The sequence below is a fragment of the Sporosarcina trichiuri genome (genome assembly GCF_030406775.1).
Lineage (GTDB): Bacteria > Bacillota > Bacilli > Bacillales_A > Planococcaceae > Sporosarcina > Sporosarcina trichiuri.
Genome location: NZ_CP129119.1, coordinates 1,420,854 through 1,535,515, shown reverse-complemented (window position 1 = coordinate 1,535,515; position 114,662 = coordinate 1,420,854). Strand labels below are relative to the sequence as shown.

Annotated in this window: 123 protein-coding genes, 1 tRNA gene and 1 other annotated feature (2 of these 125 cut by a window edge); of the genes, 89 read left to right on the top strand and 35 right to left on the bottom strand. The window is 53.5% G+C overall.

Annotation, left to right across the window (positions count from 1 at the left end; translation table 11 throughout):
• The 3 genes from QWT68_RS08130 to QWT68_RS08120 all read left to right on the top strand — a co-directional run.
• Positions 1-637: the 3' portion of a beta-ketoacyl-ACP synthase III gene (locus QWT68_RS08130; RefSeq protein WP_290147800.1), read on the top strand. Its footprint begins 296 nt before the window's first position; 637 of the gene's 933 nt are visible here — the last part of the coding sequence; the start codon falls outside the window, past its left edge; it ends in the stop codon at positions 635-637.
• Positions 638-709: 72 nt separating this feature from the next.
• On the top strand, positions 710-1,948 hold the full coding sequence (fabF, locus tag QWT68_RS08125) for a beta-ketoacyl-ACP synthase II (protein WP_040287049.1): 1,239 nt from the start codon (positions 710-712) through the stop codon (positions 1,946-1,948).
• Positions 1,949-2,072: 124 nt separating this feature from the next.
• Positions 2,073-2,291, top strand: a complete 219-nt coding sequence (locus tag QWT68_RS08120) for a YuzI family membrane protein (protein ID WP_290147799.1) — start codon at positions 2,073-2,075, stop codon at positions 2,289-2,291.
• Here the strand turns inward: QWT68_RS08120 and trpS are convergent.
• Entirely contained in the window at positions 2,248-3,234 is a 987-nt protein-coding gene (gene trpS, locus QWT68_RS08115; RefSeq protein WP_290147798.1) for a tryptophan--tRNA ligase, read from the bottom strand. The genes QWT68_RS08120 and trpS overlap by 44 nt on opposite strands.
• Positions 3,235-3,288: 54 nt before the next feature.
• Positions 3,289-3,506: a binding site (T-box leader), on the bottom strand.
• Positions 3,507-3,940: 434 nt separating this feature from the next.
• Between trpS and spxA the strand changes: the two genes are divergently transcribed.
• From spxA to pepF, 4 genes are all read left to right on the top strand, one after another.
• Entirely contained in the window at positions 3,941-4,339 is a 399-nt protein-coding gene (spxA, locus tag QWT68_RS08110; RefSeq protein WP_025786060.1) for a transcriptional regulator SpxA, read from the top strand.
• Between the two features lie 266 nt (positions 4,340-4,605).
• The gene (gene mecA, locus QWT68_RS08105) at positions 4,606-5,268 is read left to right on the top strand and encodes an adaptor protein MecA (protein WP_040287045.1); all 663 of its coding nucleotides are present in this window, start codon (positions 4,606-4,608) and stop codon (positions 5,266-5,268) included.
• 88 nt (positions 5,269-5,356) lie between these two features.
• Complete coding sequence (locus tag QWT68_RS08100; RefSeq protein ID WP_290147794.1) at positions 5,357-6,514, top strand: competence protein CoiA; 1,158 nt, start codon at positions 5,357-5,359, stop codon at positions 6,512-6,514.
• A 46-nt stretch (positions 6,515-6,560) separates the two neighbouring features.
• Positions 6,561-8,378, top strand: coding sequence for an oligoendopeptidase F (pepF, locus tag QWT68_RS08095; protein WP_290150466.1), 1,818 nt, complete (start codon positions 6,561-6,563; stop codon positions 8,376-8,378).
• Between the two features lie 609 nt (positions 8,379-8,987).
• Here the strand turns inward: pepF and QWT68_RS08090 are convergent.
• The 3 genes from QWT68_RS08090 to QWT68_RS08080 form a co-directional block, all read right to left on the bottom strand.
• Positions 8,988-9,803 carry a DsbA family protein gene (locus QWT68_RS08090; RefSeq protein ID WP_040287042.1) on the bottom strand — a complete coding sequence of 272 codons (816 nt, stop codon included), beginning with the start codon at positions 9,801-9,803 and terminating at the stop codon, positions 8,988-8,990.
• Positions 9,800-10,192, bottom strand: a complete 393-nt coding sequence (locus QWT68_RS08085) for a globin domain-containing protein (RefSeq protein ID WP_040287041.1) — start codon at positions 10,190-10,192, stop codon at positions 9,800-9,802. The genes QWT68_RS08090 and QWT68_RS08085 overlap by 4 nt, the downstream gene beginning before the upstream one ends.
• Before the next feature lie 93 nt (positions 10,193-10,285).
• Positions 10,286-10,999, bottom strand: a complete 714-nt coding sequence (locus QWT68_RS08080) for a lytic transglycosylase domain-containing protein (RefSeq protein ID WP_040287040.1) — start codon at positions 10,997-10,999, stop codon at positions 10,286-10,288.
• A 156-nt stretch (positions 11,000-11,155) separates the two neighbouring features.
• On the opposite strand from QWT68_RS08080, the gene QWT68_RS08075 reads away from it, so the two are divergent.
• The 4 genes from QWT68_RS08075 to QWT68_RS08060 are packed head-to-tail and all read left to right on the top strand — an operon-like array spanning position 11,156 to position 13,986.
• The gene (locus tag QWT68_RS08075) at positions 11,156-11,545 is read left to right on the top strand and encodes a UPF0738 family protein (protein ID WP_144036092.1); all 390 of its coding nucleotides are present in this window, start codon (positions 11,156-11,158) and stop codon (positions 11,543-11,545) included.
• Positions 11,546-11,568: 23 nt separating this feature from the next.
• A complete protein-coding gene (yjbM, locus tag QWT68_RS08070) occupies positions 11,569-12,246 on the top strand; it encodes a GTP diphosphokinase (protein WP_040287039.1) in 678 nt (225 codons plus the stop codon).
• Positions 12,243-13,049 (top strand): NAD kinase, encoded by an 807-nt coding sequence (locus tag QWT68_RS08065; RefSeq protein WP_040287038.1) that lies wholly within the window; start codon positions 12,243-12,245, stop codon positions 13,047-13,049. The genes yjbM and QWT68_RS08065 overlap by 4 nt, the downstream gene beginning before the upstream one ends.
• Positions 13,036-13,986 (top strand): RluA family pseudouridine synthase, encoded by a 951-nt coding sequence (locus tag QWT68_RS08060; RefSeq protein WP_040287037.1) that lies wholly within the window; start codon positions 13,036-13,038, stop codon positions 13,984-13,986. The genes QWT68_RS08065 and QWT68_RS08060 overlap by 14 nt, the downstream gene beginning before the upstream one ends.
• On the opposite strand, the gene prpE is transcribed toward QWT68_RS08060, so the two are convergent.
• Positions 13,953-14,693, bottom strand: coding sequence for a bis(5'-nucleosyl)-tetraphosphatase PrpE (prpE, locus tag QWT68_RS08055; protein WP_290150433.1), 741 nt, complete (start codon positions 14,691-14,693; stop codon positions 13,953-13,955). The genes QWT68_RS08060 and prpE overlap by 34 nt on opposite strands.
• Positions 14,694-14,783: 90 nt before the next feature.
• Here prpE and mgtE point away from each other — a divergent pair, with 90 nt between their 5' ends.
• Together mgtE and QWT68_RS08045 are read left to right on the top strand one after the other, a co-directional pair.
• Complete coding sequence (gene mgtE / locus QWT68_RS08050; RefSeq protein WP_290150432.1) at positions 14,784-16,157, top strand: magnesium transporter; 1,374 nt, start codon at positions 14,784-14,786, stop codon at positions 16,155-16,157.
• A gap of 48 nt (positions 16,158-16,205) precedes the next feature.
• The gene (locus tag QWT68_RS08045) at positions 16,206-16,631 is read left to right on the top strand and encodes a hypothetical protein (protein WP_290150431.1); all 426 of its coding nucleotides are present in this window, start codon (positions 16,206-16,208) and stop codon (positions 16,629-16,631) included.
• A gap of 110 nt (positions 16,632-16,741) precedes the next feature.
• Here QWT68_RS08045 and QWT68_RS08040 read toward each other — a convergent pair whose 3' ends face one another.
• A complete protein-coding gene (locus QWT68_RS08040) occupies positions 16,742-17,305 on the bottom strand; it encodes a CotY/CotZ family spore coat protein (RefSeq protein ID WP_290150430.1) in 564 nt (187 codons plus the stop codon).
• 130 nt (positions 17,306-17,435) lie between these two features.
• Here QWT68_RS08040 and QWT68_RS08035 point away from each other — a divergent pair, with 130 nt between their 5' ends.
• From QWT68_RS08035 to QWT68_RS08005, 7 genes are all read left to right on the top strand, one after another.
• On the top strand, positions 17,436-17,831 hold the full coding sequence (locus QWT68_RS08035; protein WP_040287033.1) for a putative periplasmic lipoprotein: 396 nt from the start codon (positions 17,436-17,438) through the stop codon (positions 17,829-17,831).
• A complete protein-coding gene (spoVAC, locus tag QWT68_RS08030; protein WP_040287032.1) occupies positions 17,831-18,286 on the top strand; it encodes a stage V sporulation protein AC in 456 nt (151 codons plus the stop codon). Before QWT68_RS08035 ends, spoVAC begins: the two co-directional genes overlap by 1 nt.
• Positions 18,280-19,287 carry a beta-ketoacyl-[acyl-carrier-protein] synthase family protein gene (locus QWT68_RS08025; protein WP_290150429.1) on the top strand — a complete coding sequence of 336 codons (1,008 nt, stop codon included), beginning with the start codon at positions 18,280-18,282 and terminating at the stop codon, positions 19,285-19,287. Before spoVAC ends, QWT68_RS08025 begins: the two co-directional genes overlap by 7 nt.
• 10 nt (positions 19,288-19,297) lie before the next feature.
• Positions 19,298-19,660: a stage V sporulation protein AE gene (gene spoVAE / locus QWT68_RS08020; protein WP_040287030.1), complete on the top strand. Its 363-nt coding sequence runs from the start codon at positions 19,298-19,300 to the stop codon at positions 19,658-19,660.
• Between the two features lie 89 nt (positions 19,661-19,749).
• Positions 19,750-19,890 (top strand): YjcZ family sporulation protein, encoded by a 141-nt coding sequence (locus QWT68_RS08015; RefSeq protein WP_082023355.1) that lies wholly within the window; start codon positions 19,750-19,752, stop codon positions 19,888-19,890.
• A 21-nt stretch (positions 19,891-19,911) separates the two neighbouring features.
• The gene (locus QWT68_RS08010; protein WP_040287029.1) at positions 19,912-20,163 is read left to right on the top strand and encodes a stage VI sporulation protein F; all 252 of its coding nucleotides are present in this window, start codon (positions 19,912-19,914) and stop codon (positions 20,161-20,163) included.
• Positions 20,164-20,244: 81 nt separating this feature from the next.
• Positions 20,245-20,562 (top strand): hypothetical protein, encoded by a 318-nt coding sequence (locus tag QWT68_RS08005; protein WP_040287028.1) that lies wholly within the window; start codon positions 20,245-20,247, stop codon positions 20,560-20,562.
• 54 nt (positions 20,563-20,616) lie between these two features.
• Here the strand turns inward: QWT68_RS08005 and QWT68_RS08000 are convergent, their stop codons facing one another.
• The 3 genes from QWT68_RS08000 to QWT68_RS07990 form a co-directional block, all read right to left on the bottom strand.
• Positions 20,617-21,057 carry a GNAT family N-acetyltransferase gene (locus QWT68_RS08000; RefSeq protein WP_040287027.1) on the bottom strand — a complete coding sequence of 147 codons (441 nt, stop codon included), beginning with the start codon at positions 21,055-21,057 and terminating at the stop codon, positions 20,617-20,619.
• A gap of 1 nt (position 21,058) precedes the next feature.
• On the bottom strand, positions 21,059-21,577 hold the full coding sequence (locus QWT68_RS07995) for a YjcG family protein (RefSeq protein WP_040287026.1): 519 nt from the start codon (positions 21,575-21,577) through the stop codon (positions 21,059-21,061).
• 76 nt (positions 21,578-21,653) lie between these two features.
• Complete coding sequence (locus QWT68_RS07990) at positions 21,654-22,376, bottom strand: alpha/beta hydrolase (RefSeq protein ID WP_040287025.1); 723 nt, start codon at positions 22,374-22,376, stop codon at positions 21,654-21,656.
• Positions 22,377-22,493: 117 nt separating this feature from the next.
• Between QWT68_RS07990 and QWT68_RS07985 the strand changes: the two genes are divergently transcribed.
• The 5 genes from QWT68_RS07985 (at position 22,494) to QWT68_RS07965 (ending at position 27,409) form a co-directional block, all read left to right on the top strand.
• Positions 22,494-23,045 carry a phosphatidylglycerophosphatase A family protein gene (locus tag QWT68_RS07985; RefSeq protein WP_040287296.1) on the top strand — a complete coding sequence of 184 codons (552 nt, stop codon included), beginning with the start codon at positions 22,494-22,496 and terminating at the stop codon, positions 23,043-23,045.
• Between the two features lie 213 nt (positions 23,046-23,258).
• Entirely contained in the window at positions 23,259-24,254 is a 996-nt protein-coding gene (locus QWT68_RS07980) for a TAXI family TRAP transporter solute-binding subunit (RefSeq protein ID WP_290150428.1), read from the top strand.
• Between the two features lie 87 nt (positions 24,255-24,341).
• On the top strand, positions 24,342-24,872 hold the full coding sequence (locus tag QWT68_RS07975) for a DUF1850 domain-containing protein (protein ID WP_040287023.1): 531 nt from the start codon (positions 24,342-24,344) through the stop codon (positions 24,870-24,872).
• Complete coding sequence (locus QWT68_RS07970) at positions 24,856-26,886, top strand: TRAP transporter permease (protein ID WP_040287022.1); 2,031 nt, start codon at positions 24,856-24,858, stop codon at positions 26,884-26,886. Before QWT68_RS07975 ends, QWT68_RS07970 begins: the two co-directional genes overlap by 17 nt.
• Positions 26,887-26,983: 97 nt before the next feature.
• A complete protein-coding gene (locus QWT68_RS07965; RefSeq protein WP_290150427.1) occupies positions 26,984-27,409 on the top strand; it encodes a hypothetical protein in 426 nt (141 codons plus the stop codon).
• 17 nt (positions 27,410-27,426) lie between these two features.
• Here QWT68_RS07965 and QWT68_RS07960 read toward each other — a convergent pair whose 3' ends face one another.
• Positions 27,427-27,717 (bottom strand): hypothetical protein, encoded by a 291-nt coding sequence (locus QWT68_RS07960; protein ID WP_290150426.1) that lies wholly within the window; start codon positions 27,715-27,717, stop codon positions 27,427-27,429.
• 188 nt (positions 27,718-27,905) lie between these two features.
• Here QWT68_RS07960 and QWT68_RS07955 point away from each other — a divergent pair.
• The 3 genes from QWT68_RS07955 to QWT68_RS07945 all read left to right on the top strand — a co-directional run bounded on the left by QWT68_RS07955 (position 27,906) and on the right by QWT68_RS07945 (position 29,305).
• Positions 27,906-27,978: transfer RNA gene (locus tag QWT68_RS07955), tRNA-Val, on the top strand.
• A 216-nt stretch (positions 27,979-28,194) separates the two neighbouring features.
• The gene (locus QWT68_RS07950; protein ID WP_040287019.1) at positions 28,195-28,416 is read left to right on the top strand and encodes a WYL domain-containing protein; all 222 of its coding nucleotides are present in this window, start codon (positions 28,195-28,197) and stop codon (positions 28,414-28,416) included.
• A gap of 31 nt (positions 28,417-28,447) precedes the next feature.
• The gene (locus QWT68_RS07945) at positions 28,448-29,305 is read left to right on the top strand and encodes a DNA-3-methyladenine glycosylase family protein (RefSeq protein WP_290150425.1); all 858 of its coding nucleotides are present in this window, start codon (positions 28,448-28,450) and stop codon (positions 29,303-29,305) included.
• Between the two features lie 121 nt (positions 29,306-29,426).
• Here the strand turns inward: QWT68_RS07945 and QWT68_RS07940 are convergent, their stop codons facing one another.
• Positions 29,427-29,570, bottom strand: coding sequence for a hypothetical protein (locus tag QWT68_RS07940; protein ID WP_179860780.1), 144 nt, complete (start codon positions 29,568-29,570; stop codon positions 29,427-29,429).
• Between the two features lie 326 nt (positions 29,571-29,896).
• Here QWT68_RS07940 and QWT68_RS07935 point away from each other — a divergent pair, with 326 nt between their 5' ends.
• From QWT68_RS07935 to QWT68_RS07900, 8 genes are all read left to right on the top strand, one after another.
• Positions 29,897-31,285: an aldehyde dehydrogenase gene (locus QWT68_RS07935; RefSeq protein WP_040287017.1), complete on the top strand. Its 1,389-nt coding sequence runs from the start codon at positions 29,897-29,899 to the stop codon at positions 31,283-31,285.
• 147 nt (positions 31,286-31,432) lie between these two features.
• Positions 31,433-32,923 (top strand): UDP-N-acetylmuramoyl-L-alanyl-D-glutamate--2,6-diaminopimelate ligase, encoded by a 1,491-nt coding sequence (locus QWT68_RS07930; protein ID WP_290150424.1) that lies wholly within the window; start codon positions 31,433-31,435, stop codon positions 32,921-32,923.
• Between the two features lie 31 nt (positions 32,924-32,954).
• Positions 32,955-34,529, top strand: coding sequence for a peptide chain release factor 3 (locus tag QWT68_RS07925; RefSeq protein WP_290150423.1), 1,575 nt, complete (start codon positions 32,955-32,957; stop codon positions 34,527-34,529).
• A gap of 138 nt (positions 34,530-34,667) precedes the next feature.
• Entirely contained in the window at positions 34,668-37,766 is a 3,099-nt protein-coding gene (locus QWT68_RS07920; RefSeq protein ID WP_290150422.1) for an efflux RND transporter permease subunit, read from the top strand.
• Between the two features lie 451 nt (positions 37,767-38,217).
• Positions 38,218-38,967 carry a TerC family protein gene (locus QWT68_RS07915; RefSeq protein WP_040287014.1) on the top strand — a complete coding sequence of 250 codons (750 nt, stop codon included), beginning with the start codon at positions 38,218-38,220 and terminating at the stop codon, positions 38,965-38,967.
• A gap of 173 nt (positions 38,968-39,140) precedes the next feature.
• Positions 39,141-40,490 carry a TrkH family potassium uptake protein gene (locus QWT68_RS07910; RefSeq protein ID WP_290150421.1) on the top strand — a complete coding sequence of 450 codons (1,350 nt, stop codon included), beginning with the start codon at positions 39,141-39,143 and terminating at the stop codon, positions 40,488-40,490.
• Positions 40,491-40,691: 201 nt separating this feature from the next.
• A complete protein-coding gene (locus tag QWT68_RS07905; protein ID WP_290150418.1) occupies positions 40,692-42,134 on the top strand; it encodes an ATP-binding protein in 1,443 nt (480 codons plus the stop codon).
• 89 nt (positions 42,135-42,223) lie between these two features.
• A complete protein-coding gene (locus tag QWT68_RS07900) occupies positions 42,224-42,664 on the top strand; it encodes a MarR family winged helix-turn-helix transcriptional regulator (protein ID WP_290150416.1) in 441 nt (146 codons plus the stop codon).
• 44 nt (positions 42,665-42,708) lie between these two features.
• On the opposite strand, the gene QWT68_RS07895 is transcribed toward QWT68_RS07900, so the two are convergent.
• The gene (locus QWT68_RS07895) at positions 42,709-43,449 is read right to left on the bottom strand and encodes a hypothetical protein (protein WP_290150414.1); all 741 of its coding nucleotides are present in this window, start codon (positions 43,447-43,449) and stop codon (positions 42,709-42,711) included.
• Between the two features lie 50 nt (positions 43,450-43,499).
• Entirely contained in the window at positions 43,500-43,706 is a 207-nt protein-coding gene (locus QWT68_RS07890) for a YkvS family protein (RefSeq protein ID WP_040287011.1), read from the bottom strand.
• Positions 43,707-43,927: 221 nt separating this feature from the next.
• Here QWT68_RS07890 and QWT68_RS07885 point away from each other — a divergent pair, with 221 nt between their 5' ends.
• Together QWT68_RS07885 and QWT68_RS07880 are read left to right on the top strand one after the other, a co-directional pair.
• A complete protein-coding gene (locus QWT68_RS07885; protein WP_290150465.1) occupies positions 43,928-44,104 on the top strand; it encodes an aspartyl-phosphate phosphatase Spo0E family protein in 177 nt (58 codons plus the stop codon).
• 194 nt (positions 44,105-44,298) lie between these two features.
• A complete protein-coding gene (locus QWT68_RS07880) occupies positions 44,299-45,159 on the top strand; it encodes an NAD(P)-dependent oxidoreductase (protein WP_290150413.1) in 861 nt (286 codons plus the stop codon).
• A gap of 36 nt (positions 45,160-45,195) precedes the next feature.
• On the opposite strand, the gene QWT68_RS07875 is transcribed toward QWT68_RS07880, so the two are convergent.
• The gene (locus QWT68_RS07875) at positions 45,196-45,663 is read right to left on the bottom strand and encodes a YkyB family protein (RefSeq protein WP_040287009.1); all 468 of its coding nucleotides are present in this window, start codon (positions 45,661-45,663) and stop codon (positions 45,196-45,198) included.
• A 194-nt stretch (positions 45,664-45,857) separates the two neighbouring features.
• Between QWT68_RS07875 and fadH the strand changes: the two genes are divergently transcribed.
• The 12 genes from fadH (at position 45,858) to QWT68_RS07815 (ending at position 60,492) form a co-directional block, all read left to right on the top strand.
• Entirely contained in the window at positions 45,858-46,616 is a 759-nt protein-coding gene (fadH, locus tag QWT68_RS07870) for a 2,4-dienoyl-CoA reductase (RefSeq protein ID WP_040287008.1), read from the top strand.
• 77 nt (positions 46,617-46,693) lie between these two features.
• Positions 46,694-46,933 carry a hypothetical protein gene (locus QWT68_RS07865; protein ID WP_040287007.1) on the top strand — a complete coding sequence of 80 codons (240 nt, stop codon included), beginning with the start codon at positions 46,694-46,696 and terminating at the stop codon, positions 46,931-46,933.
• Positions 46,934-47,066: 133 nt separating this feature from the next.
• On the top strand, positions 47,067-47,507 hold the full coding sequence (cbpB, locus tag QWT68_RS07860; protein ID WP_040287006.1) for a cyclic-di-AMP-binding protein CbpB: 441 nt from the start codon (positions 47,067-47,069) through the stop codon (positions 47,505-47,507).
• A 126-nt stretch (positions 47,508-47,633) separates the two neighbouring features.
• The gene (gene ccpC / locus QWT68_RS07855; protein ID WP_040287005.1) at positions 47,634-48,527 is read left to right on the top strand and encodes a transcriptional regulator CcpC; all 894 of its coding nucleotides are present in this window, start codon (positions 47,634-47,636) and stop codon (positions 48,525-48,527) included.
• 69 nt (positions 48,528-48,596) lie between these two features.
• A complete protein-coding gene (locus tag QWT68_RS07850; protein ID WP_290150408.1) occupies positions 48,597-50,996 on the top strand; it encodes a DUF8725 domain-containing protein in 2,400 nt (799 codons plus the stop codon).
• Positions 50,993-51,943 (top strand): ABC transporter ATP-binding protein, encoded by a 951-nt coding sequence (locus tag QWT68_RS07845; RefSeq protein WP_290150406.1) that lies wholly within the window; start codon positions 50,993-50,995, stop codon positions 51,941-51,943. Before QWT68_RS07850 ends, QWT68_RS07845 begins: the two co-directional genes overlap by 4 nt.
• Positions 51,924-52,775 (top strand): ABC transporter permease, encoded by an 852-nt coding sequence (locus tag QWT68_RS07840; protein ID WP_040287002.1) that lies wholly within the window; start codon positions 51,924-51,926, stop codon positions 52,773-52,775. The genes QWT68_RS07845 and QWT68_RS07840 overlap by 20 nt, the downstream gene beginning before the upstream one ends.
• 14 nt (positions 52,776-52,789) lie before the next feature.
• The gene (locus QWT68_RS07835) at positions 52,790-54,286 is read left to right on the top strand and encodes a DUF8809 domain-containing protein (protein WP_290150405.1); all 1,497 of its coding nucleotides are present in this window, start codon (positions 52,790-52,792) and stop codon (positions 54,284-54,286) included.
• Positions 54,287-54,306: 20 nt separating this feature from the next.
• A complete protein-coding gene (locus tag QWT68_RS07830; protein ID WP_040287001.1) occupies positions 54,307-55,299 on the top strand; it encodes an AAA family ATPase in 993 nt (330 codons plus the stop codon).
• Positions 55,296-56,159 (top strand): DUF58 domain-containing protein, encoded by an 864-nt coding sequence (locus QWT68_RS07825; protein ID WP_040287000.1) that lies wholly within the window; start codon positions 55,296-55,298, stop codon positions 56,157-56,159. The genes QWT68_RS07830 and QWT68_RS07825 overlap by 4 nt, the downstream gene beginning before the upstream one ends.
• 15 nt (positions 56,160-56,174) lie before the next feature.
• Complete coding sequence (locus QWT68_RS07820) at positions 56,175-57,923, top strand: vWA domain-containing protein (RefSeq protein ID WP_290150403.1); 1,749 nt, start codon at positions 56,175-56,177, stop codon at positions 57,921-57,923.
• Positions 57,907-60,492 (top strand): VWA domain-containing protein, encoded by a 2,586-nt coding sequence (locus QWT68_RS07815; RefSeq protein WP_040286998.1) that lies wholly within the window; start codon positions 57,907-57,909, stop codon positions 60,490-60,492. Before QWT68_RS07820 ends, QWT68_RS07815 begins: the two co-directional genes overlap by 17 nt.
• Positions 60,493-60,587: 95 nt before the next feature.
• Here QWT68_RS07815 and QWT68_RS07810 read toward each other — a convergent pair whose 3' ends face one another.
• The 6 genes from QWT68_RS07810 to QWT68_RS07785 form a co-directional block, all read right to left on the bottom strand.
• Complete coding sequence (locus tag QWT68_RS07810; RefSeq protein ID WP_040286997.1) at positions 60,588-61,787, bottom strand: MFS transporter; 1,200 nt, start codon at positions 61,785-61,787, stop codon at positions 60,588-60,590.
• Between the two features lie 398 nt (positions 61,788-62,185).
• A complete protein-coding gene (locus tag QWT68_RS07805) occupies positions 62,186-63,205 on the bottom strand; it encodes an ABC transporter substrate-binding protein (RefSeq protein WP_425313932.1) in 1,020 nt (339 codons plus the stop codon).
• A gap of 50 nt (positions 63,206-63,255) precedes the next feature.
• Positions 63,256-64,056: an ABC transporter permease gene (locus QWT68_RS07800; RefSeq protein WP_040286995.1), complete on the bottom strand. Its 801-nt coding sequence runs from the start codon at positions 64,054-64,056 to the stop codon at positions 63,256-63,258.
• Positions 64,040-64,867, bottom strand: coding sequence for an ABC transporter permease (locus QWT68_RS07795; RefSeq protein WP_040287291.1), 828 nt, complete (start codon positions 64,865-64,867; stop codon positions 64,040-64,042). The genes QWT68_RS07800 and QWT68_RS07795 overlap by 17 nt, the downstream gene beginning before the upstream one ends.
• The gene (locus QWT68_RS07790; RefSeq protein ID WP_040286994.1) at positions 64,857-65,960 is read right to left on the bottom strand and encodes an ABC transporter ATP-binding protein; all 1,104 of its coding nucleotides are present in this window, start codon (positions 65,958-65,960) and stop codon (positions 64,857-64,859) included. The genes QWT68_RS07795 and QWT68_RS07790 overlap by 11 nt, the downstream gene beginning before the upstream one ends.
• Positions 65,961-65,976: 16 nt before the next feature.
• The gene (locus QWT68_RS07785; protein ID WP_040286993.1) at positions 65,977-66,519 is read right to left on the bottom strand and encodes a helix-turn-helix domain-containing protein; all 543 of its coding nucleotides are present in this window, start codon (positions 66,517-66,519) and stop codon (positions 65,977-65,979) included.
• A 180-nt stretch (positions 66,520-66,699) separates the two neighbouring features.
• Between QWT68_RS07785 and QWT68_RS07780 the strand changes: the two genes are divergently transcribed.
• The 4 genes from QWT68_RS07780 (at position 66,700) to QWT68_RS07765 (ending at position 69,033) form a co-directional block, all read left to right on the top strand.
• On the top strand, positions 66,700-67,014 hold the full coding sequence (locus QWT68_RS07780; RefSeq protein ID WP_040286992.1) for a hypothetical protein: 315 nt from the start codon (positions 66,700-66,702) through the stop codon (positions 67,012-67,014).
• 157 nt (positions 67,015-67,171) lie between these two features.
• Positions 67,172-67,714 carry a peroxiredoxin gene (locus QWT68_RS07775; protein WP_040286991.1) on the top strand — a complete coding sequence of 181 codons (543 nt, stop codon included), beginning with the start codon at positions 67,172-67,174 and terminating at the stop codon, positions 67,712-67,714.
• Between the two features lie 94 nt (positions 67,715-67,808).
• Positions 67,809-68,258 carry a TlpA family protein disulfide reductase gene (locus QWT68_RS07770; RefSeq protein ID WP_040286990.1) on the top strand — a complete coding sequence of 150 codons (450 nt, stop codon included), beginning with the start codon at positions 67,809-67,811 and terminating at the stop codon, positions 68,256-68,258.
• A gap of 115 nt (positions 68,259-68,373) precedes the next feature.
• Positions 68,374-69,033: a potassium channel family protein gene (locus tag QWT68_RS07765; RefSeq protein ID WP_040286989.1), complete on the top strand. Its 660-nt coding sequence runs from the start codon at positions 68,374-68,376 to the stop codon at positions 69,031-69,033.
• A 50-nt stretch (positions 69,034-69,083) separates the two neighbouring features.
• On the opposite strand, the gene rnjA is transcribed toward QWT68_RS07765, so the two are convergent.
• The 3 genes from rnjA to def all read right to left on the bottom strand — a co-directional run bounded on the left by rnjA (position 69,084) and on the right by def (position 71,762).
• Positions 69,084-70,751, bottom strand: a complete 1,668-nt coding sequence (rnjA, locus tag QWT68_RS07760) for a ribonuclease J1 (RefSeq protein ID WP_290150395.1) — start codon at positions 70,749-70,751, stop codon at positions 69,084-69,086.
• A 3-nt stretch (positions 70,752-70,754) separates the two neighbouring features.
• Entirely contained in the window at positions 70,755-70,964 is a 210-nt protein-coding gene (locus tag QWT68_RS07755) for a DNA-dependent RNA polymerase subunit epsilon (RefSeq protein ID WP_290150394.1), read from the bottom strand.
• A gap of 243 nt (positions 70,965-71,207) precedes the next feature.
• Entirely contained in the window at positions 71,208-71,762 is a 555-nt protein-coding gene (gene def / locus QWT68_RS07750; protein ID WP_290150392.1) for a peptide deformylase, read from the bottom strand.
• A gap of 118 nt (positions 71,763-71,880) precedes the next feature.
• Here def and QWT68_RS07745 point away from each other — a divergent pair, with 118 nt between their 5' ends.
• From QWT68_RS07745 to QWT68_RS07720, 6 genes are all read left to right on the top strand, one after another.
• Positions 71,881-72,513 (top strand): YkyA family protein, encoded by a 633-nt coding sequence (locus tag QWT68_RS07745; protein ID WP_290150390.1) that lies wholly within the window; start codon positions 71,881-71,883, stop codon positions 72,511-72,513.
• Between the two features lie 217 nt (positions 72,514-72,730).
• Positions 72,731-73,846 carry a pyruvate dehydrogenase (acetyl-transferring) E1 component subunit alpha gene (pdhA, locus tag QWT68_RS07740; RefSeq protein ID WP_040286984.1) on the top strand — a complete coding sequence of 372 codons (1,116 nt, stop codon included), beginning with the start codon at positions 72,731-72,733 and terminating at the stop codon, positions 73,844-73,846.
• Positions 73,847-73,849: 3 nt separating this feature from the next.
• Positions 73,850-74,827 (top strand): alpha-ketoacid dehydrogenase subunit beta, encoded by a 978-nt coding sequence (locus QWT68_RS07735; protein WP_040286983.1) that lies wholly within the window; start codon positions 73,850-73,852, stop codon positions 74,825-74,827.
• Positions 74,828-74,864: 37 nt separating this feature from the next.
• Positions 74,865-76,238: a dihydrolipoamide acetyltransferase family protein gene (locus QWT68_RS07730; RefSeq protein WP_040286982.1), complete on the top strand. Its 1,374-nt coding sequence runs from the start codon at positions 74,865-74,867 to the stop codon at positions 76,236-76,238.
• A gap of 3 nt (positions 76,239-76,241) precedes the next feature.
• Complete coding sequence (gene lpdA, locus QWT68_RS07725) at positions 76,242-77,654, top strand: dihydrolipoyl dehydrogenase (RefSeq protein WP_040286981.1); 1,413 nt, start codon at positions 76,242-76,244, stop codon at positions 77,652-77,654.
• 81 nt (positions 77,655-77,735) lie between these two features.
• Positions 77,736-78,014, top strand: coding sequence for a UPF0223 family protein (locus QWT68_RS07720; protein WP_290150388.1), 279 nt, complete (start codon positions 77,736-77,738; stop codon positions 78,012-78,014).
• A gap of 60 nt (positions 78,015-78,074) precedes the next feature.
• On the opposite strand, the gene QWT68_RS07715 is transcribed toward QWT68_RS07720, so the two are convergent.
• Positions 78,075-78,701 (bottom strand): YktB family protein, encoded by a 627-nt coding sequence (locus QWT68_RS07715; RefSeq protein ID WP_290150387.1) that lies wholly within the window; start codon positions 78,699-78,701, stop codon positions 78,075-78,077.
• A gap of 152 nt (positions 78,702-78,853) precedes the next feature.
• Here QWT68_RS07715 and QWT68_RS07710 point away from each other — a divergent pair, with 152 nt between their 5' ends.
• Complete coding sequence (locus QWT68_RS07710; protein ID WP_040286978.1) at positions 78,854-79,048, top strand: hypothetical protein; 195 nt, start codon at positions 78,854-78,856, stop codon at positions 79,046-79,048.
• A gap of 135 nt (positions 79,049-79,183) precedes the next feature.
• A complete protein-coding gene (locus QWT68_RS07705; protein ID WP_040286977.1) occupies positions 79,184-79,978 on the top strand; it encodes an inositol monophosphatase family protein in 795 nt (264 codons plus the stop codon).
• Between the two features lie 41 nt (positions 79,979-80,019).
• Here the strand turns inward: QWT68_RS07705 and QWT68_RS07700 are convergent, their stop codons facing one another.
• Entirely contained in the window at positions 80,020-80,205 is a 186-nt protein-coding gene (locus tag QWT68_RS07700; RefSeq protein WP_040286976.1) for a YlaF family protein, read from the bottom strand.
• Positions 80,206-80,306: 101 nt separating this feature from the next.
• On the opposite strand from QWT68_RS07700, the gene typA reads away from it, so the two are divergent.
• Together typA and QWT68_RS07690 are read left to right on the top strand one after the other, a co-directional pair.
• Entirely contained in the window at positions 80,307-82,139 is a 1,833-nt protein-coding gene (gene typA / locus QWT68_RS07695) for a translational GTPase TypA (protein ID WP_040286975.1), read from the top strand.
• Between the two features lie 26 nt (positions 82,140-82,165).
• Positions 82,166-82,498, top strand: coding sequence for a YlaH-like family protein (locus QWT68_RS07690; RefSeq protein ID WP_244898710.1), 333 nt, complete (start codon positions 82,166-82,168; stop codon positions 82,496-82,498).
• A 19-nt stretch (positions 82,499-82,517) separates the two neighbouring features.
• Here QWT68_RS07690 and QWT68_RS07685 read toward each other — a convergent pair whose 3' ends face one another.
• A complete protein-coding gene (locus tag QWT68_RS07685; protein WP_040286974.1) occupies positions 82,518-82,721 on the bottom strand; it encodes a YlaI family protein in 204 nt (67 codons plus the stop codon).
• 14 nt (positions 82,722-82,735) lie between these two features.
• Positions 82,736-83,233 carry a hypothetical protein gene (locus QWT68_RS07680; RefSeq protein WP_040286973.1) on the bottom strand — a complete coding sequence of 166 codons (498 nt, stop codon included), beginning with the start codon at positions 83,231-83,233 and terminating at the stop codon, positions 82,736-82,738.
• A gap of 179 nt (positions 83,234-83,412) precedes the next feature.
• Between QWT68_RS07680 and QWT68_RS07675 the strand changes: the two genes are divergently transcribed.
• The 3 genes from QWT68_RS07675 to pyc all read left to right on the top strand — a co-directional run bounded on the left by QWT68_RS07675 (position 83,413) and on the right by pyc (position 88,380).
• Entirely contained in the window at positions 83,413-83,694 is a 282-nt protein-coding gene (locus QWT68_RS07675; RefSeq protein ID WP_040286972.1) for an Fpa/YlaN family protein, read from the top strand.
• Positions 83,695-83,755: 61 nt separating this feature from the next.
• Positions 83,756-84,919, top strand: coding sequence for an FtsW/RodA/SpoVE family cell cycle protein (locus tag QWT68_RS07670; protein WP_040286971.1), 1,164 nt, complete (start codon positions 83,756-83,758; stop codon positions 84,917-84,919).
• A gap of 23 nt (positions 84,920-84,942) precedes the next feature.
• Positions 84,943-88,380 (top strand): pyruvate carboxylase, encoded by a 3,438-nt coding sequence (pyc, locus tag QWT68_RS07665; RefSeq protein ID WP_290150384.1) that lies wholly within the window; start codon positions 84,943-84,945, stop codon positions 88,378-88,380.
• Between the two features lie 250 nt (positions 88,381-88,630).
• Here pyc and QWT68_RS07660 read toward each other — a convergent pair whose 3' ends face one another.
• Complete coding sequence (locus tag QWT68_RS07660) at positions 88,631-89,545, bottom strand: COX15/CtaA family protein (RefSeq protein WP_040286969.1); 915 nt, start codon at positions 89,543-89,545, stop codon at positions 88,631-88,633.
• Between the two features lie 322 nt (positions 89,546-89,867).
• Here QWT68_RS07660 and cyoE point away from each other — a divergent pair, with 322 nt between their 5' ends.
• From cyoE to QWT68_RS07625, 7 genes are all read left to right on the top strand, one after another.
• On the top strand, positions 89,868-90,788 hold the full coding sequence (gene cyoE / locus QWT68_RS07655) for a heme o synthase (RefSeq protein ID WP_290150382.1): 921 nt from the start codon (positions 89,868-89,870) through the stop codon (positions 90,786-90,788).
• A gap of 98 nt (positions 90,789-90,886) precedes the next feature.
• Entirely contained in the window at positions 90,887-91,951 is a 1,065-nt protein-coding gene (gene coxB / locus QWT68_RS07650; RefSeq protein ID WP_040287289.1) for a cytochrome c oxidase subunit II, read from the top strand.
• 36 nt (positions 91,952-91,987) lie between these two features.
• On the top strand, positions 91,988-93,868 hold the full coding sequence (gene ctaD / locus QWT68_RS07645; protein ID WP_040286967.1) for a cytochrome c oxidase subunit I: 1,881 nt from the start codon (positions 91,988-91,990) through the stop codon (positions 93,866-93,868).
• Complete coding sequence (locus QWT68_RS07640; protein WP_040286966.1) at positions 93,868-94,494, top strand: cytochrome c oxidase subunit 3; 627 nt, start codon at positions 93,868-93,870, stop codon at positions 94,492-94,494. The genes ctaD and QWT68_RS07640 overlap by 1 nt, the downstream gene beginning before the upstream one ends.
• Position 94,495: 1 nt before the next feature.
• Complete coding sequence (locus tag QWT68_RS07635) at positions 94,496-94,843, top strand: cytochrome C oxidase subunit IV family protein (protein WP_040286965.1); 348 nt, start codon at positions 94,496-94,498, stop codon at positions 94,841-94,843.
• A gap of 139 nt (positions 94,844-94,982) precedes the next feature.
• Positions 94,983-95,897, top strand: coding sequence for a cytochrome c oxidase assembly factor CtaG (gene ctaG, locus QWT68_RS07630; protein WP_040286964.1), 915 nt, complete (start codon positions 94,983-94,985; stop codon positions 95,895-95,897).
• Positions 95,898-95,930: 33 nt separating this feature from the next.
• Positions 95,931-96,392: a DUF420 domain-containing protein gene (locus QWT68_RS07625; RefSeq protein ID WP_040286963.1), complete on the top strand. Its 462-nt coding sequence runs from the start codon at positions 95,931-95,933 to the stop codon at positions 96,390-96,392.
• A 54-nt stretch (positions 96,393-96,446) separates the two neighbouring features.
• Here the strand turns inward: QWT68_RS07625 and ytvI are convergent, their stop codons facing one another.
• Entirely contained in the window at positions 96,447-97,505 is a 1,059-nt protein-coding gene (gene ytvI / locus QWT68_RS07620) for a sporulation integral membrane protein YtvI (protein WP_290150377.1), read from the bottom strand.
• Positions 97,506-97,666: 161 nt separating this feature from the next.
• Complete coding sequence (locus QWT68_RS07615) at positions 97,667-98,029, bottom strand: YugN family protein (protein ID WP_040286961.1); 363 nt, start codon at positions 98,027-98,029, stop codon at positions 97,667-97,669.
• Positions 98,030-98,223: 194 nt separating this feature from the next.
• Between QWT68_RS07615 and QWT68_RS07610 the strand changes: the two genes are divergently transcribed.
• Positions 98,224-99,291, top strand: coding sequence for a CAP domain-containing protein (locus tag QWT68_RS07610; RefSeq protein WP_290150375.1), 1,068 nt, complete (start codon positions 98,224-98,226; stop codon positions 99,289-99,291).
• A gap of 3 nt (positions 99,292-99,294) precedes the next feature.
• Here the strand turns inward: QWT68_RS07610 and QWT68_RS07605 are convergent, their stop codons facing one another.
• Positions 99,295-100,032 (bottom strand): amino acid kinase family protein, encoded by a 738-nt coding sequence (locus QWT68_RS07605; protein ID WP_040286959.1) that lies wholly within the window; start codon positions 100,030-100,032, stop codon positions 99,295-99,297.
• A 113-nt stretch (positions 100,033-100,145) separates the two neighbouring features.
• Between QWT68_RS07605 and QWT68_RS07600 the strand changes: the two genes are divergently transcribed.
• Both QWT68_RS07600 and QWT68_RS07595 read left to right on the top strand, forming a co-directional pair.
• Complete coding sequence (locus QWT68_RS07600; RefSeq protein ID WP_290150372.1) at positions 100,146-101,570, top strand: UDP-N-acetylmuramoyl-L-alanyl-D-glutamate--2,6-diaminopimelate ligase; 1,425 nt, start codon at positions 100,146-100,148, stop codon at positions 101,568-101,570.
• A gap of 64 nt (positions 101,571-101,634) precedes the next feature.
• A complete protein-coding gene (locus QWT68_RS07595; RefSeq protein ID WP_040286957.1) occupies positions 101,635-102,078 on the top strand; it encodes a YlbF/YmcA family competence regulator in 444 nt (147 codons plus the stop codon).
• A gap of 67 nt (positions 102,079-102,145) precedes the next feature.
• Here the strand turns inward: QWT68_RS07595 and QWT68_RS07590 are convergent, their stop codons facing one another.
• On the bottom strand, positions 102,146-102,931 hold the full coding sequence (locus tag QWT68_RS07590) for a PI-PLC domain-containing protein (RefSeq protein ID WP_040286956.1): 786 nt from the start codon (positions 102,929-102,931) through the stop codon (positions 102,146-102,148).
• A 127-nt stretch (positions 102,932-103,058) separates the two neighbouring features.
• Here QWT68_RS07590 and QWT68_RS07585 point away from each other — a divergent pair, with 127 nt between their 5' ends.
• Positions 103,059-103,331 (top strand): YlbG family protein, encoded by a 273-nt coding sequence (locus QWT68_RS07585; RefSeq protein WP_040286955.1) that lies wholly within the window; start codon positions 103,059-103,061, stop codon positions 103,329-103,331.
• A gap of 2 nt (positions 103,332-103,333) precedes the next feature.
• Here the strand turns inward: QWT68_RS07585 and QWT68_RS07580 are convergent, their stop codons facing one another.
• Positions 103,334-103,726 (bottom strand): DUF7147 family protein, encoded by a 393-nt coding sequence (locus QWT68_RS07580; protein ID WP_040286954.1) that lies wholly within the window; start codon positions 103,724-103,726, stop codon positions 103,334-103,336.
• Positions 103,727-103,768: 42 nt separating this feature from the next.
• On the opposite strand from QWT68_RS07580, the gene rsmD reads away from it, so the two are divergent.
• A complete protein-coding gene (rsmD, locus tag QWT68_RS07575) occupies positions 103,769-104,374 on the top strand; it encodes a 16S rRNA (guanine(966)-N(2))-methyltransferase RsmD (RefSeq protein WP_338066437.1) in 606 nt (201 codons plus the stop codon).
• A gap of 6 nt (positions 104,375-104,380) precedes the next feature.
• Positions 104,381-104,863, top strand: coding sequence for a pantetheine-phosphate adenylyltransferase (gene coaD, locus QWT68_RS07570; protein ID WP_040286952.1), 483 nt, complete (start codon positions 104,381-104,383; stop codon positions 104,861-104,863).
• 75 nt (positions 104,864-104,938) lie between these two features.
• Here coaD and QWT68_RS07565 read toward each other — a convergent pair whose 3' ends face one another.
• The gene (locus tag QWT68_RS07565) at positions 104,939-105,829 is read right to left on the bottom strand and encodes a hypothetical protein (RefSeq protein ID WP_144036087.1); all 891 of its coding nucleotides are present in this window, start codon (positions 105,827-105,829) and stop codon (positions 104,939-104,941) included.
• 139 nt (positions 105,830-105,968) lie between these two features.
• On the opposite strand from QWT68_RS07565, the gene QWT68_RS07560 reads away from it, so the two are divergent.
• On the top strand, positions 105,969-107,039 hold the full coding sequence (locus QWT68_RS07560; protein WP_348539793.1) for a SepM family pheromone-processing serine protease: 1,071 nt from the start codon (positions 105,969-105,971) through the stop codon (positions 107,037-107,039).
• Between the two features lies 1 nt (position 107,040).
• On the opposite strand, the gene QWT68_RS07555 is transcribed toward QWT68_RS07560, so the two are convergent.
• On the bottom strand, positions 107,041-108,258 hold the full coding sequence (locus QWT68_RS07555) for a nucleotidyltransferase (protein WP_290150370.1): 1,218 nt from the start codon (positions 108,256-108,258) through the stop codon (positions 107,041-107,043).
• Between the two features lie 135 nt (positions 108,259-108,393).
• On the opposite strand from QWT68_RS07555, the gene QWT68_RS07550 reads away from it, so the two are divergent.
• The 8 genes from QWT68_RS07550 to bshC form a co-directional block, all read left to right on the top strand.
• Positions 108,394-108,927, top strand: coding sequence for a YceD family protein (locus QWT68_RS07550; protein WP_040286949.1), 534 nt, complete (start codon positions 108,394-108,396; stop codon positions 108,925-108,927).
• Between the two features lie 22 nt (positions 108,928-108,949).
• A complete protein-coding gene (gene rpmF / locus QWT68_RS07545; RefSeq protein ID WP_082023351.1) occupies positions 108,950-109,123 on the top strand; it encodes a 50S ribosomal protein L32 in 174 nt (57 codons plus the stop codon).
• A 111-nt stretch (positions 109,124-109,234) separates the two neighbouring features.
• Positions 109,235-110,008, top strand: a complete 774-nt coding sequence (locus QWT68_RS07540; RefSeq protein WP_290150369.1) for an enoyl-CoA hydratase/isomerase family protein — start codon at positions 109,235-109,237, stop codon at positions 110,006-110,008.
• Positions 110,009-110,123: 115 nt separating this feature from the next.
• Positions 110,124-110,339 (top strand): biotin/lipoyl-binding carrier protein, encoded by a 216-nt coding sequence (locus tag QWT68_RS07535; RefSeq protein WP_040286947.1) that lies wholly within the window; start codon positions 110,124-110,126, stop codon positions 110,337-110,339.
• Between the two features lie 80 nt (positions 110,340-110,419).
• Positions 110,420-111,919 (top strand): acyl-CoA carboxylase subunit beta, encoded by a 1,500-nt coding sequence (locus QWT68_RS07530; RefSeq protein ID WP_244898731.1) that lies wholly within the window; start codon positions 110,420-110,422, stop codon positions 111,917-111,919.
• A gap of 74 nt (positions 111,920-111,993) precedes the next feature.
• Positions 111,994-112,881: a ketopantoate reductase family protein gene (locus QWT68_RS07525; RefSeq protein WP_290150367.1), complete on the top strand. Its 888-nt coding sequence runs from the start codon at positions 111,994-111,996 to the stop codon at positions 112,879-112,881.
• Positions 112,881-113,270: a DUF3397 domain-containing protein gene (locus tag QWT68_RS07520; protein WP_040286944.1), complete on the top strand. Its 390-nt coding sequence runs from the start codon at positions 112,881-112,883 to the stop codon at positions 113,268-113,270. Before QWT68_RS07525 ends, QWT68_RS07520 begins: the two co-directional genes overlap by 1 nt.
• An 82-nt stretch (positions 113,271-113,352) precedes the next feature.
• A protein-coding gene (bshC, locus tag QWT68_RS07515) for a bacillithiol biosynthesis cysteine-adding enzyme BshC (protein ID WP_290150366.1) crosses the window boundary here: on the top strand, positions 113,353-114,662 show its 5' portion. 298 nt of this gene lie beyond the right edge of the window; the window shows 1,310 of its 1,608 coding nt (coding positions 1-1,310); it begins with the start codon at positions 113,353-113,355; its stop codon lies off the right edge, out of view.

Sequence of the window (114,662 nt, the reverse complement as noted above, 5' to 3'; positions counted from 1 at the left end):
TGCATCCAAAGCAAGTGCGATGGATATCTCGGCAGCATGTGCAGGGTTCATGTACGGTGTCGTCACTGCCAAGCATTTCGTCGAAGCGGGTACGTGTGACTATGTACTCGTCGTAGGCGTGGAGAAACTTTCGAAAATCACCGATTACAAAGACCGCAATACCGCTGTTCTGTTCGGTGACGGTGCAGGCGCCGGGATTGTCGGAAAGACGTCCGGGGACCGCGGCATCCTGTCCTTCGAACTCGGTGCGGACGGAACAGGCGGCGAACACTTATATCAGGACCGCTATCTGCGCATGAACGGACGTGAAGTATTCAAGTTCGCTGTCCGGCAGATGGGCCAGACTGCCGTCAATGTCATCGAAAAGGCGGGGCTCGGCAAAGAGGATATCGACTTCCTGATCCCGCACCAGGCGAACATCCGTATCATGGAAGCCTCCCGTGAACGGCTCGGGCTGCCGCCGGAGAAGATGTCGAAAACCGTCCACAAATACGGCAACACGTCAGCCGCCTCCATCCCGATCTCACTGTTTGACGATCTGGAGGAAGGGCGCATCAAAGAAGACGATGTCGTCGTCCTCGTTGGCTTTGGCGGCGGACTGACATGGGGCGGCATCTGCATGCGCTGGGGAAAATGATCTGCCATCTTGACTAATTCGAACCGGCCGATAATCTTTCGGCCAGACACGAAACGAAGGAGAGTTCAACCAATGGAAAAACGACGCGTAGTCATTACCGGAGTCGGGGCCGTTTCCCCGGTAGGCAACACAGCGGAGGAATCCTGGAAATCCGTACTGGAAGGCAAATCCGGTATCGGACCGCTCACCCGTCTCGATCAAGAACAGTTCCCGGTGAAAGTGGCGGCAGAAGTGAAAGATTTCGACATCGAGGAATATATTTCACGGAAAGACGCACGCAAGATGGACCGGTTCACGCATTATGCGATGGCCGCTTCCATCATGGCGATGAAAGACGCAGGACTCGAAAAGCTCGATGAAGACACAGCGCTGCGGACAGGTGTCTGGATCGGTTCCGGTATCGGCGGCATGGAAACCCATGAAAAGCAGTTCCTGACGTTCCAGGAAAAAGGCTACCGCCGTGTCAGCCCGTTCTTCGTCCCAATGATGATTCCCGACATGGCGTCTGGACAGGTCTCCATTTATTTTGGCGCGAAAGGTATCAATTCGTGCACAGTGACGGCCTGTGCCTCAGGTACGAACTCGATCGGCGATGCATTCGAGGTGATTCGCCGCGGCTCGGCGGATGTCATGATCACAGGGGGAGCCGAGGCTCCGATCACAACCATGTCCGTCGCCGGTTTCTGTGCGAACACGGCGCTTTCACTCAACCCGGATCCGGCCACAGCTTCACGGCCGTTCGATAAGGAACGCGATGGCTTTGTCATTGGCGAAGGTGCCGGTATTCTCATTCTGGAAGAGTACGAGCATGCGAAAGCACGCGGCGCGGAAATTTACGCGGAGATCGTCGGATACGGATCGACAGGGGATGCCCACCATATTACTGCCCCGGCACCGGAAGGCGAAGGGGCCGTCCGAGCGATGCAGCAGGCGATTGAAGAAGCCGGGATTTCACCGGACGATATCGGCTACATCAACGCACACGGCACCAGTACTGCTTACAATGACGCTTTTGAAACAATGGCGGCAAAGACCGTGTTCGGCCAGCATGCATATGAACTGGCCATGAGCTCGACCAAATCCATGACCGGCCACCTGCTTGGCGCAGCGGGCGGTCTCGAGGCGATCTTCACGGTCAAGGCGTTGAAAGAAGGCGTACTGCCGCCGACAACGAATTACGAACACGAAGATCCGGAATGCGATCTCGATTACATTACCGAAGGTGCACGGAAAGCGGATGTCGGCTACGCGATGAGCAACTCGCTCGGGTTCGGCGGCCACAATGCGTCACTCATCTTCAAGAAAATCTGATAGCAGCACAAAAAGAGCTGTCCCGGCTAAAGGGGACAGCTCTTTTTTTTGGACAGACCCTGTTGTAATCCGCGGCGGCGGGTCATATGTTAGAACACCATCAAGCAAGAAAGGGACGGAGCCGATGACACGTTTATTCCTATTCCTGTTGAGCTACGGGCTGATCGTGACGACCTGTACAACGATGATCACCTATCTGAACTATACATCGATGGGCTTTGACATGCGCGCCGTCATGCTGTTCATCGTCCGCTCTGCGGATTTCGCGCTCTTCCTGGGGGCGGTCGTCCTGCTGCTGCTTACCGTTTACGTCCGAGTCCCATCGCGGCCTCCATCTTCGTAAGGGTCGCCGAGGCAGCTGCATTCGCTTTTGCAGCACCTGCATCGAGGATGGCATCCAGCTTATCGGATTCCATCAGCTGATGATACTTTTCCTGGATCGGCGCAAGGTGCTCGATCACACTCTCCGCCACGCCCGCTTTGAACGCGCCATATCCGAGCCCGTCGTATTTCCGGACAAGTTCATCGATTGGAACGCCCGTCAATGCGGATTCGATGATCAGAAGATTCGAAACGCCTGGCTTATTCTCAAGGTCGAAACGTACAACACCCTCCGAATCGGTCACTGCGCTTTTGATCTTCTTTTCAATCTGCTTCGGCGTATCCATCAGGAAGATTGTCGCCTTCTTGTTCGGATCGGACTTGCTCATCTTCTTCAGCGGATCCTGCAGCGACTTGATGCGTGCGCCGACCTTCGGGATCCTCACTTCGGGGATTGTCAGCACGTTATCATAACGGCGGTTGAACCGTTCCGCCAGATCGCGTGTCAGTTCGAGATGCTGCTTCTGATCTTCCCCGACCGGCACGATGTCCGTGTTGTACAGCAGGATGTCCGCAGCCATCAGCGGCGGGTATGTCAGCAGTCCGGCCGATATCCCCTCCTGGCCTTCCGACTTGTCTTTGAACTGCGTCATCCGTTCGAGCTCACCGATCGATGCGGTACATTGCATAATCCAGCCTGCCTGCGCATGGGCGGGCACTTCGGACTGGATGAAAAGAACGGACTTCTCCGGATCGATACCGCTCGCAATGTAAGTGGCCGCCAGTGAACGGATCGCCTGCTTCAGCTCATCCGGATCCTGCTGGACAGTGATCGCATGCTGGTCCACGATGCAGAAGATGCAGTCGGCCTCCTCCTGCAGCTCGATGAACTGGCGGAACGCACCGATATAGTTCCCGAGTGTGATGATGCCTGTCGGCTGGACCCCTGAAAAAATTGTTGTCATCCCGAATTCCTCCTTAAAAATGAATGCAAAAAAACACCGGCACATCCCTATCTGTGTAGGGACGGTCGATGTGCAGGAACCGCGGTGCCACCCGAATTGCCCGAAGGCCGCTCAAACCCTTAACGCGGGGGAGACGCAGTCACCAGCAGCCTGATTGCTGCCGGACACCGAGCTCGGGAGTCCATTCCTCGGGATCGCTCTGCCTGTTCACACCAGCCACAGGCTCTCTGGGAGAGCGGTTTCCGGAGTACTTGTTCCGTCAATGCCGTTTCATAATTGGAGTCATTATAATATGATTCCCGGCAAAAAGCAAGACGGTTTGCCGTTTCAAAAGCTGCACGATGGGAATAATAAAACTAAGCAAGAAGAAAACCATCTCTTCCGAAACCTTTTAGACGTTGAAACGTACTATATGCTGAACGGTGATTTTCAATCATATCTGCTAAATGATAATCACAGTTCATATGCAAACAGGTTTATGTGCGCTGCCGAGTGGGTATATTCCTACAGATGTAGTGCAGACGAAGAGTAATTATATTGCGGAATTGTTACAGTCAGCGGAATTACTGGAAAAACTTTTTAAAAAGTGTATTCATTAAGAACAAATGTGTGTATAATAGGTATTGTCTACAATAATTTAAAATAATTCTAATGTAAATCAGAGATCCACCACTATACGGAGCCGATTGAAAGGGAGTGTCAGCAAATGGGCGTTACATTGTTCACATCACCAAGCTGTACATCATGCCGGAAAGCGAAAGCATGGCTGGAGGAACATGAGATTCCATACGAAGAGCGCAATATTTTCTCCGAACCGCTCAACATCGATGAAATCAAGCAGATTCTGCGGATGACCGAAGATGGAACGGATGAAATCATCTCGACGCGTTCGAAGATTTTCCAGAAGCTTAACGTGGATGTGGAAAGCCTTCCGCTGCAGCGTTTGTATGAACTGATCCAGGAGCATCCCGGATTGTTGAGAAGACCGATCATCTTAGATGAAAAGCGTCTTCAAGTAGGGTATAATGAAGATGAAATACGCCGCTTCCTGCCTCGGAAAGTGAGAGCCTATCAGTTGCTCGAAGCACGCCGGATGGTTAACTAATCAAACTCATATAATCAAGCTGATAGGGGATGACATGGTGAATGCCGGCTGCCTATCAGCTTTTTCGATTCTCCGGGTTCCTGGAACCGGGATGGGCCTGTACCTCCAACCGTGTCAGAACCGGCCTGTTTCAAAAAATATCTATCGCCTATAAGGCAAAACCCTTTCGTTACGGATGGATTGAACATATAGTATAAGAAGCATCGCGGGAACTAGAATAGGAAGCAGGATTGTTTGCCTGCTTCGGGGGGAAAGGAGAGGAAATCATGGAAATCGAGCGCATTAACGAAAATACGGTCAAGTTCTATTTGTCGTATGTGGACATCGAAGAGCGGGGCTTCACTCGTGAGGAAGTGTGGTATAACCGCGACAAGAGTGAAGAATTGTTCTGGGATATGATGGAGGAAATCGATTCAGAGTCCGATATCGAATTTGAGATTGAGGGGCCTTTATGGATCCAGGTACATGCGATGAGCGGCGGTATTGAAGTGCTGGTGACTCGTGCCCAGCTGCCGGAGGATGGGGAATCCACCGAGTATCCATATGGCATCGACGATCCGCGTAAGCTGTTCCAGCCGGAATTGGAAGCTGCGATGGAGGCTGACGATCAGGCAGGCGGACAGATGGCCGAGAAACGTTCAATACCTGCGCGGGAAACGTTCGTCTTCAGGGAATTCGATGATCTGATCCCGCTGGCCTCACAATTGGAAGGGCTTGAAGAAGCGACATCCCTGTATGCGTTTGAAAACAGCTACTATCTGCATCTCGATTATGCGGGTACCGATAAAGAACTGTCCGAGCAGATCGATACGGAAAGCGTTATTCTGGAATATGGCGCTCCGACCAATATGACGATCCATCGTCTGCAGGAATATGGAACCGAAGTGATCGGCAGCGATGTGTTCGGTACGATTAATTCTTATTTCTAACAGTGGAGCCACCTTGCCGGGTGGCTTTTTTGATTGGGCAGAAATTTGCTTTTCAGTCCCGGAATTCGTACACTATTCAGTGAAAGGAGTGATTCACATACTGACAGCCACCACAGAAGATGGCACACCAGTAGTTCTCGATACATCGTTGTCCCGCGACATGTTGACCGCCTGGAAGACAAGCGGCCGATTTCAATGTCCCCAGTGTAAGGAGCCGGTCCTCCTGAAGGCAGGGACGGTCCGGATTCCCCATTTCGCACATCGTCCCGGCTCCGACTGTCAATCCCGCTTCTCGGAAGGGGAGTCGGCAGCCCACCTGTCCGGCAAACAGCTGCTGTATGGACTGTTCCGGAGACTCGGCAAACAGCCGGTGCTGGAACCGCTTCTGACTGAACTTGCCCAGCGACCGGATCTTCTCATCATCCATGGAAATGACACCATACCGATTGAGTTCCAGTGCAGCCGGATTCCGCCGGACCTGAAAGACAGCAGAAGTGCAGGATACCGGTCGGTCGGAATGACGCCGATCTGGCTGCTCCGGACGCCTGAAACTTCCGAAGGGCGTGCCGAAGGAGTGGATCTGTACAGCTTTTCCTCGTTTCATCAGCAATTCATCACTACGAGCTTATCCCCCGGTGCCTCACTGCTCACGCTCTCCCCGAATACAAGCGCTTTCCATTACTTCACCCATTTCCTGCATATCGAAGGCAACCGCTACCTTTGCAGCCATCGTAAGCTGCCGGTCCATCTGCAGACGTTTCCGTTCGCGCGTCCTAAGCCGCCGTCTGCTGAGACGGCAGCCCGTTATTCATATTTGTACCGCAAACACCGCAAAGCATTTTTACAGCGCTCTCTGTTCATCAGCCGGAAAGGCGTGCAGGATCCGTTTCTCCGGAACTGCTATCGGATGAAGACCGCTCCGTCTGCCATGCCCTGGCATATCGGTGTGCCGGTGACCGGGAACTCGTCATTTGCGGTGCATGACTGCGTCTGGCAGCTCGATCTCACTGTCTCCATGAAGAACTGGCGGCTGCCGCCGGCGAGCATTCCTCTCCGATACTTGCGCCAATTCACCGCCCGGTATTCAGGAAGTCAGGAGGCGCAGCTGGATGCCTGCCGAAACTACCTGAAATTCCTGCGGCGTATCCGGCAGCCGGATAAGACGCTGCTTCCGGAAAAAGAGGCGGAGAAAGAAATAATTCAGCTGATTGCGGATGGATTTCTTGCAAACCAAATAGAAAATTGAGAAAATGGAAAAAGATTCGTATCCCGAAAAACCGGGATGAAGGGGGATAACAGAAGTGGCAGAGAAACTATTAACGCGTGATGAAGTGAAGACAGAAGAAACATGGAACTTGGAGAATATCTTCCCGAGTGACGAAGCATGGAATGAGGAGTACGAAGCGATCGAAGAACTCTCCAAGAAGGCGGACTCCTATAAAGGGACCCTGGATAACGGACCCGAAGCGCTCCTTGAAGGTCTTGCGTATCGTGACGAGATTTCACAGCGTCTCGGCAGGCTCTATACCTATTCCCACCTGAAGACGGACCAGGATACCACAAACAGCAAATACCAGGCCATGGACAGCCGTGCGAAGACTCTCGCAGTGAAAGTTTCCACAAAGCTCTCGTTCTTCCTGCCTGAGCTGCTGTCGATCAATGAAGACAAGCTGAACAGGATGGTGGAGGACAGCAAAGGGCTGTCCCTGTACAAACATGAAATGGAAGAACTGAACAAAATGCGTCCGCACGTTCTGCCTGCCGATCAGGAAGCACTGCTTGCAGAGCTTTCGGAAGTGGCCGGCGGCTCGTCGAAAACGTTCAGCATGCTGAATAATGCGGATTTGACCTTCCCGACTGTGAAGAACGAGAACGGGGAAGAAGTGGAACTGTCCCATGGCCGTTTCATCAACTTCCTGGAAAGTCCTGACCGTTCCGTCCGGGAAGAGGCGTTCAAGGCAATGTACAAAACATACGGGTCCTTCAAGAACACGTTCGCATCCACGCTTTCAGGCAATGTGAAGGCGAATAACGTGAACGCATCCGTCCGCAAGTACAGTTCGGCACGGGAAGCGGCACTTTCGAACAACCACATTCCGGAGCAGGTGTATGACAACCTGGTCAACACGATTTCCGATAATGTCGGTCTGCTGCACCGCTATATCGAGCTGCGGAAGAAAGTATTCGAACTCGATGATCTCCACATGTGGGACCTGTATGCGCCGCTTGTAAAAGATCTGGACATGAAAGTCACCTACGAAGAAGCAGCTGACACGATGCTGGAAAGCTTCAAGCCGATGGGTGAGGAGTACCGTGACATTATCCGCAAGGGACTGTCCGAGCGGTGGGTCGATGTGCGGGAGAACAAAGGCAAGCGTTCAGGTGCGTACTCATCCGGTTCGTACGGCACAAACCCGTATATCCTCATGAACTGGCAGGATAACGTCAACAACATGTTCACCCTGGCCCACGAATTCGGCCACAGTGCGCACAGCTACTATTCACGCGCGAACCAGCCGTACATCTACAGCGGCTATTCGATCTTCGGTGCGGAAGTTGCTTCAACGGTGAACGAAGCATTGCTCAATGACTATCTGCTCAAGACGACAGACGATGAACAGAAACGCATCTATCTGCTGAACCACTGGCTAGACGGTTTCCGCGGCACCGTCTTCCGTCAGACGATGTTCGCGGAATTCGAGCATAAGATCCATCAGCTCGATCAGCAGGGCGAGGCGCTCACCGCCGACAAGCTGACGGAAGTCTACTACGACCTGAACAAGAAGTACTTCGGCGGCAGCATGACAGTCGACGAGGAAATCGGACTTGAGTGGTCCCGGATTCCGCACTTCTATATGAATTATTATGTGTACCAGTATGCAACAGGCTACAGTGCAGCAGTGGCCCTCAGCCATCAGATCCTTACGGAAGGGGAGCCGGCAGTCGACCGGTACGTCAGCAATTTCCTGAAAGCCGGTTCGTCGGATTATCCGATCGAAGTCCTGAAGAAAGCGGGCGTCGACATGACGACTACTGCGCCGATCGAAGAAGCATGCCGCGTCTTCGAAGAGCGTCTGAATGAGCTGGAACAATTATTGGCAAATCAGTAAGCATCCGCTTAGAGATATATCAATATAATAAAAAGGATGCATCCGGGACAGACAACTCCACGGATGCTTCTTTTTTTATTTGAATCAGAAAACACTACAAGTAAGCGTTTTCAATGAAAATAAATGTGACAGATCTATGAAATTGTTTGTGAAATGTTGATGGAACAATTATTCTGTGATAAATTTAACTTGTGAATGAAACTCACAAACCAAACATACACCCCTTTTGTTTGAACGTGAACATTTTTCCCATTCCCTTTATGATGAGCACCGCTTCCCCCCAGGAGCGGTGCTTTTTTCGTGGTTGCGAAGAGGTCGGGGCGGGGACGCACTTGCTGTTTGCAAGTATCGGACACTTGGCCGGGAGTATCAGACATTCTGGCGGCCATATCGGACAGTTCAGCGGAGTTCTCGGACAGTTGACGAGAAATATCGGACAGTTTGCCATGGATATCGGCCACATCACCGAATTTATCGGCGTCCCGGTTAAATTCAAACAGCCTGGACGACTGCATGCATCCGGCGCGCGGCCGGCTGTCGGAATTCAGGGCAAATTAAAACAGGCAGGGAAAAATCCGCGATTTTTCTCTGCCTGTCAGATTTCCACTATCATCTTTTCCTCCATAGCACTGTGTCATTGATGACGACGCGTTCCACTTCCTGCTTCAACAGGAGTTTCTTCAGTTCCCGTTCACTTTCCTTTTCCGTCATCCCGTAAATGTCGGCGATTTCCGAGGTGGCAAGCATTTCAAACCGGGTGAACAATGCTTCCAATGAAGGGGCGCATTCCCGCTCGATCGCTGTACCTGACAGCTCCTCAAGGATCTGTTCATAGATGTCATAGCTGTAGGAGCCGTCCACCATCAATCCCTCGTCCTCGATATTTTCGTTGAAGAAGACGAATGTCGGGGATTTTTCCACTTCCATCTCTTTCGCCAAGTGCAGATCGACCTGCAGCGACTGGAGCACATTGCGAGAGAAGAAATCACTGATGAATTCTTCTTTGTCCAGCTGGAGCTTCTCGGCGATCTCGACGAGGACTGGGAATGATTTCACATTGCGCGACTTCAGGAAAGAGTATTCGAACAGCTTGGTCAAAAAACGGAATCCGGCGCGTTTCCCCTGGAATTCCGCGGCTTTGATGGCGATGCTCGGGAATGCGGGATGGGACTTCGCCAGCGGATCGCGGCCATCGGTCCCCTCATCCTCCTCGATTGCGGTAACATTGTAATTCATCTTCGGGAGGGAGGTGAGCAGGCCGATCCTCAATGTGAAATACCGATCATACTCGACCTGGAGCCTGCGCAGGATCGGCTGGAGCGCCCAGCAGTCGTGGCAGAGCGGGTCCAGGAATACATACAGTTCGATCGGGCGGGGGCTTGTCAGCTGTCCGTGTTCCGCTTCTGCAAGTGTGCGATGATTCACTGATCTCCCTCCCCGCTCCGGTTCACCATATGATTGGCAGTGAGGACGAGACGCTGGTAATAGATCTCGCGAAGGGGTCCTTCGAGTCCGACATCATCCATCGCTTCCTTCATGCACGCGAGCCAGGCCTGTGCGCGTTCAGGTGTGATGGGGAACGGCATGTGCCTGGCTTTCATCATCGGGTGTCCGTGTTCTTCGGTATATAAATTCGGTCCGCCCAAGTACTGGGTCTGGAACTGTTTCTGCTTGCGGGCTGTTTCAGTTAGGTCGTCCGGGAATATAGGCGCCAAGTCCGGATGAACCGCGACTTTTGCGTAGAACCGGTCGATGAGTTCCGACAAACGTGCTTCACCGATCTCCTCGTAAGGTATCAAAGGTTTTCGTGTCATGAATGTCATTCTCCTTTGTTGTCACTCTGTACGTCCATTTTAGCAACGACCCAGAGCATTCACAAATAAATCGCTTCCGCCCGGCCTCGGCTGTCAGGCTTTGTAGGTCTCATAGTTGTGCATCACTTTCGTGACATAGTTCTGCGTTTCGCGGAACGGCGGGACTCCTCCGTACTTCCGCACATTGCCGGGTCCGGCATTATAGGCAGCGAGAGATAAGGTGAGATCGCCGTCGAATTGATCGAGCATCTGACGGAGGTATTTCGCGCCGCCCATGATGTTCTGCTCAGGATCCGACGCATCCTGCACGCCGAGGAATCTGGCTGTGCCCGGCATGAGCTGCATGAGACCGCGTGCGCCTGCATAGCTGACGACATCCTTATTAAAACCCGATTCCTGCTTGATGACTGCTGCAATCAGAGCAGAAGGCACATTATGCCGCTTGGCCGCCTTGTCGATCAGCGGCGAATAGGCCGTATCCAGCCGACTGCTGCCGCCCGGGTAGGCAAGGGGCGGGCGGCTGGCAGACGCGCGGTCGATCAGCTGGACAGCATCTGCAGGTGATTGCACGGACGGCGCCGGGCTGAATGAAAACGGAAGAGTGCCAGTAGGTGATTGCAGGCTTCCGAGGGCTGTCGCGGAGAAACTTGAGAGGGCATCCGTGACGGACGGCTCTCCTCCCATCTCTGTCAGCAGCGTCTGGAAGAAATCCGTATTCGCCGCTCCGGGTTCCGCGGCTGAACGGACGGCCCCCAGCGTCTGCAGGGAATTCAGTTCAAAAAGTGTACGAATCATCTGCGTATCCATACGTATCGATCCTTTCAGGGTGCGTGTTCTTCCGTGGCCGAACTGTTGTGATTTCAGTATATCAATTTCAAGATGGAAAGCACAATCCCGACTGCATCCGCCGGGACTCTATGGTAAACTAGCAGTACTGAACATTAGGGAAGGGAAGATAAGCTTGTGCGTATACAATATCGGGTGACAGAAGGATATATGAAGGATGGTACCGTCATTTTCAATTTTGACGGGCCGGCAGCACGGCTCGGCACGAAGCCTTCCGGCAAAATGATAACCGACACGGACGAAGGGACATTCGTCTACTTGTTCGAAGACGGGGAAGACTACGTCTATCTCCACTTGGCACAGACTGTCTGGCCGCTCATGCAAAAACTGGCAGACAGCGGGAAGGACCCGGTGCTGGATTGCGCTGATTCAACCATCCGCCTGGCTGGTTTCACAGAAGAACTGACGATGCTGATTTTCAATATCGAAGGCAACGGGAATTATGGAGAAGCCTTTGTCCTTGCGGTTGAGCAGGAGTTTGCGAACACCTTGCAGGCGATGGGCTGAAGAGGGAAAGGGAGGCGTCTCTGATGAGGATGTGGAATGATTTTCTGGCTCCCTATAAGCAGGCTGTCGTGGAGCTGAAAGTGAAGTTGAAAGGGCTGCGGCATCAGTACAAACTCGAAGATCAGCATGCGCCAGTCGAATTTGTGACCGGACGTCTGAAACCGCTCGCAAGCATCTATGACAAGACGCTTGAAAAAGGGATTCCTTTCGAGCCTTCCAAAGAACTGGCCGAAGAAGTCCCGGACATTGCAGGTCTGCGTATCATGTGCCAGTTCGTCGATGACATCGGTGCCGTTGTCAATATGCTCCGTGAGCGGAAAGACATGAAGATTGTCGAAGAACGTGATTACATATCGCATAAGAAGAAGAGCGGGTACCGTTCCTATCATATGATCATCTCCTATCCCGTGCAGACGATCCATGGTGAGAAATCGGTGCTCGCGGAAATCCAGATCAGGACGCTTGCCATGAATTTCTGGGCATCGATCGAGCACTCCCTGAATTACAAGTATCAGGGGGAGCTCCCGGACGTCATCCGCCAGCGGCTTGAAGGGGCTGCAGAAGCGGCGTTCCGGCTGGATGAGGAAATGTCACTGATCCGCGACGAAATCCACGAAGCCCAATCCTACTTCAGTTCGTTCAAGGAGACGGAGCGGCGGGATATTCAAGATACCTCATGGAAAGGGGATGCAGACACATGAAATTCGCTATTGAATCACGCGGCGACGAACTGTCGAACCGGCTGATGTCGGATGCGAAAGACTATTTGACGGAATTCGGGCTGACCTATGATGACGTCGAGCCGGAAATCGTCCTGTCCATCGGCGGGGACGGCACCCTGCTCCATGGGTTCCATAAATACGTCCATCGCGTCAAGGAGACCGCATTTGTAGGAATCCATACCGGCCACCTCGGTTTCTATGCGGACTGGAAACCGGAAGAGATCGAGAAGCTGGTCATCATGATCGCGCGGAAAGATTTCCATGTCGTTCAATATCCGCTGCTCGAAGTGGAGATCACCTATACCCATTCGGAGGAGACGGCGACCTACCTTGCGCTGAACGAGTCGACCATCAAATCACCGGAAGTGACACTCGTCATGGATGTGGAACTGAACGGCGCCCACTTCGAACGGTTCCGGGGAGACGGACTCTGCATGTCGACGCCGTCAGGTTCGACTGCCTACAGCAAATCGCTGAACGGAGCGATCCTCCACCCGTCATTGTCATGCATGCAGCTGACCGAAATGGCCTCCATCAATAATCGGGTATTCCGGACTGTCGGTTCGCCGCTCGTTCTGCCGGCACACCATTCGTGCCTGCTGAAACCTGTCAAAGGACCTGACTTCATGGTGACTGTCGATCATCTGCAGCTGCTGCAGAAAGACGTGAAATCGATCGAATACAAAGTATCGAAGGAAAAGATCTCCTTTGCACGGTTCCGCCCATTCCCGTTCTGGAAACGTGTGTCCGAGTCATTTGTCGCGAGTGATGAAGAGAACTGAGCAATCTCCGCTCACATTGGCATTCACTGCAGAGCAGCCGATGCAGCTGAGGGAATTCCTCGGCATGCAGGCGCTGTCGAAACGCGCGGTGACAGCTGTCAAATACAGCGGCGGTGCAATAACGGTCAACGGTGAAGAACGGACGGTCCGTCACATGCTTTCGGCAGGGGACAGAGTCGTCATCGAATTCCCGCCGGAAGATATGGCCGCGGGACTGACGCCTGAAGATGGCATACTCGAAATCCTGCATGAGGACGATTCTCTGCTGATCCTCGACAAACCGGCCGGCCAGGGCACGATCCCTTCTCGCAACCAGCCTTCAGGGACATTGGCGAATCTAGTGGCAGGCAAGTATGTACGGGAAGGCCACCATGCAACCGTGCATGTCGTCACGAGGCTGGATACCGATACATCGGGGCTCGTCTGCATCGCAAAAAACCGCCATGTCCATCACCTGATGAGCTGCCAGATGCAGCAGACAGGGATGGACCGGTGGTATACTGCGTTTGTGAGCGGATTTTTAAACGGTGATGAATTTCGGATCGAAAAACCGATCGGCAGGAAAGACGGCAGCATCATCGAACGAGATGTCCGTCCTGACGGCCAATACGCGAGGACGGATGTCCGTGTGACGGGCCGGTTCCTCGTTGACGGAGAACCGTTCACGGCAGCGGAACTGCGGCTGTACACAGGAAGGACCCATCAGATCAGGGTGCATATGGCGCATATCGGCCATCCGCTGATAGGCGATGACCTGTATGGCGGTCCGTGCAGCCTGCTGCCCCGCCAGGCGCTCCATTGCGCGGCGGTATCATTCGTCCATCCGACGGAACACCGGTCAGTCACCTATACGAGTGCGCTGCCGGAAGACATGGAATCCCTGTTGGCGAAGGCTGTCCGGGTTCAAGAAGGGAACTCCGAGAATTTCTCCGGCTGAAACGGCTGCCGGGATGGAATGGCTGCGATTTCCAGTTCCGGCCAGCGCAGTGCTGTCAGCATGCCGCCGAACACACAGCCCGTGTCGATATTCACGGAGTGTCCGGCAAAGCGCGGGCTCCGGACCGGCGTATGACCATATACAATCCATGGGCCGCCTGAATAATGGGCGGCCCAGTCACGTCTGATCGGGCGCCCGTCTGGCAAGGTGCCGCCTGTGATATCCCCGTACAGAACGAACGTTTTCATCGCACCGGATGGCTTCGCGCCGATCATCCTTTCCGGGAGGCCGGCATGGGCGATGATCAGCTTGCCTTCATCCAGTTCCTGGTAAAGGGGAAGAGCTTCATAGAACCTGCGGTATCTTGTGAGGACGCGGCGCCGTTCGTTTGGTGGAAGATTGTCGAGTTCGGCAACTGTCGTCTCAAGACCGTGCGTCTGCTGCACATTGTTGCCTTTGGCATATCGGTACAGTTTGTTGCAATGATTTCCCGGGGAATAATGGAGCTGTCCGCTGTCCTGCAGTGCAAACAGCAGATTCATGACACTGAGCGAGTCGGGGCCGCGGTCCATGCCGTCTCCGACGAAGGCAAGTGAACGGCCATCCGGATGGTTCGGTACGCCATCATGGAACGAATAGCCGAGCGTGCTCAGCAGCTCCTCCAATTCTGCATAGCATCCATGGATATCTCCGATAATATCGTACATGAGAAACACTCCTTTTCAGTTAGTATCCGCCCTATACTGCTGAGTATACAGGAGACAGGGTATACAGCGAAGAAGAAGGAAGGTGCAGCCATGGAAACAACAGAAGACCGCAGAGAAGAAGTGGATTTCGATGAAACCAAGCTGAGGGAGGATCTGGAACAGCAGGACATCAAAGCATTCCGCGATGAGTACTTACTGCTGCACCCATATGATCGGGCAGTTTTCTATGAAAAAGCCGGTCCGGAACTGCGTAAAGTCATGTACTATTTCCTGTCGCCGAAAGAAATGGCGGAGATCTTCGAGACAAGTGAAATTGAGGAAGATGAATACGAAGAGTTCCTTCAGGAGATGGAGGCGACGTATGCCGCAGAGATGATTTCCTACATGTTTGTGGATAACGCGGTCGATGTCCTGAAAGAACTCGATAAGGCGCAGAGCGTCAGTTATCTGACATTGATGAACAATGAGGCGGCTTCGCAGATCAAAGAGCTCCTCCATTACGAGGAGTATACTGCCGGTTCCATCATGACGACGGAGTATGTAACGATTCCGCAGAACTCCACGGTCCGGTCCGCCATGAATATTTTGCGCATCCAGGCGCCGAGTGCGGAAACAATCTATTATGTGTTCGTCGTGGATGATGATAATGTGCTGACAGGTGTCGTCTCACTCCGGGACCTGATCACTTCCGAAGAGGACGTACTGATCAGCTCGATCATGAACGAGCGGGTCGTCAGTGTACTCGTTTCCGACGATCAGGAAGACGTCGCAAGGACGACACAGGACTATAACCTACTGGCCGTGCCTGTCGTCGATTTCCAGCAGCATATCCTCGGAATCGTCACAGTCGATGACGTACTTGACGTCCTGGAAGAAGAAGCATCGGATGACTATTCGAAACTGGCCGGGGTATCCAATATGGATACGTTCGACAAAAATTCGTTTTCTGCTGCCAAAAAAAGGGTTCCGTGGCTGATTGTCCTGCTGGTGCTCGGGATGATCACAGCGAACTTGATCGACATGTTCACGGATACGATTTCACAAGTTGCACTGCTGGCCGCCTTCATCCCGCTAATTGCCGGCACTGCCGGAAACAGTGGAACACAGGCGCTGGCGGTGGCTGTCCGCGGAATCGCCACCCGGGATATCGAAGAGGAGAGCAAATTCAAGCTTCTGATCCGGGAAGCGGGGACCGGAATCATCACCGGGCTTATCTGCGGACTGTTCGTCATCGGCCTGATCTTTTTCTGGAAAGGCGAACTGGTCATCGGAATGCTCGTCGGGGCTGCAATCTTCGTCTCGATCTTTGCCGCGACCATTTCAGGGTCGTTCATCCCGCTCTTCATGCACAAGATGAATATAGACCCGGCGGTAGCATCGGGCCCGTTCATCACAACGCTGAATGACCTGATCAGTATTCTGATCTACCTGGGACTTGCAACGGCCTTCATCAGCCAGCTTTAAGTTTTTTTCACCTCTTTCCGCCCATTGCATACTATACGGGTAAAGGAGGTGGCGGCAATTTCACTCCGTGCCCCGCTGCTGTTCATAGACGGACCGCCGTTGACGACGGTTGTGCAGATCGAGAAAGAGGAGAGCACAACAATTTACTGGAAACCTGAACCAGAACCGGAAACGGACAAAAAACTGGAAGATGAATCGGAAGCGTCCGCCGTAAAAAGCCAGACGGCGGATTTCTATGAGGACAGTGAAGTCGTCCGCAAGATCCGGTACTTGGCTGAACCGTTTCCCCGGACCGCATACAGGCCGCTTCAGTTCCTCGTGAACGGACAGCTGCTGACAGGAGGGATCGTAGGCCTGTCGGGTTCCGAGATCGCTGTCGAAGTGACGGAAGAGAGCCAGTCACTCGAAGAGATCCGCACGCTCGATCTGCGGACGATCGAAGAGGTGTTCTGGAAAGGCCAGCCATTCAGGTGAAGACTGATGCATATTGCGAACTTCGGACATCCCCGTCCGGAGTTTTTTTGTATGCAAAAAAAAGACTGCCGCGTGGGCAGTCTTCTTTCAGCATCCGCGGGAAGCGGCTGTTACGTTGTTGCAGGCGGGCACTGCGTCACGTACGTATCCGTGATGCACTGGATTGCACAGAAGCAGTTCAGGTCGACGGTGATGCAGGACTTTGTCGCACGGAATTCCGTGACCGGACACAAACGGTCCAAGCAGAGTTTGCCGCAGTCAAACAGATTGACGGGACCGTTGGCATCCCTCGGCTCAAGCACCATCAATGTTGCACAGCAGTCGTCGAAGATGTTCTGCACCCGGAAGAATACCGAGAAGCATGTGTTTGGCGGTGTGACTGTACCTGAACGGCTTCCGGCCGGTGTCACAGTTGCAGGACGGTACATAGCCTTGAAGAAGTCACCATCTTCCGTCAGCAATGAAAACACCCGTGTGTTGAAGCGCTCGTTGGCAGGGCTCACCAAACTGCCGAGCGGCCGCATGAAACAGTCCGTGTCGCAGTCGAAGCAGTCGTCGTCCTGGTGGGTATCCTGCAGCCGTTTGATGAAACGAACTGCCTCGCATACACAATGACCGTGCGTCGGTGACACCTTATCCCCTTGGTTTTCGTTCTTTCCACATCCACAACTCATGAATCATTTCCTCCTTTCGATTGTTCCTTATACCTTATGGCGGACTGGCGCCTTCTGACAGGGCACCTGTACATATGTGAATAGATTCGCAACGAACCAGACATACTGGAGGAAAAAGGAGGGGATGGGCATGCGAAAATGGCTGCCGCTGGTGTTTGTTCTATGTCTCCTGGCAGGCTGCTCGACGGATATCGGCTACAAGACCGTCAATACGACATCCGAGGATGGGCAGCAGGCAGAAAACGTGTTGAAAGACGATCCGCGCATTAAAAATGCTGTTCTGCTGATCCACGATGACCGTCTGATTGCAGGACTGCGGGTCAACACGTTCGACCGGTTCAATAAGAGGGAGATCGCCAAGGAAGTGGAAAAGAAGTTCCGCAAGATGTACCCCGGCATGAAGGTCACTGTGTCCGCCGACAGCAAAGTGCTGCTGGAAACGAACAAACTGATCGATAAGAAAGACACGGAGCACTATACAAAAAAGATGAAAAAAATCAGCTCGTTAGTAAAGGAAGAGACTTGATGGATGAAAAAAAGTACCAGCAGCTGGAACAGCAGATCACACCGAAGACCCCTTATCTGAAAAACTGTCTGAAAGCATTCATCACAGGCGGTTTTATCTGTCTGGTCGCTCAATTTATTGCATTGTTCTATATAACCTTCTTCAATTTCACGGAACGGACCGCCAGCAATCCGACAGTCGCGACGATGATTTTCCTTTCCATGCTGCTGACCGGTTTCGGTATCTATAAGAAATTTGCTCAATTCGCCGGCGCTGGAAGCGCGGTCCCGATCACTGGATTCGGGAACGCGGTTGTCTCCGCCGCAATTGAGCACCGGACAGAAGGCTATGTCCTCGGCGTGGGCGGCAATATGTTCAAACTGGCGGGCTCGGTCATCCTGTTCGGAGTCTTCTCGGCATTTGCCGTCGCTCTCATCAAATCGATTTTAGTCGCGTTAGGAGTGGTGTCATGGTGAACAAACGAGGATTGCTCAGCTTCCCCTCCAAACCGGTCATTGCATCGACCGGCGTGACGGTAGGACCGCTGGAGACGAAAAAGAGCCCGTTTGCGCAATTCGCGGATAAGCAGTACGAGGATGAGCGCTGCGATTTGAAGACGAATGAGCAGGGGCACGCCAAAATGATGGAGGAATCGATCAAAATCACTTTATCCAAAGTGGATAAAACGCCATCGGACGCGGAGTTTCTGCTGATCGGCGACTTGGTCAACGAAATGACACCATCCAACTTTGCGGCCGGATCTGTCGGTATCCCTTACATCGGTATGTTTTCCGCCTGCGCGACATCGGTATCCACATTACTGATGGCCGCACTGCTGACCGAGGCCGGTATATCGGAACTGGCAGTTGCGGGATCTGCAAGCCAGCATAATGCGATCGAACGCCAATTCCGCTATCCGCTCCAGTACGGCAGCCAAAAAGGACCGACCGCACAATGGACGGCGACTGCCGCCGGGACAGCAGCTGTCGTTCCCTACATTTCGGGAGCCCCTGTCATCACTTGTGGCACGATAGGCACCGTCGTCGATCTGGGACTGACCGATCCGCTCAATATGGGTGCCGCCATGGCACCGGCAGCGGCAGATACGTTCAAACGCCATTTGGAAGGGCACAGCCGTAAATTGGAAGATTTCGATCTCGTCATGACCGGAGACCTGGGGAAGATCGGTTTTGAATTGTTCAAGACACTGCTCGATCGCTGGGAATATGATGTGTCCCACACGTTCCGGGATGCCGGTGCCGAATTTTACGGCAAACATCCCGAGTTTCTCGCCGGTGCGAGCGGTTCCGGCTGCTCGGCGTCCGTCTATTTCTCGGAAGTCTACGACAAACTGCTCGCCGGCCAATACAAACGGGTGCTCCTGATTGCAACAGGATCGCTGATGTCACCGCTTTCATATCAGCAGGGCGAAACGATCCCCTGCATCGCACACGCAGTGGAAATTGAAATGAAATGAGGGATTGCGCATGCTGTCCATCTATATAACAAGCTTTATTGTCGGCGGCCTGATCTGTGTGATCGGGCAGCTGCTCATGGATGTAGGGAAGCTGACGCCGGGCCATACGCTCTGTACGCTGGTGGTCGCAGGATCCATACTGGATGGGTTCGGCTTATACGAACCGCTGATCGACTTCGCAGGCACCGGGGCAACAATCCCGATCACGTCATTCGGCAATGCCCTCACACACGGCGCGCTCGCCGAGGCGGAAAAGCACGGCATCATCGGGGTCCTGACCGGAATGTTCGAAGTGACAAGCTCCGGAATCAGCGCAGCGATCGTATTCGGCTTCATCGCATCCCTGCTGTTCAAAGCGAAAGGCAATATTTGATACAAAGGGAAATTAAAAAATATGCAAAAGTCCCGCCCTCTTTGCTCATCCGCTGCATAGGATACAGTGAAGAGAGGGGGGACTTTCCTATGTTCGGAAATTATTGCTATGGCGGCCCGCGTTATGATGCGTACCAGGACCGCGGATGCGGCCAGGGAGGCGGCTCGACGTTCGTGCTGCTTGTCGTTCTGTTCATCCTGCTGATCATTGTCGGCAGTACGTTCTGCTAATCGAGAGGGGGAACCGGGAGTATGAATGACTCCTTCTTCAAAAAAATCGAGTCTAAAACCGGCGTGCCGATGGAAGAAGTGTTCGCACTTGCGAATGCCATCCAATACGCGGATTTCAAAGACGAACGCCAGGTCAGGAAGATTATCCAGAATGTCGGAGCGCTCGCAAACAAGCAGGTGCCGCCTCATCTGGAAGACGAACTGGTCAATTCGCTCGTATCAAGCGGTCAGCCGGTGAATATCGCTGACATACAGCGGATGCTGGGGAAATAATATAACTAGGTTTAGAGATTCGGGAGAACGGGTATAGTATCTTAACCTATTTATAGACTTGAACGAAAGAAGGTGCGGGCAATGGGGTACCAACTGCCGATCCAGCCGATCCAATCACAAATCTACGCGAACCGCATGGAGAATGCCTCTCCGAACTTCGCTTATATCGACAGAGTGCAAGCCGTCAAATTGAAGACGGAATTTGACGAGTGGCAAAAAATCCACAGACGTGAAGAGCGTATGACGGAAGAGCTGGAACGCGAGTCTGATGAGCCGGCAGTACCCCGACAGCCATTGCCGCCCGTGAAGAACGGATTCATCCGGCCGAATCCTGCTGCGCTTTCAAAGGAAGTAGCGATTGTTGTCGGAAAAGGGATCGCTGTGAATGAATACGCCTGACTGAATGAGCTCAATAAAAAGCCCCGTTCTTCGGAACGGGGCCTTTTACGTCGTTTATTCTGCTGTGTCGATCGTCTTCTCCATCGCACGGTGCGGAATGTCCGCATCCATGAATTCCGGTGACGTCACGGTATAGCCGAGTTTCTCGTAGAAGGGAACTGCGTAGGACTGGGCGTTCAGCAGGATTTTGCTCATGCCTGTCTCTTTCGCGTGTTCTTCCAGTGCGTGCATCATCAGATTGCCGAGGTGTTTTCCCCGGTATTCCTTCAGTACACAGACGCGCTCCACTTTTCCGACCGCATCGGACGTACTGCGGATCCGGCCGGCAGCAATCGCCTTGCTGCCGTCCCGGACTACGAAATGTGAGGCGGTTTCATCGAAGTCATCAAGTTCCAGGGACAGCGGTACGCCCTGTTCTTCGACAAACACTTTCTTCCGCACAGTGAACGCGGCTTCCCGTTCCTGTTCCGACGCAGCAATCATGATCTCGTACAAATCAGTTTCCCTCTTGCAGATGGAATGTTTCATAGACAGTCCATGAGCCGTCATCCAGCTGATACAGGAGGTGGAAGCGGTCAATTGTTTCAGAATGATCTGCTCCGATCATCTTGAGCTGGCCGATAATATCATCATGCTCGCCGGATGTCAGATCCTGAGCGATTGTGATGTGGGGAACAAACGAGTATTTTGGCGCGCCGCCGAAAAAGTCTTCCCCGTTCAGTGCGTCATGCAATGAGGTGAGCTCCTCGTTCGGATCCACTTTAAAGTATATCGTATTGGTGATTGGGGCGAAGGTGCTCACTTTCCCGACATTGAGTTCAAACGGCTTATGTGTTTTCGCCACTTTGCGGATCGCTTCGGCGACTTGGCGGATTTCCCGCTCGTCCGCCTCGAACACCTCTTTCAGTGTCAAGTGAGGAGTGATCTTTGAATAGCGGGGATCATAGCGTTTTCGGTAACCATTCGCCAAATCCTGCAATTGTTTTGAAGGAAATGCAACAACTCCATACTTCATGTGAAAAACCTCCTTAGGAAAGTAACTGCACTACTGTTTTCCAGTATAGCAGAATTGTTGCCAATTGTCCGATTGGTTATTGGCCAAATACCATTTTGACAGCTCTCTGTACGTCAGGCTGCCAGTATTTCCATGTATGCTCCCCTTTGAATTCTTCGTAGAAGTAAGGAAATCCTCTATTCTCGAATAATTTTTTTGCCTCGCGGTTCGGTGTCAGGAAATCCTGGGTGCCATCCGCTGTCGTCGCAACTTCGGTCTCTCCTTCACCGACGATGTGATAGACCGACAAAGTCTGCGGAGATTTCGCGTTTTCGATGGCATCCAGTACTTTACCGTCAATATAGGGCGATTGCAGAATGACGCGGCTGAAACAATTCGGATACTGCAGTGCTGTCTGCAGGGAGACCGTCGCGGCAAGTGAATCACCGATCAGCGCCCGGCCCCCTCCGATTTGATAGGTCGGATAGTGCTCGTCGATATAGGGCACAAGTTCGTGCGCCAGGAAACGGATATAATCTTTCTGCCGGTCCCCGTCCGGGTGATACATCCGGCGCCGTTCGGAAACGGACTTATAAGGAATGCCGACAACAATCACATTCTCGATTTCCTCACTGCTCAAATACGTATCGATGACCTTGCCGATCCGCCCGTACTGGAAATAGTCCTTGCCGTCGGAAGCGAACAAGACGGAATATTTAAGAAGGGGTGTATAATTATACGGAAGGTAGACGAGCAGTTCCATTTCCTCCTGAAGTGCCTCGCTGAAAAATTGTATGTCATGGATTTTGCCGTGATTCATCAAACTTCCTCCTGTCTTGTACTGTTACAAAGAATTGTATCATACGTTTGGAAGAGGGTATAATGTGCAGAACCACATTGAAATGGTGAATCGACAGACAGGAAGGGATGGATGGACATGTTCGAAGGGGAAAGCAAAGTACGCTCGGAAGTGATCGCCAAAGCGACGCTGGAAGCATTGGAGCGGCGCGGTGTGCAGATCGGGGATATCGCTAAGATCGTCTATGAAATGCAGGTGCCGTACCATAAGGAACTGAAACTTGAACAATGCATCGATTCGGTCGTCAATGTACTGCGGAAGAGGGAACTGCAGCATGCGATTCTTGTCGGCGTCGAATTGGACGAACTGTGTGAACAGAAAAAACTGTCCTCACCGCTCCAGGAGATTGTCGAATCGGACGAAGGACTGTTCGGCGTGGATGAAACGATCGCACTCGGCGCGGTATTCACATACGGTTCGATCGCTGTCACGACATTCGGCCATCTGGATAAGAACAAAATCGGCATCATCAATGAACTGGATACGGAAAAAGGGGACCACTGCAACACGTTCCTCGATGATCTTGTCGCAAGTGTCGCTTCGTGTGCCGCTGCGCGCATTGCCCACCGATCGCGTGATCTCGAGGAGGCCGGCCTGACATTCGATGATGTCAAGGATGCCGCGAAGTGAAAAGGGATTATATTTAATGAAGAGATAGAAGAAATAGTATAAGCACCATACAGCGAAAGATCATTGTTTCCGTCAATCGGGCAATGATTTTTTCTGTATTCAGAATGAAAACGGTTTCAACTATTATTATGTTCTGAAAAATATTGACAATTGAACCCGCTTACATGCTATTATAGAGTTTACCGAACTACTAGAGAAATAGGGGGTCATTGAATGAAAAAGAAATTATTTGGTCTCATCGCATTGATGCTGGTCGCTGTCATGGCGCTGGCTGCATGCGGGTCCGACAAAGAGGATGCGAAAGATGGAGACGCTAAAGGCGGAGACTCGGACAGCGGCAAGGACTACAAGTTCCTCAGCCTGCTGACAGGCGGCACGCAGGGGACGTATTATGCACTCGGCGGCGCGATTGCGGAGAACATTGAAAAAGATACAGGCGTCAAAACGTCTGCTGAAGTCTCACAGGCATCGGCAGCCAACATGACGGCACTGAAAGATGGAGATGCGGAAATCGCATTCGTCCAGACCGATATCGCGTACTATGCGACTGAAGGCAAAATGATGTTCGAAGGCGACAAAGTCGATAACGTCTCTGCACTCGGCGCACTCTATCCGGAAACTGTTCAGCTGATCACTCTGGATAAGACAGGTATCAAAACATTCGACGATCTGAAAGGCAAGAAAGTGTCCGTCGGCGCACCGGGATCCGGTACGTATGCGAACGCAGAACAACTCCTGGAAATCCACGGGTTGTCAATGGATGATATCAAGCCGCAGAACCTCGACTTCGGGGAGTCCCAGGAAAGCCTGCAGGCAGGCCAGATTGATGCAGCGTTCATCACTGCCGGTACACCGACAGGAGCTGTTGAAGGACTGAATGCAGTAGCGAAAGTGTTTGTCGTGCCGGTAGAAGACGACAAAGCGGATGAACTGATCAGCAAATACCAGTATTATGCAAAAGAAGTGATTCCGGCCGGAACATACGGCCTTGAGAAAGACACACCGACAGTATCTGTAGGGGCGATGCTTGCGATCAAGAACGACGTGCCGGAAGACCTGGCATATGAAATCACGAAAGCGGTCTACGATAACGCTTCGAAGCTGCAGCATGCAAAAGGAAAGCTGATCAAGGCTGAAACCGGGCTCGATGGAATCGGCATACCGGTTCACCCGGGTGCACAGAAGTATTTCGATGAAGTGAAAAAATAATCGGATGTCGTGACGGGACGGTGAGGCGAAAGCTGCTTCTGCCGTCCCATTCGTCATTCCGGAAACGGATTCCAAAGAGGTGAGCGGATGAAAAAATGGATGATCCCGCTCGGTCTGACCGTATTACTGCTGGCAGGACTCGCTGTCTGGAACCTGCCTGTCAAACAGGCATTCACCTTCACGGAAACGAGGACAGAGCATCCGGAGATCGTGTATGCGCCGGTTGGCGATGAAACGGAATTCCAGATCCGCTACGTCCACTCGATCTTCCTGACGAATGTGTTTGAAACATACAATTTGCAGTCTGATGGGTCCATCCGTTTCCTGACGATGCAGTACGAAGACGTCGGAATCGGTCTTCCTGCATATGCAGAAGAAGGCGAGTCACTGTCTGTAACAGAAGATGGCATATACACACTTACATATGAAGACAAAGTGATCGATTCGTTCATATTATATGTCGGAGACGTGGATGCCCAATTGGCGTTCCGCTATCAGGGGAAAGAGACGGATTTGAAATCCGTGCTGGCACGCGGCCATTCGTACGAATTCCGTGTGGAAAAATTAACGTTATATGAACTATGGAAAGGAGCCAGGCTGAATGGCAAAGCGTACTAAACAGAAAAAAGCAGATCCGATCACCGATCCGAACGACGAGCGGTTCGACACGCTGACGGAAGAAGAACAGCTCGAACTGCTGCAGAAATTTGACCCGGAGTCGAATACGAGAAATTTGGCCGGCCTGCTCGGCAAAGTCGTATTCTTCGGTCTGCTCGCATTTTCGTTATTCCAGCTCTATACATCTATCGGAACACCGTTCACGGCTTATATCCAGCGCTCCATCCACTTAGGGTTCGCGCTGTCCCTGATCTTCCTGCTGTTCCCTGCTACGAAGAAAGGTGGCGTACGGCGTAACAAAGTGCCGTTCTATGATGTGATACTGTCACTTCTGGCAATCGGCGTCGGACTCTATTGGCCGCTCAACATGGACGAACTTGTCCTGCGCGTAGGCCGTGTGTCCGATCTCGACCTGATCGTCGGCACACTGGCCGTATTGCTGACAATGGAAGCGGCACGGCGGGCAGTCGGCCTGCCGATCACAATCATTTCGGCAGTCTTCCTCGTCTATGCGTTTTTCGGACCGTACTTCCCGGGCTTCCTCGCCCACCGCGGGCAGAACCTGGATAATCTCGTCCAGCTCATGTTCTTCACGACGGACGGGATCCTCGGAACTCCGATCAGCGTGTCGGCGACATTCATCTTCGTGTTCCTGCTGTTCGGGGCATTCCTCGTCAAGACAGGGGTCGGGAACTACTTCAATGACCTGGCAGTCGTCCTCGCAGGAAAACTGACAGGCGGACCGGCGAAGGTTGCAATCTTCTCGAGTGCCCTGCAGGGGACGATTTCCGGAAGTTCTGTTGCGAACGTCGTCGGGTCCGGTTCCTATACGATCCCGATGATGAAAAAGCTCGGCTACCGCAAGGAATTCGCAGGCGGCGTCGAAGCAGCCGCATCGACAGGCGGACAGATCATGCCGCCGATCATGGGAGCTGCCGCCTTCCTGATGGTTGAATTCATCGGCGGGGTCACCTATTGGGAAATTGCAAAAGCAGCCGCCATCCCGGCACTGCTGTATTTCACAGGGATCTGGATCATGACCCACTTCGAAGCGAAGCGTGTCGGCCTGCAGGGCATGCGTCCTGAAGAGATTCCGAACCGGAAAGAGACGCTGAAAAAAATCTACCTGCTGCTGCCGATCATCGGTATCATCGTGTTCCTGCTGCTCGGGATCCCCACGATGAAAGCGGCATTGCTCGGTATCGTGCTGACATTGATCGTCAGTGCCTTCAATAAAGAGACGCGCCTCGGTTTCAAGGATATCATCCAGGCGCTTGTCGACGGTGCACGTACAGCGCTGGCCGTCGCTGCGGCTACCGCATGTGCCGGTATCATCGTCGGTGTCGTTGTGAAAACCGGACTTGGGCTCAGCCTCGCGAACGGCCTCGTCAGCGCAGCCGGAGGAAATATCCTGCTGACGCTCATCTTCACGATGTTCGCGGCAATCGTTCTCGGCATGGGATCGCCGACGACAGCGAACTATGTCATCACGTCGACAATCGCTGCACCGGCGATCATCACCCTGCTGATGCTGGATACTCCGAACGCACCCGTACCGGTCGTCGTGGCGATTTCAGCGCACTTGTTCGTGTTCTACTTCGGCATCATCGCGGACATCACGCCGCCTGTTGCGCTCGCGGCCTTCGCTGCTTCCGGTATCTCGGGCGGGGACCCGATCAAGACCGGGGTCACGTCAGCAAAACTCGCCATTGCGGCATTCATCATCCCGTATATGTTCGTCTTCAATCCGGCGATGCTGATGATCGATGCGAGTGTGTGGGAGATCATATGGGTGACCGCCACCGCCATCGTCGGCATGATCGCGATCGGAGCGGCGCTGATCGGATACTGGTACCGCAAACTCAATTGGATTGAACGGATCATCACGGCGGCGACCGGCATGATGCTCATCTATCCGGAGACGAACACCGACTTCATCGGTCTAGCGCTGTTCATCATCCTGTTCGCGATCCAGCTGATCTCGAAGAACAAACAGAAAGCACTGACCGTATGACTAACACCCGTCTGATACTCGTATCGGGCGGGTGTTTTGAAACTAATCAGTACGGTACACGTCTGGTTATACAAGAAGAAGAAGGAGGAACAAACCCGTGAAATGGATCAGAAGGTTATTCACTGTCCTCGTCCTATTTGCTATTGTCATCGCCGCAGCCTATTACTTCGGCACCAATTGGCTGGCCGACAAAGCGATGAATGAAGTGACCAGCCAGCTGGAAACATCTGGACAGCTCGATTCCGTGAAAGCGGAGCTGAACAGCAATCCGGACGTCCAGTCCTATCTGCAGGACGCAAAAACCGCAGACCGGAGCAAACTGCCTATCAAGACAAAGGAACAGGCCACCCGCACAGTACTGAAGAAATTCAGCGTCAGTGAGCTGGCGGAGATGCAGAAACAAGCGCAGTCCGGCATGACCGCTGCAGAACAACAGGAACTTCTTCAAAAAGTGGAAAGCCGGCTGACACCGGAGGAACTTCTGTCACTGAAAGTACTGGCGCTTGACGAGCTGTCCAAATAATTGAAAACGGGGACCGTTCAGAGGCGCCTATTGCTGCCTGCCGAACGGTCCCTGTCCGCTGCTCCCCTCGAGTGCCTCATCTCCTCGCTCATTGCGGTGAGCTGCTGCTTCAGCTCCCGCATCTCCTGCAGCAATTCGCTGTTATCAGGGGACTGCTTCTGTTCTTCGATTGCGAGAGCGGCTGCGTATGTCGTTATCGCATCACCGATCAGGGAGACGACACTTCCGAACACGGCGAGCTTGGCGGCCTGCCCGGATTCACCGGCTGCCAGGAAATCAAAATCATCAATACTGACGATCGCTATCACCTCTATATGGATATATGTACTGTCAGTGTATGCTCCGGTCTGCCTGGAGGAGCGGAAAAACGACCGACGGAAAATTATTTTGCAAAAAGGCATTGCGTCATTCGAAATCTCGTGGTATTATCATAAATGTGCTTAGCGACAGGCAGTTTACCTCAAACACCTGCCGGTTGAGCCAACTGCATAATCCCGATTCCGTAGCTCAGCTGGGAGAGCGCTACCTTGACAGGGTAGAGGTCGCTGGTTCGAGCCCAGTCGGAATCATTGGGTGCCAAACCCTCGGAAGTATTGTCGGAACAACGATACTTCTCCAAAACAGACCTATTAGGCCGGATGCCTAGGGTCTGTTTTTTTGTGTTCGTAAACGTATTGCTGACCGGAGCCTGCAATCTGTAAATTTCTTTCGGCATAGCTGACCTTCCTCTCTTTACATACGAACGTACATTCGGTATACTCGTAAGAAAGAGGAGGCGAACGAATGTGCGGGTTCAACTTGAGAAAGCGATGCTGAACGGGGAGCGCATGGTGATGATCTACCGGGCGAAAGACGGGCAGTGCACGAAACGGACAGTCACGGTGCTGCAGACAGGGGAGGTCTCTTTCCGTGCATATTGTCATATGCGCCAGGCGAAGCGCACCTTCCTGATGGACCGGGTGCTCGCATTGTTCCCTGTTATCGAAGGGGAAAGAGTGGTATTGTAGCGTCATAGAAGCTTTTTGGGAGTGAGTGGCGATGGCAGTGGAAATCGATTTGAAGTTCCCCTACGACTTCGACAGTGCGCTGGCAAGGCTCGCAGGCAACCCGGTGCATGCTGTCGATTTGGAGGGGCGTCTTGTCAGGGTTCCGATGGAAGAGGGGAATCTCGTCACTGTACAGGGGACGGGTACTGTCCGGGAGCCTTCTTTCCGGATCAGCGGTCTGCTGAATGGAGAACAGCTGGCACATATCCGATGGGTTTTTCATTTTGATGAACCGCTCGACGGCATCGCAGCCCATTTCGCAAATACCGACTTGGTTCCGGTATTTGCGGTACATGCAGGAACGCCGCTCATCCGGAGTTTTTCGCTGTACGGGGAACTTGTGAAAAGTATCATCCACCAGCAGCTCAATCTTTCGTTCGCCAATGTGCTGCTGATGCGATTCATGGAAACATACGGGTTGCAGCAGGACGGCGTCTGGCGTTTTCCGCCGCCGGAGCAGACCGCGTTGCTGACAGTCGCAGATCTCCGGGAGCTGCAGTTCAGCACACGGAAGGCTGAGTATGTCATCGGCCTATCGCAAGCGATTGCCGACGGAACGATCGATCTGGAATCGATGCGGCACAAGACGGATGCTGAGGTGACCTCTGCGCTGACCGCTCTCAGGGGGATCGGTCCCTGGACGGCCCAGGGGTTCCTCATGTTCGGTCTCGGACGCCCGAATCTCTTCCCGGCGGCGGATGTCGGATTGCAGAATGCGCTGAAAACCCTTTGGGCCCTGGATCGAAAACCGACCCAGCAGGAAATCCTCGCCCGGTTTCCGGATTGGTCGCCTTATCTCAGTTATGCGGCATTGTACTTATGGAGGAGCATCGAGGCGCCTGCCGGCTGACCGGTACACCATGCCATCCAAATTAAAAACAGCTTTTCTTTTTCCGTGATGCGAAAAGAAAAGCTGTTTTATGTACCTGGATCTTTTACATAGGTCCCCTGCATGAAGGTCGCTGTCAAAATCAGTTCATTGCCTCGTGGTCGATTTCTTCGTCTCTGAAATAGAGGAAATGCTCTTCTTCCAATTCGTCCATCCGTGCTTTATCCAGTCCGATTTCCAAGTTTCCTGCGAAGATCGTTTCCCACCAAGTGTCTGTAGCTGTCATGTGTAGTTCCTCCTTTTAGTTGTGGCTGCTTGTATGCTGTCTTTACCCCAACGGCGGAATGCTTAAAACGTGTTCGCTAAAATCATGTCATTAGTCCCGCTGCCGTCTGTCCGGCTGCCGGCCTGCTGATATTGTCAGTATATGATTCGGCACCGCCTGATAACCTGCGTATTTTGTCGGAACTTATGCGGACCGAAAGGGTACCTTTCGAGTCATTGACAGCTGAATCGATTTTTGATATTAGTGTCGGGACAGTACGGAATTTTTGCGCAGGCGCTCCGTTCCCGGTAAGATGGAGGAAACATTCTGGAAAAGGGGTGGCAGTCATGAATTTCACAGACGCGGATGTCAGCCGGATGATCGAGCGGCAGCACGAGTTCTATTTTACAGGGGCAACCCGTCCTGCCGGATTCCGGAAAGCGATGCTGAACCGGCTGAAAGAAGCCATTGAAGCGCGGGAGAAGGCTATCGAGGAGGCGCTTTACCAGGACCTGCGGAAGAGTCCGTTCGAAGCGTACGTCACGGAAATCGGATTCGTCCTGTCGAGCATCAAACACGTCCTGAAGAACTTGGATGAGTGGATGGAACCGGAGGCCGCCAAGACCCCGATCCATCTGCAGCCGGGCAAAAGCTGGGTCGAGCGGGAGCCGTATGGTTCTGTCCTGATCATCGGACCGTTCAATTACCCGTTCCAGCTCATCATGGAACCGATCGTCGGGGCGATCGCAGGCGGCAACTGCATTGTCGCGAAACCTTCCGAGTCATCCCCCCGAACGGCAGCGGTCGTCCGCGAAATCCTGGAGTCCTCCTTCCCGCCTGACTATATCCGGGTCGCAGAAGGAGCGAAAGAGGAGACATCCGCACTGATTCACGCGCCGTTCGATTCCATCTTCTTCACGGGAAGTGTCGCAGTCGGAAAAGTCGTCATGAAAGCGGCAGCGGAACGCCTGACGCCGGTTACGCTGGAGCTTGGCGGCAAGAGCCCGGCAGTCGTGGACCAGACCGCCGACCTGAAAACCGCGGCTGAGCGGATCGCCTGGGGGAAGTTCTCCAATGCCGGCCAGACGTGCGTCGCCCCTGATTATGTCGCTGTCCATCAGTCCGTCCGGGAACCGTTTTTGCGTGAGTTGGAGAAAGCGATCGTCCGGTTTTACGGAAAAGACGCGTCGGCGAGCGATGATTATGGCCGGATTGTCAATGAAAAGCAGTTCGACCGGCTGCACGGCATCCTGGGGAAGGAACGGCAGTCCGTCAGCTATGGCGGCCGCACGGACCGGTCCGATCTGTATATCGAGCCGACCGTTCTGGCCGATACGGATTTCGACAGCCCTTCCATGGAAGATGAGCTGTTCGGTCCCATCCTTCCTGTGCTGATGTATGACAATCTGGGTGACCTGATCCGCCGTATGCGGAAACTCCCCAAACCGCTCGCGGGCTATATCTTCACGGAGAACGAACAGGCTGCCCGCTACTTCACGGAACAGCTGCCATTCGGAGGCGGGTGCATCAACGATACGATTTCGCACGTCGGTAATATCCATCTCCCGTTCGGCGGCATCGGTTCGTCAGGGATGGGAAATTATCACGGAAAAGCGAGCTTCGACGTGTTCACCCATGAAAAGGCGATGCTGGATCGCAGTACAGCCATCCCGATGCGCGCTGCGTTTCCGCCGTACGGCAGCAAATTGAAATACATCAAACCGCTGATCAAGTGATCTCAGCGGTTTTTTCTTTCGGTTTCTGTCATTCATCCATGACGCCGTGCCTAAAAAAACGTATAATGGGTGTATTGCCTGCAGTGGCAGCAGAGATACCGTCCGATTGGATACTCGCTGCCGGGTATGACGGAACGGAGGAGTCTTATGAATACGAACGAGTTACTGGCCGTGCTGCCGGTGAAACAGATCATCGGGGAACTGCCCGAAGACGTCAGCGATCTCACGACGGATTCAAGGGGCGTCCAAGCAGGCGGGGTATTCGTCTGCATCGAAGGCTATACAGTGGATGGACACAAGTATGCCAAGCAGGCTGCGGACGCCGGTGCACGTGTCATCATCGCCTCGAAACCCATCGAGGCGGATACCGGGAAAACGGCTGTCGTCTGCGTGGACAATACATCAAGGGCGATCGGTCTCCTGGCTGCACGCTGGTGCGGCTACCCCTCGAAACGGATGACGATGATCGGTGTGACCGGCACGAACGGGAAGACCAGCGTCAGCAACATCATCCACGGCATCCTCATGGGTGCTGGCGAACGGTCTGCTGTTTCGGGAACCATCGGCTTTAACCTGGACGGTGTCCTCTATGAAACGGAGAATACGACTGCGGACGTCCTGACGACGCAGCGGATGATCGCACAGGCGGCAGAAGAGGACTGCGACACGATGACGATGGAAGTCTCCAGCCATGGTCTCATCGAAGGCAGGCTGGCCGGAACTGAATTCGATATTGCCGTCTTCATGAACCTCACACACGACCATCTCGATTTCCACGGCACGATGGAGAACTACGGCAATGCAAAAGGTCTGCTGTTCGCGCAGCTCGGACAAGACCTCACGCAGCGGAAATTCGCAGTCGTCAATGCGGACGATCCGTGGCATTTGAAGATGCAGGAGATGACCGCATTCCCGGTATTGACATTCGGGATCCATGCGGATGCCATGTTCAAGGCGAAAGATATCGATCTGCGGACGGACGGCACATCCTTCACTCTCCAATGTCCGGAAGGGGAGTTCCCTGTCAATATGCGGATGATCGGTGAGTTCAGTGTTTCCAACGCATTGGCTGCCATCACGGCATTGTACGCGAAAGGGCTCGCCATCCCGGATATCCTCGGGCCGCTCGAATTCCTGTCGCCTGTCAAAGGGCGGATGGAACGTGTCGAGACGAAATTGCCGCTCACAATCTACGTAGACTATGCCCATTCGGCGGATGCGATCGAAAAGGCGATCGATGCCGTGCTGCCGTACAAAACCGCGGAGCAGAAACTGATCTTCATCATCGGCACAGGAGGGAACCGTGACCGGAAGAAACGACCGATCATGGCCGAGAAAGCATCCAGGGCGGACTATGTCATCCTGACGACGGACGATCCGCGCGATGAAGCCTATGACTCGATCACAGGCGAACTTGCCGCAGGAATGACCCACGACCGATATGCCTGTATCGGTGACCGTGAACAGGCTGTGCGCCATGCGATCGAAGTTGCCGACGAAGGGGATATCATCATTTTCGCAGGGAAAGGCCATGAGGACTTCCAGATCATCGGATCGACAAAATATCCGCACTCGGATGCGGAGATTGCACTGGACGAAGCAGAAAAAAAGTTTGGCAGAGGATTGATCGGCAATTGACCCCTCTGCCCGTAAATGAGGAGCACATCTAATGAAGAATGCACTGCAAGAAGAGATCGCATCCCGCAGAACGTTTGCGATCATCTCCCACCCGGATGCCGGGAAGACGACGATGACCGAGAAGCTGCTGTACTTCGGCGGCGCCATCCGTGATGCCGGAACCGTCAAAGGGAAGAAGACAGGCAAGTATGCCACGTCGGACTGGATGGAAATCGAGAAGCAGCGCGGCATCTCCGTGACCTCTTCCGTCCTGCAGTTCGATTATGACGGCAAGCGCGTCAATATCCTGGACACACCGGGGCACGAAGATTTCAGTGAAGATACGTACCGGACGCTGATGGCGGTCGATGCGGCCGTCATGATGGTCGATTCGGCAAAAGGAATCGAGCCGCAGACAATCAAACTGTTCAAAGTCTGCCGGATGCGCGGCATTCCGATCTTCACGTTCATGAACAAAATGGACAGGCAGGGGAAAGAACCGCTCGAACTGATGGAAGAGCTCGAGGAAGTGCTCGGCATCGAATCGTATGCGATGAATTGGCCGATCGGTATGGGCAAAGAATTTGCAGGCATCTACGACCGATACAACCGGCGGATCGAATTGGCCAGACCGGAAGGCGGTGACAGATTTCTCGAACTGGACGAAGAAGGAGAACTCGCAGCCCCGAATGCCATGACGGAAACGTCTTATTACCGGCAAGCTGTCGACGATGTGCTCCTGCTCGACGAAGCGGGGAACGATTTCGATAAAGCGCGGATTGCCAAAGGCGAACTGACACCGGTCTTCTTCGGAAGCGCTCTGACCAACTTCGGAGTCCAGACGTTCCTGGAGACATTCCTGCAATTCGCGCCGCAGCCGCAGCCGCGTCTGACGGAAAACGAAGACTATGTGGACCCGATGAATGAGGAATTCTCAGGCTTCATCTTCAAAATCCAGGCGAACATGAACCCGGCGCACCGCGACCGGATTGCATTTGTCCGGATTGTCTCCGGCGCATTCGACCGGGGGATGTCCGTCACCATTCCGCGGATCAGCAAGACGGTGAAACTGACCCAGACGACCCAGTTCCTCGCGGATGACCGTGAGACGGTCAATGAGGCGGTGGCCGGAGATATCATCGGACTATATGATACCGGGAATTACCAGATCGGCGACACGGTCGTCGGCGGAAAGTCGATGTACCAGTTCGAGGCCCTGCCGCAGTTCAATCCGGAGCTCTTCGTCCGGGTGACCGCGAAAAACGTCATGAAATCGAAGCATTTCCATAAGGGGATCCTGCAGCTCGTGCAGGAAGGCGCCATCCAATATTACAAAACACTCCACACGGAGGAAGTCATCTTAGGTGCGGTCGGACAGCTTCAGTTCGAAGTGTTCGAGCACCGGATGAAGAACGAATATAACGTCGAAGTGCATATGGAGCATATCGGTTCCAAAGTGGCGCGCTGGATCGAAAACGAATCGGACGTCAAGGAATCGATGACCGGTCCCCGTTCCATGCTCGTCAAGGATCGCTACGAGAATCTTGTGTTCCTCTTCGAAAATGACTTTGCCATGCGCTGGTTCAATGACAAATATCCGGATATCCGTCTGTACAGCCTCCTTTGACAGGTTCCGAGGAAAACCCGTTACATTTCTGTGTACGGGTTTTTCTGTTATCCGGCGGTTTCCGACCGTTCTGATTGAACTCGTCCGCCGCTTTGCATATGATGAAAGTACTGTATTTTGAAAAAAGGGGACCCGCACATGAAAATAAGCGATTTTTCGATCAAACGACCGGTATTTACGATCGTCACGATGTTTCTCATCATCATTCTCGGAGCTGTTTCGTTCTTCAAGATCCCTGTCACCCTGATCCCGGACCTGAATCCGCCCGTTGCGGTGGTGGTTGCGAATTACAGCGGTGCGTCACCGACCGAAGTCAGCGAAAAACTGACGAAACCGCTCGAAGAGAGCCTGTCCACCTCACCCGGACTGAAGACGCTGCAGTCGACTTCCCAGGAAGGCGCGACATTGGTCTTCATGATGTTCGACTGGTCGGCGGATATCGATGATGTCCAGCTCGATATCCTCCAGCGCATCGACCAGGTGCCTGTTCCGGAGGGAGCGGACAAGCCGAGGTTCATGAAATTCGACCCATCCCAATTCCCGGTGATCCAGCTCTCGCTGAAAACGGCGAAAGATGATGTCGACATCCGGAAGATCGCCGACGAGCTCGAGACGGAACTCCGTCAGACCGAAGGGGTCGCAAGTGTCAGCGTCTCCGGTAAATTGGTGGAAGAGATCCAGATCAAGCTCGATGAAAACAAACTGGAGAAAAATGGCCTTACCCAGGCGGATATCGTCCAGGCGGTCCAGGCATCGAATGTCACGATGCCGGGTGAGCCGGTGAGTGCGTCCGGCGGCAAACAGCTGACGACACGGATTGTCAGCACGCTGTCGACAGCGGAAGATATCGGCAATGTCATTATCGGGCCGAACCCTGTCACCGGCAAGCGCATGTACGTCAAGGATGTTGCTGCCGTCAACAGGACGGAAGCGGCCAATGACACGATCACGCGGGCGAATGATGAACAGGCGGTCCTGCTGTCCGTCCTGCAGGAATCGGGGGCGAACACTGCGGAGGTTTCGAGTTCGTTCAAGGAATCCCTCGACCGGCTGCTCGATGAAAAGCAGTTCAAGGACGTTGAAGCGGACATCCTCTTCGACCAGGGGGACTATGTCCAGCTGGCCATCAACAATATCGGACAGTCGCTGATCCTCGGCGGTCTGTTTGCGATGGTTGTCCTGTTCTTCTTCCTGAAAGGCATCCGCAGTCCGATCATCATCGGTGTGGCGATCCCGTATTCCGTCATCGTCACATTCGTGCTCATGTTCTTCGCGGATTTCTCCCTGAACATCATGACACTCGGCGCCCTGGCGCTCGGCATCGGGATGCTCGTCGATAACGCGATTGTCGTCATCGAGAATATCGAGCGGCATCTGGCCATGGGGAAAGACCGGAAAACTGCCGCAAGTGAAGGGGCGAAGGAGATCGGCGGTGCAATCATCGCATCCACGCTGACGACACTTGCCGTCTTCGTACCGGTGATCTTCATCAGCGGGCTCATCGGCCAGATCTTCACACAGTTCGCATTGACGATCTCGTTCAGCCTGTTTGCATCGCTCGTCGTGGCATTGACGGTTGTGCCGATGATGGCGAGCCGCATGCTGCGCAAACCGCGCCGCAATGTGGAAGCGCGCAGGCGCCGGTCACGCACGCTGCGGACGTTCGAGAACTCCGTCAAGTGGTCGCTCCGGAACAGGGCGCTCATCCTTGTGTGTACAATCGTCCTGCTCGCAGCAAGTGCATTCGGGCTGTTCAAAGTGGGCACCGAATTCCTGCCGTCGACCGACGAAGGATTCTTCAGCATCAATGTCGACCTGCCGAATGGCTCGTCGCTTGCCTCGACAGATGACGCAGTGAAGAAAGTGGAAGATATACTCAAGGAACAGAAGGACGTCGACGTATATGTCAGCCTTGTCGGCGGTACCCAGCAGTCGATGGCACAAGGCGGCTCACAGGCGGATACCGCAGAGATGTACGTCAAGCTGAAACCGCTCGATAAGCGCGACCGTTCCGTTTTCGACTTCATGGATGATGTGAAACCGAAAGTGGAGGAGGCGGTCGGTGACAGTGCGGACGTCAGTTTCAATGTACAGGCTGCGGCCGGCTCGAGTCCGAATACACTGTCCTTCTCACTGGAGGATACGAACGAAGCACGTCTGACGAAAGCGATCGGACAAGTGGATGAAAAGCTCCGCAGTCTGGATGGTGTCACAGATGTCTCCAACAACTTGATGGATACGGTCGAAGAAGTAAAAGTGACCGTCGACCGGGAGCTGGCTGCGAACTTCGGTCTGGCACCGTACCAGGTCGCACAGATCATTACAGATGCGACGCGCGGAACGTTCGCAACACAAGTTGTGGATAAGGATGACAATGTACTGACTGTCAATGTGCAATATGATAAGAAATTCTATGAAGATACCGGCGCTTTGCGCAAAATCAAGCTGCGTACACCTTCCGGCCAGTACATCAAACTCGGCCAGGTCGCGAAAATTGACATTGCGGAAGGACCGGTCGCCATCCAGCGTGTCGACCAGGCACACTCTGTTTCGTACGACATCAAGTATGAAAACAGCCGATCCCTCGGTGAAATGACGAAAGCCGTCAATGAGGCGATCGATGGACTCGACCTGCCGGATGACGTGAAGATGTCATACAGCGGCGACCGTGAGCTGTTCGAAAATGCGGCGAACGACATGCTGCTGGCGATCATCCTGGCAGTCGTCCTCGTTTACATCGTCATGGCAGCCCAGTTTGAATCGTTCAAATATCCGTTCGTCATCATGTTCTCGGTTCCACTCATGATCATCGGGGTGGCGATCGGGCTGTTCGCAACACAGACACCGATCAGTGTGACGGCCGTCATCGGCATACTGGTCCTTGTCGGGATCGTCGTCAACAACGGGATTGTCCTTGTTGACTACATCAATCAGCAGAAAGAAAAGGGGATGCCGTCCTATGAGGCGATCGTCATCTCGGTCAAGAACCGGGTGCGCCCGATCCTCATGACAGCTCTCACGACGATCCTCGGTCTGCTGCCGCTTGCGTTAGGCATCGGTGAAGGTACGGAAATCAATCAGCCGATGGGGATCGCCGTCATCGGCGGTCTGATCAGTTCCACGTTCCTGACGCTGTTCATCGTTCCGGTCATCTACAGTCTGTTCGACAGGGAAACGAGACGGCGCGCACGTCCGAAGAGCGGCTATACAGCAGCGGACAGCGAAGAAGACGTATGATGAGTATTACAGCCGGCAGTACGGAATTCCGTGCCTGCCGGCTGTTTTCCTGTCTGCGGACAACCTCGAATATCATGCAGGCGGCCGGCATACAGTAGGACGGACTGCAAAGGTTTGTGAAGCTCAGGGTTCGGCTGCTGCCGTTGCGGGGCTCTCTCTTCGGACATACGCCTGTGCTCCCTGCCGGATTGCCCGGCCGGGGGACAAATGGACAGTTTACAGATGCGTGCGTCCCCGGTATAATGAAGAGAGAAATTACCCAACAACTGAATGTCTTTGACGTTTGTCAAAGGGGAGTAGCTATAGGGAAACCTATTTCATAGTCGTCAATACATGGTGAATTTGCGCCATCGGTTATGATAGCTGGATTTTTCACAAATTCCGACTTAGCGAGACCTTTGCCTTTTATTAGGTGAGGGTTTTTTTGATTGAAAAAAAGGAGGAATTGGTTGTGGAAACGATATTTTTAGAATATGCTTGGGTGCTTCTGGTGCTGATCGTACTGGAAGGCCTGCTGGCAGCGGACAACGCGGTCGTCATGGCCGTCATGGTGAAACACCTGCCGAAACTGCAGCAGAAGAAGGCGCTGTTCTACGGACTGCTTGGGGCGTTCGTCTTCCGCTTCACCGCGCTGTTCTTCATCACCTTCCTGGTCAACTATTGGGAGATCCAGGCGCTCGGTGCCGTGTACCTGCTGTATATCTCCATCAAGAACATATGGGACCAGAAACACCATAAAGAAGGCGGCCCCTCGAAGAAGAAACGCAGACAATCCGGTTTCTGGATGACCGTGCTGAAAGTGGAGCTCGCGGACATCGCGTTCGCACTCGATTCCATGCTTGCAGCCGTTGCGCTGGCGGTGACACTGCCTGAACTCGGCAACTTCCATATCGGCGGCATCAACGGCGGCCAGTTCACCGTCATGCTGCTCGGCGGCATCGTCGGCCTGGTGCTGATCCGTTTTGCAGCCCGTCAGTTCGTCACGCTGCTGGAGAAATACCCGGCGCTTGAAACAGCCGCATTCCTCATCGTCGGCTGGGTCGGCGTCAAGCTTGCGGTCATGACGCTTGCGCATCCGAAAGTCGGCATCCTTGCAGAGTCCTTCCCGCATTCGGCCGCCTGGAAGCTGACGTTCTGGATCGTGCTGGCCGGTATCGCAATCGGCGGCTATCTCACGGCAGTCGCACGTAAACATAAATGAAGTCTGTATATCGTTCTGAATGTCCGCTCCGGCAGCCGCCGGGGCGTCTTTTTTATGGTCAGTCCTGCACCCGGAGCTGCACGGCACCCTTCGGAACGACTGCGATTTCACTGACAGGGCATTTTTAAATGTGGTATGATAATGTCTCCTATCAGGAAAGGAACGGATCCATTATGAAATTTAACCGGGACAGTCTGCGCAGGTTCACGCCTGCCCAGATCATTGTTTTCTATTATTTCCTAGCGATTGCATTTTCATTCTTATTATTGAATTTACCGGGCGTCTACAAGCCGGGTGTCGAGATTTCATTCATCGACAGCCTGTTCACATCGGTGAGTGCTGTCAGTGTGACGGGCCTGACACCGATCAGTATCGGCGGCACGTATACTGTATTCGGCCTCTGTATGCTGATGCTGGTCCTCCAGCTCGGCGGTATCGGCATCATGTCGATCGGCACCTTCTTCTGGCTGCTTGTCAGGAAGAGGATCGGCCTGAGGGAACGCCAGCTCATCATGGTCGACCATAACCAGTATTCACTGGCCGGTGTCGTCCAGCTGATCAAACAGATTGTCTGGATCATCTTCCTGATCGAACTTATCGGCGGGCTTGTGCTGACTCTCTATATCATGCCGCTCTATGAATCATTTTCGGAAGCGCTTCTGAACGGGATGTTTCTGGCAGTGTCGGCCACGACGAATGCCGGCTTCGATATAACGAATGCCTCGCTCCTGCCGTATTTCAATGACTACTTTGTCCAGACCGTCATCATGATCCTGATTGTCCTTGGTGCGATCGGCTTCCCGGTTCTTGTCGAAGTGAAAAGTTTCTTTTCGAAAAAAGTCCCGCATTTCCGTTTTTCGCTGTTCACGAAGATCACGACAGCAACATTCGGCGTACTTCTTATCGGAGGAGCTGTCCTCATCTTCATCCTGGAATCGTTCCACTCATTCCGGGGGATGGCGTGGCACGAAAAGGTCTTTTCTTCATTGTTCCACTCGGTCTCCGCGCGTTCAGCAGGACTGACAACGTACGATATTACGAATTTCGGGGATGCGACGGACATTCTGATCAGTATCCTCATGTTCATCGGGGCTTCGCCAAGTTCGGTCGGCGGAGGCATCCGGACGACAACGTTCGCGATCGCCATCCTGTTCCTCATCAATTTTGCGAAAGGGAAAGACGTCATCCATATCTTCCAGAGACGCATTACACTGGTCGACATTTTCCGCTCGTATGCGGTCATACTGCTTGCCGGCTTCATGGTGATTGCGGCCATGCTCATCCTGCTCATCACGGAGCCCGGTGTCCCGGTTGTGTCCCTGCTGTTCGAAATCACTTCCGCGTTCGGTACATGCGGCATGTCACTCGGCATCACTGCGGACTTATCGGTGCCAGGCAAGATCATCATCATGGCACTCATGTTCATCGGCCGTGTCGGACTGATCTCGTTCCTGTTCACATTGGGGGGGAAAGTGTATAAGACCTCATTCCGTTATCCGAAAGAACGTGTCATCATTGGCTGATCCTGTGCTATATCTGCAGACATTAGTCATACACCTGTCGAAATTATTTTAGAATTGTTTAACAATTTATGTCTTAAGACCTATAGTTGAGCCATGTAAAATGTGGAATAATCAAACGTATAAACGAATCGGGATACAAAAAACAATTCTACAACGTAATCTGATTGCATACCTTGTCTGTAGTCTCAGGTAGAAAGGGTGTTGGACCAATTGGATGCTGCTTATGAAAACATGTCACTGTTCGTAAAAGATAACCGCCATCCGTGCATCTTGATCGACATGGATGGGACCATCAAAGAAACGAATGCAATGTTCCGGAACAGATTCTCTATGGAGCCGGATGATAATTTCCTATCTCTTTTCAAATCGAAAACAGCTCTCGGTGAATGGTACAGCCTTAAGGGAACCTCTGATGGAACGAAAGTGAGTGTGCTTGAAAACCTGGCGCTGTCTGTCGGGGAAAACGTTGAGTGCCTGTGCACAGCACATGTTTTCTATAGCCAAGATAATGGACAGGCTGTTGTAACACTCGTTCTTCCGGCAGCTTTCCAGGCTTTGCCGGAATCGGCCTATGCGACAAGTTTCAGCTATATTTCGAAAATCATCCTGCTGATCGATACGGACGGGCGGATTCTCGATGTGAACAGCCGGGTTGCCGGGATTTTCGATATGAAAAGAGGTACCCTGATTGGAAAAAGCATCCATTCCGTGTACAGAAAGTTCAATACGAATAAAGGTGAAGGAGAGAAACAGTACGAAGAGTATCTCCGCCACTTGAAATTGTACGGTGAAGTCCAATTCACGGAACGGTTCGAAAATGACCCGAATGATATCAAGTTCTTCGAAATCCGGGTTTCCTACAACCGGGAAGACGACCTGTACGTGATGGAAGTGAAGGACTGTACGGAAACCGAAATGCTCCGCCAGCAGCTTGAGCATTCGGGATCCCTTTCCACTGTCGGCCAGATGGCTGCCAGTATCGCCCATGAAATCCGCAATCCGATGACCACATTGAAAGGGTTCGTGCAGCTCATGGAAACAACGGCAGACGGGGATACGGCAAAATATCTGGCTGTGGTCGACAGCGAACTGCAGCGGATGGAATCGATACTGAACGAGATGCTCATGCTGTCGAAACCTTGCGAAGGCATCCACTCGGAGTTCTCGCTTGGTGTGCTGATCACCAAAGTTCTGGAGATCATGAAACCGAAGGCGATGTTCGAGTCGATTCAGATCGACTGGCACGATGCCTCATTCTGCAACTCGATGATCTACTCGAATGCGGACAAGCTGAAGCAGGTGCTGCTCAATTTGTTCAAAAATGCATTTGAAGCGATGGAACCCGGCGGGATATTGACGCTGAAACTCGAGAAAGAGGAGAATGGCTCGTCGTTCATCCTAACTGTCAAGGATACCGGCAAAGGGATGTCCGATTTACAGCTGAAGAACATCTTCCTTCCCTTCTTTACATCCAAGCCGGAAGGAACCGGTCTCGGTCTGCCGTTCGTGCTGAAAACGATGGAAGACTTAGGAGGGGCTGTCGGCGTCAGCAGCCAGCTTGGTGCCGGGACGACCTTCGTGCTGACATTCCCGGTCCATTGCAGGAAAGGGTTTCAGGAATTCAGACAACTCACCGTGAATTGACTGTGCATCCGTCCGCTCTTTGACAACGTCCCCAGTTTGACCCTATACTAGATACATTGATAATTTGGGAAATAGAACGGGTGTTGAATATGGATACTGCTAATGAACGGGCACTGAAGCTGTTTGTCGTGCTCTCCAGGGCCAATAAGGTGCTGCACGAAGAAACGAATCGGCTGATCATCGCGAAGGGCTTGAATCCGACTGAATTTGCGGTGCTCGAGCTGCTGTTCCATAAAGGGAAGCAGCCGATCCAGAAAATCGGGGAAAAGATTCTGATGCGCAGCGGTTCGATGACATATGTCATTAACAAACTTGAAGCAAACGGGTATCTGCAGCGGGAGACCAACGTCAATGATAAACGGGTGACATATGTTTCGATTTCAGAGAAAGGCAAAAGACTCATGGAGACGATATTTCCGGAACATGCGGATAATATCACCAGCTTGCTGTCTGCACTGACACCTGTTGAACAGGAAGAAGCTGTGCGGCTGTTGCAGAAGCTCGGTGTCTCCATACGGGATCTTTCATAAAAAAACTGACCTGCTTACTTGGAAGCGGTCAGTTTTTTTTATGCTTATTCAGCTGATTCAATTGTTTCGGCCATCTTCAGGAAGTCGCTGTAATAGTCCTCGTCTGCGTTGTCATACATCATGACAGTCACGAGCATCTGATCTTTCTCGAAAATCATAGCGGTGATCGGCCCTTCAGGTGCGTTGACACGGTACGCTTTCACTTTTTCGAGGCTTGTGTCCGTTGGCAGCTGATTGTCCTCCGTCAGTTCCACAGGATCGGAATCGGAACTGGATGCTGCCAGCTTTTCATTCATCATTTCAAGCCCTTTGTCGTAATCAGCGTCTGCTGCATCCGTCGTTTCAATGCTCATGAACCATTCCTCATTGTCTTTTGCGTAGAGGACGTCACGTCCCGGTTCTTCACTTGTCAGTGTGTAATCAGGAAGCACCTGCATCTTGAAGTTCTGTTCGTCACTCTTCGTTTCGCTGGCATCCGGAAGAGCAGCTGAATCGTCATCTGTATCTGCGCTGTCGGAATCGGTTTCCGAGTCGGTATCTGCGTCAGTGTCGGTTTCAGAGTCCGCTGCACCTGATTCGTCCACATCATCTTCTGTGATGCCTTCACTGTTCGTATTTTCGCCTTCGGCAGGCTTGTTCTCACTATCTGCATTTGTATCTGCGCCAGTGCCTTCAGTGTCCGTGTTGACTGTTTCTGCAGGGTCTGCAGTTTCATCGCTCGTTCCGCAAGCTGCAAGCAAGAGGGATGCGGATAACGCTGTGTACATAAGTTTACGGTTCATCATCTGTATATCTCCTCCTTCGTCATTTTAACGCTGCCGGCCGGTGAAAGGTTTCAATCCTCTTTCCTGTGAAGGATCTTGTAGCGCTTATGGTTGACAACGGTTTTCTCTTCAAGACCGAGATCCTCGAAGTTTTCCATGTACGTCAAGTTGACAATAACTGAGTTATCATTCACTTTTTCCACAATGCCTTGCAATCCGTCACCGAATTCGATGATGGAGCCAACTGGGGCGACATTCGGATTTTCCAACTCTTCCATATTCTCCAGCTCCTTCGTTTGCAGATTTGTAGTCTTGCAGTCCGTTTCGGACGTTTCGGATATAGGTAAAGTATCATGAAATGCTGATTTGTACAAATGTTACAAGCTATCGGAGAAGATGTCGAAATTTGACTAAAAGTTTAGATATCTTAACTTTAGCGGATATGCTACGATAATTAGAGGTGTGTTAAAAACTGAAGGAGGTGTTCCTGTTGAATAGAATGGAAATCGAAATCGAACAGACACGCAAGAGACTGTTGACAGCCGCACGGGAACAAGGGCTTTCCTCCAGCGAAACGATCCGGCTCAGTGTTGAATTGGATCATCTTCTCAACTCCTACGACAAAGAACGGCATCATTTTGGACGATGTGCACGTTTTGATGCCGATTTCGTTTGAACTTTAAAAAAACATTCCTAATTAGGTTTAAAGTTCTGTAAGACGGGCATATTATAATCGAACACAGCAACATTCTCATTTCCCCCTTTTGAGGACGGCTCTTTCCCAGGAGCCGTCTTTTTTTGTTTGCTGCAGAAAAATCGCACAGCGTGCTGTATGATTAGGAAGAGATATGCAAAGGGGGAGCAATGAAGATGGAAAAGATTTCATTTATCGGGACAGGTGTTATGGGGGCCAGTATCGTCCGCCATTTGATGGACGGCGGATACCCGGTCAAGATTTATACGAGGACCAAACGGAAAGCGGAGCCGCTGATCGAGGCGGGTGCGGAATGGGCGCCGACTGTCCGGGAGGCGGCGGTCGGGGCAGACTGCATTTTCACCATGGTCGGCTATCCGGCTGACGTGGAGGACGTGTACTTCGGGGAAGGCGGGATTCTCGAGACTGCTTCAGAAGGCAGCCTGCTGATCGATCTGACGACTTCAAGTCCTGCGCTTGCGATCCGGATCGCTGGGACTGCAAAAGAAAAAGGCATGATGTCACTGGATGCTCCGGTTTCCGGCGGCGATGTCGGTGCAAGGAACGGCACATTGTCCGTCATGTGCGGCGGTGATGCGGCTGCGTTCCGGAAAGCCGGTCCGCTGTTCGATCTGTTCGGCAGCCAAGTGAAACTGCAGGGCGGTGCAGGTGCCGGGCAGCATACGAAAATGTGCAACCAGCTTGCGATCGCGACGAATATGATCGGTGTGTGCGAAGCGCTCGTTTATGCGGAAAAGGCAGGCCTTGATCCTGAAAACGTACTGGAATCCATTTCCACCGGCGCAGCGGGTTCCTGGTCGTTGTCGAATCTCGGGCCGCGTATGCTGGCAGGCAATTTTGAACCCGGGTTTTACACGAAGCACTTCCTGAAAGATCTCCGGATCGCTCTCGAGGAAGCAAAGGCGATGGAGCTGCCTCTTCCCGGCCTCGAGCTGGCAATCAGATTGTATGAAAGGCTGAGTGACGAAGGATATGCGGATAAAGGGACACAAGTGCTGTACAAGTATTATAAATGAAAAAACGAAAGGACATGCCGTGCGCGGCATGTCCTTTCATCGTTTTCCGTCCAAATAGGAGGAGCGGAATCCCGCTGTGTTCGAAACCCGCTTCTTCTTTTTCGGCGGTTCGGCTAACGGAGCTTTCTGTTCGGTTTCAACCGTCCCGCCGGTGAACACTGTCAGCAGGTCGCGTGCTGTCTTCAGGCTCATCCGCTCCTGCGGATTGCGGAACTGCATATCCTGCTCACCTAAATGGGGGAGTTTCGCAAAGTCTTCTTTTTCCGGAAGGGTATGGAAGAGGAAATCACCGCAGCGGACAAGGACGGTGGAGTGCTGTTTGCTGAACTTCGGATTCTCGACAAAATGCAGTCCGATCTTTTCAGCTTCCCCGGCTTCCAGCAGTTTGGCGATGGACTGCTTCTTCAGCTGATACAGCGGCCGGTTATCGGGAGCGGTCTTTGCGTGACGGTTGACCGTGTAGATCGCTACAGCGATTTCATGGAGAGAGGCTGTTCCTGACAAGGGACGCCCTCCTTTCGTGGACTTTGAAACTTCAATTTGACAGTATTGTACTAGGAAATCGGGAAGAAGTATAGACAAAGAGCGTTTCAAGTTTAATTGGCCGAAATTTCTTTATAAGCGACTAGAAAGCTGATAAGTAATCAGAATCATGATACAATTTGAATGAGCATTCATTCATTGAAGGGGGAATTCAAATGGCAGAGCAGAAAGTGATCATCGTAACAGGCGGATCCAGCGGGATGGGGAAGTACATGGCGAAGAAATTTGCATCAGATGGAGCAGCTGTCATCATCACCGGCAGGGATGAGGAAAAGCTTACGGCAGCCCAAAACGAGATCGGTGATGGAGTGTACACATTCCGGATGGATGTCCGTGAGCTCGATACGATTGAGGCACTGATCCGTTACGCCGATGAAACGTTTGGCAGGATCGACGGACTCGTCAACAATGCGGCCGGAAACTTCCTCGTCCAGGCGGAAGATCTGTCGCCGAACGGCTGGAAATCGGTCATCGACATTGTGCTGAACGGCACTTTCTATTGTTCGCAAGCAGTCATGAACTACTGGAAAGAGAAGGGGCAGAAAGGTGCCATCCTCAATATGCTTGCGACATACGCATGGGATGCCGGCCCGGGTGTTGTCCACTCGGCAGCCGCAAAAGCCGGCGTCATGTCCCTGACAAGGACACTTGCTGTGGAATGGGGACGGAAGTACGGCGTCCGGGTGAACGGCATTGCACCGGGACCGATTGAACGCACAGGCGGTGCTGAAAAACTGTTCCAGTCCGAAAAGGCCGCGGCGAGGACGATCCAGTCGGTTCCGCTCGGACGTGTCGGCAAGCCGGAGGAAATCGCGGAACTCGCCGCTTTCATCATGTCCGACAAAGCCGCGTATATGAATGGGGAGATTGTCACGCTGGATGGCGGCCAGTGGCTGAACCAATTTCCGTTTTGACGGATAGACCGGTTGCAGACTGCGCATGCTGAGACTGCCTGATACCACAAAAGGAATCCGGCAGAGGAGGATGGAAGATGTTCGATATTTGGGTCGTCCCGATCATGGTTGTCATTGCTGTCATACTTTTGATCGGGCTTCTGTCGGTGCTGAAGAAGCCGGCATACAATCCTGAAGGAGCGCTGAATAGACAGGATCGGAGTGTCGCCGAACCGATTGAAGATCATCCGGTCGGGCTGAACCCTATTTTTTGGGTGATACTGGTCGCCGCGCTTTTTATGGCTGTCATCATTATGTACTACTGGGCCTCCTATTAACCGGAGGCTTTTTTCATGGAGGAAAAACTTCCGCCCTCTCTCCATGGCGTCCTTCATTTTTCATCGGGCTCTATGATATAGTAGAGTAGCAGCATTGAGTCGTAACAAGTTGCTGCTGGAGGAGCGGTTTACATTGGTTGCTTTGAACAACAACGAATTTCTGGTGATGCCGATTTCTGATTATCTGATCTCTGCAGAGAAAGTGGCGCATGTGCAAGTCGGCAATAATGCCGAACACGCCCTGCTTGTCCTGACCAAGACAGGATACTCGGCCATTCCTGTGCTCGATGCAAAATACAAACTGCGCGGTCTGCTGGGGATCGGTATGATCACCGATGCCATCCTCGGACTCGAACGGATCGAATATGAGAAACTGTCGGATTTGAAAGTCGATGAAATCATGCAGACGGAACTGCCGGTCATCCGGACTGCGGACAGATTCCAAAAAGGTCTGGATCTGCTCATCAACCATACTTTCCTCTGTGTGACGGAAGAAGACGGGACATTTGCCGGAATCCTGACACGGCGGGTTATGCTGAAACAATTCAAGAAGTATGTATATAGCGCAAAATAATGCAGCAACAGCAGCATTCGACCGGATAAGCAGAGGCTCTTTCTCCCGAAAAGAGCCTCTTTTTTAATAGCTTTGGCAACAAGAACAATTTGAAAAGACGGACAGGGGAGTCAGAGGAGGAACAGCATGAATACGACTGAGATTATTAAAGTGCTGGCGGAAGAAGGGAACATGCGGAAAGCGGCAGACCGGCTGTTCATCTCCCAGCCGGCGCTGTCACAGCGGCTGCAGTCAATTGAAAAGGAATGGGGAGCGAAACTTTTTGTGCGTTCCCAGAAAGGGCTTGTCCCGACAGCAGCGGGAGAGCTGGTTATCGAGTACGCTAAAGAGACGGTGCACCGGAAGGAGGAGACGATCGAGCGGATCGCCTCCCTTGCGGATCGGGTGCACGGTACACTCAATATCGCCTGTGCATCGATTGTCGGTCAGACATGGCTGCCTGAAGTGCTGAAGGACTTCGTCAAAAGGTATCCGGACGCTAAAATCTCCCTGATGACGGGCTGGACGTCGGAAATCCTTCGGGCGCTCTACGAAGGGGAAGCGCATATCGGCATCGTCCGGGGAGAAGTCGACTGGAACAGCCGGAGGACATATCTCTTCCGTGACCAGCTGTATCTGGTCGATCAGGAGCTGACATCGATCGAGCAGCTGAAAGATACGAAGCGGCCATACATCCAATTCAAAAGCGACTCGAACTACTACATGGAGATCCAGCAATGGTGGCAGCGGCATTTTTCGAAGAATCCAGGCAGGCAGCTGACCGTGGATCAGATGGAGACATGCCGGCAGCTGGCGCTTAACGGAATCGGCTATGCCATTTTGCCCTCCATCACGTTGCGGGGGGACGAACCGGTCAATAAGATTCCGCTGCTGAACAGCGAAGCGGAGTTCGAACTGACGAGGGATACGTATCTGATCGGCTATGAATCGATTTTTGATCTGAAACAGGTAGCAGCATTTGCGGAAGTCATCGAAGAACATGCAAAACTGCTGAGAGAGAGTTCTGGATTGTTGGAATAATGCAACCTCATTAGGGTTTGTACGTACTACTTAGTTAGACAGAAACCAAATAGAAAGTGAGGCGGACCTATGAGACGCCGATTGACCAATCTATTCAGCCTGCTGGCTGCCCTGACCCTCCTGCTCGGAATAGTGCCTGCAGGCCGTGCATCAGCTGCACCGGACCTGTCGATATCCGTCCAGGCCGGACTCGATAACAAAACGAAAATGGGGGAAGGGGCACAGCTCTTCATCACCGTGGAGAACAAGGGCAGCCTGTTCACAGGGGATCTCATCCTCGATACGGCGTCCGGCCAATCTTCAGGAGTGGGCCAGGCGATCCCTGTCACTGTCGGGGAAGGGGAGAAGCAGACGGTATCCATGGTCGTGGATTCCCTGGAAGACCCCCAGACGTATACAGGCAGTCCGGCGAAGAAAAACATCTTCCTGTTTGAAAACGGCTGGAGAAATGGCAAGGAGGTTGCCCATTCCGGCACACAAATGGTTTCTTCGGCGTCCTATCCGCCGGAGACGCTGTTCATAGCAGGTCTCGGAGAAAATATCGACCGCCTGTCCTCGCTGAAGGACATCCAGCTGAAAGGCAGCCAGGGAATGGAGCTGCTGAACCTGTCCAAACCGGACGGCCCGCCGCTGCCGGATACAGCTGCAGGCTGGGAGGCGGCAGATATCATCGCAGCCGACAGATACCCGATCGCGGATCTGACTGCAGATCAGCAGCAGGCGATGCTCGACTGGGTCAACGGCGGAGGGACGCTTCTGCTCAGCGGATCTGACAATCCCGCTGCGGAAGCAGGGATATTCCGTGAAGACCTTCCATTAGATCTCGGAGCTGCCGAGCAGCTGCCGCCTGCCATCTTCGGAGACAAATTCAAGGAACCCATACCAGGGTATAAGGCGGCAGCCGCCGAAGATGCTGTTATCCTGCTCGAAAAGGACGGCATTATCCTTGCCGCTGCCAAACAGCTCGGGAACGGTATGATCGTCCAGACATCATTCACATTCGGCAGTGACGCCTACCGGTCATCCATCGGCGTGAAGAAGTTCTGGCCGGCGCTCCTCGATAAGCGCAGCCTGCTCATCCCGCAGCGTCCTGTCTCGTCATATTACAACAGTCCTGCGGATGATCTTGCATGGAGTGTCGGTGAGAACAACGAAGTGTTCCCATCCTTCAAAGTGTCGACACCGCTTCTTTTCGGTTTCATCCTGATCTATATGATCCTGATCATTCCGCTGCTGTACGTCATCCTGAAAAGAAAGGACAGACGGGAGCATGCCTGGTGGATCATTCCGGCTGCCGCGGTTCTCGTGTCGGTTGTGATTTTTGCGTACGGAGCGAAGGACCGTCTCGGCAAATCGCAGCTGCAGCATTCCGCTGTCTATGAAGTGCAGCCGGACGGCAGGCTGACCGGCTACTATGTGGAATCGCTGCTGACGGATAAAAGCGGTGATTTCTCATTCAGCCTTCAGAAACCGAGCTCCGTCTTCGTCAGCTCGTCCGTGGACGGTCTGTTCGGAAGCGGCCAGCCGGCACATGAGCGGGCCGTCGTCGAAAAGGGGCCGGCTGCTGAAACGCTGTCATTCCGCAAGCTCGGCTTCTGGAATGTCGCGACGTTCTACGGAAAGACCGAAATGGCGGACACCGGTAAGTTCGATGCACAGCTGACCGTCGCGGACGGCCGGCTGACAGGGACAATAACGAATTCGTTCCCGTTCGCAATGGAGGATGTCATGGTCCTGTCGGGAACCAAGAAGATCGAGCTCGGTACAGTCCAGGCAGGCGAGACGTTGACAGTCCGGAAAGAAGTCAAAGCAAGCGTGCTCGGACCGAGGATCTCCGGCCAGTCAGGTTTCAGTATCCAGCAGCCAGCCGGACAGGACGATCTTATTGCGATGCGGAAAGAGGGACTTCTTGAATTTTCATCCCTGCATATGAATAATTCTCCGAAACCGCTTCTTGCAGGCACTGCACGGGCACAGCTCATGGACGTTTCACTTGATGGACGGAAGGCGGAGTCTTCTGCGCTCTCGGTCATCCTGCAGCCGGTCGATATCAGATCCGTACTGTCAGGGACCGTGAAAGTGGACAGTGACCTGATGGACATGGAGATGGTCTCATCGACCGGACAGTCCGCTGAGCTGCTGGATGACATGACGAAGGACTATATGTTCTATGAAAAGGATTATACGCAGACGTGGCGGCTCCCGGCCGATTTCCTGAAAGATGTCGCGGGCTGGAGCAAACTGGACCTGCTCGGTGCGGATATGCAGGCGTACGGCGTCAGCATACTGAACACGGAGAGCGGGGAATATGAACCGCTCGAAGGGAAGAGCACACTCACTGTGGAACCGGCAGACCCTTATGTATCGAAAGAAGGGGCCGTCACGGTGAAACTGGAGATCAGCGATCAGCGGATGGGTGAACCGGTACACCCGCCTGAACTCCGGCTGACAGGGGAGGCAGTGAAATGATTGAAATCAGAAACCTGACGAAGAAATACGGCAATTTCACAGCGCTCGACAACCTGACATTATCCTTACCTGAAGGCACGGTATTCGGGTTTGTCGGAGCGAACGGTGCCGGGAAGTCGACGACGTTCCTCATCCTGTCGACATTGCTGCAGCCGACCGCCGGCACGGTTCTCATCGATGGCATCAATATTACGGAGAAACCCGATGAGATCCGACGGCGTATCGGCTACATGCCGGATTTCTTCGGCATCTATGATCAGCTGAAAGCCCATGAATACCTTGATTTCTACGGAGCGAGCTACGGAATCCCGGCAGCGGACCGTCCGAAGCTCATCACGGATCTGCTTGAGCTCGTCAATCTGTCCGACAAGCGCGATACGTATGTCGATTCCCTGTCACGCGGCATGAAGCAGCGCCTCTGCCTGGCAAGGAGCCTGATCCATGACCCGAAAGTGCTGATACTGGATGAACCGGCTTCAGGTCTCGACCCGCGGGCACGTGTGGAGATGAGGGATATCCTCCGTTCGCTGAGAGCAATGGGAAAAACGATCTTGATCTCGTCCCATATTCTGCCGGAGCTCGCAGAAATGTGCGATGAAATCGGTGTGATCGATGGCGGCAGACTGATCGCGCACGGTTCGGTCCCGGACATACAGGCGCAGCTGAAGGGCGAGAAGACGGTCACTGTCCGTTTCATCGGCAGTGCAGCAGCTGTGGTCTCCGTATTCGAAGAGGATCCGGCTGTCTCCCATATCCGCCAGGAAGCGGGGGAAGGGATGCTGTCGTTTACATTCAAAGGGAATGATGAAGAACAGGTCCGGCTTCTGAAGAATACTGTGCAGTCCGGCGTGCAGATCGTCTCCTTCTCCGAGGACTCTGCGGATCTGGAAGATGTCTTCATGCAGATCACGAAAGGGGAGGATCCGATTGAGAGCCCAGTTCAATAATCCTGTTCTCGCCAAAGAAGTGAAACTGCGATTCAGGAGCGCCAAAAGTTTCACGGGCATCCTCATTTACCTGGCGGCGATGTGCCTGTTCGTGTTCGGGTTCATCTATACGACAACGAGCCTGTCGGGCACCATCTACTTCAAACCGTCGGAGAGCGTTGTACTGTTCATGTTCCTGACGTTCATCCAGCTCGGACTCGTGCTGTTCATCACGCCGGGGCTGACGGCAGGCACGATCAGTGGCGAACGGGAGCGGCAGACACTGCCCATGCTCCTGACGACATCGCAGAGTTCATTCCAGATCATCTCCGGCAAACTGCTGTCTTCGGTGCTGTTCCTGCTGCTGCTGATTGTTGCCGGACTGCCGGTGTACAGCATGGTGTTCCTGTTCGGCGGCATCTCACCGGTGCTGCTCCTGAAGTCCCTGCTGTTCCTGTTCATCACCCTGCTGTCGCTCGGCAGTCTCGGTGTCCTGTTCTCCACACTGATCAGGAGGACGACAGTTTCGATGATCGTGACGTATGGCAGTATGCTGTTCTTCACGGCTGTCATCCCGTTCCTTTTCCTGATCATCGTGCAGGTGAAGCAGATGGCGGCACTCGGTTCAGGGACGGCCGGTAAATCGGTCGCAGGTTTCTTCCTGGCAGCCATCAATCCGGAGATCTTTTTTGCCTCATTGCTCGCCCCGGAAGTCGGAGGCATGGTGGAAGAAGTGACACAAGTGCAGTTCCCGATGTGGATCGTATATGTCCTGTTCTACGGTCTGATTGCCGTCTTGTCCATCTGGCTGGCGACGAAACGGCTGCGGGTGAATATGAAGAAGCCGAAATGAGGAGGCGATAGCGGATGACCCAGCAGAAAGAGCAGTTGCAGCAGATCCGCCGCTCAGTGTTGAAAGCAAGAAGAAGCTTGCGTATCGAGCGGTTCTATGTAGAGTCGGTGAACGGTATGATCTGGACTCTGCTGAGTGCAGCCGCTGTCCTGCTCATATCCAGGTTTTATGTCTTCCCCTCTTACAAGCTGTTTGCATTTGCGGCTGCACTTTCAGCCGGCATGATCCTGTCTGTGGTCATATTCCGGAAACGGCCTTCGGAACGCGAGGCGGCCCGGCAGCTGGACCGCTATCTGCCGGACAATCTGCTTCTGACAGTACTCGATGAGGACGTACAGCAGTCCCCGCTTGGCAGATTGCTCATTGCAAGGACCGCAGACCGGATGGAAGCCGCAAACCAGCTGTTTTCACGACGGAAAAAGCGGCGTCCTGACTGGAGGAGGGCTGCAGCTGCGGCAGCGGCCGCGATGGGACTGCTGCTGCTGACCCTATTCCCGGCACCCGCTCAGCAGGAAGCGGACGATGCGGCGGTTGTCCGGAAAACGGTGGACACTCTCGGGAAGAAGGCAGCTGCATTGGCCGCTGAAACGGCGGATCCAAAGATGAAGAAGAAGCTGGAAACGCTTGCGGATGAATTGAAGAAGACATCTGATGCCGGGCAGGCCCTCAAAGAGGTCGTCAAGACTCAGAAAGAGCTCCAGCTCCGCAAGCAGCAGCTGGAAGGGAAAGAAAGGCTGGCGGACAGCGGCAAATCAGCACAGCTGACGGGAAGTGAGACCGCTGAACTGGAGGAACTGAAAAAATCCGCGGCGGAACTTGCGGGCGCCGGTGATCAGGCATACCGGAAACTGGAGTCGATCGGAAAAGCTCCGCCGCTGCCGCAGCTCGCTGCCGGTCAGGGAACTGACGGCAGGCAGGGGCAGACCGGGCAGGACAGCCAAGGGGGCAATAAGCAAAACGGGCAGAAAACCGGTCAGCAGAGCGGCCACCCTGGCAGCCAGGAGGGCGGTACGCAAGCAGACCGGGGCTCAGGTCAGAGCCAAGGGCAGGGACAAAGCCAAGGGCAACAAGGGCAACAAGGTCAAGGGCATAGCCGAGGCCAAGGTCAAGGGCAAGGTCAAGGCCAAGGGCAAGGTCAAGGCCAAGGGCAAGGCCAAGGCCAAGGCCAAGGTCAAGGCCAAGGCCAAGGTCAAGGCCAAGGTCAAGGTCAAGGATCCGGCAGCGGGCTTGGCCCGGGGGCAGGGACCGGCTCGGGCGGCAGGAATCTTCTGTCGATCCCAAATGACCGTCTCGGCCAAGCCGGCAGTCCTGATACGGATTCCGGAAAACTCGGCAGGGGCGACGCTGCGCAGTCAAATGATAAACAGACTGTGAACCGGAAAGGGACGATCCGGCCGTATGAAGAGGTCGTCGGCAGGTATAAAGAATCGTATCTGGAGCAGACCGAACGCCTGCCGCTGTCACCGGAACTGGAAAAACTCGTATCGGACTATTTTTCTTCAATCGACTAACACCCGGGAGGGAACAGCATATGGAAGTATCGATGCAACATTTCGAGGAACTGAGCGGACAGATGGAACAGGTGCGAAAAGAGATCGGGCGGTTCATCGTCGGGCAGCAGGAGGCGGTCGACTATACGTTGCTGTCCATCGCAGCAGGCGGCCATGCCCTGCTGGAAGGGGCGCCGGGTCTCGGCAAGACGATGCTCATCCGTACAATCGGTGAGGTGCTCGATCTGACATTCAAACGGATCCAGTTCACCCCCGATCTGATGCCGTCCGATATCACCGGGACAACATTGCTGGAACGCGGTGAGGACGGACAGCAGCGGTTCACCTTCAGCGAGGGGCCGCTGTTCAGCCAGCTCGTCCTGGCGGATGAAATCAACCGGGCGACACCGAAGACGCAAAGTGCACTGCTGGAAGCGATGGGAGAGAAGACGGTGACTGTCCTCGGACAGACCTATGATATGCCCACGCCCTTCTTTGTGCTTGCGACACAGAACCCGATCGACCTGGAAGGTACATACCCGCTGCCGGAGGCGCAGCTCGACCGGTTCCTCTGCAAAATCAATCTGCCGTATCCGTCCGCAGACGAACTGAAGGAAATCATCAGGAGGACCACAGGAACGGAAACAGTCCGTATTGAAAAGAAGATGACAGCCGGGCAAGTGCTCGAAGTCCAGCAGCTCGTGCGTGAGGTCGTCATCGCGGAAGACATGATCGATTATGCCGTCCGTCTGGTGACAGCCACACAGCCGCAGACCGGGACTGGCGATGACTGGTCCTCCTATATCCAGTTCGGGAGCGGTCCCCGCGGCCTCCAGTCGGTCATCCGGCTCGCCAAGGCGAGAGCCTTCCTGTCCGGCAGGGTCCACGTCTCCATTGCCGATATCCGGACAGTGGCCAAGCCGGCGCTCCTGCACCGCCTGCAGCTGAATTATGAAGCGGAGGCGGAAGGGATCACGGAGGAGATCTTCCTGGATCACGTGCTCGGGAATCTGCGGAAGGAGACGGCCGGGTGAAGCCGCTCCTGTTTCCCGCAAAGCTCGCCGCCCGTCTCGGACGGCTGGCGTTCAACCGGCGCTCAGGACGGCTCGGCCATCATAAAGGGACCCATCTGTCGAAGAAGAGCGGTGCGTCCATGGAATTTTCGGATTTCAAGGAATACCATCCGGGTGATGACATCCGGCATATCGACTGGAATGTCTACGCACGGACGGACACGTATTTCATCAAACAATTCCTTGACGAGCAGGAAATGCGCATCCATGTCCTGCTCGATTCAAGCAAGTCGATGGATTTCGGAGGCAAGTGGCCATTTGCGCAGCAGCTCGCCATCGGCCTCGGCCAGATCGCTTTGAAGAATGGGGATACGGCGTCGCTCAGCCGGACACCGGACCCGGCGGTGGTCAGACGGAAAGGCGCACGGCAGGCGGATGCCTGGAGTGCCCGTATTGCGGCGTTTCCGGTTCCTGAGGAAAACACGGGACTGCAGGAAGGGATACCGTCAATCCCCCGCGGCACGACCATATTGTTTGTCATCACGGATGCGCTGGAGCCTGCCGAAGTGCTTGAGCAGACGTTCCGGAAACTGAAGGCCCGCTGTCAGGACATCCGGCTGCTCATCGTCCGTTCCGCTGATGAGCAGCAGCCTGCTTTCGAAGGGGATGTTCGGCTGATCGATGCAGAGCAGGATACCGCAGCGGAGGTATCGATGACCGCCGCCTCCGTATCCGCATATACCCGGCGGATGGAGGAACACGAAAGGCGGCTGCTCGGACACGCGGGGAAATACGGCATCAGCGTGCTGTATACATCACCTGCAGACGGAGCGGAAGATGTTTTCACCAGACAGATGAGACGTGCACAGTGGGTGCGCTGATGAGGAGGTGCGCCAATGGGATTCGCCAATCTGTATAACAGCTGGACGCTGATCTTTCCGGCGTTGCTGATCTTGTATTATCTGTTCCGGAAACGGTTTTACCCGCAGCCGGTCTCCTCGACCCTGTTCTGGCAGCCGGATCGGAAGGAAGAGCATGTGTCACCGTTCATCCGCAATCTCCAGCGGAATGCGTTATTCTATCTGCAGCTGCTGGCACTCCTTCTCTTTGTCTGGCTGCTGCTCGGACCTTATATGAAACAAGACAGGACCACCGGTGTGCCTCTCGTGATCGTTGTGGACCGGTCTGCTGCGATGCTCGCCGCTCCTGACGGTGAGCCGCTGTTCGACCGTCACCTGAGGGAGATGCATAAGCTGCTGGATGAAACGCAGGAGCGGCCGGTCACGATCATTGCCAGCGGACCGGATCCTGAAACGATCACTTCCGGACAGAGTGTTTCTGCAGCGGCGGCAAGCCTGGAGGGCCTCACCGTGAATTATGCAGATCCGTCGCTGCGTGAGTCGGTTGCGCTTGCAAGGACACTGCTCGGCGGGAAAGAAGGGGAAGTGCACATATTCACGGACAAGCTGGACAGGGAAGAGTTCAGCGAGGAAACCGGTGAGACGGAATGGCATGTCCATGCGAACGGGGACCGGGCAGACAACCAGTCGATTGTCCGCTTCGGGGCAGTCCGGCGCGGCGGTGCAGTCACAGCGATCGCAAAGCTTCAGAACGATGCGGATGCTGAACTTCCGGGGATCATACGCCTCCTGGATGCAGTGACAGGGGAACAGCTCGCACAACAGCAGGTCACCGGAAAACCAGGCGAGGATGAATATATTACATTCAAAGATATCGTAACGGAAGCTCCCGCTGTAACGGCAGAACTCGAATCAGCTGACCAATACTCAGCGGACAATACGGCATTTGCACTGCTGGAAACAGGCACACCTGCCGTGACGGTCGACACTGAACTGCATGAGCTGCTGAAGAAAGCGGTGGAAGCCGTCCGTGATGACATCCTCATCGATGACGGCAAGGCGGCAGTTCCGGAAGACGCCCTCCGTATCACCCGGTCTTCCGATGTCCTTGCGGAAAGCAGGCGGCCCGTCCTGCTGTTCGGCCGGGATGATGAAACGGCAGCGGAGGCGGAAGGCAGCATCACCGTGCAAGAAGACCCCCTATTTGCAATCGCGCCGCCAACAGATATGTATGTGAAGGAAGTGTATCCTCCTTACGACAAGTATGAAGTTCTTGCAAAAGTCGGCGAAGCACCGCTCATCCAGCGGTCGCCGGACGGGGACATCGTTTTTCTGGCGGACCTGGAATCTACGGACTGGCCGCTGCAGCCTTCGTTTCCGCTGTTCATCTGGAGTGCGGTCCATTCCCTGGCGGATGGATCGGAATCCCTCGGCGTATTCACACCCGGCCAGCGGAAAAATGTAATTCTTTCATCAGCAGCGGATCTCTATGACATGGACGATTCGTACATTTCCTCTACAGAATCCGCCAATACGCTGCAGGCACCTGTGAAACCGGGAATATACAAGGCGGCGGACACGGAATCCGAGAAGCTGCTGGCTGTGCAGCTCAGTGAGTCACAGCACAGTGTACGGACAGGGGATTCCTACATTGCCGGCAAGCTTGGGGAAACGGCGGAGCATGAACAGGAAACGGTTCCGATTCTGTGGCCGTTCGTCCTGCCGCTGCTTCTGCTGATGTCAGCCGAATGGGAGGTGCAGAGACGACGTGGATATCCGTATTGAACATCCTTTCTGGCTGCTGCTCCTGCTGCCGCTGGCCGTGCTTCTCATCGCGTCGTGGCGGTCGGCAGGCAGGAAAACAGGCCGGACGAAACTGCTCTTCCTGCTGCGCAGCATGTCCGTCCTGCTGCTCGTTCTGACACTTACAGCCCCTTATTTCCTGCTTCCGGACGATCAGGAGCAGGTGATCATTATGGCAGACCGCTCCGCATCCGCAGCAGGATCTGCAAAGGAGATCGACGACTGGATCGCAGAAGCTGTGCGTTCCAAAAAGGCGAATCAGCAGGCGGGCATCTATTCATTCGCCGGATCGCTGCGGACCGATATTCCGCTGAGCGATTCGCTTCCCGCCCTGCCGGAGATGAAACCGATGGAGCATCGCGGAGAGACGGATCTCGAGAAGGCTGTCTCCCTGGCGCTTGCGGCGGCTGACCAGAAACAGGCTGTGCGGATCGCCCTGCTGACGGACGGTCTCGAGACGAAAGGGGACATCCTGGCCGATCTCCGGAAACTGACAGGGGACCGCGTGCAGATCGATGCCGTCCCGCTCGGCTCCGGTGTTACCAAAGACGCGGCTGTCACCAGGATGGATCTGCCGCGCACCGGATTTGCAGGACAGCGGCAAGTCCTGACCGTGGAGATCGAATCTTCCGGCAGGACGGCAGGACGTCTGCTGCTCTATGAAAACGACCGGCTGCTCGACGAACAGGCGGTCGATCTGGTCCCGGGTGTGAACAGATTCTCCCATCCTGTTCAGACCGAAAAGACAGGTATGGTGAAATACGAAGCGAAATTGATCGCCGATGATGATCAGTTCCTCGAAAACAACCATCTGTTCGCAGCCGTTTCAATTCAGGGGAAGCCCTCCGTCCTCGTGGTCGATACGGACGAAAACCCATCTGTCATTCCAGGTCTGCTCGATAACGGGACTGTGCAGGTGACGGCGATGAAAGCCGGCGAGCTGCCTGCTTCGCTCGGCGGCTATCTCCCGTATCAGGCGATCATATTCGATAATGTGCCCGGCACACTGGTCGGTGAAGAGAAAATGGCGCTGATCGAGCAGGCGGTGAAAAACTTCGGAACAGGCTTCCTGATGACGGGCGGCGAAAACAGCTTCGGGCTCGGCGGTTATTTCAAGACGCCGGTCGAGCGCCTTTTGCCGGTCGAGATGGAAGTGAAGGGGAAGGAAGAACTGCCCTCCCTCGGTCTGATCATCATCATGGACCGGTCCGGCAGCATGAGCGGCGCCAAATTGTCGCTCGCCCGCGAAGCGGCTGCCCGTTCGGTCGACCTGCTCAGGGAGAAGAACACATTCGGCTTCACCGCATTCGATGAGAATATCTGGGAAGTCGTTCCTGTCGCCCCGCTGGAAGACAAACAAGGGACGACCGATAAGATCCTGTCAGTCACAGCCGGCGGAGGCACGCTCATCTTTCCGTCCGTCGAGAAGGCGTACGGGGATCTAGCAGACCTCAATCTTCAGCGGAAGCATATCATCCTGCTGACGGACGGCCAGTCGCAGATGCCGCCCGGATATCTCGATGTGATCGCGGAAGGGAAGGGGAACAACACGACGCTGTCAACGGTCGGCATCGGGACGGATGCCGATCAGCGGCTTCTGGAAGAGATGGCTGAAGCTGGAGGCGGCCGGTACTACGGCGTGACGGACGAGTCGACGGTCCCTGCAATCCTGTCCCGCGAAACGATCACGATGACGCGCACATACATCGAAGACGACCCGTTCTACATGCAGCTTGGCGGCAATCCCGACTGGAACAGCCTATTTGCAGAAGGCGTGCCGCAGATGAATGCCTATGTAGCCGTATCGGCCAAGCAGACTGCAGAACTCGCAGGGAAAAGTCCGAAAGACGACCCGATCATCGCTGAATGGCAGTACGGTCTCGGCCGGACGGCTGCTTTCACATCCGATTCGTCCGGGAAATGGTCTGGTGATCTTGCCGCATGGCCGGAGTATCCGGCATTTTGGCAGACCGCACTAAAACGGATCCTGCCGTCCTACGACTCGGCGCCTTTCCTTGTCACGCAGGGGGCCGGCGGGTCCTTCACCATCTCGGATACCGGCGGGGAGTCCGCGTTTCTTGAGGTGACGGCCGTCACGGAAGACGGGAAGGAAGTCGATCTGACAGAAGAGCAGACGGCACCGGGTGAAGTGGATGTGACGCTCGATGGGGAACCGGGGCTTGTCTACCTCGGCGTGAAAGACGACCAGGGCCGTTTCTTCGAGACAGGGGTCACCATCCCGTATGGCGATGAATACAAACCGCAGGAGCCGAATGACGCATTGCTGCAGGAAATCACGGAGACAACGGGCGGGCTGCTGCTGGAAAAGCCGGAAGATGTCTTCCGCCCGCATCCGTACAAAAGCAGGGATGAACGCAGCCCGACCAACTGGCTTCTGTTTGCTGCTCTGCTGTTCTTCTTTGCGGATATCACGCTGCGCCGATTCAGCCGCAGCTTGCGGTGGAAGAAGCCTCAAATCCTTGATGAACAGCCGGCTGCAGCGCAGGCATCCAATATATCCGAGCTGCTGAAACGGCAGCAACGCAGGTGACAGATGGTCCGCAGCGCATCGGCGCATACAGAAAACCGCATGGAGGCTCCCGGCTGACGGGGCACTCCATGCGGTTTTTACGTTCCTATTGCCCGTCACGAGGAACGGGTGTCCGCCAGCACGCCTGCGTTCCGTTTCGCCCAGGTGGAGGCGATCGCAAAACAGGTGAGCAGGATGGCGGTTCCGAGGAAGTACGGGGCAGTCATCTTCCAGTCGAACACGAAGCCGGCCAGGGCAGGCCCGATCATATTGCCGAGGCTCATATAGGCGTTCATCATACCGGCAGCGTATCCCTGCTCGTCACCCGCAAGCTTGGACACGAGCGTGTTGACCGCCGGACGGAGCAGCGCTGTTGCGGTTGAGAAGATCGTGGCAACCAGCAGGATGGACCAGAACATGCTGACAAATGTGATGCCGAGCATGGCGAGGGCCGCCACGACAAGATTGATGAGGATGACCCGCATTTCACCATACCGCTTGAACAGCCGGTTGATGACGAACGTCTGGATGATGACACCGACGAATCCGCCGACTGTGATGATGACGGCGATCATGAGCGGCGTATAATCGTACTTGATGCCGACGTAAAGCGAGATGGTCGACTGGAAATTCGCCAGCCCGAATGAAAAGACGAACATGACGAGAAGGACGACAAAGTAGGGGGTCTTCGCCGAGCGGGTGATCTGCTGGAACAGGTTGCCCGCCTGTTTCGGGCCTCCTTCGGCCGCTGCCGCAGGTGCCGGATTCGGAAGGATATACATCGACAGGAGCGCTGCGAAAATCGCCGCCCCCGCAGCGAAGTAGAACGGGAACTGGAGGCCGAACTTCGACAGGAACCCGCCGATCCCCGGTCCGATCATGAAGCCGAGTGACATGGAAGCGCCGAGCAGACCCATGCCGCGTCCCCGTTCTTCGTAGGTTGTAATGTCCGCGACGAACGCCATCATCGGCGGAATGAGGAAGGCTGAGCCGATCCCCGAGAAGAAACGTGCCGCGAACAGCATCCATAATTCGGTGGACAGGCCGAACGCCAGCTGGGAAACGCCGTACAGCAGCAAGCCGAAGATGATGATTCGCTTGCGTCCATGCCGGTCGGAGAGCGAACCGGACACCGGGGAGAAGATGAACTGTGCAAACGAGAAGACGGCGATCAGCGAGCCGAGCGCCGCACCCGCGACACCGAACGTGCCGAGGTAGTCGGGCATGATCGGGATGATCAGCCCGATGCCCGACATGGTGATGAACATGTTGAACATCAGGATATAGATTGCAAACGATGATGATTTGCCGGTCAAGCGCGTTCCTCCTTCAGTCATGATATGTACTTGTCCAAGTGTATCACACAGCGCTTGCCGGCAGTGTTTCAGAGAGCTCAGCCGGAAACTGATCAGCAATCCGGCAGTTTTGATCATGAATTAAGGAAAGTGATCATAAACCCGGGAAAGTGATCATAAAACGGGGAAAGTGATCATAAATCAAAGAAAGTGATCATAAACCTGGGAAAGTGATCATAAATCAAAGAAAGTGATCATAAACCGGCAAAAGTGATCATAAACTTGAAATTCCGCTCATAAACCTCACAAAACCGCTCATAACTTCACACTATCCATCGCACTTCTTACAGCCAGTGCACAAACTCCGACTACCCCGGACAAAAAAAAGCAGGAGCCCGCGGGCTCCTGCTCTGCATACATCACTTCATATCCATCTTGAACTCGAGGAACAGCTCATTATACGTGCCGAGCATCTCCAGGCCGAGATCTTTGTATACTTCCAAATGCTCGCGCGCCTGCTCGTCCGGATAATAGCGTTCATCAGACGTCACTTCAGGATCCATCAGATCGAGGGCTTTCATGTTCGGCGTCGAGTAGCCGACATAATCGGCATTCTGCGCGGCCACATCAGGACGCAGCATGAAGTTGATGAATTCATAGGCACCGTCGATGTTCTTCACAGTACGCGGGATGACGATGTTGTCGAACCATAAGTTGGACCCTTCTTCCGGCACAACATAGGTGATGTCCTCATTTTCGGACATCATATCCGCCGCCTGGCCAGACCAGATCAGCGATACGGCCGCTTCGTTATTCATCATCATCTGGGTCACTTCGTCACCGATGACCGCTTTGATGTTGGGGCTCAGCGTCTTCAGCTTGTCCGTCGCTTCGCGCAGTTCGGCAGGGTTTGTCGAGTTGAGTGAATAGCCGAGGGAGTTCAATCCCATCCCGATCACTTCGCGGGCGCTGTCGACGAGGACCGCTTCCTGTTTCAGGGAAGGGTCCCACAGGTTGTCCCAGCTTTCGAATGTCTGCCCATCCAGGAGGGAAGGGTTATAGGCGATGCCGAGCGTGCCCCAGAAGTAGGGGATGGAATACTTGTTGTCCGGATCGAACGGCAGGTCCGTAAAATACGGATCGATGTTCTTGAAGTTCGGGATCTTGCTGTAATCGAGCGGGATGAGGAGGTCCTTCTCACGCATCATCTCCACCATGTACTCCGATGGGACCGTGATGTCGTAGGAAGTGCCGCCCTGCTCGATCTTCCCCATCATCCCTTCGTTCGAGTCGAACGTTTCATAGATGACGTTCATGCCGGTCTCCTGTTCGAACTGTTTGATGAGATCGGGATCGATATATTCGCCCCAGTTGTAGACGGTGAGCGTGTTGCCGCCCGCCTGGGAGCCGCTTTTTGCGAGCTGTGCGTTGACGATCATGAGAATGACGGCTGTTGCGGCAATCAATGCCGCGCCGCGTATGAGCGCTTTCATCGCTTCACCCCCGCAGCCGGCGTTTTCGGCCGGTTTTTCAGTGCATAATAGCCGAGGATCAGCCCTGCTGTAATGACGAAGATCAGGCCGGATAGGGCATTGATGGTCAGCGTGACACCTGTCCGTGCCATCGAGTAGATCTCAACGGACAATGTCGAGAATCCGTTGCCGGTCACGAAGAACGTCACCGCAAAGTCATCCAGTGAATAGGTCAGTGCAAGGAAGAACCCGGCAAAGATGCCCGGCTGGATGAACGGCAGGATGACCCGCGACATGATCTCTTTCCGGGTCGCGCCAAGGTCGAGCGCTGCGTCGATGAGTGTAGGGCTCATCTCCTGCAGCTTCGGCAGCACCATGATCACGACAATCGGGATGCTGAATGCGATATGGGACAGCAGGACGGATGCAAATCCGAGCTTGATGCCGACCAATGTGAACAGGATCAGGAACGAGGCGCCGATGATGACATCGGGGCTCACCATCAGGATCGAGTTCATGGACAGCATGACATTCCGCATCGCTTTGCTGCGCATATAATGGATGGAAATGGCGCCGAGCACGCCGATCGCTGTTGAAATCAGTGCGGACAGAAGGGCGACGATGACCGTGTTCAGCACGATTCCGATCAGCCGTTTGTCCTCGAATACCGCTGCGTAATGTTCCAAAGTGAACGAGTCGAAATGGGACATCTTGCCGCCTGAGTTGAACGAGTAGAAGATCAGGTACGCAATCGGGGCGTACAGGATGACGAACACGAGCGCCAGATAGATCTTCGCGAATTTACCGTTTTTTTGCACTGCCCGCCATCCCCCTTTCGTTCGCTGTCGTCAGCAAGAGAATTATTACCATGAAAAGTATGAGGAACACGGCAATGGTGGAGCCCATGCCCCAGTTCTGTGTGACCAGGAATTGCTGCTCGATCGCCGTACCGAGCGTGATGACTTTGTTGCCCGCGATCAGCCGGGTGATCATGAAGAGCGACAGCGCCGGGATGAAGACAACCTGGACACCTGATTTCACGCCATTCAGCGTCAGCGGCCAGATGACACGCCGGAACGTCGTCCATGCATTCGCCCCCAGATCCCGCGACGCGTCGATCAAGGCCGGATTGAGCTTATCGAGCGCATTGAAGATCGGCAGGATCATGAATGGGATGAATATATAGACGGAGACGAAGACGAAACTGAAATCGGTGAACAGGATCTGCTGCTTGCCGATCCCGAACGCTTCAAGCACTGCGTTGATCGGTCCATACAGCCCCATCAGTCCGATGAACGCGTACGTTTTAAGCAGCAGGTTGATCCACGAAGGGATGATGATGAGCAGGAGCCACAGCTGCTTATGCTTCAGTTTGGTCAGGAAATAGGCAGTCGGGTATGCGATCAGCAGGGAAAAGAACGTGATCAGGAATGCATACCAGAAGGAGCTCACTGTCAGTTTCAAATACACCGATGTGAAGAAGTTCTTATAGTTGTCCAGTGTGAAATTGCCGTGCAGATCGAAGAACGAATAGTAGACGATCAGACCGATCGGCACGATGACGAACAAGACGATCCAGACCGAATACGGGACGAGCGGAAGCCGGGAATGCGCACGGTTATTCTTCATCAGCCGCACCATAGGCTTCCAGACGGGCATCATAATCCTCTTCAGACTCATTCAGTCTCATGACGTGAATGTCTTCCGGATTGAAATCCAGTCCGATTTTCGTGCCGACAGCCGCTTTCTTCGTCGAATGGACGAGCCATTCGTTGCCGTCTTCATCATATGTGGACAGTTCATAGTGGACACCGCGGAACAGCGACGTGTCGACCGTGACATCGAGTTTGCCGCGTTCGACCGGTGTGATCTCCAGATCTTCCGGACGCAGGACGACATCGACTTTCTCATTCGGCTGGAGTCCGGCATCGGCACATTCGAACCGTTTACCGTTGAATTCCACCAAGTAGTCCTCGATCATGATACCCGACACGATATTGGACTCGCCGATGAAGTCCGCGACGAAGCGGTTGATGGGTTCATCATAGATATCGTTCGGTGTTCCGGACTGCTGGATCTCGCCGAAGTTCATGACGAATATCTCGTCGGACATGGCGAGTGCTTCTTCCTGATCATGCGTGACGAAGATGAATGTCTTGCCGAGTCGCTGCTGCAGTTCCCGCAGCTCATACTGCATCGCGGAACGGAGCTTCAGGTCAAGTGCCGACAGGGGCTCGTCCAGCAGGATGATTTCAGGATCATTGATGATCGCTCGTGCAATCGCGACCCGCTGGCGCTGGCCGCCGGACATTTCCGTGATTTCACGTGATTCGTAGCCGGCCAGGTTGACGAACTTCAACGCTTCTTTGACACGGCGGTCGATTTCCGCTTTCTTCACTTTTTTGATGCGCAGTCCGAACGCGACGTTTTCGTAGACATTCAGATGAGGAAACAGCGCATAATCCTGAAATACGGTATTCACTTGGCGCTCGTTCGCCGGCAGCCCGTTGATCGGCTTGCCGTCAAAATAGATCGTCCCTTCGGTAGGGTCCGAAAACCCTGCGATCAGGCGCAGGATGGTCGTCTTGCCGCAGCCTGAAGGACCGAGCAGTGTGTAGAATTTTCCCCGCTCCATTTCGAACGATACGTCTTTCAGGACGGTCGTCTCTTCGTTGAAACGCTTGGTGACATTCTCGAAGCGGATGATCGGTTGTGTGGACAATGGGGGTCCCCCTTTTTTATAAGTAAGATTCCGTGGCGACGAGCAGCAGCTCACTCATGCCGTCGTGTGCGTTCGATATGCGGTGCTGATCTTCTGCGGAATAATAGACGGCATCCCCGGTCTTTGCCCTGTACACCCGGGGGCCGATCTCTATTTCCACGTTCCCTGACAGTATGTAGATAAACGTTTCCGACAGGGAAGGGGCGAATTGCTTGAGCTCTCCTTTGGAAGAGAACGTGATATAGACCGGTTCCATTTCGTTCTCGTTGGAACGGGGGATGAGCCAGCGGATTTTGTAACCCATTTCCTCGTTCGCATAAGTCGTCTGATCTTCGGGTGAAAAGACGACAGGCTCGGTCTTTTTCGATTCATCGAAAAAATCTTTCGGACTCGTGCCGAGTACGTCCAGCAGGGAGAACAGTGTCTCGATGGAAGGAGAGTTCAAATCCCGCTCCAGCTGGGAGATGTACCCTTTTGTCAAGTCAGTGCGTTCACCGAGTTCTTCCTGGGTCAGTCCATTTTGTAATCGGAGCCGTTTGATTTTGCTGCCGATCTGCATTCCGTTCCCCACTTTCTAGAAAGTTTAGTAATAGTGTACTTGAAGTTTACTTTTAGCGTCTCTTATTATACAAAATCCATGCAGGAAAGCAATAGGCAATTGAATCCACGGGACAGCGTCATTTCATTGTGTTACGCCAATGCCCGTAGTAAAATGGAACAAAGAAATGGAGGGCTCCGATTGGGCGATAAAATGACATTCTTTTTTGACCCGGAAGACCGGCACTGGAACAGTCTGCTGAAGTCGGCACTGGAAGGCCGGGCGCCGGTCACCGACGGCCAAAAACGTTTTTTCCTGTACCACAAGGAGACGGTGATCGAGTGGGAAGAGATGGCGAATCATTGTGTCTGCTGCATGGAACCGCTGCTGTACAATGAGCAATATGATTCGGTCTTCTGCGCGGACTGCGACGCATGGCGGGAAGAGGCCTGCAGTGATCCGCTCTGTGACTATTGCGGCACCCGTCCTGTCCGGCCGTCGCTTTGCACAGACTGAGAAGGACGGACGGCTTCCTTCTCAATTACACCCCGTTTTTTCAATAATGATTATTACAAGTGAATCATTCTAATTGATATAGAACGGGATGTTTGGTACGATATAGAGGAATTGAGCAGGTGAGAACACTGCTTCTAAGATAATGGAGGGATTTAGAATGGCAGAGCGTATGGTTGGGAAACAAGCACCGCGATTTGAAATGGAAGCGGTCATGAAGGACAAGTCCTTCGGCAAAGTAAGTCTTGAAGAAAACATGAAAGACGACAAATGGACAGTATTGTTCTTCTACCCGATGGACTTCACGTTCGTATGTCCTACCGAAATCACAGCGATGTCCGACCGCTATGACGAATTCGAAGACCTCGATGCAGAAGTGATCGGCGTCTCTACGGATACAATCCACACACACAAAGCGTGGATCAACACAGACCGTAAAGATAACGGTCTCGGTGAACTGAACTACCCGCTTGCTGCAGACACGAATCACGAAGTCGCACGCGACTACGGCGTATTGATCGAAGAAGAAGGGATCGCACTCCGCGGATTGTTCATCATCAATCCTGAAGGCGAACTGCAGTACCAGACTGTCTTCCACAATAATATCGGCCGTGATGTGGACGAGACTCTCCGTGTGCTCCAGGCACTTCAAACAGGCGGTCTCTGCCCTGCAAACTGGCGCCCTGGTCAGGAAACTCTATAAGTTTGACTGACCGGCAGCCTGCCGGAACGCAAGCCGACAATTCCCCGCTCAGCATAAGCTGCGGGGAATTTATTCTAAAGGAGGATTTTTTTCGATGAAACTTCGTGAACAAATGCCTGAATTGAACGGCGCTACTGCCTGGCTCAATGGGGAAGTGACAAAGTCCGAACTGGTAGGCGAAAAGCCGACCATCATCCACTTCTGGTCAGTGAGCTGCCATATGTGTAAAGAAGCGATGCCGGAAGTGAACGCATTCCGTGACAAATACAAAGACGAACTGAACGTCGTGGCCGTCCATATGCCGCGTTCGGAAGATGACACGAACCTTGACCATATCAAGGAAGTGGCTGCCGAGCACGATATTACACAGCCGATCTTCGTCGATAGTGAATTGAAGCTGAATGATGCAATGGAGAACCAATACGTGCCGGCTTACTACGTCTTCGACAAAGACGGCCAGCTCCGTCACTTCCAGGCGGGCGGCAGCGGCATGAAAATGCTTGAAAAGCGTGTAAACCGCGTCCTCGACGAAATGAAGAAGTAATACCTCAAAAACCCGGCGATCCTAGTTCAGGAACGCCGGGTTTTCCTGTGGTTTGAGTGTCAAGACCGGCTGTGGTAAACTAAACGCATTCTTATGTGAAGCGGAGAGATCGACTATGAAGAAAGAATTTGTCGTCATTGGACTGGGCCGGTTCGGGGGCAGTATCGTCAATGAGCTCATTGAACTTGATGCGTCTGTGATGGCGATCGACATATCGCAGGAACGTGTGTCGGAATACGCGCAGATTGCCACGCAGGCTGTCGCTGCCGATACGACGGATGAATCCACGCTGCGGTCACTCGGTATCCGGAATTTCGAGCATGTCGTTGTCGCGATCGGAGAGAATATCCAGGCGAGCATTTTAACGACGCTGATCCTCAAGGAGATCGGTGTCCCGATGATCACGGTGAAAGCCCAGAACGATTATCACGAAAAAGTGCTGCGCAAGATCGGCGCAGACCATGTCATCCACCCGGAACGCGACATGGGACGGCGCATCGCCAACCGGCTTGTCTCCAATGACATCCTCGATTATCTCGAACTGTCGGAAGAATACTCGATTGTCGAAATACGGGCGAACGCACGTCTGGCAGGAGCGTCTCTGATCGACCTGGACATCCGTGCGAAATATGGCGTCAACATTGTCGCCATCAAACGGGAGGATCATATTTTAGTATCTCCGCAGGCGATCGAGGAAATTCAATTGAATGATATTCTGATCGTCATCGGTTCGGATGTGGACATCCACCGCTTTGAAAAGAAAGTGCTCCATTGAAAAAAGGCTGTCCCGGAAAGTCATCTGACTCTCCGGGACAGCCTTTTCAGTTATACTTCCAGGATGACCGGCAAGATCATCGGTTTACGTTTTGTCTTGTCGTACAAATAGGAACTGAGCGAATCGATGATATCACTCTTCAGTACGCCGATATCGGCAGGACCGCCGGCGAGTTTCCGATGCATCTGTCGCGTCAGCATATACTGCGCTTCGTTGATCATCGCACCGGACTCCCGCATGTAGACGAAGCCGCGGGAAATGAGATCGGGACCGGAGACGACACGGTTCCGTCTCTTGTCGATCGTTGCAACGACGATCACGAGACCGTCTTCCGACAGGTTTTTCCGGTCGCGGAGGACGACGTTGCCGATGTCGCCGATTCCGCTGCCGTCAATGTAGACATCGCCCGAAGGGACCCGTCCTGCTGGGCGGGCGCTGTCTTCCGTGAGTGCCAGGACATCCCCGTTCGACATGATGAAGATATTATCCGGCTCGACATCGCATGCGACAGCGAGCTCTTCATGCATCTTCAGCATCCGGTATTCACCGTGGATCGGCATGAAGAACTTTGGCTGGATGAGACGGAGCATGAGCTTCTGTTCTTCCTGTGATCCGTGTCCGGATGTATGGATGTTGTTCAGCGCTCCGTGTATGACCTCGGCGCCGGCGCGGAACAGGGCGTTGATCGTCTTGTTGACGCTCAGCGTGTTGCCCGGAATCGGAGACGAGGAGAAGATGACTGTATCGCCAGGCTGGATCTGCACTTGGCGGTGCGTCCCGTTTGCGATGCGCGAAAGTGCTGCCATCGGTTCCCCCTGACTGCCTGTACAGAGGATCATCACTTCGTTCGCCGGAAGCCGGTTGATGCTCTGGGCATCGACAAACAAGTCTTTCGGTGCGTCGATGTACCCAAGTTCACGGCCGATCGTAATCGCATTGTCCATGCTGCGTCCGAATACGGCGACTTTCCGGTTATGGATCTGTGCCGCTTCGATCACCTGCTGCAGACGGTGGATATTCGAGGCGAATGTCGCGAAAATGATACGCCCGTCCACTTTGCGGAAGATGTCGTTCAGGCTGTCGCCGACTTTCCGTTCGGACATCGTGAAGTTTGGAACTTCCGCATTCGTACTGTCGGACAGCAGGCAGAGGACCCCCTCGCTGCCGATTTTTGCCATCTTGGCAAGGTTAGCCGGTTCACCGACTGGTGTGAAGTCGAATTTGAAGTCTCCTGTATGCACGATATTGCCGGAAGGTGTCTTGACGACAACTCCATAGGCATCCGGAATACTGTGTGTCGTGCGGAAGAATGACACGGAGGTTTTCCTGAACTTGAAAACATCATCCTCACTGAACTCGATCAGCTTGGTCGAACGCATCAGACCGTGCTCCTCAAGTTTGTTACGCAGCAGACCGAGTGCGAGTTTGCCGCCGTACACCGGCATGTTCACCTGGCGGAGCAGGTAGGGGATGCCCCCGATATGGTCCTCGTGACCATGGGTGATGAACAGCCCTTTGATCTTGTCTGCATTCCGTTTCAGGTACGTATAATCAGGAATGACATAATCGATTCCGAGCAGGTCGTCTTCCGGGAATTTGATACCTGCATCGATCAGGATGATTTCGTCCTGGAATTGCACTGCATACGTATTTTTGCCGATTTCGCCCAGTCCGCCCAGTGCGAAAACAGCTGTCTCATTGTTTTTTATCGATTTCATGAATTACACCTGCTCGAGCTCGAAGTGCGCGGAAGCCTGTTCATACTCGAGATGCTCCCCTTCAAGCTGCTGGATGAATTCGATGTTGTAGTTGCGGTCTTGCAGCTTCTGACGCACTTCCCGCTGCGTTTCGGCTTCTACGTAAAGTGTTTTCGTGTTTTCGCGGACCGGCACTTGCGTCTTGCTGTCTTGATAATAAACTTTAAAAATCATGTTGTGCTCTCCTTTTTTCTTTCGTTCGATTTTGGACTGATATGTTTAATAGTACCACGTCACCATCTGAAAATAAAGAAAAGCCCACCTGCGCGGCAGGCGGGCGGAATGTCGTTATGCGATGGATTTTTTGCCGAGGATGCCATTGAGACGCTTCAACAGTTTACGTTTCAGACGTTTATACATGGCGGTATCACTCCTTGAGTGAAGTGTATCATAGACTTAAAATTCTGTCAAGTAGAATCACCGTTCGAATGGGGTGGCATCTGGAATAGGTTTATAAGGATCTCTCGGATCGATATGATCATAGAACATGACACCGTTCAGATGATCCAGCTCATGCTGGAAAGCGATTGCCGGGAGACCTTTCAGACGCTTTTTGTATTCCTTGCCCTCCGTATCGAATGCTTTTACTGTAATCCGGGCATACCGGGGGACATACCCTTCCACGTCACGGTCGACCGACAGGCAGCCTTCGCCGGTCGATAGATAGGTCTTTTCAACGGAATGGCTGACAATCCGCGGGTTGATGGCGATCAGGCTGATGCCTTTTTCCTCGTCCGATTCGATATGGAGTGCGAAAATCCGTTTCGATCTATTCACTTGCGGGGCGGCCAATCCGATGCCGGCGCGCAGCCCGTACTTCTCCGAGATTTCATCATCTTGACTGTTGACGACATACTCATGCAGATCAGCCGCGAGCTGTTTGTCCTCCGCAGATAGGGGGAATGTTACTTCCTCTGCACGCTGCCGCAGTGCAGGATGGCCTTCCCGTATAATATCTTCCATTAAGATCATGGTGGTTTGCTCCTTTACTATTTGGTGCGTGAATGTACGTAGTATCAGTATAATGGAATTCGGATGCATCGAAAAGAAATTCAGGCTGGAGCCTGGGAAAAAGTGAGGTGACAGGAAATTGCGGAAAGTATTCTTGTTTCTGCCGATCTGGCTGATGCTCATGGCAGGCTGTACGCCTGATAAGGACCAATTCCAGCATGGGCTAGACAGTATCCTGGAAGACGTGCAAAACCAGGAGAAAGATATTGCGGACATCGACAATCAGCTGAAAGACCTTGAAAAGAAGGAGCAGGCGCTGTTCAGCAAGACAGTCGAACTGAATATCGAGGACAGGGAGGCACTGGAAAGCAATGTATTGAGACTCCGTACGCTGCTGGACGAACGTGAAGACCTGCTCGATGACGAAGACAAAGCAATTCTTGCCGCACAGGAAGCATCGGAACAGCTGCGGGATCTGCCACAATCGGAAACCGAGAAAGGCACGCAGGCAGCTGCAGATTTAAAGGCAGCTTTGGAAAAACGGTATGACCTGCATCACCAAGTCGCAGTCACCTACAGGGAACTTCTCGAAAAACAAAGGGAAGTCTATGATCTGCTGATTGATGAAAATGTAAAACGGGTACAGCTGGAAGAGTCTGTCGCCGAAGTGAATGAACAGCGGGGAAAGCTTACGGACACCATTCGTGTCTTCAACCAGTCGACCCAGGAAGTGAACAGCGCCCTTGAAGAAACCCAGAAGACAGAAGAGTGATGAATACATTGTATTATAGTACAGATAATACCTTGTGTTACTACAGAAATACGTTCTGCAGCCTGCCGCTCAGTGAGCGGCGGGATACTGTGGAAGGCCGGCGCTCCATGGATTGACCGTTCTATCCAGTTTCAGTATAATGAATAAGGAACGAACGTTGTATCAATGAAAATCAGGATAACATCTAATACAGATTACAAGAAGGAGAGTTGCGGAAATGGCTGCAAAAAAGAACGCGCAGTTCGATCCAGTGAATACGCTTCATGAGATCGAAGAGAAGTTTGACATGTTCCAGATTCTGAACGAAGACGGGAAGATCGTGAATGAAGAGGCAGATCCGAAACTGTCGGATGAAGAATTGACGGAGCTCATGGAACGCATGGTATATACGCGGATCCTGGATCAGCGGTCCATTGCGCTGAACCGCCAGGGCCGTCTCGGCTTCTATGCACCGACTGCAGGACAGGAAGCGTCTCAGCTGGCTTCCCATTATGCACTGGAAAAAGATGATTTCATCCTCCCGGGATACCGGGATGTTCCGCAGCTGATCTTCCACGGTCTGCCGCTTCACATGGCATTCCTCTGGTCGCGCGGACATTACCTCGGCAGCGACCTCGCTGAAGGGCTGAACATCTTCCCGCCGCAGATCATCATCGGAGCTCAATATGTCCAGGCTGCCGGAGTGGCACTCGGACTGCAGAAACGCGGCAAGAAGAATGTTGTCATGACATACACAGGGGACGGCGGTACGTCACAAGGGGACTTCTATGAAGGTATCAACTTCGCAGGTGCATTCCGATCCCCGGCAATCTTCGTCGTGCAGAATAACCAGTATGCCATCTCGACACCCCGCTCTGTCCAGACAGCGGCGAAAACGCTTGCACAAAAAGGGATCGCAGCCGGTATTCCAAGCATCCTCGTGGACGGCATGGATCCGCTCGCGGTCTACGCAGCGACGAAAGATGCCCGTGAACGTGCACTCAACGGAGACGGACCGACACTGATCGAAACTATGTGCTACCGGTACGGACCGCATACGATGGCGGGAGATGATCCGACACGCTACCGTACATCCGATATCGACAGCGAATGGGAAAAGCGTGATCCGATCGTCCGGTTCCGCACGTATCTTGAAGCGAAGAACCTGTGGAGCGAAGAAAAAGAGAACGAAGTGATCGAACGGGCGAAACAGGAGATCAAAGACGCGATCAAACAGGCCGATCAGGCGCCGAAACAGAAAGTGACGGACTTCCTGAAGATTATGTACAAAGGCGATATGCCATATAATGTGAAAGAACAGTTTGACATCTACACAGAAAAGGAGTCGAAATAACCGATGGCACAAATGACGATGATCCAAGCAATTACCGATGCAATGCGCACGGAATTGAAGAATGATGAAAACGTGCTCGTATTCGGTGAGGACGTCGGGAAAAACGGAGGCGTTTTCCGCGCGACAGAAGGTCTCCAGAAAGAATTCGGCGAAGAGCGTGTATTCGATACACCGCTTGCGGAATCCGGAATCGGCGGCCTGGCGATCGGTCTGTCCCTCACAGGCTTCCGTCCGGTCATGGAGATCCAGTTCTTCGGCTTCCTGTTCGAAGTCATCGACTCGGTCAGCGGTCAGGCTGCACGGCAGAGTTTCCGTACTGCAGGCAAGCTGAACGCGCCGATCACAATCCGTTCACCATTCGGCGGCGGCGTAGCGACACCTGAAATGCATGCAGACAGTCTCGAAGGGATCGTTGCGTCCCAGCCGGGCATCAAAGTCGTCATCCCGTCGACTCCGTATGATGCGAAAGGCCTGCTGATCTCAGCTATCAAAGACGAAAACCCGGTCGTGTTCCTGGAGCACATGAAACTGTACCGTTCGTTCCGTCAGGAGGTCCCTGAAGAGGAATACACGATTCCCCTTGGCAAGGCAGACGTGAAGCGGGAAGGGTCGGATATTACGATCATCGCTTACGGTGCGATGGTGCAAGAGAGCCTGAAAGCTGCAGAAGCGCTTGAAAAGGATGGCCACTCAGCGGAAGTGGTCGACCTGCGCACAGTCCAGCCGCTCGACGTGGAGACGATCATTGCCTCCGTTGAAAAGACGAACCGCGCCATCGTCGTGCAGGAAGCGCAACGCCAGGCAGGAATCGCCGCAAACGTCGTTTCGGAAATCATGGAGCGCGCTGTCCTCAGCCTGGAAGCGCCTGTCCTCCGTGTGACTGCGCCGGATACGGTCTACCCATTCGCACAAGGTGAGAACACTTGGCTGCCGAATGCTGCCGACATCACTGAAACAGCCAAGAAAGTCCTGGACTTCTAAAAAACTACCGACAGACTAAAAAGAGAGGGTGGATCACGTGGCATATCATTTTCGCTTACCAGATATCGGAGAAGGAATTCACGAAGGCGAAATCGTAAAATGGTTCGTTTCCAAAGGGGACACCATCAACGAAGACGATACATTGCTTGAAGTGCAGAACGACAAATCAGTTGTGGAAATCCCATCCCCGGTCTCCGGGACAATAGAGGAAATCCTCGTCCAGGAAGGGACGGTCGCTGTCGTAGGGGACAAGCTGATCCGTATCGACTCCCCGGATCACGAAGACGCAGAAGATGACGAAGCTCCGGCAGAACAGCCGGAGGAAAAGAAGGAAGAAACGGAAGCGCAAGTCCAGTCCGTGGCTGAAGCCGGCCAGAAAATCGATAAGGAAGAGGCTCCTCAGCAAGAGGCAGGTAAGGGTGAAGATACGACGCCTGCAGCGGGTTCCGGTAATGCAGATCCGAACCGCCGGGTGATCGCGATGCCGTCCGTCCGTAAATTCGCACGGGAAGAGGGCGTCGACATCCGCCAGGTATCGGGGTCAGGCAAAAACGGCCGCGTAATGAAAGAAGACATCGAGGCATTCAAACAGGGCGGAGGCAAGCCGCAGGCGGAACAGCCGGTGGCAGAGGAAGCATCCGGAGCTTCTGCTGAAGCAGCACAAACAGCAGAAACGAAACCTGCAGAACAGGCGATCCCTGAAGGGGACTTCCCTGAAACCCGTGAGAAACTGTCCGGTATCCGGAAGGCGATCGCAAAAGCGATGGTAAATTCGAAGCATACAGCGCCGCATGTCACATTGCTCGACGAAGTCGACGTGACCGAGCTTGTAGCACACCGCAAGAAGTTCAAGGAAATCGCAGCGGAGCAGGACATCAAGCTGACGTACTTGCCGTATGTCGTGAAAGCACTCGTCTCGACACTGCGCAAATTCCCGGAACTCAATACGTCGCTCGACGATGCTGCGGATGAACTGATCTACAAGCATTACTTCAATATTGGTATCGCGGCGGATACGGACCGCGGACTCCTTGTGCCGGTCATCAAGCATGCTGACCGCAAATCGATGTTCGCGATTTCGAAAGAGATTTCGGAACTCGGCGGAAAAGCGCGTGACGGCAAGCTGTCACCAGCGGAGATGAAAGGCGCGTCATGCTCGATCACGAATATCGGATCGGCCGGCGGTCAGTGGTTCACTCCGATCATCAACCATCCGGAAGTCGCGATTCTCGGCATCGGCCGTATTTCCGAAAAACCGGTCGTCAAAAATGGTGAAATCGTTGCTGCACCTATGTTAGCATTATCATTAGTGTTTGATCATCGGGTGATCGATGGTGCAACAGGCCAGCAGGCGCTCAACCATATTAAGCACTTACTCGGAAATCCAGAACTTTTATTAATGGAGGCGTAAACCATGGTAGTAGGAGACTTTCCAATTGAAACAGATACGCTCGTAGTCGGTTCAGGTCCCGGAGGATACGTTGCAGCGATCCGCGCAGCACAGCTCGGCCAGAAAGTGACGATCGTCGAGAAGAATACAATCGGCGGCGTCTGCCTGAATGTGGGATGCATTCCGTCGAAAGCACTCATCTCAGTCGGACACCGCTTCGTGCACGCGCAAGGATCCGATGACATGGGGATCACAGCATCAGACGTCAAGCTCGACTTCAGCAAAGCGATGGCATTCAAAGAGAGCGTCGTGAAGAAGCTCACCGGCGGTGTTGAAGGCCTTCTGAAAGGGAACCAAGTCGAAATCGTCCAGGGGGAAGCCTACTTCTCTGATGCGAATACAGTCCGTGTGATGGACGAAAAATCCGCACAGACGTATAAATTCAAAAATGCGATCATCGCAACAGGCGCACGTCCTGTCGAAATCCCGAACTTCAAATTCTCCGAGCGCATCATCAACTCGACAGGTGCACTCGCATTGAAAGAGCTGCCGAAGAAACTCGTCGTCATCGGCGGAGGCTACATCGGTACGGAGCTCGGTTCCGCCTATGCGAACCTCGGGTCGGAAGTGACGATCATCGAAGGTGCGGACGACATCCTGTCCGGCTTCGAGAAGCAGATGACGCAGCTTGTGAAAAAAGACCTGAAGAAAAAAGGCGTCGAAGTCGTCGTGAAAGCGACTGCCAAAGGTGCTGAAGAGACGGACAGCGGTGTCAAAGTGACATATGAGGCAAAAGGCGAAGAAAAGACTGTCGAAGCGGACTATGTACTTGTGACTGTCGGGCGCCGTCCGAACACTGATGAAATGGGCCTGGAAGAGCTTGGCCTCAAGTTTGAAGACAAAGGCCTTCTCAGCGTCGACAAGCAGAGCCGTACGAGCATCCCGAACATTTACGCGATCGGTGATATCGTGCCGGGCCTCCAGCTTGCACACAAAGCTTCCTATGAAGGGAAAATCGCTGCGGAAGCGATCGATGGACAAAAATCGGAAGTGGACTACCTGGCAATCCCGGCTGTCTGTTTCACAGATCCTGAGCTTGCAACAGTCGGCCTGAATGAGAAACAGGCAAAAGACGAAGGTTATGAAGTAGCAGTCGGTAAGTTCCCGTTCGCAGCAAACGGCCGTGCGCTTTCCCTGAACGCAACTGATGGTTTCGTGAAACTCGTTGCACGCAAGGAAGACGGCCTCCTGCTTGGGGCTCAGATTGCAGGTGAGAATGCATCTGACATGATCGCTGAAATGGCGATCGCTATCGAAAGCGGCATGACACTGGAGGATGTTTCGATGACCATCCATGCACACCCGACACTCGGGGAGATCGCAATGGAAGCAGCCGAAGTGGCGCTTGGCAAACCGATCCATATCCTTTCGAAATAATCACCTGAAAGAGCCTGTCCGGCATGCGCCGGATAGGTTTTTTCAACTATGCATACACTGTTCATGAATGGAGGGAGTCAGATGGAATACAGCTATCCGATACGGGCCGACTGGTCGACAGAGGAGATTGTGATGGTCACCGAGTTTTTCAATGCGATTGAACAAGCATTCGAGAACGGAATCACGCGAAGGGACCTCCTGCAAGCGTATAATGCGTTTAAAAAAGTCGTTCCGTCCATGGCGGAAGAGAAAACGCTTTTCAGGGAGTTCAAGGAAGTGACCGGTTACGAGAGCTACAAAGCCGTGAAACCGGCCAAGGAAGGCGCCGACGGGGACCTCATCAAAGTCGGAGCAATCTGAACAAAAAACGATTTGGGCAGTGTGCGGTACAAGCATACTGTCCAAATCGTTTTTTACCGCTTATTGCCCGGCGACCTTCTCATATACGGGCAGGAGTGTTTCGAATGTCTCGTCTGCATATGCCAGGAATTCCTCTTCGGTCATCCGGGCAGCTTCCTCACGCTTCAGATGACGCCCGACGAGGAATTCGGCCTTCTTGACATCGTTCAGCCGTTCCAAGAGCTTGCGGATCCCTTCTTCGCCCACTTCCCCGATCATTTGGGCGTCAGGCTTCATATGATCCCCTGAGACGATATAATCCGAAGGGAGCGCGGTCAGCAGCTTTATATCGTTCTGCAGGCGCTCGGAAATCCCTTTTTTGTCAGGGTTCTCATAAATGACCGCCAGTATGATGAACAGATGGGTCTTCCACAGGCCGATCTGGAAGTGCGGAAGCGCCTTGTAGCCCCGTTTTGCAGGTGCGAAAGCGACCCAGCTGTCCGACGGCGGATTCACCGTGCGCCGGGCGTGTTTTGCAATATGAGCGAAGAATTCCCCTTTTCCCCACGCCGAAAGAATCGGCGCATACCGGTCGCCGAGCATGGCGAACTTCGGCTGGATCTGGTTTTGCAGCGCACTCATGCGTGCCTCCAGTCCGGGTAATTCGAATACGGTAAAATCCATCTCCGTCCAGAAGGTTTTCGACAATTCATATTCCCCTTTCCTTTTTCCGTGTTTATAACTAAAGGCAATGGGGAACAATTTAAGACAAGAGGGCATACAACTAGTTGTCCCAACGGTTCCCGCATATCTTATGGTAACAGGAAAAGGCACATACTTTCAAAAAAGGGGTGTTCACCATGAAACAGGTCGTTCATGTGATACGCAAAGCTGACGTTGAGAAGGAATTCCTGAAAGTGCTGAACTTGGAACTTGACTATGAATTGGCCACTCTCCATGATGCACTGGAGGAAGAGGATGCCAAGCAGATTGCGAAAAGTAAAAAACGGCTCACTGAAATCCATAGTGAACTGGAGAAACTGAATGGGTTTTAACTTGATACCTATCCGTTATCATTAGAAAGGCCTCTGGTCATTGTTCTCTGAAAAGGGATCATGCACAGGAGCCTTTTTTGTTTGGGGCATACAAGCTGTGCTATACTGAGGGAAGCAGAACTGGAGGGATCGGACATGGACTGGGGGGCTATTGACCGTTATGCGAAATCGCTCATTAAAGAAGCGGGGCACCATATAAGATATTCATTTTTCACCGATATAGAAGTTAGTGCAAAATCCTCGCCGGACGATCTCGTGACGAATATCGACAAGGAGATCGAGCAGTTCTTCATCCGCCGCATCCGCCAGGACTTCCCTGATCACCGTATTATGGGGGAGGAGGGTTTCGGGGACCGGATCGATTCTCTGGATGGTGTCATCTGGTTCCTGGACCCGATCGACGGGACGATGAACTTCATCCATCAGAAACGGAATTTCGCCATTTCGCTCGGAATTTACCGGGACGGTATCGGAGAACTCGGGTATGTCTATGACGTCATGGCGGACGACCTGTATTCGGCAGCGCGAGGCGAAGGGGCCTATCTGAACGATATCCGGCTTCTGCCCCTGCAGGAAGTTGAGCTGGAGCAGGCGATCATTGGCGTGAATGCGAGCTGGGTCGCGCCGAACCGCTATGCGGAGCACGAACCGATGATCGAACTTGTGAACCGCTGCAGAGGGACACGCTCTTATGGCTCTGCCGCTCTTGAACTCACACACGTAGCAGCCGGGAGGATCGATGCGTACTTGTCGATGCGCCTGTCGCCATGGGATGTTGCAGGCGGAATGGTGATTGCAGGCGAAACAGGCGCCGTTGCATCCAATATGGATGGGGAGCCGCTCAGCCTCCTCGGCCAGGAGACATTCGTTGTCGCGAACCCGTCGCTGCATCAGCGGCTGCTGGATGACCATCTGAAATTGAAAAAGTGAAGAACAGACCGGGCAGCCGGTTCGTTCTTCACTTGTCCATTTTATAGAAGACCTTGTTCACGGTATTTCTTTTTTGTTTTGAAGCCGTTGCCCATGACCAGCACAAGGGAAAGTATGGCCGCGAAAGCGAGCAGATAGCTTTTCACGCCGACCGCAATCCCGATCATGAACATCGAAAGAATCGCACCCAGGGAGTAGACGACGAACACCCATTTGACATTTTTCAAAAAAATACGCCTCCCGATAAAAGTAAATCGTTTTTTCTCGATGGTTCTTGTGCTATAATAACACAGTTAATCAACTGAATAAAGACAGATGGAGTGAAACAATGACAACTTTACGCAATGATATTAGAAATATAGCCATTATCGCCCACGTTGACCACGGAAAAACGACACTGGTCGACCAGCTGCTCAAACAGTCGGGGATCTTCCGCTCGAACGAGCATGTCGATGAGCGGGCGATGGACTCGAACGAACTGGAACGCGAACGCGGAATCACGATTCTTGCAAAGAATACAGCAATCGAATACGAAGGCACAAAAATCAACATTCTGGACACACCGGGACACGCCGACTTCGGCGGGGAAGTGGAACGGATCCTCAAGATGGTCGACGGTGTCGTGCTCGTCGTCGATGCATTCGAAGGCTGCATGCCGCAAACCCGTTTCGTCTTGAAGAAAGCCCTGGAAATCGATTTGAAGCCGATTGTCGTCGTCAATAAGATCGACCGCGAATTCGCCCGTCCGGAAGAAGTGGTCGATGAAGTGCTGGAACTGTTCATCGAACTCGATGCCAATGATGACCAGCTTGAATTCCCTGTCGTCTTCGCCTCAGGGTTCAACGGAACAGCGAGCCTGTCACCGGATCCTGCTGATCAGGAAGATACTTTGAAAGTGCTCTATGATGCAATCCTCAACAAAATTCCTGCGCCGGTCGACAACCGTGACGAGCCGCTCCAGTTCCAAGTATCGCTTCTCGATTACAGCGACTACATGGGCCGTATCGGTATCGGCCGCGTCTTCCGCGGAACAATGAAAGTCGGTCAGCAGGTAAGTGTCATGAAACGGGACGGTTCGGTCAAGAACTTCCGTGTCACGAAAATGTTCGGATTCCTCGGTCTGAAACGGATCGAGATCCAGGAAGCGTATGCGGGCGACCTGATCGCCATTTCAGGAATGGATGATCTGGATGTCGGCGAGACAGTCTGCCCAACCGATCATCAGGAAGCACTGCCGCTCCTGCATGTTGACGAACCGACACTGCAGATGAAATTCCTCGTGAATAACAGTCCGTTTGCAGGCAGGGAAGGCAAGTGGGTCACATCCCGGAAGATTGAAGAACGCCTGGAGCAGCAGCTGGAAACAGACGTATCGCTCCGAGTGGATCCTACAGATTCCCCGGATGCCTGGATCGTATCAGGCCGCGGTGAACTGCATTTGTCCATCCTCATCGAGAATATGCGGCGTGAAGGGTTCGAGCTGCAAGTATCGAAGCCGGAGGTCATCGTGAAAACGATTGACGGCCAGCGCTGTGAGCCTGTGGAGAATGTCCAGATCGACGTGCCTGAAGAGTATACCGGCGCTGTCATCGAGTCGATGGGTGAGCGGAAAGGCGAAATGCTGGACATGGTGAACAACGGAAACGGACAAGTCCGTCTGACATTCCTTGTACCGGCACGCGGCCTGATCGGGTATTCGACCGACTTCCTGACGCTGACCCGCGGCTACGGTATCCTGAACCATTCATTCGCAGAATACAAGCCGATGTCTGCAGAGAAAGTCGGCGGACGCCGCAACGGAGTGCTCGTCTCCATGGAAAACGGAAAAGTGACTGCGTACAGTATCATGCAGCTCGAAGACCGCGGCACGATGTTCGTCGAAGCGGGAACTGATATTTATGCCGGCATGGTCGTTGGCGAAAACACGCGCGAAAATGATATCACCATCAACCTGACACGTGTGAAGCACGCGACAAACGTCCGTTCCGCAACGAAGGATCAGACAGTATCGACGAAGAAGCCGAAGCTGCTGACACTTGAAGAAGCCCTTCAATATGCAGCGGACGATGAGTACTGCGAGGTCACTCCGGTATCCATCCGCCTGCGGAAGAAGATCCTGGATAAGAACGAACGGGAAAAAGCGCAGAAAAAGAGCAAATAAGCTGCGCAGGGAAAGGAATGTATTGAATGAAGGTGGAGGATTCAGAGCTCGTAGCGACGAAGATGTCCGGGATCGCAAAGTTCATCTATGAACTGATGCCGAATTTCGATGCCGCCGGCTACGTGCTGTTCGCCCTCGTGTTTTTACTGTCGGCCCTCGTCTATAAGCTGGGGTTTGCCAGGAAACTGAGACCGGTGCAAAATCTTGTCATTTACATCTTTTTGTTCATCGGCTGCCTCGTGCTGACGTTCTTAGCATTTTTCCTTCCGATTGTGGAAGGACTGATCGTGGCGGCACTGATTCTGATCATTTACAGAGTCCGCCGTCTCAACGAACACAAAAAAGATCCAGTCGCATAATTTGCGGCTGGATCTTTTTTTAGAATCCGTCTTCAGCGGGATGGGAACTGCGGCGGAATACATAATGACCGCTTTCCTTCCGCTGTTCGGTCAATGCACCGATCCGGTCCCTGCAGGATTCACACATGAACGTATGGATCGGCCGGTTCCGGAGCTTCTTCGCCAGCGGATCCTCATCGTCGAGTTTACTGATTTCATCGCATAGTACACATTTCACGCGCATTACTTCACCTCATTTCAGCTGATCCGGATGGAAGTGACACCTTTGATGGGGCTGTCCAGATTGGATCCGTCTTTTTTCAGGATATGGACCGGTCCGTCTTCTTTGATCGGCTTGCCTTTGAGGCTGAATTGGAAGATCAGGTTCTTCGCTTCCTCGATGGGGAAGTCGACATCCCCTTGCGCCGTCACGAATGTCATCGTTGCTGCATCAGGGGCCGGTTCGGCGTTCTTCAGGAACGGCTCGAAAATCATGCCGAACGTTCCGGTCAGCATTTTCTGCTTCTCGTATTTCTTTTCGGATTTCAAAGTCGGAGGATAGGTTGCGCCTTCCATGATTTCACGCGACCAGTGCTTGCCCATCCGTTCTTTGTAATCTTCCATTTCGTCGATCTCCTCTTGTTCCGTCGTGAAATAGGTGTCCAGGTCGATCCGGCGGTCATCGAATATCCAGACAGTCGGATCTATTGTAATCGTATGCTTGACGTTTCCTGTGATCGGTATGATGGTTTCCAAAGTAAAGCCTCCCAGCTCAGTCATATGTCAGTACCAGTATAACGCCTTTTGCGTCCGACCGGTAGTCATCCAGCCGGGCGACTGCACTCTTTCGGGAATTACTTGCAATTTCGACGCTATAAAGCTACAATTTAGGGTATAGCACCTTGCAGAAAAAAGAGGTTTGGGGGGGCGTCCTCATGGATACGGAAGTGCAGGAAACATATCAGGAGAAGGCTATCATGCAGCTGCAGGCGGATGCAGATAAGATCGCACAGCTCATTAAAGTGCAGATGGATAACTTGACGATGCCGCAATGCCCTTTGTACGAAGAAGTTCTGGACACACAGATGTATGGGCTGTCCCGTGAAATCGACTTTGCTGCCAAGCTCGGCCTAATTGACAGGGAACGCGGAAAGAGTATTCTTTCGGCTCTCGAAAAAGAAATGAATATATTGCATGAACTCAGCATGAAAAAATAAACAAAAGACTCAAACTCACTCACAGTTTGAGTTTTTTATTTACAGATACGAGGGATTTTTCTTGAAAAGTTATGCCAAGCGGCTGTTCCGCCATTTTGATTTCCCATTATTTTTCATATATTTAGTATTGCTCCTGTTCGGTTTGGTCATGGTCTACTCCTCCAGTATGGTATGGGCTGCCAACCGGTATGGGAAGCCGGCGGACTACTTCTTCAGCCAGCAGCTCAGAAGCGTGTTCATCGCAATCCCGGCGTTCCTCTTCACGGCATTCCTTCCTTACAAACTGTATAGGAAGAAGCAGTTCATGATCATATCGGTATTTGTCATGCTCGTCCTGCTGCTTCTCGTCCATTTCATCGGTTTCGGAGGCGAAGTCGGATCGCAGAGCTGGATCAATCTCCCGATCGGCAGCCTGCAGCCGTCAGAAGTCGCGAAGATTGTCATGATCATCTATTTTGCAGGCGTGTTTGCGAACAAATATGACGCCGGTACCATCAACAGTATCAATAAAGGGATTGCACCGCCAATCGTCATCCTTGGGCTCGCTGTCGCGTCTGTCATGTCCGAGACGGATATCGGTGCAACCTTCATCATCATTACAACTTCGATCTGTGTCATGGCCGCAAGCGGCATCAATCTGAAAACTTTCGGCAAACTGAGCGGATTCGTTGCCGGAATACTTGTCCTTGTCGGCATCTTCCTGTTCTTCACATGGGATAACATAATGACAGAGGGCAGGCTCGGGCGCTTTGCTGCGTACCGTGCACCTTTCGAATACATGCAGGGGTCCGGCCTCCAGATCGTCAATGGTTTCATTGCGATCGGCGCGGGCGGCCTGTTCGGCCTGGGACTCGGGAACTCCGTCCAGAAAATGGGCTACTTGCCGGAGCCGCACACGGATTTCATCATGGCGATCATTTCCGAGGAACTCGGAATCTTCGGTACGGTAATCGTTATCGGCGGTCTCGGCTTCCTTGTCTTCCGTGCATTCTCACTTGCACTGAAGACGGCTGATCCGCATGCGAGGATGCTCGCTTCCGGCATCGGCGCCCTGATCGGCATCCAGACATTCGTCAACTTGGGCGGCCTGACAGGGCTCATTCCGCTGACGGGTGTCACGCTTCCGTTTATTAGTTATGGCGGAACTTCGATTATTCTGTTATCTTTAGCATTAGGAATATTGATGAATATTTCAATGTTCACGAGATACGAAAAGAATAAATAGAAAAGGGCGTGCCGAAGGTGGAAATGAAATCGATCAAAAAGATTCTGGTTGCAAACCGCGGGGAGATTGCAATCCGTATTTTCAGAGCCTGTACAGAGCTTCAGATCCCGACAGTCGGTATCTATTCAGCAGAAGACCGCGGGTCGTTCCATCGTTATAAAGCAGATGAATCCTATCTGGTGGGGGAAGGGAAGAAGCCAATCGATGCCTATCTGGATATCGAAGGGATCATCGACATCGCAAAAAGGTCCGGTGCCAATGCCATCCACCCCGGATACGGTTTTCTGGCGGAACACGAAGAATTTGCGGCACGTCTTGAACAGGAAGGCATCATTTTCATCGGGCCGACCTCGCGTCATCTCGATATGTTCGGAGACAAGGTCAAAGCACGCACGCAGGCTGTCCGGGCGGGCATTCCGGTCATTCCGGGTACGGACGGACCGGTACGTTCTGTGGAAGAAGTGGAGGCGTTCGGTACTGCCCACGGCTACCCGATCATCATCAAAGCTTCACTTGGCGGAGGCGGACGCGGCATGCGGATCGTCGAGCGGGCTGACGATGTTCAGGAAGCTTTCAGCCGTGCGAAGTCGGAAGCGAAATCAGCATTCGGCTCCGATGAAGTGTATGTCGAAAAGCTGATCCGCAATCCGAAGCATATTGAAGTGCAGATCATCGGTGATACACATGGAAATATTGTACATTTGTATGAACGTGACTGTTCAGTGCAGCGCCGGCATCAGAAACTCGTCGAAATCGCTCCGGCCATCTCGCTCTCAGCTGAATTACGACGGGAGATCTGTGATGCGGCTGTCAAGCTGATGGCGAATGTCAGTTACATAAACGCCGGAACCGTGGAATTCCTGGTGGCAGATGGCGAGTATTACTTCATCGAAGTGAACCCCCGTATCCAGGTGGAGCATACGATCACCGAGATGGTGACCGGCATCGATATCGTCCATACGCAGATCTTCGTAGCGGATGGCGAGAATCTGTACACAGGCCATGCTGCAGTGCCGGAACAGGAACAGATCCCCTTGTTCGGGTATGCAATCCAAGCGCGCGTCACGACGGAAGATCCGCTCAATGACTTCATGCCCGATACAGGCAAGCTGTCAGTATACAGATCAGGAGGAGGATTCGGTGTCCGGCTGGATGCAGGGAATGGCTTCCAGGGTGCCGTCATCACACCTTATTATGACTCCCTTCTCGTGAAAGTATCGACATGGGGAACCACATTCAGGGAAGCAGCGGCCAAGATGGACAGGAACCTGCAGGAGTTCCGGATCCGGGGCATCAAGACAAACATCCCGTTCCTTGAAAATGTCGTCCGGCATGAAAGTTTCATAACAGGGGACTATACGACGAACTTCATCGACGAGGCTCCTGAATTATTTGAATTCCCAGTTAAAAAAGACCGTGGAACGAAAGTGCTCAACTATCTGGGGACGATCACCGTCAACGGCTTCCCGGGAATCGGCCGCGGTTCGAAGCCGGTCTATGGCACTCCCCGCAAGCCGGAACTGGATCTGTCAGTACCGCCGAAGCCAGGAACGAAACAGATATTGGACGAACGGGGTCCCGAAGGGCTGGCAGAGTGGGTCAAGGACCAGAAGGATGTCCTGCTGACGGATACGACATTCCGGGATGCACACCAATCCTTGCTGGCCACTCGGGTCAGGACGGCCGACATGACAAATATCGCAGCGGAATCCGCGCGTCTCATGCCGGATCTGTTTTCATTCGAAATGTGGGGCGGCGCCACATTCGACGTGTCCTACCGGTTCCTGAAAGAGGATCCGTGGGAACGGCTTGCACGCCTGCGGGAGCAGATCCCGAATGTCTTGTTCCAAATGCTGTTCCGCGGCGCCAATGCGGTCGGCTACAAAAACTATCCGGACAATGTGATCCGGGAATTCGTGAAGGAAGCGGCCTCTTCCGGCATCGATGTCTTCCGGATCTTCGACAGCCTGAACTGGATCAAAGGCATGGAAACGGCGATCGATGCCGTCCGCCAGGAGAACAAGGTCGCAGAAGCGGCTCTCTGCTATACAGGCGACGTGCTCGATCCGATGCGGACAAAATATTCGATTTCCTACTATAAAGAGATGGCGAAGGAACTGGAGAGCGCCGGCGCGCATATCCTTTCATTGAAGGACATGGCCGGACTGCTGAAGCCGGAAGCTGCCTACCAGCTCATCTCCGAGCTGAAAGAGACAGTGGCCATTCCGATCCATCTCCACTCACATGACACGAGCGGCAATGGGATCGCCATGTACAAGCGGGCGATCGAAGCGGGTGTCGATATTGTCGACACGGCACTCGGCGCCATGTCGGGCCTGACCTCCCAGCCGTCCGCAAACTCGCTCTATTATGCGCTGCAATACGGCAGCCGGGGTGTCCGGACAGACATCCAGGCACTTGAGGAGCTCTCCTTCTATTGGGAAGACGTCCGTGCCTACTATTCCCATTTCGAAAGCGGGATGATCAGCCCTCATTCAGAAGTCTATGTCCATGAAATGCCGGGCGGCCAGTATTCCAACCTGCAGCAGCAGGCGAAGGGTGTCGGGCTCGGAAACCGATGGAAAGAGGTCAAGGATATGTTCTCCCGGGTCAACATGCTGTTCGGGGACATTGTGAAAGTGACACCGTCTTCAAAAGTGGTCGGCGATATGGCGCTGTTCATGGTCCAGAATGATCTCGATGAGAAAGCGGTGCTCGAGCGCGGACAGTCGATCGACTTCCCTGAATCCGTCATCGAATTCTTCGAGGGGTATATCGGACAGCCATACGGCGGATTCCCCGAGGAACTGCAGAAAGTCGTGCTAAAAGGCCGAAAGCCGCTGACGGAGCGGCCGGGCGAACTGCTGGAAACAGTCGATTTCGAAAAGGTGAAAAAGGACCTTGCCGAAAAATTGGACCGTCCGGTGACGATGAAAGACGCTCTGGCGTCTGCGCTGTATCCGAAGGTGTTCGATGAATACGCGGCGATCCATAACGATTTCGGCAATCTCTCGGTCATCCAGACGCCGGAGTTCCTGTACGGCATGCGGCTCGGCGAAGAGATCGAAGTCGAGATCGAAAAGGGGAAGACCCTCATCGTCAAACTGGTGTCCATCGGAGAACCTCAGGCGGACGGCACGCGGATCGTCTACTTTGAACTGAACGGCCAGCCGCGTGAAGTGGTCATCCAGGACGTCAGTGTCGAAACGGATGTCGTGAAGAAGCAGAAGGCCGATCCGGGCAACGACGCGCACATTGCCGCAACGATGCCGGGCACTGTCCTCCAGGTGGCCGTGTCGAAAGGCGACCGCGTCCGCCGCGGCCAGCACCTGCTGATCACCGAAGCGATGAAGATGGAGACAACCATCCAGACACCGTACGATGGCGTCGTGAAAGAAATCCACGTCTCGCCGGGGGAAGCAATTTCAACAGGCGATCTCCTCATAGAGCTGGAGCATTGAATACGAAGACACCCGCCGGAATTTCGGCGGGTGTCTTTGGGCTATGGAAAAGATATATGGCTCATCGATACGGAGATTTGCTCATAAACTGCCGGATTCCGCTCATAACTTCACAGATTCCTTGGGTCCGCACCGTGTGAAATAGCCGGCTGGCCACAAGAGGCACTACCGGATAAACCGGTTCCGCCCTGAAGGTAATTCCCCTACGAAAAACAGCCGCCTGGTGCAAGAAACCAGGCGGCTGTTCATCTTACGGCTTATGCACCCGCACGCGGGACAACAGCAGAATCATATACGTGAGCAGTCCGAACAGCAATGTGATGAAGAGCGAATGGAGAAGCGCCACTATCAGATTGAGCCGTGTGAAGACGGACAGCATGCCGGTGACCGCCTGTGCGAGCACAAGCAGAAGGGCGATCGACCAGCCCCAGAGGAGCACTTTCTGATCACGGTAGTTGCGATAGACATGGAACGCGATATACGCGAGCCACACGACGATGAGTGCCGCAGCCGTCCGGTGGCCCATCTGGACCCATTCGTTCAGCGTGGATGGCAGTTCGAAGCGGTCATTCCGGCACAGCGGCCAATCCGCACAGGCAAGACTCGATTCCGTGTGACGGACGAGCGCGCCTGTGTAGATGACGAGATACGAATAGACGGTCACGCCGATCGTATGGAATTTGAGTGTCCGTCCGACTTTCAGACGGTCGGCATCGAACTTCTTATCGACTTCGAATATGAGCAGGGTGAGCAGCAGGACAGCCGCAAAGGAAATAAGGGAAATCCCGAAATGCAAGGCGAGGATGAAATCGCCCTGCCCCCACTTTACCTGCGCTGCCCCGATCAGAGCCTGGAGTATCAGGAAGAACACCGCCATGAATGCGAGGAATTTCGTTTCCCGCACGTGGCCGATCGCTTTCCAGGACCAGACGGCCAGCACGACGATCAGGATTCCGACCACACCCGTGACGAGACGGTGGGAGAATTCGATGAGCACTTCGGTCGTGATCTCATCAGGGATGAGCTGACCGTTGCAGCCCGGCCAGTGACGTCCGCAGCCCATTCCGCTGTCGGTTTTCGTGACGAGCGCACCGCCCAGCATGATGAGCAGCATCCCGATTGTCGCAGCGACTGCAAACCACTTCAGATAATTATATCGTTTCAAGCGTAGGCACCTTCTTTTGATAAATATCGACCAGCAGACAGGTCTCTAATTTTCAATGATAGAGAATCCCGTGTTAAAACACAATGGCGGAATGGGAGAACCGGCAGGACAGACCAGTTTTTCACAAAACGTTCATAAAAAAGACCCGATAACTTCACAAACGGCAGCAAGTAATGATTTACTATAGAGGGTGCACTGTATAAATCCTCGCAAGACTGTGCAATTCTATACAAATTGCGTTTATGTATAGAAATTGTGAAGGATTTTCGATATAGTTAAGTATAGCGGTCATTTTCAACCGGTTATTGAAAGGGGGAGTCAAATGTCGAACAGTCGGACGACTGCTGCACAGACAGCACCGGAGACTGCAATCACACCAACATTCTTGAAAGACTTCTTGGCCTTGATTAAAATTGGGATTGTGAATTCCAACTTGATTACTGCGTTCACAGGTCTCTTCTTGGCATTCCAGTTTGCCGGCGTCAGCTTCATACATAGACTGGATCTCATGATTGCAGTGCTTTTTGGAACCGCCCTCATCATTGCCGGCTCGGCCGCACTGAACAACCTGATCGATCGGGATATCGATCCGATCATGACACGGACAAAGACAAGGCCGACGGTCACAGGACGTTTCAAAGCACCTGCAGTTCTCGCAGCCGCACTACTTTTCATTCTAATCGGTGAAATACTTCTGTTCTCAGCGAACACGGTGACAGGCCTTCTTGGTTTCGCCGGAATATTCAGTTACGTTGTGCTCTATTCCATGTGGTCGAAGCGCCGACACGTCTCCAATACGATTATCGGAAGCCTTTCCGGAGCTGTCCCTCCGCTGATCGGCTGGGCTGCTGTCGACCCGTCGCTCGGTCTCGGTGCATGGGCGCTCTTCCTTATCATGTTCGTCTGGCAGCCGCCTCATTTCTATGCGCTTGCCATGAAGAAGACGGAAGAATACCGGGCTGCCGGTATCCCGATGCTCCCAGTCGTCAAAGGATTTGCGCGGACGAAGAAATCCATGCTCGCATGGGTCGTGCTGCTGTTCCCGCTGCCATTTCTGCTGAGCGGACTCGGCACTGCATTCATCATTCTGGCGACGCTGCTGAATATCGGATGGCTGATGCTTGCGCTGAATGGATTCCGTGCAAAAGACGATTTGAAATGGGCGATGTCCATGTTCATCTACTCATTGAATTACATGACAATCTTGTTTGTCTCGATGATTATCTTCTCGATATTCATCTAACCCATCGGAATTCTTTCTTTGACAGGAATTCATTATAGAGAGGTCACTGCTCCTCAAATGGAAGAAAACATTATTGGAAAGAGAGGGATTATGAAGCGATGATGAAAGGACTCAAAAAATGGCGTCTCCTGTCCTTGTTAGCTGTATTGACTGTTTTCTTGGCAGGCTGCGGTCAACAGGAATTATCCACGCTTTTGCCGGCCGGCCAGGTAGGTAAAGACCAGTTCAAGCTGCTTATGCTTGCTTCAGGTATCATGCTGCTCGTCATTATTGTCGTAGTCGTAATTTATGTATTAGCACTGATTCGTTTCGGCCGTAAGAAACGGGGAGAAGACTTCATTCCTGAACAAACGGAAGGAAGTCAGAAACTGGAGCTGATCTGGACGATCATCCCGATCATCCTCATCACAATCCTCGCTGTGCCTACTGTGTATTACACATACAAACTGGGTGATGTGAAAGCGATGGAAGAAGTCGACGATGACGGAAATGCGAAACACCTCGTTGTCGATGTCACAGCCAAGCTGTACTGGTGGGAATTCGGTTATCCCGATCTCGGTATTGTGACGGCACAGGAGCTGGTCGTGCCGACAGACGAGAAAGTATACTTCAACTTGAAGGCAGCTGACGTCAAGCACTCCTTCTGGATTCCTGCAGTCGGCGGTAAGCTGGATACGAACGTCGAGAACCTGAACAAGTTCTATCTGACGTTCGATCAGGAGTCGAAAGATCTGAAAGACGGCGTATTCTACGGTAAATGTGCCGAGCTCTGCGGACCGTCCCACTCCTTGATGGACTTCAAAGTCAAAACTCTCCCGCGTGACGATTTCAACACATGGGTGAAAAACATGAAGGCGACAGCGGATAAAACCGAAGTTGCCAATGCAGATGGTGAAGAAGTATTCAAATCCAGCTGTATCGGCTGTCACGCAAATTCAGGTGTCGGCGACAGCGGGGCGCAAGGGCCTAACCTAGCAGCCTTCGGTGACCGCAACCGTGTTGCCGGATTCATCGAACACGATAAGGAACATTTGAAAGAATGGATCAAAAATCCACAGAAACTGAAACCGGGCAACAAAATGCCTTCTTTCGAAGATCAGCTGTCCGATCAGGAGATCGACGACTTAGCTGAATACCTGCTTGGCCTTTCCGTTGAGCAGTAACACGCAATGCGATATTGAAGAGGAGGGTAAAACAACGTGAGTTCTGTTGCTCAAAAGAGAAGTTTCGGCGCAGCGTTCTGGGATTGGATGACAACAGTCGACCATAAGAAGATCGGTATTCTATATCTGATCGGCGGCGGTTTCTTCTTCGTCCTCGGCGGAATCGAAGCGATGCTCATCCGTATCCAGCTGCTACAGCCGAACAATGACTTTGTTAGTGCCGGTCTGTACAATGATTTAATCACGATGCATGGTACCACTATGATCTTCCTGGCAGCCATGCCGATATTATTCGGGTTTATGAACTACATCATGCCGCTCCAGATCGGTGCCCGTGACGTAGCATTCCCGTTCATCAACTCACTCGGATTCTGGATGTTCTTCTTCGGGGGACTGTTCCTGAATATTTCCTGGTTCCTCGGCCAGGTGCCTGATGCAGGGTGGACATCGTATGCGTCCTTGTCCATTGCATCACCAGGCCACGGTATCGATTTCTATGCGATCGGTCTTCAGATCGCCGGGGGCGGTACGCTCATGGCAGGGATCAACTTCCTTGTCACGATCATCAACATGCGCGCACCAGGTATGACATACATGCGGATGCCGCTGTTCACATGGACGACGTTCGTTGCGTCCGCGATGATCCTGTTCGCATTCCCGCCGCTGACTGTCGGATTGTTCTTCCTGACATTCGACCGGATGTTCGGTGCGAATTTCTTCGACCATACAATGGGCGGAAACACAATCATCTGGGAGCATATTTTCTGGATCTTCGGTCACCCTGAAGTATATATCCTGATTCTCCCGGCGTTCGGTATTTTCTCCGAGATCTTCCCGATCTTCTCGAGAAAGCGCCTGTTCGGATATCCGGCGATGGTCTTCGCGACTGTGCTGATCGGATTCCTCGGCTTCATGGTATGGGCTCACCATATGTTCACTGTCGGTCTTGGGCCTACAGCGAACGCGATTTTCGCGGTAGCGACAATGGCGATCGCCGTTCCGACCGGTGTCAAGATCTTCAACTGGCTCCTGACGATCTGGGGCGGAAGCATCCGTGTCACGACACCGATGCTGTATGCACTCGGTTTCATCCCGTCCTTCGTAATGGGCGGTGTCACAGGCGTCATGCAGGGTGCTGCGCCTCTTGACTACCAGCTGCACGATTCGTACTTCATCGTCGCCCATTTCCACTACGTCATCGTCGGTGGTGTCGTGCTTGCGATCCTGGGCGGTCTGCATCTGTACTGGCCGAAAATGTTCGGTACAATGCTCAATGAAGCACTTGGTAAGATCACGTTCATCTTCTTCTTTGTCGGTTTCCACTGTACGTTCCTGATCCAGCACTGGCTCGGGTTCTGGGGAATGCCGCGCCGTGTCTGGACATATATGGACGGACAGGGCTGGAATACTGCCAACGTGATCAGTTCAGTCGGTGCGCTGCTGATGGCTATCGGTGTCATCGTACTGGTCATCAACATCATCATGACGGTTGCGAAGAACGAGCGGATCGGAAACGACCCTTGGGGAGACGGACGTACGCTCGAATGGGCGATCCCGTCACCACCGCCGTTCTACAATTTCACGGCCACTCCGCTCGTCCGCGGATTGGATACAGTCTGGATCGAGAAGTCCGAAGGCAACATGACAGGCCTTACGCCTGCTGAGCCGATTACGGATATCCATATGCCGAACGGTTCCATCATTCCGTTCCTCATGACATTCGGTCTGTTCGTCGCAGGATTCGGTGCTATGTTCCACCAGGAAACGTCTTGGGGTCTGCCGGTGCTGATCTTCGGTCTCGCCTGGACATTCGTTGCAATGGCAGCGCGCTCATTGAAAGATGATCTCGGTTTCCATGTCACGAAAGAACAGATCCAGCGCGATGTGGACAATGCAAGTAAAGGGGGTCGTATCTGATGGATTTGAATAAGAAATTCACCCCGGAAACGTGGCCTGAACATCCGGAGCGTGCGACACTCGAAGCAAAAAACAAATTTGTCGGGTTCTGGCTCTTCCTTGGCGGGGAGACGATCCTGTTCGCGACGCTGTTCGCAACGTATATGGCTTTGAAGAACAAAGGGCCTAGCGGATTCGGTTTCTCCACTCAGGAACTATATGAACTGCCATTGGTCTTTGTCATGACGCTGCTTTTGCTGACGTCTTCACTGACAAGTGTGTACGCCATGCACCATATGAAGAGCTTCAACTTCAAGAAAATGCAGCTGTGGCTCGGGATTACGGCACTGCTCGGACTCGGGTTCCTCGGACTGGAAGTGTATGAGTTCTCCCACTATGTGAAAGAAGGATTCACGTTCGGCAACAGTGCGTTCAGTTCTTCCTTCTTCACACTTGTCGGAACGCACGGTTTCCACGTTGCGATCGGGCTCGTATGGGTTACACTGCTGCTGTTCCGTAATGCGGGACGCGGGCTGAACTTGTATAACGCGACGAAGTATTATACATTCTCGCTCTACTGGCACTTCATTGACGTTGTGTGGGTATTCATCTTCACAGTAGTTTACTTGATGGGAGTGATCGGATAACATGGCAGAAGTAGAAATGTACAAGAGAACACCTGTCGAGCAGGACTTGCTCGTCCGCCGTTCGAAAGAAACAATGCGCGGCCAGGTGATGATGTTCTCTCTTATGATTTTCATGACGCTTGCCTCGTTCACGTTCGTTGTAGCTTATCAGCAGGGAGTCGACGGCTTCACGAAGTATCTTGTGATTCCGGTACTGTTCCTCTTTGCGGCTGTTCAAGTAGCACTGCAGCTTTATTATTTCATGCATATGAAAGACAAAGAGCATGGCGTTCCTCAGATGTTCATGTTCACTGGAGCCCTTCTCGGCTTCCTGATCCCGCTTGCATTCGTCACGATTGTATGGTGGTAAGCAGTTCAACAACCTCCGACTTCGGCCATTGGTCCAAGTCGGGGGTTTTCTGTTTTGTCTGATGTCAAAGAACGTTCATTGTGTTATCCGTCCGGACGTTCTATAATGAAAACAGAACTCATAAAAGGAGCTGGGGCAATTGCCGTTAAGCATATTTGGCTTCCGGGCGCTGTGGAGCCCGTATTTTTTCATCTTTCTCGCTGCATTGACCTTCCTCTATTTTCTGCTGACGAAAAAATGGAGATCGCGTTTTGAAGGGACTGAGCCGGTGACGAACCGGCAGATCATAACATTCCTCTCGGCGATGGTCCTTCTGTATATTGTGAAAGGATCACCGATGGACCTGATGGGGCATATCCTGTTCTCGGTCCACATGTCACAGATGGCGATCCTGCTGCTGATGATCGCACCGCTCTTCATCATCGGGATTCCGAATTTCCTATGGAAGAAAGTGTTCAGCTATCCGAAGATTGCGAAAGTCATCCGGTTCTTCACGAAACCGGTCATCAGCCTGCTGCTGTTCACACTGATGTTTTCACTCAACCACTACCCGCTCGTGCTCGATACCATCAAGCTGAGCCTGCCGTTGCATACAGCGTTCACGCTCGTCCTTTTCGCATCAGCCTTGTTCCTCTGGTGGCCGGTCTTCAACACACTGCCGGGTGAGCCGAAGCTGCATGGTCTGAAAAAGATCGGCTATGTCATCCTCAGTGCCATCTTCCTCACACCTGCCTGCTCGCTCATCATCTTCGCAGATGTGCCGGTGTACGAGACGTACAACAGCGGGGAAGCGTGGCTGCAGGCAATGGCTCTCTGCGTGCCGGCCGGAACCTTGTCAGGCCTGTCGATTTCCGGGCCGGAACTGTTCACCAGTATGCCGTCCGTCTATGATCAGCAGCTCGGCGGAATTATCATGAAAGTCATACAGGAACTGCTGTATGTATTCATCATCGGCAAGGTCTTCTTCACCTGGGCTCAGGAAGAGCAGGACAATGCCGACGAAATCACGCAGAGAGACCTGCTGGAACGCAAAAAGCTGTCTGTACACGGATAATCACTGTACCCTGAATAGAAATGGAGAACGCCTATGGACATCCCTTTTTTACCGACGCTGAGTACCGCACTCATTGTCCTGTCGGGTGTGCTCGTCATCATCGGATGGGTTCTCATCAAGAAACAGCACAGACAGGCGCATAAGAATGTCATGATTGCTGCGGCGGCCGCGGCACTGATGTTTCTGATCATCTACTTGTCCCGGACTGTTATTGTCGGGAACACATCCTTCGGCGGTCCGGACAGCATCAAGATCTATTACACGGTCTTCCTGATCTTCCATATCTGCCTGGCAACGTTCGGTGCTGTGCTCGGTGTGTTCTCGCTGGTGACCGGGTTGAAGGATAACCTGCCCAGACACAGGAAGCTGGGCCCCGTCACAAGCCTTGTGTGGGTGTTTGCAGCACTCACGGGCGTTGCGGTCTATCTGCTGCTGTACGTCTTCTACAAAGGCGGGGAAACCACCTCTATGATCAAAGCCATCCTCGGATTCTGACGAAAAAACACGCATACCCGCTGACGGGTGTGCGTGTTTTTTCGTTGTGCCGGTCTATATTTTGAAATTCAGCTTGATGATCCCCGCCTCAATCGCGGTCGTGAACAGGATGACGACCATCGGGCCGATGAAGAACCCGAGGACACCGAATAGCTTCAGGCCGATGAACATGCCGATCAGCGTCGGAAGCGGCGACAGGCCGATCTGGGAGCCCATCACTTTCGGCTCGACCGTCCGCCGGATGATCAGGAGGACAGCCGCCAGAATGGCCAGCTTCGTTCCCATGGCGACATCGCCGCTGACGAATTCATAGAGCGCCCACGGTGCCAGGATGATGATCGAGCCTAGTATCGGAATGACGTCGATGATCCATATGATGATCGACATGACCACTGCATATCTCGGCACGATCAGGAGCAGGCCGACAAAGGCTGCCGCCAGGATGATGAAGCTGACGAGCAGCTGCGCTTTCAGGAATCCGATCACTGTGGCATTCAGCCGTGTTGTCATGTACCTGACTTTTTCAGCTGTCCTGTTTGTTAGGCGGTTGTACACTCCCCGTTTCAGCTGCGGCAGTTCCAGCATGAATAGGAACAGGGCGATCAGGAATACGATGAAACTGACAAGGAAATTCGGGATCTCCGCTGCGAGTGCGATAATCCGTTCGTAACTCACCAGTTCAAGGAGCGATGTCTGCATGGACTTGAGCGCCGCCGTGAACTGTTCTTGTGTCGCTTTCACAATATCCGATGGAAGACCGGATGTGTACCTCAGCAGTTTGTCCTGCATATCGATCCAGACGCCTGACAGCGAGTTCAGATACTCAGGTGCGTCTTTCGTGAACTGGACAATGCGTCCGATCAGCGACGTGACAGAGTAGTAGATCCCGACTGCCACAAGCAGGACGACGAAGATGAAAACGGAAATGACCGCAAGCTTCCGCTTCCACTTGAATCTCCGCTCCACAAGTTTCACAAGCGGGTCGATCAGCAGAGCGGTCAGCAGCGCCAGAATGAGCGGTATGGAAACCGGGAGTATAAAAACTAACGCAGTGATGGCGATCACTGCAAAAAGCAAAATGAACAACGTTCTCTTTGTCAACCACTTCGACACCCGGCATACCTCCAAAACGTGTATTATTTCTATTATAGCCAATCCGGCTGGAAATGGATATGCAAAAGGCGAGTGTTTCTGATATAGCGGGGCGGCAGAACAAAAATGCCGGCGGCCTGTCTACGGACAGACCGCCGGCGTCTCTTAGTGCCGGATCAGCGTTATTTCAAATTTACAGCCTGCAGGTCTTTCACGAACGCTGCAATCGTCTTCTTGCAGTCGTTCACGACGAATGGCGGATAGAACTCGTCCTCGCCGTATTCGACGCCATGCGGATAGTAATGCTTCCCAAGCTGCGGTGTGATGAATTCCAAAACTGCATCATTGCTGCCGATGTCGCCGCCGGGTGTGATAGCGTAGACGCGAAGGTAGTAGATCCCTTCTGCGACTGTATATTTCTTGTCGAACGTCACACGCTCATAATCCCACTGGCCGGCCAGAACCAGGTCATACTTGGCCGCGACTTCTTTAGCGATCGGAAATGTGACCGAAATGTCTTCCAAACCTGTGTTGATAAAGTCCATATCCCAATTTCCTCCTTAAACAGCAGTTCATCGATAACGATTCGTCTTTAATCATAGAACAAAAGGGGAGCGGTTGCAATGGCAACATTGTGGCGCTGGCTGCTGTCCGGCAAACGGGTGGGAAAAGAGTGACTTCCTGCCGGCAAGTCCATTACAATGGAGGAAAGACAGTTCGCGTAAGGAGGAGGGAGAACGTGAATCGGATCTGGAAAGTGGCACTGCTGTTAGTTGTGGTCCTGGCGTTCTTCTATTTTTGGGATGACGGGTTCAAGGAGAACGATCCGCTCGAGTCCCCTGTCAAACCAGGGACTGCCATCAGCGGGGGGGAAGGGCTTCAGCAGCAGGAGGAAGGCAGCATGGCCAAACGGCCGGACCGCGGGATTTCTACATTTGTCGGTAAACCGGCATCCGAACTGCTGGAAGCGTTCGGGAATCCGGAACGGAAGGACTTGTCGGCGTTTGGCTTCGAATGGTGGATCTACCCCTCTGATCCGATGGTGATGGCTGGAGTTTCAGATAACGTGGTGAACCAGATCTACAGTGGAGACCGGGAGGCGGATGTCTATCCATACAGCAATGGGCAGAGCAGTGAGGACATTTACCGGAGCTCCCTCATAGAATCGGAATTGGCGGTCGGCGAGGGAGACAACCAATATACATTTGTCCTGAACGGTGAGGACATCAAGAATAAGATGCTGATCCAGTATGACGGCCTGTTCGCACAGCTCTATATCGACGAGACACAGGGGGAACTGGAAGCCGTGCGGTTCGTCGAGCCGATGACACTCGTGAAGCAGCAGCCGTACGACCTTTTCTATAAAGGTGAGATGGTGGACGTCAAGAAACCTTCATCGGAAGACCAGTTTGCTGTCGATCGGGCACTGGAACGGCAGATTCTCGATATTACGAATCTGTACCGGGGGAATCACGGACTGAATAAGCTGAAGAAGGACTACCGGCTGCAGGTTGTCGCCCGGGAACACAGCAAGGAAATGGCGCTGGAGAATTACTTTTCACAAGATTCGCCGACATCCGGGACACTCGCCAACCGGCTGAAGCTGGCGGACATCGAGGTGAAGAAGGCTGGGGAGAACATAGCGCTGAACTATACGGACGCCATCGAGGCCGTCCATGGCTGGCTGAATTCCCCTGCACACCGGGACGTGCTGCTGGATGAAGATTTCACCCATATCGGAACGGGTGCCTACGGCAATTACTATACACAGAATCTTGTTCAGGAAATCGAAAAACCGGCTCCCTGACAGTCAAGGAGCCGGATGGACCCATGTGCCTTCCTCGGTTCCGGCAATCCCTCGTATATAGAGAGGGGTTGCTGTTTTTTTTGCATAATCAGCAGCGCGCTGCTGGATGATCGGATGACCGGTCTGCAGGAGGGGCAGGAATTGGTCGATGGTCAATTCTTCGAGTTTGCGTGCACCTTCATGCCGACGGGGATCGGCAGTCATGACGCCGGGGACATCCTTGAAGAACTCGACATGCCGGGCGTTCAGGCAGCTGGCGAGCACCACCGCAGTGAGATCGCTGCCTCCCCGGCCGAGTGTCATATACTCACCGTCTCCGCTGATACCCTGGAAACCCGGAATTATGACGCAAGGCACCTGCTTGAATGCCTGTTCGTAGGCGCTTGTCTCCACTCGGCTGATTGCCGCATTACCGAATTCCCCTTCTGTGAAGATGCCGGACTGGCGGCTGTGCATCACTTTGTTCGCTATGCCCGCTTCTTCAAGTTCGGCACTCAGCACTGCTGAGGCAAGCAGTTCACCGCAGGAGGCGGCGAGATCAGAGGCCGCTGTTCCGGGATGGAAGGACGGGGTGATCGACAGGAGCCGGTCAGTGGAATAAGGGCTCTCCTGCCGTCCGATTGCGGACACGACTACAACTGCTTTCCCGTGCTCCAGCAATCCTTCACGAATCCGCTCAATACATAACCGGCGCTGCACCCTATCCTTCATGGCAGCGCCGCCGAATTTTTGTATGATCATCTCTTCTCCCAACTTTCCTCGTGACATTTGCTCATGATGTTTCATACCTTACAGTAGGTTCATCCTTACTATATTCTGCAGGTTGGAAAACGTTCGGGAAGGAGTCATATATAATGCATCTGATTGAGCTGCTGAAAAACTGGCCGTGCACGGTGAAAGGGGAATGGCGGGATGTCAAAATCAGGAGTGTTACGGAGCATCCTGCCCGCGTCTCTCGGAACAGCTTATTTGTCGCACGGAAAGGCGCTAGGTTCGACGGTCACCAGGCGATCGATGAAGCGATTGCGAAAGGGGCGGCTGCAGTGGTGATCGACCGTCCGGTTTCTTCATTGAAACTTGCAAAATGGGCAGAGACAGGAACGGCGATCGTGACTGTGCCGGACAGCAGCAGATTCCTGTCGTACAGTGCTGCAGAACTGGCAGGCAACCCATCGGAAGAGCTGCAAGTCATCGCTGTGACAGGAACGAATGGTAAGACGACAGTGACCCATTTCATCGGTCAGCTGCTGAAGGAAGCAGGTGTGAAAGCGGCTGTCATCGGAACGACGGGCTGTTATATAGACGGGAAGCGGCTGGACATCCCGATCCCTTCATTGACTACACCGACCGCGGAGTACCTGCATCCATTACTGCAAGTGTGCAGGCTGGAAGGTGTCACACATGTCGCCCTGGAAGCCTCATCCATCGGTTTGGAGAGGGGGCGGCTGGCTGACTGTGCCATCGATATCGGCATCCTCCTCAATGTCGGCACGGATCACCTCGAAGACCATGGCGGCCGGGAAGCGTATGTCGCAGCCAAAAAGAAGCTGGTCACCCTGTCCCGTCAGGTCATCGTCAACGAGGAAGACCCCGTCTGCATGAAGATGGCGGAAGACGCTGCTGTGCCGGTATACAGATTCTGCCGCAGCGAGTATATCGGCTGTTTGGCGTCTGGCAGCATGATCAGCAAGATGCCGACCGGACTCCATAACAGGCTGAATGCCATGGCCGCTGCAAGTGCGGTCCGGCTGCTCGGCATACCCGAACAGGTCATAGAACGGTCGTTCAGTGCGCTGGCGCTGCCGCCCGGCCGGCTCCAGCTCGCGGAAAGTGTGAACAGAAGGGTGTATATCGATTACGCCCATTCACCGGATGCACTGGAAGCGGTCCTGCAGGCGGTCTCCGGGCTGAATCCGAAAAGGCTTGTCTGTGTATTCGGGTGCGGAGGGAACAGGGACCGTGAGAAACGGCCGCTCATGGGGCGGATTGCAGAGAAGTACTGCGACCATGTCGTCATCACATCCGATAATCCGAGAGATGAGGACCCCGGGATGATTGCCCAGCATATACTGCACGGCGTCAAGCATCCGCATAAGATAGAGGTCGAGCTGGACCGTCGGACGGCGATCCGCAGGGCGGTAGGCAGCAGCGGGCCGGATGATATTGTCGTGATTGCCGGCAAAGGGCATGAGACTGTCCAGATCATCAATGAAGACAGCATCCTCTTTTCCGATTATGAAGAGGCGATGGAAGCGCTGAAGGCGGATCAGCTCCTGTAAGAATCAGCGGATGCACTTGTTCCCTCTATTTGGTATACTGTAGGAGAATGGAGGGAATGTATTTATGATGATGACCAACGAATGGCTCGACATCATCGAACAATCAGACGAATTGGCAGACATGATCCTGACATCCGATGTCCTGTCTGATTATCGCTCCGCCCACCGTGCAGTTTACGGGGATGCCGAACTGGTCCGTAAGATCAGGGAATTCTCCGAACTGAAGGAACGGTATGAGGAAGTGCAGCGGTTCGGACGATATCATCCGGATTACAATAGAGTGATGAAAACGATACGCCTCGACAAGAGGGCCTTAGATATGAATGAAAAAGTCGCGGCACTGCGGCTGGCGGAAAATGACGTCCAGTATCTGCTGGATGAAATCAGCGCCACGGTTGCCCGCGCCGTATCCGAATCCGTCAAACTGCCTTCCGACAATACGTTTGTCACGGAAGAGAGCTGCGGAGGCGGCTGCGGATCGGGGGGAGGCTGTTCCTGCTCTGCATGAACATACCGGCAAACTGAAAAGGCTGTACGGCAACCGGGATTCCCGGTACTGCCGTACAGCCTTCTTCTCATTCGGCATCCGGGTCGAGCGATGCCATCACAGTACGCGGCTCGGACGTGATGAACCCTGACACACCTGCGCCTGCCAGCTTGACGACAGAATCCGATGGTGCGTTTTCAACGTAAACGGCAATGTTCAGTCTCCTCAAGAACTGGATGAAGCCAACGCTTGCAGTCTGAAAAGGCCCCAGCTTGCCTGACAGCACGAAGAAATCGCTGCGCGGCTTATACAGATGGCCGAACCGGCTTGAATAGGCTGCATAGGCCTGTTTCAGTTCATCACGTCCTGCGCCGGATGCTGCCCTGTATTGCGTATATAAATTGAACCGGTCCACTTGGTCATCGTACGGACTGATAACTGCCACCTGATCCTGAGCGTCACATTCCTCCAGCAGTTTCCATAGTTTGGACGGCATCAGGCTGCCTTCATATGTATCCGGCGAGTCGGCCAGACGGATGACGAACAGCAGATGGGGGTATGCGGCGAGCATATTTTGCAGAAGGCAGGGCTGTGCAGACTGATGATCGGTATCGTCATGTGAAGTGATGATGATCTCTTCTTCCGGTGTGAGCCGGATATCCACAGCCAGTCCATGGACGCCTAGAGCTGCGGCATCCGCTGCTTGAACATCGCAGTCCGCCGAACCGGCAAGCTGCTGCACTACAATCGGTCCGTCAAAATCCAATGCTTCTTTGTTCCCGCGTGCAGACGGCCGGATGAGTGCTTTGGAAGCGGCCCAAGCTGCGGCTCCCGCCGCACCGACTGAAAGGGCAACCTTCGTCTTCTTTCCCATGTCCCATTCCTCCTTTTAGCTGTTGCTGGGTCCATTATATGACATAACAGGCGAGCTGTCAGTAAAGCCCGGTTGCTGATTTTTCAACAAATATGGTATTGTAAAGGGTAAGAAAAGAGGGATCCCATTGGTTGATCGTCAAGGAGTCATCATTTACCTCCATCACTTGAAACAGGCGAAATCGTTCCGTAAATACGGTCATGTCCATTATATATCAAGACGCATGAAATACGTCGTGCTCTATTGCCGTCAGGAAGAGGTCGATGACGTCATACGGAAAGTGGAAAAGTTGTCTTCCGTAAAAAAAGCCGTCCCTTCCTACCGGCCGTTCGTCCGGACAGAGTATGAAAACGCACGTCCTGACAAGGCGAAAGAGTACGACTATAAAACAGGGCTCTGATATCAGTCGAGCGGCGGAAGCAGATGGTTCAGCCTGAGCACGCCCGTGACATACTGATAATACAGTCTTGTCTCCGGGAACTCGGAAGAATGCTTGAGCTCGACCGGTACAGGACGGCTGCCCGCGGCTGCGGCAGCATCTTCGAACAGCTGCTGCCGTCTGGACATACGGCCGCTGTCAGCCGGTATCCCTTCCCGGCAGATGTAGATCGGGCAGAATCCGCCGTCTCCCGCCGGTGAAAAGGATGCCGCGGGCGACAGGACGCGCTTGCCGCCAGCTGTGGACGTAAACAGGAAGGTCCGCTGGAGACGCGACGCATTCGCAGTAATCAGTTCACATAGTTCGTAAATATCAGAGTACCCTTCACCCAGCTCGATGAATCGCTGCTGTTTCATAAGAAAGCACACCTTTCAAAAAGTATCTTTCCTAATCATAGCATGGCTGCAGCACGTTTGCAGACCCGGATGACAGGAGCAGCCAAAGGAGTGGCACGGATGAGAGTGATCGCAGGGAGCCGGAGAGGCATTCCCCTGAAGACGATAGACGGGACGAATACCCGCCCGACTTCAGACAAAGTTAAAGAAGCGTTGTTCAGTAAGCTGGGTTCTTTTTTTGACGGAGGGATTGCTGTTGAGCTTTTCGGCGGCAGCGGTTCGCTGTCATTGGAATCCTTATCGCGCGGTGCAGATGAGGCGTGGGCGTTCGAGAAGAATCCGAAAGCCTGCGCCATCATGAAAGCGAATGCCGAGAAATGCAGGTTCACATCGGAGCTGCATATTGTCCGCGGTGATGCAAGGACGGCAGCCAAGCGGCTGGATGCGGAAGGTGTGAAAGCTGACCTGCTGTTCCTGGATCCGCCTTATGCCAAACGGGAGTACTATGATCTGGCGCTTCAGTTTGCGGAGGCCGGACTGCTGACGGACCGGGCGGCTATCATATGCGAGCATGACAAACAGCTTGAACTGCCTGCATCTTTCGGCAGTTATACAACAAGCGGTCCGACGGTGTACGGGGGAAGTGCACTATCTATTTACAGGAAATGAGGGTGTATGATGGGGAAAGTGGCAGTAGTGCCCGGCAGTTTCGATCCGCTGACGAACGGTCATCTGGATATCATCAAACGGGCCATCAAGATCTTTGACGAAGTGCATGTAGCGGTGATGAACAATTCGTCCAAGAAACCGCTGTTCTCGGTGGAGGAACGGCAGCAGCTCATCGCACAGGCAACTGCGGAGTATCCGACGGTGAAAATCGATTCGTCGTCAGGACTCCTGATCGACTATGCAAAGAGCATCAACGCATCCGCCATCGTCAGGGGGCTGCGTGCAATATCCGACTTCGAATACGAAATGCAGATCACGTCCATGAACAGGTTCCTGGATGAAGACATCGAGACATTCTTCGTCATGACAAAGAACCAATATTCGTTCCTGAGCTCAAGTATCGTCAAGGAAGTCGCCAAGTATGGCGGGGACGTTTCGGCACTTGTACCGGAAGCGGTGGATCGTGCGCTGAAGAAAAAGTATACATAAACAGGCAATGGGAAGGCGGATGCCATTCCCATTGTTTTTTAGGTTCAGGACAAATTTCCGCTGATTCTGCATATCTCAAAGAAGGAGATAAAGAAAGAGCGGGACAGCCGCGACGCTGAAGATCCGGCCGATGACATAGGGCTTCAGCGACAGTTCAGCAGAGCGGGCGATGACGAACACCTGCATATGGATACTCAGTCCATTGACGGACAGGATTGCCGCGATCAGGTACGGGAACATCGGTGAACCGAAAAAATGCTGAGCGGCCGACTGGACCCCCGACGTCATCTCGAATACGGACAGGACAGCCGTCTTCACGATTCCCATCTCGACCGGGGCGGCCGCCTGGATGACATCCGTCAGCACACTCCCGAGGGAGGAGAAGAAGACGACCGTCGTGGCGACCAGGATGATGATTCCCGAAGACTCCTTGAAGGCGTCCAGCAGCGGAGCGGTGCTCGGTTTGCGCTGCGGAACAGACAGCTGCCGGTCCGCCGGCGGTCTACGGTTCGCCAGCAGCAGGAGGACACCCAGGAAGAAAATGATATTGGCAAGGTGGATAGCAATCAGCAGCTTCCATCCCGACCAGGTATCCCCGAACAGCTCAAGCCCGATATACCCGACGATGAACATCGGGCCGGGCGCATGGCAGGCCGCAAGCAGCAGGCTGCTTTCATAGGCGGACAGCTGGCCATTCCGCTTCATTTCACTGACCGTTACTGCACCGACAGGGAAACCGCCGAACGATCCGAGCGTGTAGGCTTTGAGATAACGCAGCCATCCTTTCGAATTTGTGCCGGTAGCCGGTAATTTCAACAGCCATTGGGTAAGAATGATGTAGGGAAGCAAATAAGGAAGCAGCGCCTGGGTGAATAATGAGGCGCCTGTCACGGCTCCATCGTGGGCGATCCCCGGACGGAGGATGAACAAAGCGATCAGCGCCCAGATCATCAGTACGTTCACCATGCCGTCATGGCACAGCCGGTCAGGATAACTTTCACATGTGCGGCTCCTTTCATAGCACTCTGGTCAGCCAAGAGTGTAATCGTTGTGCTGCTTATTTTCCCGATGGTACACTTAACCATATGTAAACAAAGTACAGGCTATTAACGGAGGTGCAGGTAAAATTACTTTCAAGCGAATCGGCATAACTGCCCTGCTGGCCGTTTTGGTCACACTGTTCATGGTCTTACCACTGGACGGTTATGTATCCCAGCCGGGGGGCGCCTATGAACTGTCCCCGCTCGTCCATGTGGAAGACGGAGACGAAGAAGACACCGGGACATTCAGCCTGATGACGATTTCGGTCGGCAAGGCCACACCTGCCACTTATCTGTGGTCGCACCTCTCGGATAAGATGAAACTTCTGCCGGCGGATAAAGTGCGCCGGCATGGTGAAGACGACCGGGAGTATAATATCCGCCAGCTCCGGCTCATGTCGGACTCCCAATTCAATGCCATCACCGTCGCTTTCGAAAAAGCCGGGAAGCCTGTGGAAATCGATTTTGCCGGGATCTATGTCCAGCTGGTCGTCGACGGCAGTGCCTCGGATGGGAAGCTGGAAGCCGGAGACCGGATCACCGGCGTCGACGGGAAGCGTCTGACGGAACCGGACCAGTTTGCAGCGTACGTGACGGACCAGAGAAAAGGGGATACGATAGAGGTTGAAGGCGCCCGTGAAGGGAAACCCTTCAAAGAGGAGATCACCTTGAAGGAGATCCCTGGAGCGAAAGGGAAAGTGGGCCTCGGAATCCAGTACCAGGAAGACAGGTCATTGAAAACAATCCCGAAAGTGACATTCAACACGTCCGATATCGGCGGGCCTTCCGCCGGCCTCATGTTCACTCTTGAAATCATCAACCAGCTCGACAGCCGGGATATTACGAAAGGCTATACGATCGCCGGTACCGGTGAAATGCTGCCGGGCGGCACAGTCGGCCGCATCGGCGGTATCGACTTCAAGGTGATGGCAGCTGATCGGGACGGAATGGAGATTTTCTTTGCACCGGATGATGAGCTTCCTGAAGAAGTGAAAGCAGCGAACCCGGGCATCAGGAGCAACTATGAGGAAGCCGCGGAAACGGCAGAAAAAATCGGCACGACCATGAAGATCGTGCCGGTGAAGACCGTCGATGATGCCCTGAAGTATCTGGATGGTCTGGAACCGAAGAAATGATTCAGTCCGAAAGAAGCGGAGGGGTCCTGAAGTCGAGGCCGGTCAGCGGATGGACCGGATCGATACCGAATGCATAACAGTCCGAGACATGTGCAGAGATATCGGCTGATACGCTGTCGTGGGCGGCGAGACGGCTGACAGCCGGGAGTGCGAGCCGGCCTTTCTGTTCTTTCAGATAGCGCCGGCCTGCCGCTGTCATGCCGAGCACCCGCAGATGATCCGGATTTCCCGCCGCGATGCGCTGCTCATAGGTGAACCCTGTGAGGATATGGACGAGCATGCGCTGCAGGCGTGTCCATGTATACCGTTTCGATTTCACCTGTGCCATGAACGAAGCAAAGTCCTCCGATTGTTTCGCCGCTTTGTACAGCAGGTGCTCGATGCCTTCAGTAATATCAGCTATTCCGGCAAGCCGTTCCGGCCCGTCACGCAGGATCTGGAAGCGGAGCAGCGGATAGAACGAGTCCCAGCTGCCGAACCGGGAACGCTGTGCAAGCCAGTCGCTGAGGAGCTCATAGGTCGCTGCCGGGACGTATGCCCGGATGCCTTCCAGCCGGCCTCCCTCGCTGAACAGTTCTTTCCGGATGCCTGTCGCGCTTGCGATATGCGTATCGGCAGAGATATCATCGTAATACCCGGCGCCTAAGCGGGGAATCGTGACGGCTCCCATGCGGGATCCGATTTCATCCGCCGCCTCCATATAGTGGAACCCGAGGATGTTGTTCGGTTTGGACAGGTCTGCACAGACGGGATCCTCCTGTGATTGGCGGATTGTCAGTTCATACGCGTCATTGAGGGCTTTTGGATAGCTGATGCCCGACTTCACCGCATTCCGCACCTGTTCTTCGTAATATGGCCGATTCGATTTGATCCGCCTGAGTGTTTCGGCGAATGGCCCGATCGCTCCCTGTTCGCTTCCGAAGCAGTAGCTTGAACAGCATGCCGCATCCAGGAGGCGGATGGCGCCGTCCGCGAAGCCGGATGCGTTCGCCGTCGCCGTTTCATACGGCAGTTCGATGACGAGGTCGATGCCGTTCTCGAGCGCCATCGCCGTCCTCGTCCATTTATCGACAAGTGCAGGTTCACCGCGCTGCAGGAAGTTGCCGCTCATCACAGCGATGACAGCGTCCGATCCGGTCAGCTGTCTTGCCTGTTCGGCGTGATAGCGGTGTCCGTTATGGAACGGGTTGTATTCGGCAACAATTCCGACTGCTTTCATGAGTCTCACGCTCCTTTGGTCTGTGGTCCGCATAGTATTCAGTATAAAGAATAACGGAAGCTGGTGACAAGAAAATATCTTGACATCTATTTTACTCCGCTATATAATCAAAAGTGTTGTCTTGAGGTGATAGGCATGAAATGGTCAATTCATCAATTGCGAAAGTTCAAGCAGGGAAGTATACCGCTTGACGAAGTGGTGGATCTCAGTTCCGTCAAGGAGAAGAATCCCGAAATCCGGGAGATCTCACCTGTTCATCTGACAGGCTACTGTACAGTCGGTTCCAAGAAAATTTCGTTCCATTTCCGGTTGGAAGGTAAGATGATCCTGCCGTGTGCCCGCACATGGAATGATGTGGATTATCCGTTTTCCATCGAGACGGACGAGCAGTTCAGCTGGGACGAATACGTTCTGGCACAGGATGATGAAATCTTCCCGGTGACGGGGGATACGATCGATCCAATGCCGCTTTTCGAGGAGCTGATCCTTCTGGAAGTCCCGATGCAGGTCTACTGCGAAGGGGCGGAAGCCATGACGGAAGCATCCGGAACAGGCTGGTCCTATACGACCGATGAAGAGTACAATAAGCAGCTGGAGGAAGAGCAGGAGACCAAGACGGATCCGAGACTTGCGGACCTAGCAAGATTTTTTGAATCCGATAACGACTAGTCGAAATAAGGAGGTGCCTCTAATGGCAGTACCAAAGAGAAGAACATCTAAGACCAAAAAGAACATGCGCCGTACACATTACAAATTACAGGTTCCAGGTATGACAACTTGTGAAAATTGCGGTGAAATGAAGTTGGCACACCGCGTTTGCAAATCATGCGGTCAATACAAAGGGAAAGTTGTTGCAGGCGAATAATCAAGATTCTGCCGCAATACTTTGGCAGCTCATCGCTGTCTCGAAGACTGCCGGGAAACCATGGTTCCCGGCAGTCTTTTTCTATGCGGAAAACCAACAGGGGGTGCTGAAATGTCTTATTCAATTTCCAGGGACGGACAACTGCTGACGTTTTCGATTGAGCGGCCGGGTGTGCGCAATGCGGTCAGCCATGACGTGATGGACGGGCTGGAGAAGTTCATCCGGCATCTGGAGACGGATGGGTCCGTCGAATGGGGAGTCGTCACATCCACCGGCAGGAAAGCGTTCTGTTCAGGCGGGGACCTGTCGGAGTTCCACACGCTTCGGACCGCTGACGAGGCGCGTCCGATGCTCCTGCGGATGACCCGGCTGCTGTACCGGCTGGCAGCTGTACCTGTCCCGGTCATCGCCCTCATGGACGGCACGGCGGTCGGGGGCGGCTGTGAACTTGCCGCCGCCTGCGATTTCAGGCTGATGCGTGCAGATGCCCGGGCAGGGTTCATCCAAGGGACCCTCGCTATCACGACAGGATGGGGCGGTGCGTCCCTCCTGTATGAGAAAGAGAGCCTGCATGCGCCGGCACTGCAGCTCCTGATGGGCGCGAAACTCCATGAGGCCCGGACGCTTGAGGAAGCCGGCTGGATTACGTCCGTCTACACCGATGGCAAGCAGGAAGCACTCGTCCGCTTCCTGGACGGATTCCGCACGATCAGCCCCGGTGTCCTCCATGCCTACAAGATGGTCGCTGTAAGGAGGTTTGTACAGACGGGATTGGAGCACCGGATGCTCGAGGAAGCGGAGCAGTGTGCAGTCCTCTGGGAGTCGGATGAGCATCATGAAGCAGTACGGCGGTTCAGGGAGAAAACAGGACGTCCTAAAGATTGAATTTTGCAAAGATAAGAGAATGGTTGAAAACGATTTCAATTATCAGATAAACTAGGGAAAGATACATGAAACTCATCTATCTTACCAGGAAGTTATTGACGAGGAGGAGAAGAGGATGGCAGAAGTTCGTTCATCTATGACAGGCACAGTATTCCAGATCGAAGTGGAAGTCGGGCAGGAAGTGAAAAAAGGGGATGTCGTCGTAATTCTCGAGTCCATGAAAATGGAGATTCCCGTGGAAGCCGAAATGGACGGCAAAGTCGCGTCCATTGAAGTGAAAGAAGAAGATTTCGTCGATGAAGGGGACGTCATCCTGACATTCGAAGGATAAGCAGATCACTGAATGGGGGTATTTGCGTGACGAACAGCACAGAAGAACAAAAGGGGTATAACGGTAAGCTCGAGGAACACCTGGCTGCCATTTTTGCCGGCGGCCAGCAGAAGTACCACGATAAAGCAGCCGAGCAGGGAAAATTATTCGTGCGCAAGCGGCTTGAACTGCTCTTCGATAATGGTGAGTATACAGAGGACGGCCGCTTTGCAAACTGCGAAGCAGGTGATCTGCCGGCGGACGGGGTTGTCACAGCCATGGGGAAAGTCGGCGGGCAGACGGTCTGTGTCATGGCGAACGATTCGACCATCAAAGCGGGCTCTTGGGGATCACGCACCGTCGAAAAGATCATCCGGATCCAGGAGACAGCGGAAATGCACAGGGTGCCGATGCTGTATCTGGTGGATTCCGCAGGTGCACGTATTACAGACCAGCTGGACATGTTCCCGAACCGCAGAGGGGCCGGCCGGATCTTCCATAACCAGGTGAGGCTGTCAGGGTTCATCCCGCAGCTGTGCGTCCTGTTCGGACCGTCTGCAGCAGGTGGTGCTTACATACCGGCCTTCTGCGATTTGGTCATCATGGTGGACGGAAACGCATCGATGTATCTCGGCTCGCCGCGGATGGCCGAGAAAGTGATCGGTCAGAAGGTGTCGCTCGAAGAGATGGGCGGCGCGGAGATGCACTGCTCGGTCAGCGGCTGCGGCGATGTGCTCGCAGACTCGGAAGAAGAAGCGATCGCAGAAGCAAAACGGTATCTCGCTTTTTTCCCGGCCAACTTCACTGAATCGGCTCCGCTCAAAGAGGCCGTTGCGGCCAAAACAGGGCGCACGCTAGAGGAAATCATCCCCGAAAACCAGAATGCGCCCTTCAATATGTATGAAGCGATCGACACGCTGATCGATGAAGACAGCTTTTTCGAGGTGAAGAAGAAATTCGCGCCTGAACTCATTACGGGTCTTGCCCGGATCGACGGCCGGCCTGTCGGTATCATTGCCAACCAGCCGAAAGCGAAAGGCGGCGTCCTGTTTGTCGACTCCGCTGACAAAGGGGCGAAGTTCATCAACCTGTGTGATGCCTTCTCAATTCCTCTCCTGTTCCTGGCAGACGTACCAGGCTTCATGATCGGGACGAAAGTGGAACGGGAAGGGATCATCCGCCATGGTGCCAAACTGATCATGGCGATGAGTTCCGCGACAGTGCCGAAAATTTCCGTCGTTGTCCGGAAAGCATATGGTGCAGGTCTTTATGCGATGGCCGGCCCGGCATTCGAACCGGATGTGTGCATCGCCCTTCCGACTGCACAGATTGCCGTCATGGGTCCTGAAGCAGCGGTCAATGCCGTCTATTCCAACAAGATCGAAGCGATTGAAGACCCGAAAGAACGCCGGGCATTCGTTCAGCAGAAACAGCAGGAATACAAAGCGGAAATCGATATTTACCGGCTTGCATCTGAAATGATCATCGACGAGATCGTCAAGCCTTCGGATCTGCGGGCTGTGCTTGCGGACAGGTTTGCTCTGTACAGCACGAAAGAAATTCCGCAGCCTCCGCGCAAACACCCGGTATATCCTGTATAATCCGGTATAACGGCTGCCCGGATCGTCTCTGTAAGGGATGGTCCGGGCAGCTTTTTTCCAATGGGAGGGCTATTATGGAGATTGTCATTGCAGGGGCAGGAGCCATCGGGATGCTGATGGGTTCCTATCTGGCGGAACAGGGGCATGGTGTTTCTTTTCTCACGCGCCGGCCCGGCCAGAGCCTGGCATTACAGAAGAACGGCCTGCTCCGCATCGGGGACACCGGCGGGCGGCGGTTTGCGGTGAATGCTTTCACAGAGCCGTCTGACGCGCCGGACGGAGCCCTATGGATTGCGGCGGTCAAATCAGGCAGCCTGCCTAAGCTTTTTGACTCCCTGACGAGCGATGTCCGGATCGGCTACATGCTGTTCATCCAAAATGGGATCCGGCATTTCGAGCAGGCGGATGACCTGCTGTTCCCTTCCATCGGGTTCGCTTCCATCACGCACGGCGCAAACAGGGAGAACGACTGGACGGTCCGCCATCTCGGCAATGGTGTGACAGCCGCTGCACATTACAGGGGGGACCCGCAGCCGTTGGAAGAATTGTGCCGGCAGATGGAAGAGCCGTTCCCGTTCCGGCTGCAGCCGGATGCTCGGGCCATGCTGTACCGAAAGCTGCTGCTCAACTGCTGCATCAATCCGCTGACCGCTCTGCTCGGGATCAGGAACGGGGAGCTTGTTTCGCGGGAGAATGCCTGCAGACTGATGGAAGATGTGTACTATGAACTGGCGGAAGCCTATCCGGATACCGCAGGCCGACTGTCCTTCGCAGATGTAATGACGGTGTGCCGGAACACCGCCGCGAACGAATCATCGATGCTGACGGACCGCAAAAACGGTGACCCCATGGAAATCGACACGATTGTCACCGCGGCCATCGGACCGAATCGGGAGCGGATGCCGGTGCTCGGCCAGCTGGAGAGGCTGCTGAAAGCTATTGACGAAAGGGTAGACGAGTGATGAAAGAAGCAATGCAGCATGGACTTGCATTTTTGATAATAGTGCCGTATGTACTGTCCGCCATTTTATTTGCCGGAAGCCGTCTCGCCGGGCGGTCGCAAGTGAAATCGATCCGCATGGCAGCCGACTGGACGGTGCCGCTGCTCGTCATGGCGACTGCATTCGTCCTGGACAGGATGGCTGCACACGCATGGCTGATCGTGGCGTCAGGCATCCTGATTGCAGGGATCGGGTACGCTGTAGCGGAGCGGGTGAAGAGCAAGGAATTCAGTATGCTGCGGATGCTGCGCAACTATTGGCGGATGCTCTTTATCGTGTTTTCCCTGCTCTATCTCGTTCTCCTGGTGATTGGCGCAGCCACGGAGTCTGTCGGATTCCTTGTGCAGTAGACGGCAAGCGTATGTTTTTAAACGCTCGGGGCGGAGTGCTATACTCAGACCATACACAGTTGGCGAAAAAGGGGCTCGAATGATGAAAATTGCATCACATCCTATACATAAGAACAAAATCATGGAGTCATACGGGAATGATCAGGAGTTTGCCGCATCCTATTTCGATTATGGCAGAGGAGAGAATGATTTCAGCAGCCGCCTGGAGGAATTGGACAGCCGGATGTACCAGCGGAAAGAACTGACGGGTACGATCCGGAACTTTCTTGAGCCATACGGGATCTCGGAGTCACAGGCCGCGAACCTGAAGGCGCTGGAAGACGGTGCAGTCGCGGTGGTCGGCGGTCAGCAGGCCGGTCTGCTGACAGGTCCTCTCTATTCTGTGCATAAGGCGATCACCGTCATCCTGCTCGCCCGGCAGCAGCAGGTGAAATTGGGCGTACCGATCGTGCCGGTGTTCTGGATTGCAGGAGAAGACCATGATATCGACGAAATCAATCATATCTACGCGGAACAGGATGGCCGGCCGCTGAAACGGCAGTATCCCGAACGGTTTGTCCTGAAGACGATGGCATCGGAAACTGTCTACAGCCAGGAACAGATGGCGGAATTCATCCGGCTCATCTTCCGTGACTTCGGGGAGACGGTCCACACGAAGCAATTGCTTGCAGACGTATTGGAAGCCGCGGAGCATGAAACGACGTTCACCGGCTTCTTCGTCCGTCTCATGAACGGGCTGTTCAAGGAGCACGGCCTGCTGATGATCGATGCGGCGGACCGGTCGTTCAGGGAACTTGAGAAAGATCATTTCAAGCAGTTCATCCGGAAGTCGGCCGAATTGGCGGCAAGTGTCGCGGAGACCGAATCACGGTTCAGCACAGAAGGCTACGGGGCGCCGATCGAAGCGTCAGGAGACGCGGCGCATCTGTTCTATGTCCATGAGACGGGACGTGTCCTGCTCAGCAGGAAGGATGGCCTGTTCGTCAACGAAGCTGCCGGACTCCGTTTCACGGAAGAGGAATTGCTGGCGATTGCAGAGAAAACACCTTGGCTGCTCAGCAATAATGTCGCAACAAGGCCGATCATGCAGGACCTGATGCTGCCCGTTCTTGCGTTTGTCGGCGGTCCCGGTGAAATCGCCTACTGGGCGTTGTTGAAGCCGGCATTCCGCCTGTTCGGCATCAAGATGCCGATCGTCGTGCCGCGCATCTCGATCACACTCGTCACCCGGAACGCACAGCATGCACTCGAGAAGACCGGTTTGACGGTCGACAGGGTCCTGGCGGGCGAAACGATCATCCGCCGCGAACAGTTTCTGGATGAGCAGAGGGACGAAGGGATGGACTCACTTCTCGGCGAGACCGTTGACCTGCTGACTGTGCAGTACGCAAA

Bases quoted from the DNA above. Each gene is read 5' to 3' on its own strand.
- QWT68_RS08035 (WP_040287033.1), top strand. From the start codon at position 17,436: ATGCGAAAATGGCTGCCGCTGGTGTTTGTTCTATGTCTCCTGGCAGGC.
- QWT68_RS07675 (WP_040286972.1), top strand. From the start codon at position 83,413: ATGGATACGGAAGTGCAGGAAACATATCAGGAGAAGGCTATCATGCAG.
- QWT68_RS08005 (WP_040287028.1), top strand. From the start codon at position 20,245: ATGGGGTACCAACTGCCGATCCAGCCGATCCAATCACAAATCTACGCG.
- QWT68_RS07940 (WP_179860780.1), bottom strand. From the start codon at position 29,570: ATGACAGCTACAGACACTTGGTGGGAAACGATCTTCGCAGGAAACTTG.
- rnjA (WP_290150395.1), bottom strand. From the start codon at position 70,751: ATGAAATCGATAAAAAACAATGAGACAGCTGTTTTCGCACTGGGCGGA.
- QWT68_RS08040 (WP_290150430.1), bottom strand. From the start codon at position 17,305: ATGAGTTGTGGATGTGGAAAGAACGAAAACCAAGGGGATAAGGTGTCA.
- QWT68_RS07895 (WP_290150414.1), bottom strand. From the start codon at position 43,449: ATGATGAACCGTAAACTTATGTACACAGCGTTATCCGCATCCCTCTTG.
- QWT68_RS07995 (WP_040287026.1), bottom strand. From the start codon at position 21,577: ATGAAGTATGGAGTTGTTGCATTTCCTTCAAAACAATTGCAGGATTTG.
- QWT68_RS07975 (WP_040287023.1), top strand. From the start codon at position 24,342: ATGAAAAAATGGATGATCCCGCTCGGTCTGACCGTATTACTGCTGGCA.
- QWT68_RS07850 (WP_290150408.1), top strand. From the start codon at position 48,597: ATGAGACGCCGATTGACCAATCTATTCAGCCTGCTGGCTGCCCTGACC.
- spoVAC (WP_040287032.1), top strand. From the start codon at position 17,831: ATGGATGAAAAAAAGTACCAGCAGCTGGAACAGCAGATCACACCGAAG.
- QWT68_RS07640 (WP_040286966.1), top strand. From the start codon at position 93,868: ATGGATTTGAATAAGAAATTCACCCCGGAAACGTGGCCTGAACATCCG.
- lpdA (WP_040286981.1), top strand. From the start codon at position 76,242: ATGGTAGTAGGAGACTTTCCAATTGAAACAGATACGCTCGTAGTCGGT.
- QWT68_RS07520 (WP_040286944.1), top strand. From the start codon at position 112,881: ATGAAAGAAGCAATGCAGCATGGACTTGCATTTTTGATAATAGTGCCG.
- QWT68_RS07990 (WP_040287025.1), bottom strand. From the start codon at position 22,376: ATGAATCACGGCAAAATCCATGACATACAATTTTTCAGCGAGGCACTT.
- QWT68_RS07710 (WP_040286978.1), top strand. From the start codon at position 78,854: ATGAAACAGGTCGTTCATGTGATACGCAAAGCTGACGTTGAGAAGGAA.
- QWT68_RS07880 (WP_290150413.1), top strand. From the start codon at position 44,299: ATGGAAAAGATTTCATTTATCGGGACAGGTGTTATGGGGGCCAGTATC.
- QWT68_RS07820 (WP_290150403.1), top strand. From the start codon at position 56,175: ATGGGATTCGCCAATCTGTATAACAGCTGGACGCTGATCTTTCCGGCG.
- yjbM (WP_040287039.1), top strand. From the start codon at position 11,569: ATGAGGATGTGGAATGATTTTCTGGCTCCCTATAAGCAGGCTGTCGTG.
- QWT68_RS07635 (WP_040286965.1), top strand. From the start codon at position 94,496: ATGGCAGAAGTAGAAATGTACAAGAGAACACCTGTCGAGCAGGACTTG.
- QWT68_RS07830 (WP_040287001.1), top strand. From the start codon at position 54,307: ATGGAAGTATCGATGCAACATTTCGAGGAACTGAGCGGACAGATGGAA.
- QWT68_RS07550 (WP_040286949.1), top strand. From the start codon at position 108,394: ATGAAATGGTCAATTCATCAATTGCGAAAGTTCAAGCAGGGAAGTATA.
- QWT68_RS07770 (WP_040286990.1), top strand. From the start codon at position 67,809: ATGAAACTTCGTGAACAAATGCCTGAATTGAACGGCGCTACTGCCTGG.
- QWT68_RS07805 (WP_425313932.1), bottom strand. From the start codon at position 63,205: ATGATCGTCAACGCACAGCTCGCAAAAAGCGGCTCCCAGGCGGGCGGC.
- QWT68_RS07900 (WP_290150416.1), top strand. From the start codon at position 42,224: ATGGATACTGCTAATGAACGGGCACTGAAGCTGTTTGTCGTGCTCTCC.
- QWT68_RS07755 (WP_290150394.1), bottom strand. From the start codon at position 70,964: ATGATTTTTAAAGTTTATTATCAAGACAGCAAGACGCAAGTGCCGGTC.
- prpE (WP_290150433.1), bottom strand. From the start codon at position 14,693: ATGTACGATATTATCGGAGATATCCATGGATGCTATGCAGAATTGGAG.
- QWT68_RS07765 (WP_040286989.1), top strand. From the start codon at position 68,374: ATGAAGAAAGAATTTGTCGTCATTGGACTGGGCCGGTTCGGGGGCAGT.
- rpmF (WP_082023351.1), top strand. From the start codon at position 108,950: ATGGCAGTACCAAAGAGAAGAACATCTAAGACCAAAAAGAACATGCGC.
- mecA (WP_040287045.1), top strand. From the start codon at position 4,606: ATGGAAATCGAGCGCATTAACGAAAATACGGTCAAGTTCTATTTGTCG.
- mgtE (WP_290150432.1), top strand. From the start codon at position 14,784: ATGGAAACAACAGAAGACCGCAGAGAAGAAGTGGATTTCGATGAAACC.
- QWT68_RS07720 (WP_290150388.1), top strand. From the start codon at position 77,736: ATGGAATACAGCTATCCGATACGGGCCGACTGGTCGACAGAGGAGATT.
- QWT68_RS07565 (WP_144036087.1), bottom strand. From the start codon at position 105,829: ATGGTGAACGTACTGATGATCTGGGCGCTGATCGCTTTGTTCATCCTC.
- QWT68_RS07785 (WP_040286993.1), bottom strand. From the start codon at position 66,519: ATGCAGATCGGCAGCAAAATCAAACGGCTCCGATTACAAAATGGACTG.
- QWT68_RS08085 (WP_040287041.1), bottom strand. From the start codon at position 10,192: ATGACACGAAAACCTTTGATACCTTACGAGGAGATCGGTGAAGCACGT.
- QWT68_RS08080 (WP_040287040.1), bottom strand. From the start codon at position 10,999: ATGGATACGCAGATGATTCGTACACTTTTTGAACTGAATTCCCTGCAG.
- pyc (WP_290150384.1), top strand. From the start codon at position 84,943: ATGAAATCGATCAAAAAGATTCTGGTTGCAAACCGCGGGGAGATTGCA.
- QWT68_RS07985 (WP_040287296.1), top strand. From the start codon at position 22,494: ATGTTCGAAGGGGAAAGCAAAGTACGCTCGGAAGTGATCGCCAAAGCG.
- QWT68_RS07615 (WP_040286961.1), bottom strand. From the start codon at position 98,029: ATGGACTTTATCAACACAGGTTTGGAAGACATTTCGGTCACATTTCCG.
- def (WP_290150392.1), bottom strand. From the start codon at position 71,762: ATGATCTTAATGGAAGATATTATACGGGAAGGCCATCCTGCACTGCGG.
- QWT68_RS07925 (WP_290150423.1), top strand. From the start codon at position 32,955: ATGAAGAATGCACTGCAAGAAGAGATCGCATCCCGCAGAACGTTTGCG.
- QWT68_RS07980 (WP_290150428.1), top strand. From the start codon at position 23,259: ATGAAAAAGAAATTATTTGGTCTCATCGCATTGATGCTGGTCGCTGTC.
- typA (WP_040286975.1), top strand. From the start codon at position 80,307: ATGACAACTTTACGCAATGATATTAGAAATATAGCCATTATCGCCCAC.
- coaD (WP_040286952.1), top strand. From the start codon at position 104,381: ATGATGGGGAAAGTGGCAGTAGTGCCCGGCAGTTTCGATCCGCTGACG.
- QWT68_RS07890 (WP_040287011.1), bottom strand. From the start codon at position 43,706: ATGGAAGAGTTGGAAAATCCGAATGTCGCCCCAGTTGGCTCCATCATC.
- QWT68_RS07835 (WP_290150405.1), top strand. From the start codon at position 52,790: ATGACCCAGCAGAAAGAGCAGTTGCAGCAGATCCGCCGCTCAGTGTTG.
- trpS (WP_290147798.1), bottom strand. From the start codon at position 3,234: ATGACAACAATTTTTTCAGGGGTCCAGCCGACAGGCATCATCACACTC.
- QWT68_RS07735 (WP_040286983.1), top strand. From the start codon at position 73,850: ATGGCACAAATGACGATGATCCAAGCAATTACCGATGCAATGCGCACG.
- QWT68_RS07525 (WP_290150367.1), top strand. From the start codon at position 111,994: ATGGAGATTGTCATTGCAGGGGCAGGAGCCATCGGGATGCTGATGGGT.
- rsmD (WP_338066437.1), top strand. From the start codon at position 103,769: ATGGCTGCAGCACGTTTGCAGACCCGGATGACAGGAGCAGCCAAAGGA.
- QWT68_RS07605 (WP_040286959.1), bottom strand. From the start codon at position 100,032: ATGATCATACAAAAATTCGGCGGCGCTGCCATGAAGGATAGGGTGCAG.
- QWT68_RS07685 (WP_040286974.1), bottom strand. From the start codon at position 82,721: ATGCGCGTGAAATGTGTACTATGCGATGAAATCAGTAAACTCGACGAT.
- QWT68_RS08060 (WP_040287037.1), top strand. From the start codon at position 13,036: ATGAAGAGAACTGAGCAATCTCCGCTCACATTGGCATTCACTGCAGAG.
- QWT68_RS07920 (WP_290150422.1), top strand. From the start codon at position 34,668: ATGAAAATAAGCGATTTTTCGATCAAACGACCGGTATTTACGATCGTC.
- QWT68_RS07845 (WP_290150406.1), top strand. From the start codon at position 50,993: ATGATTGAAATCAGAAACCTGACGAAGAAATACGGCAATTTCACAGCG.
- QWT68_RS07595 (WP_040286957.1), top strand. From the start codon at position 101,635: ATGATGATGACCAACGAATGGCTCGACATCATCGAACAATCAGACGAA.
- QWT68_RS07885 (WP_290150465.1), top strand. From the start codon at position 43,928: ATGGAAATCGAAATCGAACAGACACGCAAGAGACTGTTGACAGCCGCA.
- QWT68_RS08010 (WP_040287029.1), top strand. From the start codon at position 19,912: ATGAATGACTCCTTCTTCAAAAAAATCGAGTCTAAAACCGGCGTGCCG.
- QWT68_RS07795 (WP_040287291.1), bottom strand. From the start codon at position 64,867: ATGAAGAATAACCGTGCGCATTCCCGGCTTCCGCTCGTCCCGTATTCG.
- QWT68_RS07690 (WP_244898710.1), top strand. From the start codon at position 82,166: ATGAAGGTGGAGGATTCAGAGCTCGTAGCGACGAAGATGTCCGGGATC.
- coxB (WP_040287289.1), top strand. From the start codon at position 90,887: ATGATGAAAGGACTCAAAAAATGGCGTCTCCTGTCCTTGTTAGCTGTA.
- QWT68_RS07540 (WP_290150369.1), top strand. From the start codon at position 109,235: ATGTCTTATTCAATTTCCAGGGACGGACAACTGCTGACGTTTTCGATT.
- QWT68_RS07555 (WP_290150370.1), bottom strand. From the start codon at position 108,258: ATGAAAGCAGTCGGAATTGTTGCCGAATACAACCCGTTCCATAACGGA.
- QWT68_RS07590 (WP_040286956.1), bottom strand. From the start codon at position 102,931: ATGGGAAAGAAGACGAAGGTTGCCCTTTCAGTCGGTGCGGCGGGAGCC.
- ccpC (WP_040287005.1), top strand. From the start codon at position 47,634: ATGAATACGACTGAGATTATTAAAGTGCTGGCGGAAGAAGGGAACATG.
- QWT68_RS07535 (WP_040286947.1), top strand. From the start codon at position 110,124: ATGGCAGAAGTTCGTTCATCTATGACAGGCACAGTATTCCAGATCGAA.
- cyoE (WP_290150382.1), top strand. From the start codon at position 89,868: ATGTCGAACAGTCGGACGACTGCTGCACAGACAGCACCGGAGACTGCA.
- QWT68_RS07935 (WP_040287017.1), top strand. From the start codon at position 29,897: ATGAATTTCACAGACGCGGATGTCAGCCGGATGATCGAGCGGCAGCAC.
- spoVAE (WP_040287030.1), top strand. From the start codon at position 19,298: ATGCTGTCCATCTATATAACAAGCTTTATTGTCGGCGGCCTGATCTGT.
- QWT68_RS08065 (WP_040287038.1), top strand. From the start codon at position 12,243: ATGAAATTCGCTATTGAATCACGCGGCGACGAACTGTCGAACCGGCTG.
- QWT68_RS07865 (WP_040287007.1), top strand. From the start codon at position 46,694: ATGTTCGATATTTGGGTCGTCCCGATCATGGTTGTCATTGCTGTCATA.
- QWT68_RS08025 (WP_290150429.1), top strand. From the start codon at position 18,280: ATGGTGAACAAACGAGGATTGCTCAGCTTCCCCTCCAAACCGGTCATT.
- QWT68_RS07945 (WP_290150425.1), top strand. From the start codon at position 28,448: ATGGCAGTGGAAATCGATTTGAAGTTCCCCTACGACTTCGACAGTGCG.
- QWT68_RS07970 (WP_040287022.1), top strand. From the start codon at position 24,856: ATGGCAAAGCGTACTAAACAGAAAAAAGCAGATCCGATCACCGATCCG.
- QWT68_RS07775 (WP_040286991.1), top strand. From the start codon at position 67,172: ATGGCAGAGCGTATGGTTGGGAAACAAGCACCGCGATTTGAAATGGAA.
- QWT68_RS07625 (WP_040286963.1), top strand. From the start codon at position 95,931: ATGGACATCCCTTTTTTACCGACGCTGAGTACCGCACTCATTGTCCTG.
- QWT68_RS07580 (WP_040286954.1), bottom strand. From the start codon at position 103,726: ATGAAACAGCAGCGATTCATCGAGCTGGGTGAAGGGTACTCTGATATT.
- pdhA (WP_040286984.1), top strand. From the start codon at position 72,731: ATGGCTGCAAAAAAGAACGCGCAGTTCGATCCAGTGAATACGCTTCAT.
- QWT68_RS07910 (WP_290150421.1), top strand. From the start codon at position 39,141: ATGAAATTTAACCGGGACAGTCTGCGCAGGTTCACGCCTGCCCAGATC.
- QWT68_RS07600 (WP_290150372.1), top strand. From the start codon at position 100,146: ATGCATCTGATTGAGCTGCTGAAAAACTGGCCGTGCACGGTGAAAGGG.
- QWT68_RS07705 (WP_040286977.1), top strand. From the start codon at position 79,184: ATGGACTGGGGGGCTATTGACCGTTATGCGAAATCGCTCATTAAAGAA.
- fabF (WP_040287049.1), top strand. From the start codon at position 710: ATGGAAAAACGACGCGTAGTCATTACCGGAGTCGGGGCCGTTTCCCCG.
- fadH (WP_040287008.1), top strand. From the start codon at position 45,858: ATGGCAGAGCAGAAAGTGATCATCGTAACAGGCGGATCCAGCGGGATG.
- spxA (WP_025786060.1), top strand. From the start codon at position 3,941: ATGGGCGTTACATTGTTCACATCACCAAGCTGTACATCATGCCGGAAA.
- QWT68_RS07930 (WP_290150424.1), top strand. From the start codon at position 31,433: ATGAATACGAACGAGTTACTGGCCGTGCTGCCGGTGAAACAGATCATC.
- QWT68_RS08015 (WP_082023355.1), top strand. From the start codon at position 19,750: ATGTTCGGAAATTATTGCTATGGCGGCCCGCGTTATGATGCGTACCAG.
- QWT68_RS08120 (WP_290147799.1), top strand. From the start codon at position 2,073: ATGACACGTTTATTCCTATTCCTGTTGAGCTACGGGCTGATCGTGACG.